Annotated in this window: 102 protein-coding genes, 5 pseudogenes and 1 riboswitch (1 of these 108 running past the window's edge); of the genes and pseudogenes, 57 read left to right on the top strand and 50 right to left on the bottom strand. The window is 65.5% G+C overall.

Annotated features, from left to right (window positions below; translation table 11 throughout):
- A protein-coding gene (gene carB, locus OEZ60_RS13745; protein WP_263337209.1) for a carbamoyl-phosphate synthase large subunit crosses the window boundary here: on the bottom strand, positions 1 to 3,075 show its 5' portion. 351 nt of this gene lie to the left of the window's left edge; the window shows 3,075 of its 3,426 coding nt (coding positions 1–3,075); its start codon is at positions 3,073 to 3,075; its stop codon lies beyond the left edge, outside the window.
- A 302-nt stretch (positions 3,076 to 3,377) separates the two neighbouring features.
- Here carB and aspS point away from each other — a divergent pair, with 302 nt between their 5' ends.
- Positions 3,378 to 5,159 carry an aspartate--tRNA ligase gene (gene aspS, locus OEZ60_RS13740; RefSeq protein WP_263337207.1) on the top strand — a complete coding sequence of 594 codons (1,782 nt, stop codon included), beginning with the start codon at positions 3,378 to 3,380 and terminating at the stop codon, positions 5,157 to 5,159.
- Here the strand turns inward: aspS and OEZ60_RS13735 are convergent.
- The gene (locus OEZ60_RS13735) at positions 5,143 to 6,090 is read right to left on the bottom strand and encodes a LysR family transcriptional regulator (RefSeq protein ID WP_263337204.1); all 948 of its coding nucleotides are present in this window, start codon (positions 6,088 to 6,090) and stop codon (positions 5,143 to 5,145) included. The genes aspS and OEZ60_RS13735 overlap by 17 nt on opposite strands.
- A 123-nt stretch (positions 6,091 to 6,213) precedes the next feature.
- On the opposite strand from OEZ60_RS13735, the gene OEZ60_RS13730 reads away from it, so the two are divergent.
- Positions 6,214 to 6,900 carry a hemerythrin domain-containing protein gene (locus OEZ60_RS13730; RefSeq protein WP_263337202.1) on the top strand — a complete coding sequence of 229 codons (687 nt, stop codon included), beginning with the start codon at positions 6,214 to 6,216 and terminating at the stop codon, positions 6,898 to 6,900.
- Between the two features lie 93 nt (positions 6,901 to 6,993).
- Here OEZ60_RS13730 and OEZ60_RS13725 read toward each other — a convergent pair whose 3' ends face one another.
- Positions 6,994 to 7,122: a hypothetical protein gene (locus tag OEZ60_RS13725; protein ID WP_263337200.1), complete on the bottom strand. Its 129-nt coding sequence runs from the start codon at positions 7,120 to 7,122 to the stop codon at positions 6,994 to 6,996.
- 176 nt (positions 7,123 to 7,298) lie between these two features.
- On the opposite strand from OEZ60_RS13725, the gene OEZ60_RS13720 reads away from it, so the two are divergent.
- Positions 7,299 to 8,027: a GNAT family N-acetyltransferase gene (locus OEZ60_RS13720; RefSeq protein WP_263337198.1), complete on the top strand. Its 729-nt coding sequence runs from the start codon at positions 7,299 to 7,301 to the stop codon at positions 8,025 to 8,027.
- A gap of 24 nt (positions 8,028 to 8,051) precedes the next feature.
- Here OEZ60_RS13720 and OEZ60_RS13715 read toward each other — a convergent pair whose 3' ends face one another.
- Positions 8,052 to 8,771, bottom strand: coding sequence for a response regulator (locus tag OEZ60_RS13715; RefSeq protein ID WP_263337196.1), 720 nt, complete (start codon positions 8,769 to 8,771; stop codon positions 8,052 to 8,054).
- Positions 8,772 to 8,921: 150 nt separating this feature from the next.
- Here OEZ60_RS13715 and mce point away from each other — a divergent pair, with 150 nt between their 5' ends.
- A complete protein-coding gene (gene mce / locus OEZ60_RS13710) occupies positions 8,922 to 9,326 on the top strand; it encodes a methylmalonyl-CoA epimerase (RefSeq protein ID WP_263337194.1) in 405 nt (134 codons plus the stop codon).
- Positions 9,326 to 9,613 (top strand): DUF1467 family protein, encoded by a 288-nt coding sequence (locus OEZ60_RS13705; protein WP_263337191.1) that lies wholly within the window; start codon positions 9,326 to 9,328, stop codon positions 9,611 to 9,613. Before mce ends, OEZ60_RS13705 begins: the two co-directional genes overlap by 1 nt.
- Before the next feature lie 18 nt (positions 9,614 to 9,631).
- On the opposite strand, the gene OEZ60_RS13700 is transcribed toward OEZ60_RS13705, so the two are convergent.
- Complete coding sequence (locus tag OEZ60_RS13700) at positions 9,632 to 11,179, bottom strand: winged helix-turn-helix domain-containing tetratricopeptide repeat protein (protein ID WP_263337188.1); 1,548 nt, start codon at positions 11,177 to 11,179, stop codon at positions 9,632 to 9,634.
- Between the two features lie 215 nt (positions 11,180 to 11,394).
- On the opposite strand from OEZ60_RS13700, the gene OEZ60_RS13695 reads away from it, so the two are divergent.
- The gene (locus OEZ60_RS13695; protein WP_263337183.1) at positions 11,395 to 11,739 is read left to right on the top strand and encodes a hypothetical protein; all 345 of its coding nucleotides are present in this window, start codon (positions 11,395 to 11,397) and stop codon (positions 11,737 to 11,739) included.
- Between the two features lie 55 nt (positions 11,740 to 11,794).
- On the opposite strand, the gene OEZ60_RS13690 is transcribed toward OEZ60_RS13695, so the two are convergent.
- On the bottom strand, positions 11,795 to 13,675 hold the full coding sequence (locus OEZ60_RS13690) for a monovalent cation:proton antiporter-2 (CPA2) family protein (RefSeq protein WP_263337180.1): 1,881 nt from the start codon (positions 13,673 to 13,675) through the stop codon (positions 11,795 to 11,797).
- 8 nt (positions 13,676 to 13,683) lie between these two features.
- Positions 13,684 to 14,139: an Lrp/AsnC family transcriptional regulator gene (locus OEZ60_RS13685; RefSeq protein WP_263337383.1), complete on the bottom strand. Its 456-nt coding sequence runs from the start codon at positions 14,137 to 14,139 to the stop codon at positions 13,684 to 13,686.
- Positions 14,140 to 14,275: 136 nt separating this feature from the next.
- On the opposite strand from OEZ60_RS13685, the gene hppD reads away from it, so the two are divergent.
- The gene (gene hppD, locus OEZ60_RS13680; RefSeq protein WP_263337176.1) at positions 14,276 to 15,370 is read left to right on the top strand and encodes a 4-hydroxyphenylpyruvate dioxygenase; all 1,095 of its coding nucleotides are present in this window, start codon (positions 14,276 to 14,278) and stop codon (positions 15,368 to 15,370) included.
- 58 nt (positions 15,371 to 15,428) lie between these two features.
- On the opposite strand, the gene OEZ60_RS13675 is transcribed toward hppD, so the two are convergent.
- Positions 15,429 to 18,344, bottom strand: a complete 2,916-nt coding sequence (locus OEZ60_RS13675) for a hypothetical protein (RefSeq protein ID WP_263337174.1) — start codon at positions 18,342 to 18,344, stop codon at positions 15,429 to 15,431.
- A gap of 159 nt (positions 18,345 to 18,503) precedes the next feature.
- On the opposite strand from OEZ60_RS13675, the gene OEZ60_RS13670 reads away from it, so the two are divergent.
- The gene (locus OEZ60_RS13670; RefSeq protein WP_263337172.1) at positions 18,504 to 19,193 is read left to right on the top strand and encodes an SIMPL domain-containing protein; all 690 of its coding nucleotides are present in this window, start codon (positions 18,504 to 18,506) and stop codon (positions 19,191 to 19,193) included.
- A 47-nt stretch (positions 19,194 to 19,240) separates the two neighbouring features.
- Here OEZ60_RS13670 and OEZ60_RS13665 read toward each other — a convergent pair whose 3' ends face one another.
- The 13 genes from OEZ60_RS13665 to OEZ60_RS13605 all read right to left on the bottom strand — a co-directional run bounded on the left by OEZ60_RS13665 (position 19,241) and on the right by OEZ60_RS13605 (position 33,815).
- Positions 19,241 to 20,527, bottom strand: coding sequence for an O-acetylhomoserine aminocarboxypropyltransferase/cysteine synthase family protein (locus OEZ60_RS13665; RefSeq protein WP_317852837.1), 1,287 nt, complete (start codon positions 20,525 to 20,527; stop codon positions 19,241 to 19,243).
- A 99-nt stretch (positions 20,528 to 20,626) separates the two neighbouring features.
- Positions 20,627 to 20,776 carry a hypothetical protein gene (locus tag OEZ60_RS13660; RefSeq protein ID WP_263337168.1) on the bottom strand — a complete coding sequence of 50 codons (150 nt, stop codon included), beginning with the start codon at positions 20,774 to 20,776 and terminating at the stop codon, positions 20,627 to 20,629.
- A 113-nt stretch (positions 20,777 to 20,889) separates the two neighbouring features.
- Positions 20,890 to 21,030, bottom strand: coding sequence for a hypothetical protein (locus OEZ60_RS13655; RefSeq protein ID WP_263337166.1), 141 nt, complete (start codon positions 21,028 to 21,030; stop codon positions 20,890 to 20,892).
- 101 nt (positions 21,031 to 21,131) lie between these two features.
- Positions 21,132 to 22,517: a trypsin-like peptidase domain-containing protein gene (locus OEZ60_RS13650; protein WP_263337163.1), complete on the bottom strand. Its 1,386-nt coding sequence runs from the start codon at positions 22,515 to 22,517 to the stop codon at positions 21,132 to 21,134.
- A 5-nt stretch (positions 22,518 to 22,522) separates the two neighbouring features.
- Positions 22,523 to 22,792, bottom strand: a complete 270-nt coding sequence (locus OEZ60_RS13645) for a hypothetical protein (RefSeq protein WP_263337160.1) — start codon at positions 22,790 to 22,792, stop codon at positions 22,523 to 22,525.
- A gap of 26 nt (positions 22,793 to 22,818) precedes the next feature.
- Positions 22,819 to 23,820, bottom strand: a complete 1,002-nt coding sequence (locus tag OEZ60_RS13640; protein WP_263337158.1) for a hypothetical protein — start codon at positions 23,818 to 23,820, stop codon at positions 22,819 to 22,821.
- 89 nt (positions 23,821 to 23,909) lie between these two features.
- On the bottom strand, positions 23,910 to 25,922 hold the full coding sequence (locus tag OEZ60_RS13635) for a putative 2-aminoethylphosphonate ABC transporter permease subunit (protein WP_263337155.1): 2,013 nt from the start codon (positions 25,920 to 25,922) through the stop codon (positions 23,910 to 23,912).
- Positions 25,923 to 25,924: 2 nt separating this feature from the next.
- Positions 25,925 to 27,061: a putative 2-aminoethylphosphonate ABC transporter ATP-binding protein gene (locus tag OEZ60_RS13630; protein ID WP_263337153.1), complete on the bottom strand. Its 1,137-nt coding sequence runs from the start codon at positions 27,059 to 27,061 to the stop codon at positions 25,925 to 25,927.
- Positions 27,062 to 27,146: 85 nt separating this feature from the next.
- Positions 27,147 to 28,169 carry a putative 2-aminoethylphosphonate ABC transporter substrate-binding protein gene (locus OEZ60_RS13625; protein WP_263337151.1) on the bottom strand — a complete coding sequence of 341 codons (1,023 nt, stop codon included), beginning with the start codon at positions 28,167 to 28,169 and terminating at the stop codon, positions 27,147 to 27,149.
- Positions 28,170 to 28,470: 301 nt separating this feature from the next.
- Positions 28,471 to 29,820, bottom strand: a complete 1,350-nt coding sequence (pbfA, locus tag OEZ60_RS13620) for a (R)-1-hydroxy-2-aminoethylphosphonate ammonia-lyase (protein ID WP_263337149.1) — start codon at positions 29,818 to 29,820, stop codon at positions 28,471 to 28,473.
- Positions 29,821 to 29,881: 61 nt separating this feature from the next.
- Positions 29,882 to 31,327, bottom strand: coding sequence for a phosphonoacetaldehyde dehydrogenase (gene phnY, locus OEZ60_RS13615; protein WP_263337145.1), 1,446 nt, complete (start codon positions 31,325 to 31,327; stop codon positions 29,882 to 29,884).
- 17 nt (positions 31,328 to 31,344) lie between these two features.
- Positions 31,345 to 32,595, bottom strand: a complete 1,251-nt coding sequence (gene phnA / locus OEZ60_RS13610) for a phosphonoacetate hydrolase (protein ID WP_263337140.1) — start codon at positions 32,593 to 32,595, stop codon at positions 31,345 to 31,347.
- A 32-nt stretch (positions 32,596 to 32,627) separates the two neighbouring features.
- Complete coding sequence (locus tag OEZ60_RS13605; protein ID WP_263337137.1) at positions 32,628 to 33,815, bottom strand: 2-aminoethylphosphonate--pyruvate transaminase; 1,188 nt, start codon at positions 33,813 to 33,815, stop codon at positions 32,628 to 32,630.
- 213 nt (positions 33,816 to 34,028) lie between these two features.
- Between OEZ60_RS13605 and OEZ60_RS13600 the strand changes: the two genes are divergently transcribed.
- The 3 genes from OEZ60_RS13600 to msrA all read left to right on the top strand — a co-directional run bounded on the left by OEZ60_RS13600 (position 34,029) and on the right by msrA (position 35,949).
- Positions 34,029 to 34,901 (top strand): LysR substrate-binding domain-containing protein, encoded by an 873-nt coding sequence (locus tag OEZ60_RS13600; protein WP_263337135.1) that lies wholly within the window; start codon positions 34,029 to 34,031, stop codon positions 34,899 to 34,901.
- Between the two features lie 98 nt (positions 34,902 to 34,999).
- The gene (gene msrB / locus OEZ60_RS13595; RefSeq protein ID WP_263337133.1) at positions 35,000 to 35,446 is read left to right on the top strand and encodes a peptide-methionine (R)-S-oxide reductase MsrB; all 447 of its coding nucleotides are present in this window, start codon (positions 35,000 to 35,002) and stop codon (positions 35,444 to 35,446) included.
- Positions 35,443 to 35,949 carry a peptide-methionine (S)-S-oxide reductase MsrA gene (gene msrA, locus OEZ60_RS13590; protein WP_263337131.1) on the top strand — a complete coding sequence of 169 codons (507 nt, stop codon included), beginning with the start codon at positions 35,443 to 35,445 and terminating at the stop codon, positions 35,947 to 35,949. Before msrB ends, msrA begins: the two co-directional genes overlap by 4 nt.
- A 76-nt stretch (positions 35,950 to 36,025) precedes the next feature.
- Here msrA and OEZ60_RS13585 read toward each other — a convergent pair whose 3' ends face one another.
- From OEZ60_RS13585 to xdhA, 7 genes are all read right to left on the bottom strand, one after another.
- Positions 36,026 to 37,111: a BMP family ABC transporter substrate-binding protein gene (locus tag OEZ60_RS13585; RefSeq protein WP_263337130.1), complete on the bottom strand. Its 1,086-nt coding sequence runs from the start codon at positions 37,109 to 37,111 to the stop codon at positions 36,026 to 36,028.
- Positions 37,112 to 37,158: 47 nt separating this feature from the next.
- The gene (locus OEZ60_RS13580) at positions 37,159 to 38,091 is read right to left on the bottom strand and encodes an ABC transporter permease (protein WP_263337128.1); all 933 of its coding nucleotides are present in this window, start codon (positions 38,089 to 38,091) and stop codon (positions 37,159 to 37,161) included.
- A complete protein-coding gene (locus OEZ60_RS13575; protein ID WP_263337126.1) occupies positions 38,091 to 39,167 on the bottom strand; it encodes an ABC transporter permease in 1,077 nt (358 codons plus the stop codon). The genes OEZ60_RS13580 and OEZ60_RS13575 overlap by 1 nt, the downstream gene beginning before the upstream one ends.
- On the bottom strand, positions 39,154 to 40,689 hold the full coding sequence (locus tag OEZ60_RS13570; RefSeq protein WP_263337124.1) for an ABC transporter ATP-binding protein: 1,536 nt from the start codon (positions 40,687 to 40,689) through the stop codon (positions 39,154 to 39,156). The genes OEZ60_RS13575 and OEZ60_RS13570 overlap by 14 nt, the downstream gene beginning before the upstream one ends.
- Before the next feature lie 62 nt (positions 40,690 to 40,751).
- Positions 40,752 to 41,702 carry a xanthine dehydrogenase accessory protein XdhC gene (gene xdhC, locus OEZ60_RS13565; RefSeq protein WP_263337122.1) on the bottom strand — a complete coding sequence of 317 codons (951 nt, stop codon included), beginning with the start codon at positions 41,700 to 41,702 and terminating at the stop codon, positions 40,752 to 40,754.
- On the bottom strand, positions 41,699 to 44,107 hold the full coding sequence (xdhB, locus tag OEZ60_RS13560) for a xanthine dehydrogenase molybdopterin binding subunit (RefSeq protein ID WP_263337120.1): 2,409 nt from the start codon (positions 44,105 to 44,107) through the stop codon (positions 41,699 to 41,701). Before xdhB ends, xdhC begins: the two co-directional genes overlap by 4 nt.
- Positions 44,104 to 45,468, bottom strand: coding sequence for a xanthine dehydrogenase small subunit (gene xdhA / locus OEZ60_RS13555; RefSeq protein WP_263337119.1), 1,365 nt, complete (start codon positions 45,466 to 45,468; stop codon positions 44,104 to 44,106). Before xdhA ends, xdhB begins: the two co-directional genes overlap by 4 nt.
- Positions 45,469 to 45,741: 273 nt before the next feature.
- Here xdhA and OEZ60_RS13550 point away from each other — a divergent pair, with 273 nt between their 5' ends.
- The 4 genes from OEZ60_RS13550 to OEZ60_RS13535 all read left to right on the top strand — a co-directional run bounded on the left by OEZ60_RS13550 (position 45,742) and on the right by OEZ60_RS13535 (position 52,695).
- Positions 45,742 to 46,563: a DUF6544 family protein gene (locus tag OEZ60_RS13550; protein WP_263337116.1), complete on the top strand. Its 822-nt coding sequence runs from the start codon at positions 45,742 to 45,744 to the stop codon at positions 46,561 to 46,563.
- A gap of 56 nt (positions 46,564 to 46,619) precedes the next feature.
- On the top strand, positions 46,620 to 50,129 hold the full coding sequence (dnaE, locus tag OEZ60_RS13545) for a DNA polymerase III subunit alpha (RefSeq protein ID WP_263337113.1): 3,510 nt from the start codon (positions 46,620 to 46,622) through the stop codon (positions 50,127 to 50,129).
- A 33-nt stretch (positions 50,130 to 50,162) separates the two neighbouring features.
- Positions 50,163 to 51,719, top strand: coding sequence for a phospholipase D family protein (locus OEZ60_RS13540; protein ID WP_263337111.1), 1,557 nt, complete (start codon positions 50,163 to 50,165; stop codon positions 51,717 to 51,719).
- Between the two features lie 214 nt (positions 51,720 to 51,933).
- Complete coding sequence (locus tag OEZ60_RS13535; RefSeq protein ID WP_263337108.1) at positions 51,934 to 52,695, top strand: sulfite exporter TauE/SafE family protein; 762 nt, start codon at positions 51,934 to 51,936, stop codon at positions 52,693 to 52,695.
- Between the two features lie 37 nt (positions 52,696 to 52,732).
- Here the strand turns inward: OEZ60_RS13535 and OEZ60_RS13530 are convergent, their stop codons facing one another.
- The 4 genes from OEZ60_RS13530 to OEZ60_RS13515 form a co-directional block, all read right to left on the bottom strand.
- Positions 52,733 to 53,806 carry an AbrB family transcriptional regulator gene (locus OEZ60_RS13530; RefSeq protein ID WP_263337105.1) on the bottom strand — a complete coding sequence of 358 codons (1,074 nt, stop codon included), beginning with the start codon at positions 53,804 to 53,806 and terminating at the stop codon, positions 52,733 to 52,735.
- A gap of 87 nt (positions 53,807 to 53,893) precedes the next feature.
- A complete protein-coding gene (locus tag OEZ60_RS13525) occupies positions 53,894 to 54,301 on the bottom strand; it encodes a DUF6636 domain-containing protein (RefSeq protein WP_263337102.1) in 408 nt (135 codons plus the stop codon).
- Positions 54,302 to 54,391: 90 nt separating this feature from the next.
- Entirely contained in the window at positions 54,392 to 54,931 is a 540-nt protein-coding gene (locus OEZ60_RS13520; RefSeq protein ID WP_263337381.1) for a GNAT family N-acetyltransferase, read from the bottom strand.
- A gap of 2 nt (positions 54,932 to 54,933) precedes the next feature.
- A complete protein-coding gene (locus OEZ60_RS13515; RefSeq protein ID WP_263337100.1) occupies positions 54,934 to 55,140 on the bottom strand; it encodes a SlyX family protein in 207 nt (68 codons plus the stop codon).
- A gap of 146 nt (positions 55,141 to 55,286) precedes the next feature.
- Between OEZ60_RS13515 and hisS the strand changes: the two genes are divergently transcribed.
- Genes hisS through hisG form a run of 3 tightly spaced genes read left to right on the top strand, consistent with a single transcriptional unit; the run spans position 55,287 to position 58,582 of the window.
- Positions 55,287 to 56,789, top strand: coding sequence for a histidine--tRNA ligase (gene hisS, locus OEZ60_RS13510; RefSeq protein ID WP_263337097.1), 1,503 nt, complete (start codon positions 55,287 to 55,289; stop codon positions 56,787 to 56,789).
- The gene (locus OEZ60_RS13505; protein WP_263337095.1) at positions 56,790 to 57,884 is read left to right on the top strand and encodes an ATP phosphoribosyltransferase regulatory subunit; all 1,095 of its coding nucleotides are present in this window, start codon (positions 56,790 to 56,792) and stop codon (positions 57,882 to 57,884) included.
- Positions 57,878 to 58,582 carry an ATP phosphoribosyltransferase gene (gene hisG / locus OEZ60_RS13500; RefSeq protein ID WP_263337092.1) on the top strand — a complete coding sequence of 235 codons (705 nt, stop codon included), beginning with the start codon at positions 57,878 to 57,880 and terminating at the stop codon, positions 58,580 to 58,582. Before OEZ60_RS13505 ends, hisG begins: the two co-directional genes overlap by 7 nt.
- A 58-nt stretch (positions 58,583 to 58,640) precedes the next feature.
- Here hisG and OEZ60_RS13495 read toward each other — a convergent pair whose 3' ends face one another.
- Positions 58,641 to 59,072: a DUF1489 family protein gene (locus tag OEZ60_RS13495; RefSeq protein ID WP_263337090.1), complete on the bottom strand. Its 432-nt coding sequence runs from the start codon at positions 59,070 to 59,072 to the stop codon at positions 58,641 to 58,643.
- Positions 59,073 to 59,185: 113 nt separating this feature from the next.
- On the opposite strand from OEZ60_RS13495, the gene OEZ60_RS13490 reads away from it, so the two are divergent.
- From OEZ60_RS13490 to OEZ60_RS13460, 7 genes and pseudogenes are all read left to right on the top strand, one after another.
- Positions 59,186 to 61,696, top strand: coding sequence for an adenosylcobalamin-dependent ribonucleoside-diphosphate reductase (locus OEZ60_RS13490; RefSeq protein WP_263337088.1), 2,511 nt, complete (start codon positions 59,186 to 59,188; stop codon positions 61,694 to 61,696).
- 334 nt (positions 61,697 to 62,030) lie between these two features.
- Positions 62,031 to 63,125 (top strand): AAA family ATPase, encoded by a 1,095-nt coding sequence (locus OEZ60_RS13485; RefSeq protein WP_263337086.1) that lies wholly within the window; start codon positions 62,031 to 62,033, stop codon positions 63,123 to 63,125.
- Positions 63,126 to 63,165: 40 nt separating this feature from the next.
- Complete coding sequence (locus tag OEZ60_RS13480; RefSeq protein WP_263337084.1) at positions 63,166 to 63,942, top strand: metallophosphoesterase; 777 nt, start codon at positions 63,166 to 63,168, stop codon at positions 63,940 to 63,942.
- Positions 63,943 to 64,260: 318 nt separating this feature from the next.
- A pseudogene (locus tag OEZ60_RS13475) lies at positions 64,261 to 64,554 on the top strand (IS21 family transposase); the annotation flags it as partial.
- A gap of 137 nt (positions 64,555 to 64,691) precedes the next feature.
- The gene (locus tag OEZ60_RS13470) at positions 64,692 to 65,933 is read left to right on the top strand and encodes a metallophosphoesterase family protein (protein WP_263337082.1); all 1,242 of its coding nucleotides are present in this window, start codon (positions 64,692 to 64,694) and stop codon (positions 65,931 to 65,933) included.
- Positions 65,933 to 66,112, top strand: a complete 180-nt coding sequence (locus OEZ60_RS13465; protein WP_263337081.1) for a hypothetical protein — start codon at positions 65,933 to 65,935, stop codon at positions 66,110 to 66,112. The genes OEZ60_RS13470 and OEZ60_RS13465 overlap by 1 nt, the downstream gene beginning before the upstream one ends.
- 459 nt (positions 66,113 to 66,571) lie before the next feature.
- Positions 66,572 to 67,047: pseudogene (locus OEZ60_RS13460) on the top strand (transposase); the annotation flags it as partial.
- A 159-nt stretch (positions 67,048 to 67,206) separates the two neighbouring features.
- Here OEZ60_RS13460 and OEZ60_RS13455 read toward each other — a convergent pair.
- From OEZ60_RS13455 to OEZ60_RS13440, 4 genes are read right to left on the bottom strand one after another with little or no spacing between them, the layout of a single operon-like run.
- Positions 67,207 to 68,499, bottom strand: coding sequence for a TRAP transporter large permease (locus OEZ60_RS13455; protein WP_263337079.1), 1,293 nt, complete (start codon positions 68,497 to 68,499; stop codon positions 67,207 to 67,209).
- Positions 68,496 to 69,035, bottom strand: coding sequence for a TRAP transporter small permease (locus OEZ60_RS13450; RefSeq protein WP_263337077.1), 540 nt, complete (start codon positions 69,033 to 69,035; stop codon positions 68,496 to 68,498). Before OEZ60_RS13450 ends, OEZ60_RS13455 begins: the two co-directional genes overlap by 4 nt.
- 28 nt (positions 69,036 to 69,063) lie before the next feature.
- Complete coding sequence (locus OEZ60_RS13445) at positions 69,064 to 70,101, bottom strand: TRAP transporter substrate-binding protein (RefSeq protein ID WP_263337074.1); 1,038 nt, start codon at positions 70,099 to 70,101, stop codon at positions 69,064 to 69,066.
- Between the two features lie 32 nt (positions 70,102 to 70,133).
- A complete protein-coding gene (locus OEZ60_RS13440; protein ID WP_263337072.1) occupies positions 70,134 to 71,324 on the bottom strand; it encodes an amidohydrolase in 1,191 nt (396 codons plus the stop codon).
- A 147-nt stretch (positions 71,325 to 71,471) separates the two neighbouring features.
- Here OEZ60_RS13440 and OEZ60_RS13435 point away from each other — a divergent pair, with 147 nt between their 5' ends.
- The 15 genes from OEZ60_RS13435 to OEZ60_RS13365 all read left to right on the top strand — a co-directional run bounded on the left by OEZ60_RS13435 (position 71,472) and on the right by OEZ60_RS13365 (position 86,471).
- The gene (locus OEZ60_RS13435) at positions 71,472 to 71,954 is read left to right on the top strand and encodes a MarR family winged helix-turn-helix transcriptional regulator (protein WP_263337070.1); all 483 of its coding nucleotides are present in this window, start codon (positions 71,472 to 71,474) and stop codon (positions 71,952 to 71,954) included.
- Between the two features lie 60 nt (positions 71,955 to 72,014).
- Positions 72,015 to 72,100: riboswitch (glycine riboswitch) on the top strand.
- 101 nt (positions 72,101 to 72,201) lie between these two features.
- Positions 72,202 to 73,485: a D-amino acid dehydrogenase gene (locus OEZ60_RS13430; RefSeq protein ID WP_263337068.1), complete on the top strand. Its 1,284-nt coding sequence runs from the start codon at positions 72,202 to 72,204 to the stop codon at positions 73,483 to 73,485.
- On the top strand, positions 73,485 to 74,438 hold the full coding sequence (gene bhcB, locus OEZ60_RS13425) for a beta-hydroxyaspartate dehydratase BhcB (protein WP_263337065.1): 954 nt from the start codon (positions 73,485 to 73,487) through the stop codon (positions 74,436 to 74,438). Before OEZ60_RS13430 ends, bhcB begins: the two co-directional genes overlap by 1 nt.
- Positions 74,439 to 74,448: 10 nt before the next feature.
- Positions 74,449 to 75,612, top strand: coding sequence for a 3-hydroxy-D-aspartate aldolase BhcC (bhcC, locus tag OEZ60_RS13420; protein ID WP_263337062.1), 1,164 nt, complete (start codon positions 74,449 to 74,451; stop codon positions 75,610 to 75,612).
- Between the two features lie 83 nt (positions 75,613 to 75,695).
- Entirely contained in the window at positions 75,696 to 76,655 is a 960-nt protein-coding gene (bhcD, locus tag OEZ60_RS13415) for an iminosuccinate reductase BhcD (protein ID WP_263337058.1), read from the top strand.
- Positions 76,656 to 76,717: 62 nt separating this feature from the next.
- Positions 76,718 to 78,025 carry a muconate/chloromuconate family cycloisomerase gene (locus OEZ60_RS13410; RefSeq protein WP_317852836.1) on the top strand — a complete coding sequence of 436 codons (1,308 nt, stop codon included), beginning with the start codon at positions 76,718 to 76,720 and terminating at the stop codon, positions 78,023 to 78,025.
- Positions 78,026 to 78,094: 69 nt separating this feature from the next.
- Positions 78,095 to 79,483 (top strand): benzoate 1,2-dioxygenase large subunit, encoded by a 1,389-nt coding sequence (gene benA, locus OEZ60_RS13405; RefSeq protein WP_263337055.1) that lies wholly within the window; start codon positions 78,095 to 78,097, stop codon positions 79,481 to 79,483.
- A gap of 12 nt (positions 79,484 to 79,495) precedes the next feature.
- Positions 79,496 to 80,023 (top strand): benzoate 1,2-dioxygenase small subunit, encoded by a 528-nt coding sequence (gene benB, locus OEZ60_RS13400; protein WP_263337052.1) that lies wholly within the window; start codon positions 79,496 to 79,498, stop codon positions 80,021 to 80,023.
- 72 nt (positions 80,024 to 80,095) lie between these two features.
- The gene (gene benC / locus OEZ60_RS13395) at positions 80,096 to 81,118 is read left to right on the top strand and encodes a benzoate 1,2-dioxygenase electron transfer component BenC (protein ID WP_263337050.1); all 1,023 of its coding nucleotides are present in this window, start codon (positions 80,096 to 80,098) and stop codon (positions 81,116 to 81,118) included.
- Positions 81,115 to 81,894 (top strand): benzoate diol dehydrogenase BenD, encoded by a 780-nt coding sequence (gene benD / locus OEZ60_RS13390; RefSeq protein WP_263337048.1) that lies wholly within the window; start codon positions 81,115 to 81,117, stop codon positions 81,892 to 81,894. The genes benC and benD overlap by 4 nt, the downstream gene beginning before the upstream one ends.
- A gap of 42 nt (positions 81,895 to 81,936) precedes the next feature.
- Positions 81,937 to 83,109, top strand: coding sequence for an ABC transporter substrate-binding protein (locus OEZ60_RS13385; protein ID WP_263337045.1), 1,173 nt, complete (start codon positions 81,937 to 81,939; stop codon positions 83,107 to 83,109).
- 56 nt (positions 83,110 to 83,165) lie between these two features.
- A complete protein-coding gene (locus tag OEZ60_RS13380; protein ID WP_263337042.1) occupies positions 83,166 to 84,035 on the top strand; it encodes a branched-chain amino acid ABC transporter permease in 870 nt (289 codons plus the stop codon).
- Positions 84,036 to 84,039: 4 nt separating this feature from the next.
- Complete coding sequence (locus OEZ60_RS13375; protein WP_263337040.1) at positions 84,040 to 85,044, top strand: branched-chain amino acid ABC transporter permease; 1,005 nt, start codon at positions 84,040 to 84,042, stop codon at positions 85,042 to 85,044.
- Positions 85,037 to 85,780: an ABC transporter ATP-binding protein gene (locus tag OEZ60_RS13370; RefSeq protein ID WP_263337036.1), complete on the top strand. Its 744-nt coding sequence runs from the start codon at positions 85,037 to 85,039 to the stop codon at positions 85,778 to 85,780. The genes OEZ60_RS13375 and OEZ60_RS13370 overlap by 8 nt, the downstream gene beginning before the upstream one ends.
- Positions 85,773 to 86,471 (top strand): ABC transporter ATP-binding protein, encoded by a 699-nt coding sequence (locus OEZ60_RS13365; RefSeq protein WP_263337033.1) that lies wholly within the window; start codon positions 85,773 to 85,775, stop codon positions 86,469 to 86,471. Before OEZ60_RS13370 ends, OEZ60_RS13365 begins: the two co-directional genes overlap by 8 nt.
- A gap of 449 nt (positions 86,472 to 86,920) precedes the next feature.
- On the opposite strand, the gene OEZ60_RS13360 is transcribed toward OEZ60_RS13365, so the two are convergent.
- Together OEZ60_RS13360 and OEZ60_RS13355 are read right to left on the bottom strand one after the other, a co-directional pair.
- Positions 86,921 to 87,811 (bottom strand): LysR family transcriptional regulator, encoded by an 891-nt coding sequence (locus OEZ60_RS13360; protein ID WP_263337030.1) that lies wholly within the window; start codon positions 87,809 to 87,811, stop codon positions 86,921 to 86,923.
- 98 nt (positions 87,812 to 87,909) lie between these two features.
- A complete protein-coding gene (locus OEZ60_RS13355) occupies positions 87,910 to 88,782 on the bottom strand; it encodes a dioxygenase family protein (protein WP_263337027.1) in 873 nt (290 codons plus the stop codon).
- 266 nt (positions 88,783 to 89,048) lie between these two features.
- Between OEZ60_RS13355 and OEZ60_RS13350 the strand changes: the two genes are divergently transcribed.
- The 5 genes from OEZ60_RS13350 to OEZ60_RS13330 all read left to right on the top strand — a co-directional run bounded on the left by OEZ60_RS13350 (position 89,049) and on the right by OEZ60_RS13330 (position 92,732).
- Entirely contained in the window at positions 89,049 to 89,450 is a 402-nt protein-coding gene (locus OEZ60_RS13350) for a hypothetical protein (protein ID WP_263337377.1), read from the top strand.
- Positions 89,447 to 90,304, top strand: a complete 858-nt coding sequence (locus OEZ60_RS13345; RefSeq protein WP_263337024.1) for an alpha/beta fold hydrolase — start codon at positions 89,447 to 89,449, stop codon at positions 90,302 to 90,304. The genes OEZ60_RS13350 and OEZ60_RS13345 overlap by 4 nt, the downstream gene beginning before the upstream one ends.
- A gap of 243 nt (positions 90,305 to 90,547) precedes the next feature.
- Entirely contained in the window at positions 90,548 to 91,408 is an 861-nt protein-coding gene (locus OEZ60_RS13340; protein WP_263337374.1) for a beta-keto acid cleavage family enzyme, read from the top strand.
- Positions 91,405 to 92,109, top strand: a complete 705-nt coding sequence (locus tag OEZ60_RS13335) for a CoA transferase subunit A (protein ID WP_263337022.1) — start codon at positions 91,405 to 91,407, stop codon at positions 92,107 to 92,109. The genes OEZ60_RS13340 and OEZ60_RS13335 overlap by 4 nt, the downstream gene beginning before the upstream one ends.
- Positions 92,109 to 92,732 (top strand): 3-oxoacid CoA-transferase subunit B, encoded by a 624-nt coding sequence (locus OEZ60_RS13330; protein ID WP_263337019.1) that lies wholly within the window; start codon positions 92,109 to 92,111, stop codon positions 92,730 to 92,732. Before OEZ60_RS13335 ends, OEZ60_RS13330 begins: the two co-directional genes overlap by 1 nt.
- Before the next feature lie 143 nt (positions 92,733 to 92,875).
- Here OEZ60_RS13330 and OEZ60_RS13325 read toward each other — a convergent pair whose 3' ends face one another.
- The 6 genes from OEZ60_RS13325 to OEZ60_RS13300 form a co-directional block, all read right to left on the bottom strand.
- Entirely contained in the window at positions 92,876 to 93,901 is a 1,026-nt protein-coding gene (locus OEZ60_RS13325) for a GlxA family transcriptional regulator (RefSeq protein WP_263337016.1), read from the bottom strand.
- Positions 93,902 to 94,140: 239 nt separating this feature from the next.
- The gene (locus OEZ60_RS13320; RefSeq protein ID WP_263337013.1) at positions 94,141 to 95,220 is read right to left on the bottom strand and encodes an ABC transporter ATP-binding protein; all 1,080 of its coding nucleotides are present in this window, start codon (positions 95,218 to 95,220) and stop codon (positions 94,141 to 94,143) included.
- A gap of 11 nt (positions 95,221 to 95,231) precedes the next feature.
- Positions 95,232 to 96,050 (bottom strand): ABC transporter permease, encoded by an 819-nt coding sequence (locus OEZ60_RS13315; RefSeq protein ID WP_263337012.1) that lies wholly within the window; start codon positions 96,048 to 96,050, stop codon positions 95,232 to 95,234.
- Positions 96,047 to 96,892 carry an ABC transporter permease gene (locus tag OEZ60_RS13310; protein ID WP_263337010.1) on the bottom strand — a complete coding sequence of 282 codons (846 nt, stop codon included), beginning with the start codon at positions 96,890 to 96,892 and terminating at the stop codon, positions 96,047 to 96,049. Before OEZ60_RS13310 ends, OEZ60_RS13315 begins: the two co-directional genes overlap by 4 nt.
- A gap of 92 nt (positions 96,893 to 96,984) precedes the next feature.
- Positions 96,985 to 98,109, bottom strand: a complete 1,125-nt coding sequence (locus tag OEZ60_RS13305) for a polyamine ABC transporter substrate-binding protein (RefSeq protein ID WP_263337008.1) — start codon at positions 98,107 to 98,109, stop codon at positions 96,985 to 96,987.
- Positions 98,110 to 98,241: 132 nt separating this feature from the next.
- Entirely contained in the window at positions 98,242 to 99,135 is an 894-nt protein-coding gene (locus tag OEZ60_RS13300) for a LysR substrate-binding domain-containing protein (RefSeq protein ID WP_263337005.1), read from the bottom strand.
- 100 nt (positions 99,136 to 99,235) lie between these two features.
- Here OEZ60_RS13300 and OEZ60_RS13295 point away from each other — a divergent pair, with 100 nt between their 5' ends.
- Complete coding sequence (locus OEZ60_RS13295; RefSeq protein WP_263337002.1) at positions 99,236 to 100,015, top strand: creatininase; 780 nt, start codon at positions 99,236 to 99,238, stop codon at positions 100,013 to 100,015.
- Positions 100,016 to 100,177: 162 nt separating this feature from the next.
- Here OEZ60_RS13295 and OEZ60_RS13290 read toward each other — a convergent pair whose 3' ends face one another.
- Together OEZ60_RS13290 and OEZ60_RS13285 are read right to left on the bottom strand one after the other, a co-directional pair.
- Entirely contained in the window at positions 100,178 to 101,392 is a 1,215-nt protein-coding gene (locus OEZ60_RS13290) for a M24 family metallopeptidase (RefSeq protein WP_263336999.1), read from the bottom strand.
- A gap of 302 nt (positions 101,393 to 101,694) precedes the next feature.
- A complete protein-coding gene (locus OEZ60_RS13285) occupies positions 101,695 to 102,591 on the bottom strand; it encodes a LysR family transcriptional regulator (protein WP_263337371.1) in 897 nt (298 codons plus the stop codon).
- 130 nt (positions 102,592 to 102,721) lie between these two features.
- Here OEZ60_RS13285 and OEZ60_RS13280 point away from each other — a divergent pair, with 130 nt between their 5' ends.
- Genes OEZ60_RS13280 through OEZ60_RS13270 form a run of 3 tightly spaced genes read left to right on the top strand, consistent with a single transcriptional unit; the run spans position 102,722 to position 104,994 of the window.
- Complete coding sequence (locus OEZ60_RS13280) at positions 102,722 to 103,144, top strand: DoxX family protein (RefSeq protein WP_263336997.1); 423 nt, start codon at positions 102,722 to 102,724, stop codon at positions 103,142 to 103,144.
- A 57-nt stretch (positions 103,145 to 103,201) separates the two neighbouring features.
- Entirely contained in the window at positions 103,202 to 104,023 is an 822-nt protein-coding gene (ygiD, locus tag OEZ60_RS13275) for a 4,5-DOPA-extradiol-dioxygenase (protein ID WP_263336994.1), read from the top strand.
- 11 nt (positions 104,024 to 104,034) lie between these two features.
- The gene (locus tag OEZ60_RS13270; protein ID WP_263336992.1) at positions 104,035 to 104,994 is read left to right on the top strand and encodes a glutathione S-transferase family protein; all 960 of its coding nucleotides are present in this window, start codon (positions 104,035 to 104,037) and stop codon (positions 104,992 to 104,994) included.
- On the opposite strand, the gene OEZ60_RS13265 is transcribed toward OEZ60_RS13270, so the two are convergent.
- Together OEZ60_RS13265 and OEZ60_RS13260 are read right to left on the bottom strand one after the other, a co-directional pair.
- Positions 104,916 to 105,479 (bottom strand): hypothetical protein, encoded by a 564-nt coding sequence (locus tag OEZ60_RS13265; RefSeq protein ID WP_263336989.1) that lies wholly within the window; start codon positions 105,477 to 105,479, stop codon positions 104,916 to 104,918. The two genes, OEZ60_RS13270 and OEZ60_RS13265, sit on opposite strands and share 79 nt — an antisense overlap.
- Positions 105,476 to 105,781, bottom strand: a complete 306-nt coding sequence (locus tag OEZ60_RS13260) for a DUF1153 domain-containing protein (protein WP_263336986.1) — start codon at positions 105,779 to 105,781, stop codon at positions 105,476 to 105,478. The genes OEZ60_RS13265 and OEZ60_RS13260 overlap by 4 nt, the downstream gene beginning before the upstream one ends.
- Positions 105,782 to 106,080: 299 nt before the next feature.
- Between OEZ60_RS13260 and OEZ60_RS13255 the strand changes: the two are divergent.
- Together OEZ60_RS13255 and OEZ60_RS13250 are read left to right on the top strand one after the other, a co-directional pair.
- Positions 106,081 to 107,285 (top strand): annotated as a pseudogene (locus OEZ60_RS13255) (IS256 family transposase).
- Positions 107,286 to 107,568: 283 nt separating this feature from the next.
- On the top strand, positions 107,569 to 108,201 hold the full coding sequence (locus OEZ60_RS13250; RefSeq protein ID WP_263336985.1) for a hypothetical protein: 633 nt from the start codon (positions 107,569 to 107,571) through the stop codon (positions 108,199 to 108,201).
- Between the two features lie 90 nt (positions 108,202 to 108,291).
- Here OEZ60_RS13250 and OEZ60_RS13245 read toward each other — a convergent pair whose 3' ends face one another.
- Entirely contained in the window at positions 108,292 to 108,528 is a 237-nt protein-coding gene (locus OEZ60_RS13245) for a hypothetical protein (RefSeq protein ID WP_263336982.1), read from the bottom strand.
- A gap of 353 nt (positions 108,529 to 108,881) precedes the next feature.
- Here OEZ60_RS13245 and OEZ60_RS13240 point away from each other — a divergent pair, with 353 nt between their 5' ends.
- The 6 genes and pseudogenes from OEZ60_RS13240 to OEZ60_RS13220 all read left to right on the top strand — a co-directional run.
- Positions 108,882 to 109,526: a Tn7 transposase TnsA N-terminal domain-containing protein gene (locus OEZ60_RS13240; protein WP_263336980.1), complete on the top strand. Its 645-nt coding sequence runs from the start codon at positions 108,882 to 108,884 to the stop codon at positions 109,524 to 109,526.
- 2 nt (positions 109,527 to 109,528) lie between these two features.
- Positions 109,529 to 109,858 (top strand): hypothetical protein, encoded by a 330-nt coding sequence (locus OEZ60_RS13235; RefSeq protein WP_263336978.1) that lies wholly within the window; start codon positions 109,529 to 109,531, stop codon positions 109,856 to 109,858.
- A 442-nt stretch (positions 109,859 to 110,300) separates the two neighbouring features.
- Entirely contained in the window at positions 110,301 to 111,503 is a 1,203-nt protein-coding gene (locus OEZ60_RS13230) for a hypothetical protein (protein ID WP_263336977.1), read from the top strand.
- A gap of 408 nt (positions 111,504 to 111,911) precedes the next feature.
- Positions 111,912 to 112,550, top strand: coding sequence for a hypothetical protein (locus OEZ60_RS13225; protein ID WP_263336975.1), 639 nt, complete (start codon positions 111,912 to 111,914; stop codon positions 112,548 to 112,550).
- Positions 112,474 to 112,707: pseudogene (locus tag OEZ60_RS22295) on the top strand (hypothetical protein); the annotation flags it as partial. The gene OEZ60_RS13225 and the pseudogene OEZ60_RS22295, both read left to right, overlap by 77 nt.
- A gap of 30 nt (positions 112,708 to 112,737) precedes the next feature.
- Positions 112,738 to 112,862 (top strand): annotated as a pseudogene (locus OEZ60_RS13220) (transposase); the annotation flags it as partial.

Below are 112,862 nucleotides of genomic sequence, written 5' to 3'. Positions count from 1 at the left end.
CTCGGGGGTCTTGTCCATGTCCTTGATCGAGATGAAGACGCGGCCGGCTTCCGGCAGGTTCGTGCCGGCGCCGAGCTGGGCCTTGAGGAAGGCGAGCGCGAAGCTGCGGTCCCAGCCCATGACCTCGCCGGTGGAGCGCATCTCGGGCCCGAGGATGGTGTCGACGCCGGGGAAGCGGGCGAAGGGCATCACCGCCTCCTTCACCGAGTACCAGGGCGTGATCGGGTTCGCGAGCGTCAGCGGATCGGCATAGGGCAGGTCGGTGTCGGGGCCGACGCCCTCGGGGTAGGGGTCGCGCATCGGGAAGTTCGCCATCGGCTCGCCGGCCATGAGGCGGGCGGCGATGGAGGCAATGGCGCTGTCGGTGGCCTTGGCGACGAAGGGCACGGTGCGGCTCGCGCGGGGGTTCACTTCGAGGACGTAGATCGTGCCGTCCTTGATCGCGAACTGGACGTTCATCAGGCCCTTGACCTTCAGGGCGAGCGCCATCGCGACGGTCTGGCGCTTCAGTTCCTCGACCGTTTCGGCGGTGAGGTTATGGGGCGGCAGGCAGCAGGCGCTGTCGCCCGAATGGACGCCGGCCTCCTCGATATGCTCCATGATGCCCGCGACATGGACGGTCTCGCCATCCGAGAGCGCGTCGACATCGACCTCGATGGCGCCGGTGAGGTAGCTGTCGAGCAGCACCGGGTTCTTGCCCGAGACGTCGACGGCGTGGGTGATGTAGCGCTTGAGGTGGTCCATGTCGCGCACGATCTCCATCGCGCGGCCGCCGAGGACATAGGAGGGGCGGATCACCAGCGGGAAGCCGACGCGCTCGGCGATGGCGACGGCCTGCTCGTCGGACGAGGCGATACCGTTCACCGGCTGCTTGAGGTCGAGGTCGTTCAGCAGCTTCTGAAACCGCTCGCGGTCCTCGGCGAGGTCGATCGCATCCGGCGTGGTGCCGAGGATCGGGATGCCCTCGGCCTCGAGCGCATTGGCGAGCTTCAAGGGCGTCTGGCCGCCGAACTGGACGATGACGCCGTGAAGCGTGCCCGCCTCCTGCTCGACGCGGAGGATTTCGAGGACGTGTTCGAGGGTCAGGGGTTCAAAGTACAGCCGGTCGGAGGTGTCGTAGTCGGTCGACACGGTCTCCGGGTTGCAGTTGATCATGATCGTCTCGTAGCCCGCCTCGGTCAGCGCGAAGCAGGCGTGGCAACAGCAGTAGTCGAACTCGATGCCTTGACCGATCCGGTTCGGGCCGCCGCCGAGGATGACGACCTTTTTCGCATTGCTCGGCCGCGCCTCGCATTCCACGTCGCCCATCGCGGGGGCCTCATAGGTGGAATACATGTAGGGCGTCTGCGCCTCGAACTCGGCGCCGCAGGTGTCGATGCGCTTGAAGACGGCGGTGACGCCGAGCCGTTGGCGGGCGCGGCGGACCTGGTCTTCGTCCCGGCCGGTGAGTTTCGCCAGCCGGGCATCGGTGAAGCCCATCATCTTGAGGCGGCGCAGGCCATCGGCGGTGACGGGCAGGCCATCTTTGCGGATTTGCGCCTCTTCCTCGACGATCTCGCGGATCCGGGCGAGGAACCAGGGATCGAAGGCGGTGTGTGCTTGAATATCGTCATCACTGAAGCCGTAGCGCATGGCCTGGGCGATGATCCTCATGCGGTCGGGTGTTTGAGCAGAAAGCGCGGCAGCGATGGCGGTCTTGTTGTCTTTCTCAAATCGCCTTCGTTGCTCCTGGTCGGCGAGAAATTGATCGTATTCGGTGTATTTGTAACCACGTTTCTCCGTCCACGTGACGCCCTCGATCTTGATCTCGTCAAAGCCGGTGAGGCCGGTCTCCATCGAGGCGAGCGCCTTCTGGAGCGATTCATGGATCGTGCGGCCGATCGCCATCGCCTCGCCCACCGACTTCATCGCGGTGGTGAGCTCGGGCCTGGAGCCGGGGAACTTCTCGAAGGCGAAGCGCGGGATCTTGGTCACGACATAGTCGATGGTCGGCTCGAACGAGGCCGGGGTCACCTTGGTGATGTCGTTGTCGAGTTCGTCGAGCGTGTAGCCGACGGCAAGTTTCGCCGCGATCTTGGCGATCGGGAAGCCGGTGGCCTTCGACGCCAGCGCCGAGGAGCGCGAGACGCGCGGGTTCATCTCGATCACGACCATGCGGCCGTCCTTGGGATTGATCGCCCACTGGACGTTCGAGCCGCCGGTCTCGACCCCGATCTCGCGCAGCACGGCGATCGAGCCGTTGCGCATGATCTGGTATTCCTTGTCGGTCAGCGTCAGCGCCGGGGCGACGGTGATCGAATCGCCGGTGTGCACGCCCATCGGGTCGACGTTCTCGATCGAGCAGACGATGATGGCGTTGTCCGCCTTGTCGCGGACAACCTCCATCTCGTATTCCTTCCAGCCCAGAAGACTCTCGTCGACGAGGATCTGCGCCACCGGCGAGGCATCGAGGCCCGAGCGGCAGATGCGTTCGTAGTCGTCGCGGTTGTAGGCGACGCCGCCGCCGGTGCCGCCCAATGTGAAGGCGGGGCGGATGATCGCCGGCAGGCCGATGTCTTCGAGCGCGTCCATCGCCTCGGCGACGCCGGCGTTGACGTCGTACTTGCCGTTCTCTTTCTTCGGCGCCGCGATGATGGTCGCCTTCGGATTCTCCAGCCCGATCCGGTCCATCGCCTCGCGGAAGAGCTTGCGATCCTCCGCCATTTCAATCGCTTGCCGGTTGGCGCCGATCAGCTCGACATTGAACTTGTCGAGCACGCCCATGTCGGCGAGCGCCAGCGAGGTGTTGAGGCCGGTCTGTCCACCCATCGTCGGCAGGAGCGCGTCGGGGCGTTCCTTCTCGATGATCTTGGCGACGATCTCGGGGGTGATCGGCTCGATATAGGTGGCGTCGGCCATGCCGGGATCGGTCATGATCGTCGCGGGGTTGGAGTTCACCAGGATGACCCGGTAGCCTTCCTCGCGCAGGGCCTTGCAGGCCTGGGCGCCGGAATAGTCGAACTCGCAGGCCTGGCCAATGACGATGGGGCCGGCTCCGATGATCATGATGGACTTGATATCGGTTCTTTTCGGCATGGCGGTCCCCTTCGCGCAAATTGGACGGGGTTATAGTCAAGACGGCTCGCGGCGCAAGGGCCGATCGGGCGGCCAGCGCCACGGCAGCGGCGCGCGCCCGCGCAGCCTCGGAAGCCGGAATCCTATAGCATGAGAGGTTGGTCTTGCGAACCTCCCCGCCACGCCGCGCCCGCACCGGCAGGGTCCTGCCGCCGTGCTCTCAAGGGCGCAGCAGGTGCTTCCTCGGCCGCGCGCCCTTGACTTCACTGCTCCGGGCGGGTGTATCGGCGTCGAATATCCGCAACACCCAAAGGGCAGATCAAATGCACGCGTATCGCAGCCATACCTGCGCCGAACTCAACAAGGCCCATGCCGGGGAAACCGTGCGGCTGTCGGGCTGGGTGCACCGGGTGCGAGATCACGGCGGCGTCCTCTTCATCGACCTGCGCGACCATTACGGCATGACCCAGGTGCTGGCCGACAGTGACAGCCCGGCGTTCAAGGCGATCGAGAAGCTCAAGGCCGAGACCGTCGTCCGCGTCGACGGCCGCGTCAAGGCGCGGGACGCGAGCCTCGTGAACTCCAAGATCCCGACCGGCGAGATCGAGGTCTATGTCACCGACCTCGAGGTGCTGGGGCCGGCCGAGGAGCTGCCGCTTCTCGTGTTCGGCGATCAGGAGTATCCCGAGGAGACGCGGCTCACCTACCGCTTCCTCGACCTGCGCCGGGAAAAGCTGCACCGCAACATGATGCTGCGCAGCCGCGTGGTGAAGTCGATGCGCGACCGGATGTGGGGTTCGGGCTTCACCGAGTTCCAGACCCCGATCATCACCGCCTCCTCGCCCGAGGGGGCGCGCGACTTCCTCGTGCCGTCGCGGCTTCATCCGGGCAAGTTCTACGCGCTGCCGCAGGCGCCGCAGCAGTTCAAGCAGTTGATCATGGTGGCGGGCTTCGACCGCTACTTCCAGATCGCGCCCTGCTTCCGCGACGAGGACCCGCGCGCCGACCGTTCGCCCACCGATTTCTACCAGCTTGACCTTGAGATGTCCTTCGTCGAGCAGGAGGATGTCTTCGCCGCGATCCAGCCGGTGATCCAGGGCGTCTTCGAGGAGTTCGGCGGCGGTCACAAGGTCGACGCGGTCTGGCCGCGCATCTCCTATGCCGACAGCGCACTCTGGTACGGCACCGACAAGCCGGACCTCCGCAACCCGATCAAGATGGCCCGCGTTTCCGAGCATTTCGCCGGTTCCGGCTTCGCGATCTTTGCCAAGCTTCTGGAGCAGGAAGGCACCGAGATCCGCGCGATCCCGGCGCCGGGTGGCGGCAGCCGCAAGTTCTGCGATCGGATGAATGCGTTTGCCCAGAAGGAAGGCCTGCCGGGCATGGGCTACATCTTCTGGCGCGAGGCCGAGGACGGCTCGGGGCTGGAGGCGGCCGGTCCGGTCGCCAAGAACATCGGCCCCGAGCGGACCGAGGCGATCCGCCGCCAGCTCGGCCTCGGCAAGGGCGACGCGGTCTTCTTCCTCGGCGGCCATCCGGCGCAGTTCGAGGCGGTCGCGGGCCGGGCGCGCACCGAGATCGGCCGCGAGCTGGGCCTGACCGAGCAAAACGCCTTCCGTTTTGCATGGATCGTCGATTTCCCGATGTACGAAAAGGATCCCGAGACCGGGAAGATCGACTTCAGCCACAACCCGTTCTCGATGCCGCAGGGTGGCATGGAGGCGCTCGACGGCGATCCCCTGAAGGTTCTGGGCTACCAGTACGACCTCGCCTGCAACGGCTACGAGATCGTCTCGGGCGCGATCCGGAACCACCGGCCGGAGATCATGTTCCGCGCATTCGCGCTTGCGGGCTATCCGAAGGAAGAGGTCGAGAACCGCTTCGGCGGCATGGTCAAGGCGTTCAAGTTCGGCGCCCCGCCGCATGGCGGCTGTGCGGCCGGGATCGACCGGATCGTGATGCTGCTCGCCGACGAGCAGAACATCCGCGAGGTCATCATGTTCCCGATGAACCAGCGGGCCGAGGACCTGATGATGGGCGCGCCCTCCGAGCCCACCAACCAGCAGATGCGCGAGCTGCGGCTGCGGGTCACTCCGAAGGAGTGACCGGCGCCGCGCCGGTGTCGCGGATGTTCCACTGGCGCCGGAAACCGCGGTCGAGCCCGATCAGGAAATCCTCGAAGACACGCAGCTTGCGCGGCTTCAGCCGGTGGCGCGGGTGCACGATGTGGACTGGCAGGCCCGCCGGGCGGAAGGCGTCGAGAACGGTGACCAGCCGACCAGCGCGGATGTCGCTGTAGACGAGGTAGCTCGCCAGTTGCAGCAGTCCCGCGCCGTGGCGCGCTGCCGCGATCGCCGGTTCGACCGAATCGAAGAGCAGCGGGCCGCGGACCGGTATCGTGACGTCGCGCCCGCCGATGCGGAAATGCCAGGGCGGCGACGGCGTAGCGTCGCGCGGCAGCCGGGGCAGGCAGGCGTGGCGCGCGAGATCGTCGGGATGCTTCGGAACCCCGGCACGTTCGAGATAGGCCGGCGCGGCGACTGTGATCATTGGCAGACGGGTCACTGGCCGCGCCACGACGTCGCGCTCGGGCGGCGGCCCGAGGATCACGGCGGCGTCCAGCCGCATGCCGACGAAATCCGGCATGTCGCTCCGCACCAGGATCTCGAGCTCCATCTCGGGATGGGCGGCGAGAAAGCCCGGCAGGGCGGGCGCGACGATGATCCGCGCAATGCCCGGCGGCATCTGGACGCAGAGGCGTCCCCTCGGAGACCGTTCGGCGGCGCCGATGTCGTCCTCAAGCTCCTCAACCTCGGCGAGGATCCGGCGGGCGCGGTCGAGATAGCGGGCGCCATCCTCGGTCAGCCGCATCCGCCGCGTGGTGCGTTCGAGAAGCTGGACGCCGAGATGGCGCTCGAGCTCCGCCACGATCGTCGAGGCGGCGCCACGCGCATAGCCGAGATCGGTGGAGGCCGCTGACAGGCTGCCGAGCTCGGCCACCCTCAGGAACAGCCGCATCGCGCGCAGGTGATCCATGAATTGTCCGGAAAAAGCGGAGACTGAAACCAGATTGCCCCCGTTTATCGGAAAAGGAAAGCGGCGTATCCGGCTTGCCATTGACCTCCGGCGCGTCCGGAAACTGCCAATGGAGAGAAAGACATGAACGCCGATACGGGATTTGAGACGGAAACGAAGACCGACCTCTACTATGCGGTCCACAAGGGCATAAGGCTTGCCAATGCGCGCATGCTGATTGCGCTCGGTCAGGCCGACGCGGCGGACGAGCCGGCGCTGCTGGAGACGCTCGGGCGGTTGTCGGCGCATCTCGACCTGAGCCTTGCGCACCTGACGCACGAGAACCAGAAGATCCACGCCGCCGTCGAGGCGCGGCTTCCCGGCGGCTCGGACCATGCCGGCGAGGACCACGACCACCATCTGGAAGCCTTCGCGGACTTGCGGCGGATGGCCGAGGAGGTGGCTCAGGCCGGTTCGGACCGGGCGGCGCGGCTGCGCCGGCTCTATCAGCGCTTCGCGCTCTTCGTGGCCGATGACCTCACGCATATGCACGAGGAGGAGACCGAGTTGATGCCGCTCATCGCCGCGAATTTCTCGGGCGCCGAGATCAAGGGGATCGAGCATTCCATCGTGTCAGCCATCGCGCCGGAGAAGATGGCGGCGTTCCTCAAGGTCATGCTCGGCGCCGCCTCGCCCTCCGAACGGGTCGGCATGGTCAGCGGGATGCGGCAGGCGATGCCGCAGGAGGCCTTCGACGGGCTTTTCGCTGCTGTGGTCGGACCCGACTGGCGGATGGGCGACTGGGCGGCGATGGAGCGCGCGCTGTGTTGAAGAGCGCCGGTTGACCTTCGGCTGCCCGATGACGAGAAAGCCGCGCCTGATAGGGCGCGGCTTTCCCGTGAGGGTGGATACAAAAGGAACGTGTCAGAACGCCGATGCGGCGCTGGCGGAAATCGAAATTGTCAACGAAAGGAGCCCGGTGCCGAACACCGTCGCATGAGCGGCGCGCGTGAGTTTTTCTTTGTTTGCGATCCGCAAGAACCGATCCTTCATGGCGGTGCATTCCCCTGGGCAGCAGGCTCTCCCACCCATCTTGGCGGCAAATGCGGCAGGAATGGGGAATCTGTGGGGCCGGGTTGTGGCCGTCGGATGTCCTGCAGGAGGCGGCGACGCCCGTTGCGCCCCGCGTTTCAGGACCTAGACTGCGGAGCGCAACGGCGGAGGAGCGGATGGCGGAACAGCGGAACCTGAGAGAGCCGGTGCCGGACTGGACGCCGCCGCGACGGCCGGATCGCGAGGTTCTGGAGGGGCGCTGGGTGCGGCTCGAGCGGCTCGACCCGGATCGCCACGCGGCGGCGCTTTTCGCCGCGAATCGAGCGGACGACCGGATCTGGGACTTTCTGCCCTACGGTCCCTTCGCCGAGGAGGCGGCCTATCGCGACTGGGCCGCCGGGATGGCGGGGCGCGAGGATCCCTGCTTCTACACGCTTCTCGACCGTGAGACGGGACGCGCGGGCGGCGTCGCGAGCTATCTCAGGATCGACCCGGCGGCGGGATCGATCGAGGTCGGGCACATCAACCTCGCCCCCGTTTTGCAGGGCAGCCGGGCGGCGACCGAGGCGATGTACCTGATGATGGGCTGGGCCTTCGACGCCGGCTATCGCCGCTACGAATGGAAATGCGACGCGCTGAACCGGCCGTCGCGGCGGGCGGCGGAGCGGCTGGGGCTGAGCTTCGAGGGCGTGTTCCGGCAGGCCACCGTGGTCAAGGGCCGCAACCGCGACACCGCGTGGTTCGCGGCGATCGACAAGGACTGGCCGGCGCTGAGGGCGGCCTTCGAGCACTGGCTCCGGCCGGAGAATTTCGACGCCGACGGCCGCCAGCGCGAAAGCCTCTCGGCGCTGACCCGGCCGCTTCTGGTCGCGGACGATCCCGATCGCGCGGGCGCGGTGGGTTGAGCGCGGCCACCGCCGGCGCGGGGCTCAGAACCGGGCGCTTGCCGTGAGCCGGTCGCGGACGAGGGTGCTGACGCGGTTCACCGGGGCACGGCTCCGCAATCCGGTGAGCCCGTCCCGCGCCAGCGCCTCGGCCGCGGCCTGCAGGGGCGCGTCACGGGCCGAGCGCGCGAGGCCGGAAAGGAACTGTGCGACATAGTCGAGCGTGGCGGCGTCGCTGGCCCGGCCCAGAAGCTCGGCGGCCCGCGCGAGGTCGTCGCGCAAGGCGAGCGGATCGGGGGCGATGCGGTCCTCCGGCCCCCGCGACGCCCGGGCGATGCCGGCACTGGCAGGCAACGCTGCGAGGACCGTCCGCTGGAAGGCCGCGAGGCTCTCGACCGGCTTGGCGAGGAACCCGTCCGCCCCGGCAGCGCGGGCCGCGCCCTCGGCGCCGCATTCGCCGCTGGTGCCGAGCAGCGCCGGAACCCGCGGGCACATCGCCGCAATGTCGCGGATGAGTTCCAGTCCCGAGCCGTCCGGCAGCCCGAGATCGACGATCGCCACCGTCGGCCGGTAGGCCTGCAGGTGGCGCCGGGCCGAGCGCAGGCAGTCTGCGCGCCGGAGCCGGGCGCCGGACCGCTGGCACATGAGCCGCATCGCCTCGCAGGCAAAGCGGCTGTCTTCAACCAGAAGCACGGTCAGCCCCTGAAGCGGGCGCCCGGCCGGGGCTCCGCTCGCGGCGATGAAATCGGACAGGTCGTCGGCCATCTGCACTTTCCTTTCCGCGCGGGCGCGAATCCCCTCGGAGTAAGGCAGCGATTGCCTAACGGACGGTAAAGCCCGCACCGAAGCTGGTGCTTGCGTGCCGCGCCGCAGCGCCGCATAAAGCACGGGACGCTCATCCCTGGAGGACAGCCCATGATCGGACGCCTGAACCATGTCGCCATCGCCGTGCCCGACCTCGAGGCGGCATCGGCGCAGTACCGAGACACGCTCGGCGCCAGGGTCGGCGCACCGCAGGACGAGCCCGATCACGGCGTGACCGTGGTCTTCATCGAGCTGCCGAACACCAAGATCGAGCTGCTCTACCCCCTCGGTGACAACTCCCCGATCGCCGGTTTCCTCGAGAAGAACCCCTCGGGCGGCATCCATCACATCTGCTACGAGGTCGAGGACATCCTCGCCGCCCGCGACCGGCTCAAGGCGCAGGGCGCGCGGGTGCTCGGCACGGGCGAGCCGAAGATCGGCGCCCATGGCAAGCCGGTGCTGTTCCTGCATCCGAAGGACTTCAACGGCTGCCTTGTCGAGCTGGAGCAGGTCTGATGAACCTCACCGGCGGCATCGTGCTGTTCGCCGTCATCTGGTTCATGGTGTTCTTCATCGCGCTCCAGATCCGGCCGAACAGCCAGGCCGATGCCGGCAGGGTCGTGCCCGGCACGCCGCCGGGCGCACCGGTTGAGGTGAACCTCAAGCGCAAGGCCCTCGTGACGACGCTGGTCGCTGCCGTGCTCTGGTCGGTGATCGCCTCGGTGATCCTGTCGGGGATGGTGACGCTGCGCGATCTCGACTGGTTCGGCCGCCTCGAGCCGAAGGAACAGCCCGCGGAGTAAGCGGGACCGCCCCGGCGCCTAGTCGCGCATGCCTGCAATGCGCATGTGCTCGAGCCAGCGGTCGAGACTACCCGGCGCGGTCCAGACATCCTGCCATTCGGCGCGCTGCTCGGCGATCGTCGGTTCGGCGGAATCGGCATAGAACACCCGGTAGGCGGCCTGCGCCTTCTCGTCCTCGCCGAGGCAGGCATGGATGCCCGCGAGCATCCGGTGCGCGCCCTTGAAGATCTTCCGCATCTTCCGCATGGCCGCGAGCGCGCCGTCGCAATCGCCCTTTTCCCAAAGCGCCCAGCCCATCTGCCAGTGGAACCAGTCCTTGTGGAACGGGTCGATGCCCTTCGCCCGCTCGATCCGCGCGATGGCCTCGTCGGTCCGACCCACATAGAGCAGCGCATCGGTGCTGCCGACGAGGACATCCGAGTCGCTGGGATTGAGCTCGATGGCCTTGTCGAAGCTGGCCGCCGCCTCGTCGTGCCGCATGAGCTCGCTCAGGATCCGGGCGCGGGCGTAGTGGGTCTCGGCGTTGTCGGGGGCAAGGTCGATGGCCCGTTCCGCGTGGCGCAGGCCGCGCTCCAGCGCCGCGTGCCGGTCCGCGCCGTTCCAGCCGAAGACGGCGTCGTGCCGCTCCGCCCAGGCGAGGCCAATATGGCCGTAGGGCGCATCGGGATCGACCCCGACGGCTCGCGTCGCCAGCCGCCGAAGGGTCGCGTTCGACTCCGCCGAGAAGTCGCTGCGCACCGTCTGGATGCCCTGGAGCAGGTAGTGCAACGCGCTGACCCCGGCCGGGTCGCGGCCCGGAACCGGGCGTTCGATCCGTTGCCCGACGCGGTCGGCGAGGGTTCGGATGATCTCGTCCTGCACGGTGAAGAGGTCGCCGATCTCGCGGTTGTAGCTGTTCGACCAGATGTGACGGCCGTTCGCCGCGTCGATCAGCTGCGCCGTGACCTTCAGCCGGTCGCCGTCCTTCTGCTGGCTCCCCTCCAGCACATAGTCGACGCCGAGTTCGTTGGCGATCCGGCGGATGTCGGCGGGGGCTTCGCGGTACCGGAAGCTCGAGTTGCGCGCGATCACGCCGTAGGTGTGGCTGCGGGCGAGTTCGGTGATGATGCCCTCGGCGATGGCGTCGCTCAGGAAGCCCCTGTCCGCGCCCGCGCTGAAATCGTCGAAGGCCAGCACCGCGATGGTCGGCGCGTCCCCGGCGACGGCGACTTTCGTGCTCGCCCGCCCGGTGACCTGCCACGCGATCACCGCGAGAAGGACCAGGGTCATGACCGCGACCGCGCGCCACGGCGGCGGCGGCAAGACGCGCGGGATGCGCAGGTCGGCGGCCGCCGCTGCGGCCGGTTCGGCGATCAGCCGGTAGCCTTTCTTCGGCAGCGTCTGCACCAGCCGGTGGTCGGAATCGTCTAGCGCGCGGCGGATGTCGGCGATGCATTGCACGAGGCTGTCGTCGGTGACGAAGGTGTCGGGCCAGACGGCCGCGATCAGCGCCTCCTTCGAGATGACCTCGCCGGGCTGGCCGGCCAGAAACGCCAGCACCTCGGCGCTCTGGCTGCGCAGAGGCACCGGCGCGCCGTCAACATCCTGTAATTCCTTTAACTTCAGACCAAATCTGAAGCTTCCGATGCGAACGGTTTCGTGCGATTTCGCCGGAATTTCATCGCGCGTTCGGGACATTTCGTCGCTCTCCCTGCCTTTCTAGCTTAGCGCATCGGCCGCCGCGGGCCAATGAAGCGGTAGCGGGAGGCGACGCGCGCAAGACGATGAAAGCGGAGGGAAAGATGAGACTGACAGCAGCAACGACCATCCTGATCGTCACGTCCGCCGTCGCCGCAGCCGCGGCGTCGCGCATCGATGAGCTGTGCGGACCGAACCACGAGAACGAGATCGCAGGTGCAGGCGATGTCCGCGAGAATCCCGCCGGCTTCTATGTCGAGAGCCTTGGCGTGCAGCTCGACCACGGCGATCTCAGGATCGTGCGGGCGGTGGGGAGCGAGTATCACCTCTGCACCCGCCCGGCGGCGACACCGGACATGAACGCGGGCCGCGCGCGTCTGCTGATGGAGGAGCGCGAGGTGAAGTATCTGTTCGTCCCGGCCTTCGCGGGCGAAGCCACGCACGGGTGACCCGGTGCCAACAAGGCGCGATGCCGTCGAAAGCCGGCGCGCGCCCTGCCTGCGCCTATTCGGCGGCGGTGTCGGTGCGGGTCTCGGTCTTTTCGCTGCGGGTCTGCGAATAGCGGGCGAGCAGCGCCGCCTCCAGTTCGCGGTTGAGCTGCTTGGCGCGGGCGATATAGGCCGCGTTCTTCTCGGTCGGCAGGTCCGGCTTCCAGAGGTCGGCGAGATCGCGCACCGCGGCGCGGTCGAGCTTGAAGAAGGTCTTCTCGAGCTCGCGCGCCTCGTAATCCGACAGGCCGGCGTTCTCCAGCACATAGCGTCCGACGCGGAGCGCGCCGTCGAAATACTCGCGCACGATGTCGTCGGCGCCGGCGCGGTAGAGCTCGAACACATGCTCGCGGTCGCGGGCGCGGGCGATGATGTGGATATCCTCGCGCAGGCGGCGGACATAGGCGACGAGCCGCGTCGCGGCGGCCCGGTCGTCGAGGCAGACGACCAGGACCCGTGCCTGTCCGATCCCGGCCGCGCGCAGAAGCTCGGGCCGGGTCGGGTCGCCGACATAGCCCTTGAAGCCAAACTGGCGCAGAAGCTGGATCACCTTGAGGTCATGGTCGAGCACCGTGGTGCGGAAGCCCGACATCGTCACCATCCGGTTCACCACCTGGCCGAAGCGGCCGACGCCGGCGATGATGATGGGTTGCTGTTCGTCGATCTCGTCGGCCTCATGCGCCGCGCCCTCGTCCTTCATCCGCTTCGCGATGACGTCGTGGAGGATGAAGAACAGCGGTGTAAGGAACATCGAGAGCGCGATCACCAGAAGCAGCGACTGCGCCAGCGAGTCAGGCAGGATGCGCTGCTTGACCGAGAAGGCGGTGAGCACGAAGCCGAATTCGCCGGCCTGGGCGAGGCCGAGCGTGAAGAGCCACTGGTTGCGGCTCTTGAGCTTGAAGAGCCGGCCGAGGACATAGAGCACCGCCCCCTTGGCGACCATCAGCGCGAGCGCGAGCCCGAGCAGCGTGATGGGCTGGCTGAAGAACAGGTCGAAGTCCATCCCGGCGCCGACGGTGATGAAGAAGAGGCCGAGCAGCAGGCCCTTGAACGGCGCGATGTCGGATTCGAGCTCGTGCTTGAACTCGGAGTTGGCGAGGACCACGCCCGCAAGGAAGGCGCCGAGCGCCGGCGAAAGGCCGACCAGCAGCATCAGCGTCGCGATCGAGACGACGATCATCAGCGCGAGCGCGGTATTGACCTCTCTCAGCCGGGCGCGGTGGACATAGGCGTAGAGCGGTCGGACGAGGTAATGCCCCGCAAGAACGGTGGCTGCGACCGCGCCGAGCGTGACGAGCGTCACGCCCCAGGGCGGCAGCTGCTGCAGGAAGTGCAGGGTGACATGGGTCTCGGCCGCCTGCGCCTTGGCGAGCGCGCGGGCGCCGGGCAGCGCCAGGAGCGGCAGGAAGGCGAGGATCGGGATCACCGCGATGTCCTGCATCAGCAGGACCGAAAAGGCGCTGCGCCCCCCCGCCGTCGGCATCAGCTGCTTTTCCGACAGCGTCTGAAGCACGATCGCGGTCGAGGAAAGCGACAGGATCACCCCGAGCGTCAACGCGATCCGCCACGAATAGCCGAGCGCCAGCACTCCGAGCGTGACGACAAGCGCGGTGACCACGATCTGCAGCCCGCCAAGCCCGACGAGTCGGTCGCGCATCGCCCAGAGCGCCCGCGGCTCCAGTTCGAGCCCGATCAGGAACAGCATCATCACCACGCCGAACTCGGCGAAATGCTGGAGATCCTTGGTGTCGGTTCCGGTCATGTTCAGAACCGGCCCGATGATGATCCCCGCGACGAGATAGCCAAGCACCGACCCGAGGCCCAGCCGCGAGGCGATCGGCACCGCGAGCACAACGGCGATCAGGTAGATCGAGGCGTGAAACAGAAAGGCTTCCATCTAATCTTTCAGGTCGGCAAAGGGGCGTCGGGTTTGAACTGGTCCATCACGATCTGGCTTTGCACGCGTGCGACCACGGGGTGGGCGAGCAGAACCTGGTGGATCAGTCTGTTCAGGCTCGCGAGGTCTTCGCAATAGACCCGGAGAAGATAATCCGCTTCCCCGGTCAAGGTCCACGCACTTGTGATCTCGGGCTGTGTCGCGACGAGCCGCGAGAAGGCCGCCGTGGTCTCCGCGCCGTGCCGCACCATCTGGACCTGGACGAAGGCCTGCACCGAGAGCCCGACCTTCAGGGGATCGAGTCGCGCCGCATAGCCCTGGATCAGCCCCTCGGCCTCGAGCCGCTGGCGGCGGCGTCCGGCCTGGCTCGGCGACAGGTTCAAGGCCTCGCCCAGTTCTTGCGAGGTCAGATGCGCGTCGCGTTGCAGCGCGGCAAGGAGCCGGGAATCGACCTCGTCGAGAATGATGCGGGATTCGTGCATGATTTTGGACTATCGCACGAAGTTCGCGCATTTACACGCGATAATGCGGCAAAACTCGCGCAAATTGCGCGTTTCCTGTGCGGTATTCTCAGGGTAACGCGCACAGGAGGCATGTCTCATGGGTCCCTTTCCCCATTCCGCCCCGAAATCGGTGATTTCGGACCAGAACCCCGCCGGCACCGACGGGTTTGAATTCGTCGAGTTCGCCCACCCCGAACCGGAGGAGCTGCGGCAGCTTTTCGCCCGCATGGGCTATGAACTGGTGGCCCGGCACCGGGCGAAGGATATCGAGCTCTGGCAGCAGGGCGACATCACCTACATCCTGAACGCCGAGCCGGGCAGCTTCGCCGCGCGCTTCGTGGAGGAACACGGACCCTGCGCGCCCGCGATGGGCTGGCGCGTCGTCGATGCGCAGAACGCCTTCGACCACGCCGTGGCGAAAGGCGCCGAGCCCTACGAAGGCGACGACAAGACGATGGACGTGCCGGCGATCAAGGGCATCGGCGGCTCGCTCATCTACTTCATCGACAAGTACTACGAGACCTCGCCCTACAACGAGGAGTTCGACTGGCTGCAGAAGTCGAAGCCCGAAGGCGTCGGCTTCTACTATCTCGACCACCTCACCCACAACGTCCACCGCGGCAACATGGACAAGTGGTTCAAGTTCTACGGCGATCTCTTCAACTTCCGCGAGATCCGCTTCTTCGACATCCAGGGCAAGTTCACCGGGCTCTACTCGCGGGCGCTGACCTCGCCCTGCGGCCGCATCCGCATCCCGATCAACGAGGACCGGAGCGACAAGGGCCAGATCGTCGAATACCTGCGCCGCTACAAGGGCGAGGGCATCCAGCACATCGCGGTCGGCACCGAGGATATCTACGGCGCGACCGACGCGATTCACGCGCGCGGCCTGCGCTTCATGCCGAAGCCGCCGATGTCCTACTACGAGATGAGCCGCGATCGCGTGACCGACCACGAGGAGCCGCTCGACCGGATGGAGAAGCACGGCATCCTGATCGACGGCGAGGGCGTGGTCGATGGCGGCGAGACGCGGATCCTGTTGCAGATCTTCTCGAAGACGGTGATCGGACCGATCTTCTTCGAATTCATCCAGCGCAAGGGCGACGACGGCTTCGGCGAGGGCAACTTCAAGGCGCTCTTCGAATCGATCGAGGCCGACCAGATCGCGCGCGGGGTGTTGAAGGCCGGGTAAACCGGCAGTCCCGCAGGGGGGAGGGGGGGCGCGGCCGCGAGGTTCGCGCCCTTTTCCGTCAGCCGCCCTTGAGGATCTTCAGGACGTGGGTCTTGCCCTTCTTGACATAGGCCAGCTCGCTGTCGCCGATCGCCGCGACCTGGCCGCCGTCGAGCCGGTCACCGACCTTGACCTTGATGTAGCGCCCGTTCGGCATCCGGACCAGCGCGCGGCGACTGGCCGAGGAGCCGTAGACCCCGATCAGGTTCATGTCTTTCAGGTTGATGGCGTTCTTCACCGTGGCCTGACGGGCGACCGTCACCGATGTCGGCATGTTCGGCACTGCCTCGACCGGCTCGGGCTCGTCGATTTCCTCGGTGCTCGCGGTGGCGGCGGGTTCGGGCGCGGCCGGCGCAGGCGCGGCTACGGGTTCGGGGGCCGCAACCAGCTCGGGCGCGGGCGGCGGGGCGGTGGCGACGCTCTCGGCGACGGCGCTGGCGATCGCGGCATCGACCGCCTTGGCGAAGCCCGAGGGCTTTTCGGCCGGGCGTTGCGACGAGGCGACCGCGAGGCGGCTCGCGCTCGCCAGAGCCTTGGCTTCCGCCTGGGCCGCAGCCTCGGTCTCCGCCGCGCGAGCGATCACCGCCTCGGGAACGGCGCGCGGCTTGCGCGCGGCATGGGCCGGGTCGACGGGCGCGGGCAACGGCGCGTCGATCGCGCCCGTTGCCGCCTCCGCTTCCGGAGCGGCGGCCGCGGCGTCGGCGTCGCGCGCGGCGAAGGCGGCGGCGACCGCTTCGGGCCGGGACGCCGGGGTTTGCGGCGGCTTGCCGGCGACGAGCGTGAAGCCGCCGGGCGTCACCACACCGTCCTCGGTGGGCCGGATCGAGCCGTCGGGCATGAGGTCGTACTCGGTCCCGAAGGGCGGCGGCAGCGGCTGCAATGCCGGGGCGGTGTCGGCGGTGGTGGTGTCGGGGGCGGCCAGCGGGGTCGCCGGCGCGACGTCCGGGCCGGGTGCTGTCTCGGCGATCGCCGGTGCGCCTGGCGCGTCGGCGGCAGGTTCCGGAACCGCTTTCGGTTCCGCCGTGCCGTCGGCTACGGGAAAGGGGGCCGCGATCCCGGCCGGCTCGGTGGTTTCCGCCGGGTCTTCGGTCGGGGCGGTCGCGGCAAGTTCCGGCGCCAGGTCAGCTTCGGCGGTTCCAGCGTCGAGCGAAGGCGTCGGCGCGTCCGCCTCGGCCGGAACCTGCGGCGGGGGCACTTCCGCAAGGCCCGCGGTCTCCGTCGTGGTGGCGGGGGCGGGCGCGGCGCCCAGGGTCTCACCGCCGGAGCCGAACCACAGCGACCAGAGCGCGATCGCGGTGATCAGGATCAGCGCGGCGGCGGCGAGGATAATGCCGATCCGAAGCCGGGCTGTCGACGGTGCACGATCCCCGCTCCAGACACCGAAGGCGCGCCCTTCGTCCGCTGCGGCGCCGGGCGCGGGTTTCGCCGGACCCAGCGCATTCCGGGCGCGGCGAGCGGCGGGCGCGGCCGTTGCGGCGGGGGCGCTGCCGCTCCGCGCTGCATGGTTTTGCGGAACCGCGAGCCCCGGCGCGGTCACGCCATGCCCGTCGGCCGCCGCTTCGGAGCGCCGCGCGATAAGGCGGGGATCGGGATCGGAGGCCTCGGCGAGATGGAACCGGATACGCGACAGCTGCGCAGCGGGGCCGGCCGGAGCGGCGTCAGCACCCTCGAGGTCGGGCAGGTCCTCGACGGCGATGAAGGGCGCCTCGGCGGCATCGGGCTCAGGGCCGAGCGACGCGGCGAAGTCGCCCGGCAGATCCTCCTCGGGTTTGGCGGCACGGTCCGCGGCGGCCTCCGGCAGATCGCCGTCGTCGGGAAGGGCGCCGGCGGTGATGTTCGGGGCGGCCACGGCGAGGGCCACTTCCTCCTCCTCGCCACCCGCGTCGTCGATGATTTCGGCGGCGAGAACGCCCGCGTCCTCCACCTCGTCCTGTGCGTCCGCGGCGGGCGCCTCCGCCTCGGTCTCGTCGCGGTCCGCGTCATCGGCCGCGAGGACGTCTTCGACCTCAACCTCGTCCGGCGCATCGTCGGCGGGCGTGTCAGGTTCGGTCCCGTCGTGGTCGGCGTCGGCGGCAAGGACGTCTTCGTCCTCAGCCTCGTCCGACGCGTCGTTGGCGGTCGCCTCCGTCTCGGTCTCGTCAGGGTCCGCCTCATCGGCGGCGAGGACGTCTTCCGCCTCCACCGCGTCCGACGCGTCGTCGGCGGGCGCCTCCTCTTCCGTCTCGGCGCGGTCCGCGTCACCAGCGGCATCGGCCGCGCCCTTCTCCGCGTCCGCTTCGGCGGGCGGCTCTCCGGCCTCCGCGTCATCGAGGACCTCGTCGCCCTCGGGTCCCGGCGCGTCGGACTTTCCGGCTTCGGCTTCTTGAGCGGGTTCCGCTGTGATCTCGGGAAGCGGGATGATCCGCACCGGCTTGCCGTCGCGCGCGGGCCGGTCGCCATCGGGCAGCAGCTCGGCGGCGGCGCGGGTCGTGCCGAAGAACGGCTCGCCCGCGAACTGGCCAGGTTCGGGGACCGTCACGAAGGAGACCGGGTTGAACCCGTGCGTCGCGGCAAAATCCTCGGCTTCGTCGAGCGTCAGCCGCGCCACCACGGCGACCTGAACTTCGGGGCCGTCGCCGGACCAGTCGAACACGAGTTCCGCGACCGGGTAGGGCGTTCGGCCCTCTAGCGCGGCGGCGATCCGCTCCCGGCAGTTCGCCGTATCGGAGCCCTGGGTCTCCACCTCGGTGTAGAGGATCTGGGAAGCCGGCAGGATGAGCTTGGTCGTGAACCCCTCCGGCGCCATCGCCTCGGCCTGCGCGCGCAGGTCCGCGAGCGTCCGCTCAAGATCGGGATCGTCGAACCCGGCACGGCCGAGTTCGGACCAGCCGTCCGGCACACGGCCGAGAAGGCTGACGCTGTCGTGACCGAGGTTGAGCGCGAAACGTGGATTCATTACGGGGCAGGTAGCATGTTCGCGGTCTTCACCAAAGCCGCCAGTGGGTTGGTCCCCCTCCTAAAGCAGATTTTCGCGCATGGAAAGGCGAACCGCCAAGGATCGACTTGCGAGCGGCGTCAAAGCTCCGATGATCGAACGCACCACATGGAGGGTTTTATGCGTTTTCTCAGTGTTTTCGTCACCGTTCTCGCGCTGGCACTGCCGGCGGCGGCGGACGAGGTCACGCCGGCCACGATCTCGGTGACCGGCGAGGGCCGGGTCGAGGCGGCGCCGGACATGGCGACGGTCTCGCTCGGCGTCACCAGCGAGGCGGCGACGGCGGCCGAGGCGATGGCGGCCAATTCCGAAGCCGTCGCGGCGGTGATCGGCAAGCTGCGGGGGGCGGGAACCGAAGACCGCGACCTGCAGACCACCGGCCTCTCGCTCGGGCCGCGCTACGATTACGACGGTTCCGGCGGGGCGCCGAAGCTCGCGGGCTATGTCGCCTCGAACATGGTGACGGTGCGGGTCCGGGCGCTCGACACGCTCGGCGGCGTGCTCGACGCGGTGGTGTCGGAAGGCGCCAACACGCTCAACGGGCTGAGCTTCGGGTTGCAGGACGATCAGGCGGCGCTCGACGAGGCGCGGCGGCTTGCGGTGGCGGACGCGGCCCGCAAGGCGGCGCTTTATGCCGAGGCGGCCGGCGTGAAGCTCGGCCGGGTGGTGCGGATCGGCGAACAGGGCGGCCAGATGCCGCCGATGCCGATGGGGGCCGAGGCCTTCGCGAAATCCGCCGACGTGCCGGTCGCGCCGGGCGAATTGAACCTGTCGAGCTCGGTTCTCGTCGTCTACGAGATCGACGACTGAAAATAACGGCCGGCGCCCGGGTGCGGGCGCCGGCCGCGAAGTCCTGATCAGGCTGTGGCCTTTGCCAGCGCCTGGTCGAGATCGGCGATGATGTCGTCGGCATCCTCGATCCCGATCGACACCCGGACCACGTTCGGCGCCGCGCCCGCAGCCTTCTGCTGCTCGGGCGAGAGCTGGCGGTGGGTGGTCGAGGCCGAGTGGATGATCAGCGAGCGCGTGTCGCCGAGGTTGGCGACATGGGAGAAGAGATCGAGCGAATTGACGAGCTTCACGCAGGCCTCGTAGCCGCCCTTCACCGCGAAGGTGAAGAGTGCCCCCGCGCCCTTCGGATAAAGCGTCTGGGCGCGCTCGTAATAGGGCGAGGAGGGCAGGCCGGCATAGGTGACGTAGTCGACGCGCGGGTCGTTCTCGAGCCACTCGGCGACCTTCTTCGCGTTGGCCACGTGGCGCTCCATCCGCAAGCTGAGCGTTTCGATGCCGAGAAGCGTGTAATGCGCGCCTTGCGGGTTCATCGTCATGCCGAGGTCGCGCAGGCCGATGGCGATCGAGTGGAAGGTGTAAGCGAGGGGCCCGAAGGTCTCGTGGAACTTCAGCCCGTGATAGGCGGGCTCGGGTTCGGAGAGCGAGGGGAACTTGCCCGATTTCGACCAGTCGAACTTGCCTGAATCGACGATCGCGCCGCCGGTGACGGTGCCGTTGCCGGTGAGGTACTTGGTGGTCGAGTGGACGACGAGCGTCGCGCCCATTTCGATCGGCCGGCAAAGCCAGGGCGTGGCCGAGGTGTTGTCGACGATCAAGGGCACCCCGACCTTGTCGGCGACTGCGGCGAGGGCAGGGATGTCGGTGACATAGCCGCCGGGATTGGCGATCGATTCACAGAAGATCGCGCGGGTCTTGTCGTCGACGGCGGCCTCGACCGCGGCAAGGTCGTCGGTGTCGACGAAAGTTGCCGACCAGCCGAACCGCTTGATGGTCTGGGAGAACTGGGTGACGGTGCCGCCGTAGAGCCGCGTCGAGACGACGATGTTGCAGCCCGGCCCCATCAGCGGGAAGAGCGCCATGATCTGCGCCGCGTGGCCTGACGAGCAGCAGACCGCGCCCTGGCCGCCCTCAAGCGTGGCGATGCGCTCGGCCAGCGCGGCGACGGTCGGGTTGGTCAGCCGCGAATAGATGTAGCCCACTTCCTGCAGGTTGAAGAGCGCGGCGGCGTGGTCGCTGTCGCGAAAGACATAGGCGGTGGTCTGGTAGATCGGCACCTGACGCGCGCCGGTGGCGGGGTCGGGGCGGGCGCCGGCATGGATCTGCAGCGTGTCGAAACCGTAGGACTTGGCCATCATCGTCTCCGTGACTTGGGTTCGGCGGCGACGTTAGGGCAAGGCCGCGCGGCGCACAACCGGCCCGTTGTCGGCCGGCGCCGCGCCGGGCGGGCGGCGTTAGCGGTCCGATCCGGCGCCATGCGCCTTGGCGATGCCGACGTGAGGAGCGGCGTAGCCGGCCGTCCCGCTGGTGACGGCGTTCGGCGTGCAGCCGGCAAGGAGTAGGGCCAGGATCGCGGTGGTCGTCAGCAATGACATGGGGTTCATAGTGTACCTCCGGTGGTAGTGGCGGCGTTTCCGGCAGGGCCGACGGGGAGTGAACTCGATTGCCGGAAACTCGGGAGCCGGGCAGCCGGACGCGAGCGCGCCCGGCCGCCGACCTAGCGGGGGCGGTCGTCCCGATGGCGATCGGAGTGGCCCTCGACTGCCGCGTTGCCGGCGCCGAAGGGCTGATGCGGCACGCACGCCGCCAGCAGGCTGGCCGTGAGTGTGGCAATGGCAAGGCTGGCGAGGATGCGCATCGGCTGCTCCCGGTCTCGGGGGGTCGTCCCTCGCCCTGATGATACGTCGCCGCCCCGATCACCGGGAAATCACATACCGGACAGGGCCGCGTGATCGCGCCTCAGCCGCCCGACAGCCGGACCATTGCGCGGCGGCCGCCGCGCAGGAACTCGATCTGCCAGAGCCGCGCCGGTTGGGCGGTCGCGGCGGCAAGATCCTCCGGCACCCGGATCGGCAGCCCGTTGACCGCGATCAGGATGTCGCCGGGCCGGAGCCGGGTACGCCGCGACGGCCCTGCGACTTCGGTCACCACCACGCCCTCGGCAGAGAGCGGCAGGCCCAGCCGCTCGATCAGTGCCGGGCCGAGCGCCGCGACCGCGAGCCCGTTCAGCGGCGAGCCCGAACCAAGCCGCAGGCTCTGCTCCGCGTCAGGGTCGGGCGCCGGCGACAGCACGATCTCGGTCTCCGCTTCGTCCCCGTCGCTCCAGTAGCGCAGGTCCGCCGTGCCGCCGGGGCCGAGTATCGCGAGCCGGTAGTCGAGTTCCTGCGGCCCGTCCACCGGATGCCCGGCGATCCCCGTCACCACGTCGCCGGCGTCGAGCCCGGCCTTCGCGAAGGGGCTCTCGGGGTGGATCTGCCGGATCACCACGCCGCCGGGCGCCGCGAGCCCCAGCGCCTCGGCCATGCCGGCATCAACGGGCTGGACCTCGATCCCCGACCAGGGCCGCGCGAAATCGGCCGCACCCGCCTCGGCCTGCGCGACATATTGCGCGACGAGGTTCGACGGGATCGCGAATCCGATCCCGTGTGAGCCGCCAGAACGGGTCAGGATCGAGGTGTTGATGCCGAGAAGCCGGCCCGCCGTGTCCACCAGCGCACCGCCGGAATTGCCGGGGTTGATCGCCGCGTCGGTCTGGATGAAGTAGCCCCTCCCGCGCCCCATATCGCCGCCCGCCCGCGCCAGCCCGGAGACGATCCCGCTCGTGACCGTCTGGCCGACGCCGAACGGGTTGCCGATCGCGAGCACGAGGTCGCCGACCTCGGCCAGGTCGGAATCGGCGAGGTCCAGCGCCGGCAGGTCTTCCGCCCCGTCGAGCCGGATAACCGCCAGGTCGGCGGCCTCGTCAGCGAGGATCACGCGGCCCGCGTATTCGCGCCGGTCGGCGAGCACGACGCGGATATCCTCGGCGCCGCCGACGACGTGGAAGTTCGACACCACGATCCCGTCCGCCCGGAGGATCACCCCCGAGCCGAGCGAGTTCTGCACCCTTGGCACGCTCGGGCCGAAATCGAAGAACTGTGAGAACAGCGGATCGTCCGCGAAGGGGCTGAGGCGCTGGGCAACGATGCGGCTGGCATAGATATTGACCACCGTCGGCGCGGCGGCCTTCACCACCGGCGCGAAGCTGAGCCCGATCTCGGCCCGGTCGGCGGGCACCTTTGCCTGGGCAAGAAGCGGCACGGGCAGGGCGGCGGCCACGATGAGGCAGAAGGCGGCGATGCGCATTCGGGTTACGGTCCGGGTCGTTGCGTGCTTCCGCAAAGATCGGGCGCCGCCGCGGCCAGTTCAAGCGCCGCCCGTGCCGTTTTCCGCCTGCCCTGTTCTACCTGCAGCGTCGAGAGATACTCGATCAGCGACAGGATACGGGTGCGCACATAGGCCTCGGTCTCCCAGGGTGAGAAGTTCGGATCCTGCGCCGCGTTGACCCGCAACCGGTAGCGGCTGCCCCAGATCGGCATCTCGCGCGTGCCAAGCGCGCCGGCGTCGGAGCCCTCGATCACGCCGTAGGTCGCCGCGACCCCCGGCTTCAGCGCATCCAGAGGCCGGCGCGCTTGATCGTGTTGCGGATCGCCTGTTCGCGCTTGGGCAGGTCGGTCCGGTCGAACATCTCCCGGATTGCGTGGCCCTTCCTCTGGTAGACGATCTTCTTCAGGGGCAGGTATTCCTTCAGAACCTTCTTGATCGGATTGGGCGCGATCGCGGTCTCGAGTATCTCCACCGCGCGGTCGCTCTCGCGCGCGTAAAGCAGCGGGAAGAGCCGGTAGTGGCAGGTCACCGCGCCGTCGAGCCCGGCAAGCTTCGGCCCCGGCCTGCCGCCGCCGAAGGAATGGATCACCAGCGGCAGCGCCACCTGGTCGAGCCAGGGGTCGAGCGACTGGCAGACGAGCTCCGGCGGTGCGTCGTCGCGGATCGCCAGCGCGTAGTCGAGGAACCGCTCCCCGAACGCATGCGGGCAGCGGTAAAAGAACCAGCCGGCGTTGAAGTAGAGATACCGCTCCCAGTATTCGTCGGGCTTCGAGCGGTCGAGCGAGCTTTCGTAGTCGAGCCCGAACTTGTCGTAGAGCGACTTCCAGGTCGCGCCGTAGCCCGGCCCGTAAAGCTCCAGCACCGGCCAAGTCCCCTCGCGCCGCATCGAGGCGGCGGGGCGGTCGAAGTCGAAGCCGACGCCGGAAAGCGGCCCGGTGAAGAGCGTGTCGGTATCGAAGAAGACGAAGGGCTGGCCCTCGGGCAGGGCCGCGAGGCCCTCGATCTTGTTGCCGTAGGGATAGCGCTCGCCGAAATAGCGGCTCTCGAACGGGACGATCTCGGCCCCGAAGCCTTCGAGCAACGCGCGCAGCGGCGCGTCGATGCGGGGATCCCCGGGCCAGAGCGGGCCCGGCTGCGGCTCGCCGACGATGAGCCGGCCGGGGAAGTCCGGATTGGCGGCGCGGAAGGTGGCGGCGAAGACCACCGCCTCGTAGCCGAGCCGACCGGCCTGACCGATGCAAAAGACGTTGAAGCCGCGCTCTCCCGCTGCGTTGCCCGACATGCCCCGTTGCCCGTTATTGGTTCCCTGTCCGTGCCCTTATAGGCGCGCCGCGCCGCCTGGGGAAGCGGCGCGACGCCAGTGATCCCGCCTCAGCGCAGCCGCCAGGCCTGGGTGCGGTTGAGGATCCGGCGCGAGGCCAGCGCATGCAGGATCCGCGCCCCGGCATTGGTGTAGAAGATCATCATCCCCATCGCCGCCGCGGGCGCGATGTCGCCCGCGTCGTCCATGTTCAGGACCGCGATCGAGGCGAGCGCGGTATGGGTCGAATAGATGAACACCACCGCCGAGACCGTCGTCATCGCGTTGACGAAGAGGTAGATCGAGATATCGAGGATTGCCGGCAGGCAGACCGGCACCGTGACCCGCGCGAAGAGCTTGTAAAAGGGCTGGCGCAGCGACGAGGCGACCGGCTCGAACTCCGCGTCGATCTGCTTCAGCGCGGTCAGCGCGGTCAGGTGGCCAACGGTGTAGAAGTGGGTCACGGTCGAGATGACGAGGATTATCATCGTTCCGTAGATGAAGTGCAGCGGATTGGCCGGATTGTTGAAGAAGAAGATATAGGCCAGCCCGAGCACCATCCCCGGTACCGCCATCGGCAGCATCGCGAGGAACTGGAACAGGCCGCGCCCGGTTTTGAAGCCGTCGATCTTCTCGACCATGTAGGCGCCGGTGAAGATCACGACCGTACCGATCCCCGCCGTCATCAGCGCCAGCTTGATCGAGTTCCAGTAGGCCGCCCAGCCGCCGCCATCCATCCGGTCGAAGGCGTAGTTCTTGAGGCTGAGGCTGAGGTCGTAGGGCCAGAACCGGATCAGTGCCGCATACTGGCAGATCGCGATGATCCCGACGATGAACACCGCCATCGTGCCGCACCAGGCAAGGCACAGCGCCTCCAAGCGGCGGTCGGGCCGCGGCTGGTAGGGGACCGAGCGCGCCGAGAGGAGCGAGACCTGCTTCTTCTGCACCTGCCGGTCGACGAGGAAGGCCACCACCGCCGGAATCAGAAGGATCACCGAGACCACCGCGCCCATCTCGAAGTTCTGCTGGCCGATGACCTGCTTGTAGATGTCGATGGCGAGCACGTTGTACTGCCCGCCGATGACCTTCGGCAGGCCGAAGTCGGTGATCACCAGCGTGAAGGTCACGAAGGCCGCCGAGATCAGGCCGTAGCGCGCGCCGGGGATCGTCACCGTCCAGAAGGTGCGCCACTTGCTCGCGCGTAAGGATTCGGCCGCTTCGTACTGGCGCTGGTCGGCGATCGAGAGCGCGGTCGAAATGATGATCAGCGCATGCGGGAAGGTGAAGAAGACCGAACCGATGACAATGCCCAGGGGCCCGTAGATCGACTGCCCTATCAGGAGCGATTTCATCATCCCCTGGTTGCCGAAGAGATAGATGAGCGCGATCCCCGGCAACAGCGACGGCACGAGGATCGGCATCATCGCGATCATCCGGAATGCGCCCTTGAAGGGCATGCAACTGCGGTTGATCGCATAGGCGAACCCGAAGGCGAAGACGACGGTCAGCACCGTGCTCACGACCGCGATGTAGAGCGAGTTCTGGATCGAGGAGAACAGCGTCGGATTCGAGAAATACTCGACATAGTTCTGCGCCCCGACCGACTTGACCGGCCTGAGGTTGATCCGGCGGAAGGTGTTGCTGTCGTATTCCTGCCAGTCGGTGGTGTTCTTCAGGTCGAGGCCGACGAGCCAGGGCGCGTCATCCGTGGTGCCGCGCATCCGGTACTTGACCGGGCTGCGGAAGCTGAAATCGGGAAAGAACGTTGTCGCCGTCAGCCGGCCATCGGAGCTGGAGCGCAGGTCATCGGCCGGGACCGCGCCCAGCTCCGCGTTCAGCGCCTCGGCGGTGACCGGCTCGCTCCAGACTGTGCCCGTCTCGTCGCTGACCTGGAACTCGTAGCGGGCGAGGTCGAAGCCGTAGGTGACGAAGCTCTTCGACAGCATCGCGTAGAGCGGAAGAGCCAGCGCCGCGACGAGGTAAAGCGCGATCACCCCCATGAAGATCCGCTTGATGATTCCATCGCGGTCGAGGCTCAAACGAACCCGGCGACCGGGCGGCAGTTCGGCGGTCATTTCGGTCATGCTCAGGCCCCCCGCGCGAACACGAGCACCCGCTCGGCGGGCAGTTCGACCGCCATCGCGGTACCCGGCTCCAGTTCCAGACGCCGCACCGCGTTCATCGAGAAGTTGGCCACGAGCGGCGTCTCGCCGAGCGCGTCGCTCCGCAGATGGGTGCGCCAGTAGGAGCCGAGGAACTCCATGTCCGTGATCGTCACCGGCAGCATGTTGGCCGCGCCGTTCCCGGCATCCTCGGCCCGGTGGGGCAGGATGTCCTCCGGCCGCACCGCCACGGTGACGGCGGCGCCGTCGGCAATGCGGGTCTCGCTGGTGGCGAGCACCACGTCGCCAAGCGTCACCGAGCCGCCCTGATAGGTCGAGGCGACCTTGTTGGTCTCGCCGATGAAGTCAGCGACGAAGAGCGAGGCCGGCTCCCGGTAGATCTCGGTCGGGGTGCCGACCTGCTCGATCCGGCCGCGGTTGATGACCACGATGCGGTCGGCCATCGACAGCGCCTCTTCCTGGTCATGCGTCACCATGATCGTGGTGACGCCGAGCTTGCGCTGCAATTCCTTGATCTGGTGGCGCAGATGCACCCGCACCTTGGCGTCGAGCGCCGAGAGCGGCTCGTCGAGCAGCAGAAGCCCCGGATCGATGGCGATGGCGCGGGCAAGCGCGACGCGCTGCTGCTGGCCGCCGGAGAGCTGCGCTGGGTATTTCGACGCCTGCTCGGGCAGGCCGACGAGATCCAGAAGTTCAGTGACGCGGGCGTCGATCTCGCGCTTGCTGCGGCCGGTATTCTCAAGCCCGAAGGCGATGTTGCGGCGCACCGTGAGGTTCGGGAAGAGCGCGTAGGACTGGAACACGATGCCGAAGTCGCGCTGCGACGGCGGCAGGCTGGAGATGTCCGATCCGCCCTGCCGGATCGTACCGCGGGTCTGCGGGTCGAGCCCCGCGATTGCGCGCAGCAGCGTGGTCTTGCCGCAGCCGGACGGGCCGAGGAAACACACGAACTCGCCCTTCGCGATGTCGAGCGTGACCTCCCGCAGCGCCACGAAGTCGCCGAAGCTTTTCCAGAGATCGGCGATCTCCAGGTAGGGCTGCGCCGATCCTTCGGCGACATGATCCCCGGCGGACGCCTGAAGGGCGCCGCGTCTCGTCATTGCAACCATCTTTTCCATCCGGACGGAACTTTCGGGGAGGGCGCCGCGATCAGACGCGGCGCCCGGAGAGAGTCGAAGCCGGGGCTCAGCCCTTCGGTTCGGACTTGGTGTCGTAGCGCTTGGTCCATTCCTCGAGGATGGCGCTGCGGTTGTTGGCCGCCCATTCGAAGTCGTTGTCGATCATCGCCTCGGTGATGCCCTCGGGGAAGAACTCGACCGGCTTGGCGATGCCGGGAATGGCGACGACCGCGTAGCCGACATTGTACATCTCCATCGCCTTCGGCGTGATCGACCAGTCGACCAGCGTCTGCGCCGCTTCGGCATTCGCGGTGCCGGCAACGATGGCGGTCGATTCCATGTCCCAGCCGATGCCCTCGCTCGGCACGATGATGTCGATCGGCGCGCCCTCGGCCTTGGACTTGGCGCCGCGGAACGCGAAGGAGACGCCGATTACGGTCTCACCCGCGGCGGCCATCTTGCAGGGCTTGGAGCCGGAATGGGTGTAGGCGCCGATATTCGCGTGCAGCGCGTCCATGTATTCCCAGCCCTTCTCCTCGCCGAACATCTGCAGCCAGCTCGACACGTCGAGGAAGCCGGTGCCCGACGAGGCGGGATTCGGCATCACGACATGGCCGGCATATTCGGGCTTGGTGAGATCGGCCCAGCTCGTCGGCGCGGTCAGGCCGAGCTTCTCGCCCTCGACCGTGTTGAAGCAGATCGCGGCCACCCAGGCATCCATGCCGACCCAGGAGGGCGGATTGTCGGCGTCCCGGAACCGCGGGTCGAGCGCGTCGAGCCCGGCCGGGGCATAGGGCTCCAGCATGCCTTCGGTCTTCAGCACCAGAAGCGAGGTCGCGGCGAGGCCCCAGACCACGTCGGCCTGCGGATTGTTCTTTTCCGCCAGGAGCTTGGCGGTGATGACGCCGGTGGAATCGCGCACCCAGTTGATCTTGATGTCGGGATGGTCCTGGTTGAAGGTCTCGGCGTAGCGCGCGAGATCCTCGGCCTCGACGGCGGTGTAGACCGTCAGTTCGGTCTCGGCATAGGCGGCGCCCGACAGCATCGCCGCGGCGGCAAGGGCCGGAACCAGTGTTTTCGCTTTGATCATGATACTCCCCAGTTTTATCGCAGACGCGGTCTGCAGGTCTGCCGGTCACGCTGCGGTCGTCCCGCCCGTGCCGCAGTTGCGTTCAGTAAGGCTGCCGGGTAACGGCAGAATTGCTGTTCGGTAACAGCAGGATAACACGCATCCTCCTTCGAGCCATCATCCACAGGGAGTATGGGATCTGGCGGTCGATAGGAAAAATCTATTTATCTTATGACTTGATCACCAGGGCCGATGATGCGGGCGTCCGTGCGATAGGGCGCGAATGGCGCGCGCCCGGTCGCGAACCGACGGCTTGAGGCAGTTACCGCGCTTCCGCGCGAATGGCGTCCGCGACGATGTCGAGGGCGCGGTCGAGGTCGGCCTGCGCGATGGTCAGCGGCGGCGACAGCGTCAGCACGGACCCTGCGGAAATCTTGAAGCTGAGCCCCGCCTCCAGACAGCGGTAATAGATCCGCTCCGCCGCCTCTTTCGCGGGCGCCCGGCTCTCGCGGTCGGCGACGATCTCGACGCCGAACATCAAGCCGCGGCCGCGAATCTCGCCGACGCGGGGATCGTCGTCCACCGCCTCGCGCAGGCGCGCGAGCGCATGCGCCCCAAGCTCGGCAGCGCGCGCCACCAGCCCCTCGTCGCGGATCACCGCGAGCGTCTCGAGCGCCGCCCGCGCCGTCACCGGGTTCTTCTCGTGGGTGTAATGGCCGATGGCGAAGTCCCCGCAGACGTCGAGATCGGCCCGCGCCACCACGGCGGCGATGGGCAGGATGCCGCCGCCCAGGGCCTTGCCCAGCGTCACGATATCCGGGACCACCTCGTCATGCTCGAAGGCGAACATCCGGCCCGTCTTGCCGAGCCCGGTCGGGATCTCGTCCATGATCAGAAGCGCGCCCGCGCGGTTACAGGCCGCGCGCACCGCCTTCCAGAAACCCGGCGGCGGCACCACCGGCACCGCCCGCATCGGCTCCGCGATCACGGCCGCGACATCGCCCTCGCGCTCGAGCACGAACTCGACCATCCTCGCGCAGGCCAGCCCGCAAACCTCCGGCCCGGCATGGCCATAGGCGCAGCGGTAGCAGTTGAAGGGCGCCACATGCTCGGCCCCCGGCAGCAAGGGCCCGGCGATATGCGAGCGGAATGTCGCCTCGCCGCCGACGCTCGCGGCGCCGAAGCCCGCGCCGTGGAAGGCGTCCCAGAAGCTCACGGTCTTGAACCGCCCGGTCGCCGCCCGTGCGATCCGGAGCGCCACCTCGTTCGCATCCGATCCGCCGGTGGTGAAGAGCACCTTTCCCAGATCCCCCGGCGCCAGCGCGCCCAGGGTCTCGGCCAGTTCCACCGACACGTCATTGGTGAAACGGCGCGGCGAGAAGCTCAAGGCATCGAGTTGGTCCTTGATCGCCGCCACCACGCGGGGATGGCCATAGCCGATGTGATGGACCGAGTTGCCATGGAAATCCATGTAACGCCGCCCGGCGGTGTCCTCGATCCAGATCCCTTCCGCCTTGGCGATGGTCGAAAGGCACGGCGAGGACAGCGACTGGTGCAGGAAGGCGTTCGCATCGCGCGCCAGAAGCGCCCGCGTTGCCGCATCGGGATGCCGCGCCGCCCATGCGCGGCGCGCCTCCGACGTGTTGGACTCGCCCTCGGTATGGGTAATCACGCCATCCCTTTCTTCTTTTTCCAAATATCCCCGCCGGAGGTTCCCGCAGTCGCCGCCGGGATCACCGTGGCCAGGGCAGCGAATAGGTCTTCACATTGGTGAAGAACTTCATCGCCTCCGTCACGCCCTCCTTCACCCCGTTGCCAGAATCCTTGATGCCGCCGAAGGGCGAGGTCTCGATCCGGTAGCCGGGCTGTTCCCAGATGTTCACCGTGCCGACATTCAGCCCCTCGATATAGGCCTGCATGCGGCGGAAATCGTTGGTGCAGACGCCGGAGGAAAGGCCGAACTCGGTGCCGTTCGAGATCCGCATGACCTCGACGTCATTGTCCGGCACCCGGACGATCGGGATCACCGGGCCGAAGGTCTCCTCCATCACAAGCTCGCTGTCATGCGGCACATGATCGACCACGATCGGCGGCAGCAGCGCACCCTTTCGGCCGGGATCGTAGAGCACCTTCGCGCCCTGATCGGCGGCCATGTAGACGCGCTTCTCGAACAGTTCCGCCGCCTGCGCATGGATCACGCAGCCGAGTTCGGTCGACGGGTCCATCGGGTCGCCGAAACGGATCTTCTTGGCCTTCTCCAGCACCATCGGCACGAAGCGGTCCGCCACCGACTCCTGCACGAGGATGCGTTTGATCGCCGTGCAGCGCTGGCCGGAATTGCCGGTGGCGCCTGCCACCGCGATCGTCGCGGCCTTCTCCAGATCGGCATCGTCGAGGTCATTGAGCACGATCAGCGGGTCGTTGCCGCCAAGCTCCAGCGCCTGCCGCTTGTAGACCGCCTTCGACGCGATCATCTTGCCGACCGGCACCCCGCCGGTGAAGGTGATGATGTCGATGTTGGGGTTGGTGATCATCTCGTCGCCGATGTCGGCCGGCAGGCCGGTCACCACCTGGAACATCTCCGGCGGCAGCCCGGCCTCGTAGAGGATGTCCGCGAGCGTGATCGCGGTCAGCGGCGTCAGTTCCGTCGGCTTCAGCACCATGCAGTTGTTGGTGGCGATCGAGGGCGCGATCTTGTGGCTGACCATGTTCAGCGGATGGTTGAAGGGCGTGATCGCCGAGATCGCCCGGACCGGCTCGCGCTTGGTGTAGATCTTGCGGTCCTTGCCGTTGTGGGTGAGGTCGCAGGAGAAGATTTGCCCGTCATCCTGCAAGGCCTGCGCCGCGGCGAAGGTATAGACGTCCTGCGCGCGCTTGGTCTCGTAGACCGCGTGCTGCCAGCAGATGCCGAGCTCCAGCACCAGCCACTTGGCGAGGTAATCGCGCCGCTCGCCGATGATCTCGCCGGTGCGCTTGAGGATCTGGCTGCGCTCGTAGCGGGTGAGCTTCGAACGGTAATTCGCCGCGATCTCGAAGGCCTTGCGGGCATGCTCGGCCGTTCCCGCCGGCACCGTGCCCACCACCTCGTCGGTATAGGGGTAGCGGACCTCGATCACCTTGTCGGTGAAGACGGTCTCGCCACCGATCCGCATGCCCTCGTGGCGGAGTTCAATCTCCATGTGCTGGTCCTTCATGGTCAGAGCGCCGCCGCGGTGGTGGCATAGAAGAAGGCGTCGAAGTTCCTGAGCTCCGGCGCGTCCGGCAAGTCGACCGTGCGGTTGACGATGAAGGGCACCTCCTGCTCGGTCAAGCCGCCGTGGGAGCGCAAGGGCTCCTTCAGCGCCGCGAGGTCGTGGCGATGCGCCGAGGTGCCGATAGTCATGTTCTCGCCCGAGATCATCACGATGTCGCCGATCCGGTCGGCGGGCAACTCGAACCGCTTCACCGCCTCCTCGCGGGTCACAACGAGAATGATCTCGTCCCGCGCGGCGAGCTTGGCCATGATCGCCTCCCGGTCGGCCCCCGCCGGCAGGTAGGCGGTTGCGAACGACCCCAGCGCGCCGTGATGGACGACGTAGGGATCGGTGATCGGCAGGATCACCCGCGCCGCGTCCTTGCCCAGCCACTCGTCCATCAGGTCCTGCACATAGATCACCGCCGGCGAGCCGTCTGCCTTGTGCTTGGGCTTCATGCCGTGATCGGCGGTGACGACCACCGCCGCCCCGAGCGCATCGAGTTCGGCGAGGTAGCGGTCGAACATCGCGTAGAATTCCTTGGCCCCCTGCTCGTCGGGGGCGAACTTGTGCTGGATGTAGTCGGTCGTCGAGAGATACATCACGTCCGGCTTCCACTCCTTCAGGAGCTTCACCCCGGCGGCGAAGACGAACTCGGAAAGATCCGCCGAATAGACCTCGGGCACCGGACGCCCGAGCCATTCGTTCGCCTTGTCGATCCCGTGCTCGGCCTTCGTCGTGGTGTCGGACTTCTCCGAGGAAAACGCGATCGCCCGGTCCTCGTCGAACTTGAGCCCCGCCCCCAGCAGCGCCCTGAGCTTGTCCTTCGCCGTGACGACAGCGACACGCGCACCGGCCTCGTAGAAGCGCGAGAACACCGTCGGCGCGCGCAGGAACCGCACGTCGTTCATCATCACCTCCTCGCCGGTCTCCGGGTCGTAGAGGTAGTTGCCGCAGATGCCGTGGACGCTCGGCGGCCGGCCGGTGGCGATGGAGAGGTTGTTGGGGTTGGTGAAGGAGGGGATCACCGAATGCGCGAGCCGGTCGGTGCCCTCCGCGCGCATCCGCTTCAGGGTCGGCATCAGCCCCTCGGCGATGGCGACGTCGAGGTATTCCGGCTCGCAGCCGTCGAGGCAGATCGCCACCGCCGGCACCTTCGGCCAGGGGTAGACGCGGTCATTGGCCGTCACGGGCTTGCGGGTGATCATGTTCATTTCCAGTCCTTCCGTCATATTTCGGTGCCGCCTCAGGCGGCGAGCTTGGCGCGTTCGGCGATCGCCGCCTCGGGCGGTGCGGCGGAAGCGACGCCCATCTCGGCGAGCGCCTCCTTCGCGGCCTGAACCACGCGCCGCATCACGTGTTCGTCCATCCTTCCGATGCAGCCGATGCGGAAACTCTCCACCACCGTCAGCTTGCCGGGATAGATGATGAAGCCCTTCTGTTTCATCTTTTCGTAGAAGTCGGAAAAGACGAAGGCCGGATCGGCCGGGCAGAAGAAGGTGACGATGATGGGCGAGAGCCAGCGGTCCTTCAGAAGCGTCTCGAAGCCCAAGCCCCGCATCCCCTCGACCATCACGTCGCGGTTCCGCGTATAGCGCGCCCCGCGCCCCGCGACGCCGCCCTCCGCCGCATGGAGCCGCAAGGCCTCGAGGAAGGCCGCGACCACGTGGGTCGGCGGCGTGAAGCGCCACTGGCCGGTCTTCTCCATGTAGGCCCATTGCGCATGGACATCGAGGCTGAGCGAGTGGCTGTTGCCCTTGGCCGCCTCCAGCTCCGACCGCCGCGCGATCACGAAGCCGAAGCCCGGCACGCCCTCGATGCACTTGTTGGCCGAGGAGACCATCGCCTCGTAGCGGATCTCGTTGACATCAAGGGGCAGCGCGCCGAAGGCCGACATCGAGTCGATCAGGAGCTTGCGGCCGCGCGAATAGACCGCCTCGGAAATCTCCGCGACCGGGTTGAGGATGCCGGACGATGTCTCGCAATGGATCGCCACGACATGGGTGATCGCCGGATCGGCGTCGAGCGCGGCCGCCACTTCGTCGCCCCGCGGCGGCATGTAGTCGCCCTTGTCGATCAGCGTGTATTCGCGGCCGAGGTAGCGCATTGTCTCCGCCGCACGGAGCCCGTAGGCGCCGTTCGCCAGCACCAGCGCCTTGCCGTCCCTCGGCACGAAGGTTCCGAGCATCGCCTCGACCGAGAACGAGCCCGAGCCCTGCATCGGCACGCAGACGAAAGCGCCCGTCGTATCCCCGGCGAGTGCCACGAGCTGGTCGCAGACCGATTTCGTCATGGCGCGGAAATCGGCGTCCCACGACCCCCAGTCCTTCAGCATCGCCTCCTTCGTCGAGAACGCCGTCGTCAACGGCCCCGGCGTCAAAAGATAGGGCTCGCCCAGCCTCGGGGCGGGCAGCGGCTCGGACGAATGCGGCATGGCAGGCTCCTTCGGCAACACTTGGGCTGTAGTGATGCTTTTTCCACGCGCTCGTCCATATGTAAAATCGCTATTTTAGATTGATGTATAAGGCTAACTTATTATCTGCTCGGTCGGCCCCTGCGACCGCGAGACGCGTAAGCGTTGCAACCCATAAACCGGGTCGTTAGCATCCCCGCAAACATAATCCTTCCCGATAAGGCCGCGGTTCCCATGCGCTATGTCCAGCTTCGGGCCTTCCACTATGTGGCGATCTGCGGCGGCTTCTCGCGCGCGGCCGAGGAACTGTACCTCACGCAGCCCGCAATCTCCGACCAGGTGCGCAAGCTCGAGGAGGAATACGACGTCCTGCTCTTCAACCGGCACAAGAAGCAGGTCGTTATGACCTCGGCCGGCGAGCGCCTGCTCGAGATCACCCGGCGGCTCTTTGACCAGGAGCAGCAGGCGCTCGAGCTTTTGTCCGAGAGCCGCGCCCTGCGCTCGGGGACCCTGCAGATCGTCGCCGACAGCGCGCACCATCTCTTGCACATCCTAGGCCCGTTCCGCGAACGCTATCCGGGCGTCAGGATCAACGTCCGCGCCGGCAACACCGAGACCGTCATCCAGAGCCTTTACAATTACGAGTCCGACATCGGCGTCATCGGAGAGATCCCGCGCAGCCGCGACTTTCAGCATCTGCAGCTGATCTCCACGCCGATCGTGGCCTTCGTCGCCACCCACCACCCGCTTGCGCGGGTTCCGTCGTTCAGCTTCGACGAGCTCGCGCGCCATCCGCTGGTGTTTCGCGAGCAGGGCTCGCGCACCCGCAAGAAGCTCGAGGAAGCCGCGACGGCGGCCGGTGTCGCGCTGGTGCCGGCGATCGAGGCCGAGGGCCGCGAGGCGGTGCGCGAGATCGTCGCCTCGGGCGCGGGCGTCGGCTTCGTCTCGGCGGCGGAGTTCGGCGAGGACGCGCGGCTGGTGCGGATCCCGCTGATAGGAGCGGAGGCGATCGGCATGGACGAGGCGCTGATCTGCCTGCGCGAACGCAGCGGCGGCAAGCTCGTCCGGGCCTTCTTCGAGATCGCCCGCGGCGTGGCCCTACGCTGAGAAAAGGCTGGGCGGACACACGATTTCGTCAAGGCATTGGCAATCCCCCCCGCCGGATCCCACATTCGGCAGGACCGCAGCGACAGGAAAGGACCGCAATGGCCTACCGCAAGTCCCCCGAGGCGATCGCCCGCCTCACGCCGGAACAGTACCGCGTTACCCAGGAGAATGGCACCGAGCGCCCCTTCACCGGCGAATACAACAGCACGAAGGAACCGGGCATCTATGTCGACATCGTCTCGGGCGAACCGCTCTTCGCCTCGTCCGACAAGTTCGAATCCGGCTGCGGCTGGCCGAGCTTCACCAAGCCGATAGTGCCCGCGAACGTGACCGAGCTGCGCGACATGAGCCACGGCATGATCCGCACCGAGGTGCGCTCGGCCCACGGCGACAGCCATCTCGGCCATGTCTTTCCCGACGGGCCGCGCGACCGCGGCGGCTTGCGCTACTGCATCAATTCCGCGAGCCTGCGCTTCATCCCGCGCGCGGAGATGGAGGCGGCGGGCTACGGTGACTATCTCGACCAGGTGGAGGACGTGACATGACCGAACGCGCCATTCTCGCCGGCGGCTGCTTCTGGGGGATGCAGGACCTGATCCGCAGGCTGCCCGGCGTCGTCGCGACCCGTGTGGGCTATACCGGCGGCGACGTGCCGAACGCGACCTACCGCGACCACGGCAGCCATGCCGAGGGGATCGAGATCCTCTTCGACCCCGACCGGATCAGCTACCGGCGGATTCTCGAGTTCTTCTTCCAGATCCACGACCCGACGACGAAGGACCGGCAGGGCAACGACCGCGGCGCGAGCTATCGCTCGGGCATCTACTACCTCTCCGAGGCGCAGCGCCAGGTCGCCGAGGACACGATCGCGGACGTCGATGCCTCCGGCCTCTGGCCGGGGCTGGTGGTCACCGAGGTCAGGCCCGCCGGCCCGTTCTGGGAGGCAGAGGCGGAGCATCAGGACTACCTGCAGCGGTTCCCGAGCGGCTATACCTGCCACTTCCCGCGCCCCGACTGGGTCCTGCCGAAGCGCGACGCCGCCGAGTGAGCCGCGGGGCCTGCCGGAATGAAAGAAGGCCCCGCCGTGGCGGGGCCTTCGCGCCTTCCGTGAGTCCGTGGCGCGGTTACTGCGGGATCTCGCCCTCGATCCCCTCGACGTAGAAGTTCATCCCCGACAGCGTCGCGTCGTCGGCGGCCTCGCCCTCGGCGAGCCATGCCGAGCCGTCCTGCTTGTTCAGGGGCCCGCTGAACGGGTGGTATTCACCCGAACCGATCTTGTCGCGCAGCGCCATCGCCTCGTCCCTGACCTCGGCCGGCACCTCGTCGGAGATCTCGCCGATCACCACCTCGCCGTCGCCGATGCCCTTCCAGCTCGCCAGCGGCTCCCAGGTGCCGTCGATCACCGCCTGGGTGCGCTCGATGTAATAGGGCGCCCAGTTGTCGATGATCGACGAGATCCGCGGCTTCGGCGCATAGGCGGTCATGTCGGAGGCCTGGCCGAAGGCATAAACGCCGGCTTCCTGCGCCTTGGCCATCACGGCCGTGGAGTCGGTGTGCTGCATCAGCACGTCGACGCCCTCGGCGATGAGCGCCGAGGCCGCGTCGGCCTCCTTCGCCGGGTCGAACCAGGTATAGACCCAGACCACCTTCATCTGCGCGTCGGGGTTGACCTTCTTGGCGTGGATATAGGCCGAGTTGATGCCCTGGATCACTTCCGGGATCGGGAACGAGGCGATGTAGCCGATCTTGCCCGTCTTGCTCATCCGCCCCGCGATCGTGCCGATCACCGCGCGGCCCTCGTAGAAGCGGGCGTCATAGGTCGCGACGTTCGGCGCCTGCTTGTAGCCGGTCGCGTGCTCGAACTTGATGTCGGGGAATTTCTGCGCGACGTTCAGCGTCGCGTCCATGAAGCCGAAGGACGTGGTGAAGATCAGCTTGTGGCCGGAAAGCGCGAGCTGGGTGATCGCGCGCTCGGCATCGGCGCCTTCCGGCACGTTCTCGATGAAGGTCGTCTCCACCGCGTCGCCGAAATGCTCCTCGACCGCGAGCCGGCCCTGGTCGTGCTGGTAGGTCCAGCCGCCGTCGCCCGGCACGCCGACATAGATGAAGCCGACCTTGAGCGGATCCTGCGCGAGGGCGGCACCGGCGAGGCCGAGGCCGAGCGCCGTTCCCGCAATCGCCGACGTGGCAAGGAACTGTCTGCGTTTCATATCGTTACTCCCTGTGAATGGGCTTCATGGCCCGGTTTGGCTTCGCCTCAATGCGAGGCATGGAACACCCGGCCGAGTGCGGCGGGGGCGGCAAGCGTCGCCCTCCCGCGCGGGGCCGACATGATGACAAGCACGATGATCGTTATCAGATAGGGCGCCATCGACAAGACCTGCACCGGGATCGCGATGCCGGCCGCCTGAAGACGGAGCTGCAGCACCGTGACCCCGCCGAAGAGATAGGCGCCAAGCAGCACCCGCTCGGCCTTCCACGAGGCGAAGACGACGATGGCGAGCGCGATCCAGCCGGCGCCGGCGGTCATGCCCTCGGTCCATTGCGGGACCCGCACGAGGCTCAGATAGGCGCCGCCGAGTCCGGCGAGCGCGCCGCCGAACATCAGGGCCGCGATCCGCACCCGGATCACCCGGTAGCCGAGCGCATGGGCGGCGTCATGGCTTTCGCCCACCGCGCGCAGGATCAGCCCGGCACGGGTGTACTTCAGGAACGCCCAGGTGCCGCCGACGAGCAGGAGCGAGAGATAGACCACCCAGTCGTGGTTGAAGAGGATCGGCCCGAGCCCGGGAATGTCCGAAAGCGGCCCCATGTCGATCTTCGCCGTCGGCGGCGGCTTGATCCCCTGGTAGCCCTGGCCCATCAGCGCCGAGAGCCCGAGGCCGAAGAGCGTCAGCGCCAGACCCGTCGCCACCTGGTTGGACAGGAGGTACTGGGTCAGGAGCGCGAAGAGGAGCGCCATCACCGCGCCGCCCACGGCCGCCGCCATGAAGCCGAAGAACGGGCTCTCCGTCGCCACCGCCGCGGCGAAGCCGGAGATCGCGCCGATGATCATCATCCCCTCGACCCCGAGATTGAGGACGCCGGATTTCTCGGCGACCATCTCGCCCGTCGCCGCAAGAAGGATCGGTGTTGCCGCGACCATCATCGAGGCGATGAGAAGAACGATGTCGATACCGCCGATAACCATCAGATCAGCCCCCCGATGCGGATGCGGAAATTTGTGAGAAGGTCCAGGGCCAGCAGGAAGAAGAGAAGCATCCCCTGGAAGGCCTGGATCGCTGCGAGCGGCAGGCTGAGCGAAAGCTGCGCCATTTCGCCACCGATATAGGTCAGCGCCATCAGAAGCCCCGCGAGCAGGATGCCGACCGGATGCAGCCGCCCGAGGAAGGCCACGATGATCGCGGTGAAGCCGTAGCCGACGTTGAAGCTGTCGGTGATCTGCCCGCCCGGACCGGCGACCTCGAAGATCCCCGCGAGCCCCGCGAGCGCGCCCGAGATGCCGAGACAGATCGCGACGAGCGTGTTGGGGTTGACGCCGGCGAACCGCGCCGCCCGCGGCGCCTGCCCCGCGACGGAGATCTGGAAGCCGAGAATGTGGCGGTTGAGAAGGATATAGGCGCCGATCACCGCGAGGAATGCCGTCACCACGCCCCAGTGCAGCCCGGTATTGGCGATCAGGTCGGCATTATGGGCCGAGGGGTACTGCTGCAGGTTGCGGCTCCCCGGGAAGCCGAAGCCCTCGGGGTTCTTCAAGGGTCCGAAGGCCAGGGTCGAGAGAATGTTCTCGGCCACATAGACCAGCATCAGCGAGACAAGGATCTCGTTCGTGCCGAAGCGGATCTTCAGAAGCGCCGGGATCATCGCCCAGATGAAGCCGCCGATCGCTCCGGCGATGATCATCGCCGGGAACAGCAGGAAGCTCTCCGCCGGATAGGCCGCGAGCGCCACGGACCCGCCACAGAGCGCGCCCATGATGTACTGGCCTTCCGCGCCGATGTTCCAGACCGCCGCCCGGAAGCCGAGGCTCAGGCCGATCGCGATGAGGATGAGCGGGCCGGCCTTCACCAGAAGCTGCGGCCGGAAATAGCTCGCATTGGCGCCGAACAGCGGCTCCCAGAAGATCGCCTTGATGGCGAGGACCGGGTCCTTGCCGAGCATGGCGAAGAGCATGCCGCCCGCGATCATCGTCAGGATGACGGCGAGGACCGGCGTGCCCCAGGACCAGAAGGTCGAGGGGGTCGGGCGTTTCTCAAGCCGGAACATGGTGCACCTCCGCTTCATGCATGCCATGCGCCCCGCCGAGCATCAGGCCAATCTCGTCGATGGTCAGTCCCTGCGTCGGGACCGGGGCCGACAGCCGGCCCTCGTTCAGCGCCGCGAAGCGGTCGGCGATCTCCATGATCTCGTCGATGTCCTGGCTGATCACCACGACCGCCGCGCCCTTGGCCGCACGGTTCAGGAGCGCCTGCCGGATGAAGGCCGCGGCCGCGGCATCGACGCCCCAGGTCGGCTGGTTGACGATGATCACCTCCGGCTCCTGCATGATCTCGCGCCCGAGCACGAACTTCTGCAGGTTGCCGCCCGAGAGCGCGCGCGCCGCCGTGCCGATGCCGGGGGTCCGGACGTCGAAGGTCTTGACCACCTCCTCGGCAAAGCGCCGGGTGCCGGCCCAGTCGATGAAGCCGTTCTTCGTCAACTGCTTGCGGACCGCGCCCGAAAGAAGCGCGTTCTCCATCAGGCTCAGGTCCGGCACTGCGGCATGGCCCAAGCGTTCCTCGGGCGCGGTGCAGAGCCCCGCCTTGCGGCGCTCGTTCGGCCCGAGGTCGCCGACGTCGAGCCCGTTGATCTGCACGCAGTCGCGCGGCGTCTTCACCTCGCCCGACAGGGCCAGCAGAAGCTCGTCCTGGCCGTTCCCGGCGACGCCGCCGATGCCCAGGACCTCGCCCTGCCGGACCTCGAAGCCGATCTCGCGCAGGCTGGTGCCGAAGGCGCTCGGCGCCGGGACCGAGAGGTTGCGCACCTGCAGCGCCACCGGGCCGGGGTTGATCGGCGCCCGCTGGGGCGCGTTCAACTCCGCGCCGACCATCATCTCGGCCATCTCGCGCGCGGTGCTGTCCCTCGGCGTGCAGGTGCCCACGACCTTGCCGCGCCGCAGGATCGTCGCCTCGTCGCAGAGGGCTTTGATCTCTTCCAGCTTGTGGCTGATGTAGAGGATCGAGGTCCCCTCCGCCGCGAGCTGCCTGAGCGTTCCGAAGAGGATATTGACCTCCTGCGGGGTGAGAACGCTCGTCGGCTCGTCCATGATCAGGAGCTTCGGATCCTGAAGGAGGCAGCGGATGATCTCCACCCGCTGGCGCTCCCCGGCCGACAGGTCGCCCACCAGCCGCTCGGGGTCCAAGGGCAGGCCGTAGCCTTCCGAGACCTCGCGGATCCGCCCGGCGAGCTCGCCCATCGGCGGCGGGTTGTCCATGCCCAAGGCCACGTTCTCGGCGACGTTAAGCGCGTCGAAGAGGCTGAAATGCTGGAACACCATCGCGACGCCGAGGCCCCGCGCCTCGCGCGGCTCGGAGGGCGTGTATTCCTCGCGCCGGAAGGTCATCCTCCCCTCGTCGGGCTTCACCAGCCCGTAGATCATCTTCACCAGCGTCGATTTGCCCGCGCCGTTCTCGCCCAGAAGCGCGTGGACCTCGCCCTCGCCGATCTGGAACGAGACGTCGTCATTGGCCTTCACGCCCGGATAGGACTTCGACAGCCCCTCGATCGTCAAAAGCACGTCCCTTGTCATCTCGCGTCTTCCCTCCCGGGGCGCCGTGCGCCCGGTTTCCTGTTCCTGAAGCGTCTTTCCGGTCATCCCGTCCGCTCCTCCCTCGTTCGGCCCTCGGCCCGGTCCCGGATCAGCTCGGCCGCAACCCCGACGGCGATCGCCTGCGGATGCTTGCCGAGTGCCGGATCGCCGATCGGACATCGGATCCGCCCGATCTGCTCCTCGCCGTGACCGAGCGCCTTCAGCCGGTTTCGGAACCGCGCCCATTTCGTTGCCGACCCGATCAGCCCGAGCCGCCCGAAGCCGTGGCCGAGCAGCCGGTGGCAGAGCTCGAGGTCGATGGCGTGGCTGAATGTCAGCACCAGATGCTCGGCATGCCCCGGCGCCTCCGCCACCAGATCGGCGGGGTTCGCAGCCACCCGCTGCACCACGCCCTCCGGTACTTCCGGAAACCGCGCCGCATCGGTATCGACCCAGGTGAGCCGGAGGCCGGGCAGGGGCCCGAGCACCGCCACCAGCGCCCGCCCGACATGGCCCGCGCCCCAGATCCAGATCTCGCGCTCCGCCATTGCCACCGGCTCCACCATCCAGCCGTGGACGATCCGCGCCACCGGCCGGAACCCCTCGCCGCGCGCCCGGTTGAGGATGCGCCGCACCGCGAGCGGAGCGTCGCCGCCCGTGCCGGGCAGCGGCCGCGCGACCACGGTCACGTCGCCGACAGCCTCCAGCCGCGCCGCGTCCCAGAGCTCCGACAGGAGCGTGACCGCCCCGCCGCAGCACTGGTTCAGCCGGGGCCCGAGCGGCATCCGGTCGACCCGGTCGCCGGTACCGGCCGCGAGCATCGCCCGCGCCCGCGCCGCCGCCTCGTATTCGAGCGCGCCGCCGCCGATCGTGCCCTCCTGACCGCCGGCCCAGACCAGCATCGCCGCGCCCGCCTCGCGCGGGGCCGAGCCCGCAATCTCGGTCACGACGACCCGGATCACCGCGCCATGCGCCGCGACCCTGCGCGCCAGCGCCTGGAGATCGACGCTCATGCCCCGGTCCCCCGCGCCCGCTTCACCGCCGCGAGCACCGCCTCCGCCGTCGCCGGCGCCTGCAGGTCGGGCCAGTTCGGCCCGCAGGCGGCGCAGGCATCGGCGAGGGCCGAGAAGACCGAGATCCCGTGCATGAAGGGCGGCTCGCCCACCGCCTTCGAGCGGTAGATCGTGTCCTCGCGGTTCTGCCCGTCCCAGAGATAGACGTTGAAGACCCGGGGCCGGTCGGAACAGGCCGGGATCTTGTAGGTCGAGGGCGCATGCGTCATCAGCCGCCCCTTGTCGTTCCAGACCAGCTCCTCGGTCGTCAGCCAGCCCGCGCCCTGCACATAGCCGCCCTCGATCTGGCCCTTGTCGATCGCCGGATTGAGGCTCGTGCCGCAGTCATGGAGGATATCGGCCCTGAGGATCCGGTTCTCGCCGGTGAGCGTGTCGATCACCACCTCCGAGACGGCGGCGCCATAGGCGAAGTAGTAGAACGGCCGGCCGCGCCCCGCCTTCCGGTCCCAGGTGATCTTCGGGGTGGCGTAGAAGCCCGTGGACGAGAGGCTCACCCGCCCCATGTAGCAGCGCGCAGCGGCCTCCGCGAAGCTCATCTCGTCGCCGCCGACGATGACCTTGCCGTCCGCGAACCGCACCTTGGCGGGCACCGTCTGATGCTCGCGGGCAAGGTAGTCCGCCATCCGCTCGCGGATCGTGTCGCAGGCCGCCTTCACCGCCATGCCGTTGAGGTCCGACCCCGAGGAAGCCGCCGTGGCCGAGGTGTTCGGCACCTTCGCGGTATCGGTCGCGGTGATCGCGATCGTCGCCACATCGACCCCGAAGGCAGAGGCCGCCACCTGGCTCACCTTGCGGAAGAGCCCCTGGCCCATCTCGGTCCCGCCGTGGTTGAGATGGATCGACCCGTCCGAATAGACGTGCACCAGCGCGCCCGCCTGGTTGAGATGGGTGAGCGTGAACGAGATCCCGAACTTCACCGGTGTCAGCGCGATGCCCTTCTTCAGGATCGGGTTCGCCGCGTTCCACGCATCGACCGCGGCCTTGCGGCTGGCAAACCCGCTCGTCTCCTCAAGTTTCGCCACCAGCCCGTTGAGGATGAAGTCCTCGACCGGCATGTGGTAGGGCGTGGTCTGGAACCCCTCCGCCGCCGGCATCTTCGCGTCGGTACGGATCATCGTTTCGGAGCCGCGCGAAACCAGATCGACATCCGGATCATCCGGGAAGCTCTCATGGCCCGTCTCCGGCGCGGGGGCGACGCGGTCGGTCGCCTCGGCGTAGAAGTTCGCCTTGCGGACCGCGAGCGGGTCGCGCCCGAGCGCATGGGCGATGTGATCCATCACCCGCTCGATCCCGAGCATGCCCTGCGGGCCCCCGAAGCCGCGATAGGCGGTCGCCGACTGGGTGTTGGTCTTCAGCCGGTGGCTCTCGATCCGCACGTGGTCGAGGTTGTAGGCATTGTCCGAATGCAGCATCGCCCGGTCCGCGACCGGCAGGCTCAGGTCCTGCGCCCAGCCGCAGCGCGCGAGCTGCAGGAACTCGATCCCGAGGATCCGGCCCTCCTCGTCGACGCCCGCGCGGTAGGCGATGCGGAAGTCGTGGCGCTTGCCGGTGATCACCATGTCGTCGTCGCGGTCATAGCGCATCTTCGCCGGCCGCCCGAGGAGATGCGCGACGAGCGCGCAGGAGACCGCGAGCGCGTTGCCCTGACTCTCCTTGCCGCCGAAGCCGCCGCCCATGCGGCGGATCTCGACCCGGACAGCGTTCATCGGCAGGCCGATCGCCTCGGCGACCTTGTGCTGGATCTCGGTCGGGTGCTGGGTCGAGGACTGGACGATCACGCCGCCCTCTGCCGGCAGCGCCAGCGCAGCCTGGCCTTCGAGGTAGAAATGCTCCTGCCCCCCCATCTCGAAGCGGCCCTCGATCACCCGCGGCGCCCCGGTGATGGCCTTCGCGGCATCGCCCTTGGTCCAGATCACCGGCCCGCCCTCGAAGCGGCTCCCCGCTGCCATCGCGTCATCGACCGTCAGGAGCGCGGGCAATTCCTTGTACTCGATCTTCCCCTTCCGCGCCGCCTTGCGGGCCGCCAGATGGCTTTCCGCGATGACGAGGAAGATGGGCTGGCCGACATAATGCACCGTCCCGGTGGCAAGAAGCGGCTCGTCATGGATCGAGGGCGAGACGTCGTTGGCAAAGGGCAGGTCGTCGGCGGTCCAGACCGCGATCACGCCGGGCGCCGCGCGGGCCTCCGAGAGATCCATCGAAACGATCTCGCCATGCGCGACGGTCGAGATCCCGAAGGCCAGATGCGCCGCGTTCGCGGGCAGCGGCACGTCGTCGATGTAGCGGGCCGTGCCGCTGACATGCAGCCGGCCGGAATCGTGGGTGACGGGCTTCGCAACGCTCATGGGGTCACCTCCAGAACCGAAACGGGCGCGCCGGCGCGCTCGTGGAAATAGCGCAGGGCCATGTTCTGCGCCGCCTCCAGCCGGTAACCGGCCGAGGCGCGCATGTCGGTGAGCGGTGTGAAATCCTGCGCGAAGGCGGGCAGCGCCGCCTCGACCGTGGCAAGGGTCCAGTCCTTGCCCACCAGTGCTGCCTCGACCGCCGCGGCACGCTTCGGGATCCCCGCCATGCCGCCGAAAGCGATCCGCGCGGCCGTGACACGGCCTTCCGCCACGGTGACGTTGAAGCAGCCGCAGACCGCGGAGATATCCTGGTCGAACCGTTTCGACAGCTTGTAGCAGGCGAGGTCCGGCACCGTCTCGGGGATCGTCACCGCCTCGACGAACTCGCCCTTGGCACGGTCCTGCTTGCCATAGTCGAGGAAGAAATCCTCCAGCGCGATCTCGCGCCGCGCCGCGCCCTTCCTCAGATGCAGCGTCGCCCCCATCGCGATCAGCGCCGGCGGCGCGTCGCCGATGGGCGAGCCGTTGGCGATATTGCCGCCGATCGTCGCGGCGCCGCGCACCTGTTCGGAGGCGAAACGGCGCAGCAGCTCGGCGAAGGCCGGATGCGGGTCTTCCATCGCGCGGCGCAGGCCGGCGATCGTGACCCCCGCGCCGACGCGCCAGCCGCCCGCGACCTTCTCGATCCGCTGCAGGTCGGCGCAGGCATGGAGGAAGGCCACCTCCGGCAGTTCGCGCAGCTGCTTCGTCACCCAAAGCCCGACATCGGTCGCCCCGGCGACGAGCACCGCGTCGGGATGGGCCGCGTACCACTCGGCCAGCTCATCCGCCGATCCCGGCGCATAGGGCGCTGCGCCGTCGGACCGGGCCGGCTTGTCGTCGACCCATTTCGGCACCGGCGCCGCCGCGGCGGCCTCGGCGGCGCGGATGATCGGCGCGTAGCCGGTGCAGCGGCAGAGGTTGCCGGCGAGCTGGTCGTCGTGGTCGACGGCGCCGTTCTTCTGCGCCACCGCCATCGAGACCACGAAGCCCGGCGTGCAGAAGCCGCACTGGCTGCCGTGATGCTCGACCATCGCCTCCTGCACGGGATGCATCTCGCCCTTCGGCCCGGTCAGACCTTCGACCGTGCGGACGGCTTTCCCGTGAAGCTGCGGCAGGAAGAGGATGCAGGCATTGAGCGCCCGGCACCCTTGGTCGTCGGTGACCATCACGGTGCAGGCGCCGCAGTCGCCCTCGTTGCAGCCTTCCTTGGTGCCGGTGAGTCCCTGCCTGTCGCGCAACCAGTCCAGAAGCGTCCGGGTCGGACGCTCGCCGGCTACGGTGACAGGCGTTCCGTTCAACAGAAACGCGATGTCGGTCATCGAATGAACCCGCCGCCTTCTCCTCTCCCGGGCTAGTTGCGCCTCCGCCCGATGCGGCGTAAAGCGGATATGCGCGCCCCGTCTCCCGCATTCCATGAAGCGCCGAACACGGTCACAAGGCAAGCAATACTTAAAGGGAAAACCGTTAAGCAGTTTCTCGGATTCCCGCATAATCACCGAAACTCGTGGCCCGTCCCCGCGTCGCGCTGGCCTTGTCGGGACCGCTGGGCCATAGTGCCGCCCGGGTGACGTCGCCATGTCGGGGCGGGTGGGATGCAGACGGCTTTCTATCTGGTATTGCTCGCGGTTATCGGGCTTCTCGCGCTGCAGGTCGCGGCCGCCAAGCGGTGTCGCGGCCGCGTTCTCCAGCTCGCCGCCCGGCTCCGCGACACGCCGCCGACCCGCGACATCGACATCGCCCTGCCGCCGCTCGTCGCCGATTTCGCCCGCCGCGCCGGCGCCGATCCGGGCCGGCCGATGCGCGCGGCGAGCTTCAACCAGACCGCCGAGCTCCGGCTGAAGCCGGGCGGCCGCTTCCACCGGATCGAGGCCTGGCAGGTCGTCTCGCTCGGCCGCGCCGGCTTCGTCTGGGACGCGCGCCAGCCGCTCGGCCCCCTGACGAGGCTCCGCGTCCTCGACGCCTTTGTCGGCGGCGAGGGCCTCCTCGAGGCGCGGCTCCTCGGTACCATCCCCGTCGCCCGCGCCTCCGGCGCCGAGATCGACCTCGGCGAGGCCTACCGCTACCTCGCCGAACTGCCCTGGATGCCGGACGCGATCCTCGGCAATCCCGACCTCACCTGGCGGGTGACCGGCCCCGACACGGCCGAGGTCCGGATGACGACCCGCGACGGCATCGCGCGGGTCACCTTCGGCTTCGACGCGCAGGGCGACATCGTCGCGATGGAGGCGAGGGACCGCCCGGCCCGCGATCCCGACGGCACGACCCGCCGCTACGACTGGCGCGGACGCTTCTCCGACTACCGGGAGATCGGCGGGCGCCGCCTGCCCGGCTTCGGCGAGGTCGGCTATGTCTACCCCTCCGGCTACGAGGCCTATTTCCGCGGCCGGATCAGCGACTACCGCCTCGCGCCGTGATCCATTCGCGCCGGTACGCCCTTCCGGGGCCCGCGCCCTTCGGCTAGGGTCCGGCCATGACCAAGGCGCCGCGATTCATCCACCTCCGCACCCATACCGAATACTCGCTCCTCGAAGGCGCGGTGCCGGTGAAGAAGCTCGTCGGGCATTGCGACAAGATGGGCATGCCCGCCATCGCCGTGACCGACACGAACAACATGTTCGCGGCGCTGGAATTTTCCGTGATCGCCAAGGGGGCCGGGGTGCAGCCCATCGTCGGCTGCCAGCTCTCCCTCGACCACGATCCCGCCCAGCCGGGCGAAAAGCCCCGCCCGCCCGCGGCGCTCGTTCTGCTCGCCCAGAACGAGGCGGGCTACATGAACCTGATGAAGCTCAACTCCTGCCTTTACCTCCGCGAGGACGGCGCCCTGCCGCATGTCACGGCGGAGGAACTGGAGACCCATTCGGAGGGGCTCATCTGCCTCACCGGCGGCCCCGACGGCCCCGTTGGCCGGTTCCTGCAAGCAGGGCAGGGGCCGAAGGCCGAGGCGCTGATGAAGCGCCTCGCCGCGGCCTTCCCGGACCGGCTCTATGTCGAACTGCAGCGCCATCCCGGCGAGGGCGGCCAGTATACCGAGGCCGAGCGGCTGACCGAGCGCGGCCATGTCGAGATGGCCTATGCGATGGGCCTGCCCTTGGTCGCCACAAACGACGTCTACTTCCCGAAACCGGCCATGTACGAGGCGCATGACGCGCTGATCTGCATCGCCGAGGGCGCCTATGTCGACCAGCAGGAGCAGCGCCGGCGGCTGACGCCGCAGCACTACCTGAAATCGCCCGAGGAGATGGCGGCGCTCTTCGCCGACCTGCCCGAGGCCTTGGAGAACACCGTCGAGATCGCGCGCCGCTGCGCCTTCGCCGCCTTCAAGCGCAAGCCGATCCTGCCGCGCTTCGCCGATGACGAGGTGCAGGAACTGCGGCGCCAGGCGAACGAGGGGCTCAAGGCGCGGCTCGCCGTCATCCCCCACGCGGTCAGCCTTGAGGATTACCAGAAGCGCCTCGATTTCGAGCTCGGCATCATCGAGCAGATGGGCTTCCCCGGCTACTTCCTCATCGTCGCCGACTTCATCAAATGGGCCAAGGACCACGACATCCCCGTCGGTCCCGGCCGGGGCTCCGGTGCCGGTTCGCTCGTGGCTTATGCGCTGACGATCACCGACCTCGATCCCCTGCGCTACTCGCTCCTCTTCGAACGCTTCCTCAACCCCGAGCGGGTCTCGATGCCGGACTTCGACATCGACTTCTGCATGGACCGCCGCGAGGAGGTGATCCGCTACGTCCAGGAACGCTACGGCCGCGACAAGGTCGGCCAGATCATCACCTTCGGCGCGCTCCTGTCGAAAGCCGCCGTCCGTGACGTCGGCCGCGTGTTGCAGATGCCCTATGGCCAGGTCGACCGGCTCTCGAAACTGATCCCCGTCGAGGGCGTGAAACCCGTCTCGATCGAGAAGGCGCTCGCCGACGAGCCGCGCCTGCGCGAGGCCGCCCGCGCCGAGGAGGTGGTGCAGCGGCTTCTCGACTACGGCCAGCAGATCGAGGGGCTCCTCAGGAACGCCTCCACACACGCCGCCGGCGTCGTCATCGGCGACCGGCCGCTCGACGAGCTGGTGCCGCTCTACCGCGACCCGCGCTCGGACATGCCCGCGACCCAGTTCAACATGAAATGGGTGGAGCAGGCCGGCCTCGTGAAGTTCGACTTCCTCGGGCTGAAGACGCTGACCGTCATCCAGAACGCCGTCGACCTCATCCGCGCGGGCGGCCGCCACCTGCATCAGGCCGCCGACGGCCGCACGCTCTACACCCCGCCCGAGGGGGCCGAGGACCAGATCAACGCGATCCCGCTCGACGACGAGCCCACCTACAAGCTCTACGCCGCCGCCAAGACCGTCGCCGTGTTCCAGGTGGAAAGCTCAGGCATGATGGACGCGCTGCGGCGCATGAAGCCGACCTGCATCGAGGACATCGTCGCCCTCGTGGCACTCTACCGGCCCGGCCCGATGGAGAATATCCCGACCTATTGCGAGGTCAAGAACGGGGTGAAGGATCTGGAATCGATCCACCCCACCATCGACCACATCCTGAAAGAGACGCAAGGCATCATCGTCTACCAGGAACAGGTGATGGAGATCGCCCAGGTCATGGCCGGCTACACGCTCGGCGGCGCCGACCTTCTCCGCCGCGCGATGGGCAAGAAGATCGCCGAGGAGATGGCCAAGGAGCGGCCGAAGTTCATCGAGGGCTCCACCGCCAACGGGGTGGACAAGAAGAAGGCGGGCGAGGTCTTCGACCTTCTGGAGAAGTTCGCGAACTACGGCTTCAACAAGTCCCACGCCGCCGCCTATGCCGTCGTCAGCTACCAGACGGCGTGGCTCAAGGCCAACCACCCGGTCGAGTTCATGGCAGGCGTCATGAACTGCGATATCCACCTCACCGACAAGCTCTCGATCTACGCCGAGGAGGTGCGGCGCGGGCTCGAGATCACCATCGTACCGCCTTGCGTGAACCGCTCCGAGGCGACCTTCTCGGTCACGAACGGCCAGATCGTCTACGCGCTGGGCGCGCTCAAGAACGTCGGCGTCGAGGCGATGCGGCTCATCGTCGAGGCGCGGGGCGGGAAACCCTTCGCCACGCTCTACGACTTCGCCCGCCGCGCCGATCTCAAGCGCATCGGCAAGCGCTCGCTGGAGATGCTGGCGCGGGCAGGGGCCTTCGACCAGCTCGATCCCAACCGCGCCCGCGTCTTCGCCGCGCTCGACGCGCTGTCGGCCTATTCGGCGGCGATCCACGAGGGCCGCGCCTCGGCTCAGGTCTCGCTCTTCGGCGAGGCGGGCGAGGACCTGCCCGAGCCGCGCCTGCCCTCCGGCGACGACTGGCTCCCGGCCGACCGGCTGGCGCAGGAGCACCAGGCGATCGGCTTCTATCTCTCCGGCCATCCCTTGGACGACTACGCCCCGGCGCTGAAGCGCAAGGGGATGCTGACGCTCGCCGAATTGCAGCAGAAGGCCGAACGCGACGGCGCGTCGGTGTCGCGCGTCGGCGTCCTCGTTTCCGGCCTTCAGGACCGCAAGTCCGCGCGTGGCACCCGCTTCTTCCGCATGAACATCTCCGACCCGACCGGGCAGGTCGCGGGCATGGCGCTGTTTCCCGAGGATTTCGACGCCTGCCGCAAGGTTTTCGACCAGACCAACCACGTCGTGATGTCGCTCGAGGCCCGCTTCAACGAGGGCCAGTTCGACCCCGTCGCCCGCTCCGTCGCGCCGATGGAGGGGGCGGTCGCCGATGCCGGCGGCGCCGGGCTGAAGATCCATATCGAGAGCGAGGCCGCCGTCGCCTCGGTCGCGGCCCTGCTCGCCCGCATGGTCGAGGAGGCGAAGATCCGCTCCCGCGGTCCGATCAGCTTCTGCATCGCCGACCGCGAGACCGGCGAGGAGGTCGAGGTCTCGGCCGGCCGCGACTTCCCGGTCAATCCCCAGATCAAGGGCGCGATCAAGGCGATGGGCGGCGTCGTCCTGGTCGAGGAGGTCTGACCGCAGCGGGCGGTCCCATCGAGAGGGCAAGCGATGATGAAACTGCTCCGCTGGACCGTGTTCCTGGTTCTTGTCGGCGCCGTCGCGATCATTCTGGCGCGGCTCGCGTTTCCGCTTGCGCCGCTCGATGGCCGCACGGAGTCCACGGCCCGCCCCGCGTCGCCCGCAACCGCGTTCGGCGCGGCCGTCCTGTCTGCCGCCGCACGCCATGCGGGTCTGAGCGGGGTCTATCCGCTGTCATCGGGGCTCGACGCCTATACCGCGCGCGCGCTCATGGCGCGGGCGGCGGCGGAGACGATCGACGCGCAGTACTACATCTGGGCCGACGACATGACCGGCCTCACGCTCCTGAAGGAGTTGCAGGATGCCGCCGACCGCGGCGTCCGGGTCCGTCTCCTCGTCGACGACAACGGCACGCCCGCGCTCGACCCCGAGCTTGCCGCCCTCGACGCCCATCCGAACGCCGAGGTGCGGATCTTCAACCCCTTCACCCTGCGCGCCCCCCGGCTCGCCTCCTACCTCTTCGACTTTCCCCGCCTGAACCGGCGGATGCACAACAAGTCCTTCACCGTCGACGGCGCTGCGACCATCATCGGCGGCCGCAACATCGGCGATGTCTATTTCGAGACCGGCACGGCGGGCATCTACTTCGATCTCGACGTGCTCGCCGTCGGCCCCGCGGCCGCCGAGGTCGCCGCCGATTTCGATCGCTACTGGCACAGCCGCTCGTCCTACCCCGCACTGTCGCTGATCGCCCCGGCACCGGGCAGCGAGGGCCGGCTCGCCGCGCGCGCCGCCGAGGCGGCGGCCTCCGAGCAGTTCGCGGGCTACCTGCGGGCGCTGACCGAAACGACCCTCGCGCGCGATCTCGCCGCAGGCACACTGGCGCTCGAATGGGTGCCCGTGCGGCTCTTTTCCGACGATCCGGCCAAGGGGCTCGGCCCGATGAACGGCGACGACCTCCTGATCTCCCGGCTCTGGCGCGACATGCCGCCGCCGCAAACCTCCTTCGATCTCGTCTCGGCCTATTTCATCCCGGGACGCGAGGGAACCGAGGCGCTGACCCGGTTCGCGGACAAGGGCATCAAGGTCCGGACGCTCACCAATTCGCTCGAGGCGACCGACGTGCCGGTGGTGCATTCCGGCTATGTCGAATACCGCGACCAGCTCATTGACGGCGGCGTCGAGACCTACGAGCTCCGCTCCGGGATTGAGGAGCGCCGCACCATCGACAAACTCGGCATGCTCGGCCAGTCGACCTCGTCCCTGCATGCCAAGAGCTTCGCCTACGACCGCCGCCACATCTTCATCGGCTCGTTCAACTTCGACCCGCGCTCGGCCCGGCTGAACACCGAAATGGGCTTCCTCATCGACAGCCCGCGCCTCGCCGGTTCGATGCAGGACAGCTTCGACACGACGGTTCCCCTCGCAGCCTACCGCGTCACCCGCAACGCTGGCGGCAAGCTCACCTGGCACGAGGCGCTCGCGGACGGGAAGGGGACGGACTACCGGCGCGAGCCGAACACCTCCTGGACGATCCGCGCCCTCGTCGCCGCCGTCGCCTGGCTGCCGATCGAATGGATGCTGTGATCCGTCGTCGGCTCCGCTCCCGGTCCTGCGCCGGGAGCGGGACAGCGTTTTGAGCAGTTCCTGACCGGGGCTGTTTTTCGGAACGATGCCGCGATCATTGTGGCGATTTTCGGAAAAGCGTTCCGAAGCGCCGCTCCGAATGGGGCTTGCGCGCGCCATTGGCCCGGATAGCTTCGCGCCCATGCCGCCTTCGGGTGTTCCGGAATCTCTCCAATTGGACAATTTCATTGCATTCGCCGTCGTCGGCTTCCTCGCGCAGCTCGTCGACGGGGCGCTCGGCATGGGCTTCGGCGTCATCTCCTCGGCCGTCCTTCTCGCCCAGGGCGTGCCGCCGCCGCTGGTCTCGGCCAGCGTCAATGCCGCCAAGCTGCCGACCTCGGGCACCTCGGCCACCTCGCACTGGCTGCACGGCAATATCGACTGGCGGGTGGTCCGCCCGGTCGTGGTGATGGGCGCGCTCGGCGGCTGCCTCGGCGCGCTTCTCCTGACATCGCTCAAGGGGGCGCTGCTGCTCTGGCTCACCAACCTCTACCTTCTCGCGATCGGCGCGCTCGTCCTGGTCCGCGCCTGGCGCGGCCGGGCGCCCGCGCTCGTCGCCGCCGGCCGGTTCCGCCTGATCGGCTTCGCGGGCGGCGCCATTGAAGGGATCGGCGGCAGCTGGGGCCCGATCGTCACGACCGGGCTGCTTGGCTCCGGCGTGCCGCCCCGGCAGGCCGTGGGATCGTCGAACCTCTCGGAGTTCGTGGTGAGCTTCGTGGTCTTCGCGGTCCTGACGCTGGGCTTTCACGCCGGCCACTGGGGCGCGGACATGGAGTGGCGCTCGCTGATCGGTTCGGTCGCCGGCCTCGTCGCGGGCGGCGTTCCAGCGGCGATCTTCGGCGGAAGACTCGCCGCGCGCGTGCCGCACCGGCCGCTGACCGTCGCGGTCGGGCTCCTGGCGATCGGCATCGCCGCCTACCGCTTCGCGACGATGTGAGGCCCGCCGCCGCGCCTCGGCCTCGCCGGTCTAGGCGTTACTCCATGCGGCCCCCGAAGGCCCGGACAAAGCTCACCGCGAGGATGATCCGCACGAGGTGATGCGCGGTGACGTAGAGGATCGACATCTTCAGGCTGAGCGCGATCAGCCCCATCTCGATCAGCCCGCCCGGCGCGAAGGCGAGGAACACCGCGCGCACCGGCTCGCCCGTCAAGGGCGCCAGCGCGAGGGCGAAGCCGACCGCGGTCCCGATGGTGATGACCGCGTTCATCAGCGCGAGCCTGAGCGCCGCGAGGATCCGCCCCTTCGGCATCCCCGCGAAGCGCACCCCGAGCGAGGTGCCGACCACGACCTGCGCCGCGGCCAGGAGCCAGCCGGGCGGCACGCCCTCGGTCCAGCCCGCCATGTGGGCGGCCGCCGACAGGAGGATCGGCCCCAGCACATGGCCCGCCGGCAGCCGGAGCTTGAGCCCGATGAGAGCACCCGCCACCGCCGCCACCGCCAGCACCGCCACGTCCCGGACCCCGAGCGCCGATCCCGCCACCGCCGCACCGGCCGCCGAGCCGACCGCATGGCCCTCCATCCAGGAAAACGCGACCGGCACCAGCACGATGGTCAGGATCAGCCGCAGGAACTGCAGCATCGCCAGCATCTGCACGTCGGCCCCCGCCTCCTCGCCCATCTGCACCGTCTCGACGAGCCCGCCCGGCGCGGTGCCGTAGAAGGCGGTCCGCCGGTCGACCCGTCCGGTCGCGGTCAGGAGCCGGAAGCCGAGGAAATGCACCAGCGGGATGAAGAGGCAGAGCGCCAGCAGAGACGGGACCCACCGCGGCGCCTCGGCAAGGATCTCGGGCCGCGCCGCGCCGCCGATGGCGATGCCGATGACCGGGACGAAGACCATCCTGATCTTCTGCGGCGCCTGCGGCAGGTGGCCGAAGGGCTTCAGGCCGCCGACCGCCGCCGCGCCGACCGCGAGGAGCGAGCCGAGGAGCATCGGCAAGGGCAGGTGCAAGGCCTGCGCGCCGAAGCCGCCGGCAAGCCCGAGCGCATAGGTCAGTCCGACCGACGGCCAGTGCGGAGCGCCGAGGAGGCGGTCAATCAGGTGGCGCATGGATATCCCGGCATCGCGGATCGCGGCCGCGACCCCTCCCGTCAACCTGTCAGCGCCGGCGCCCGAGGGCAAGCCCCGCGCCCGGCGCTAGAAGACCGTCTGCACTGCGCGCGACAGGAAAAAGCCGTGCCCGTCCCGGTTGCGGCACTCGAGCCCCTTTTGCGACGAATGGCAGACAAAGCCGCCGAACGTCCCGGTCACGCCATAGTCCGCCCTGTGGAAGCCGTCGCGACCGCGATAGAGCGGTTCGCACAGCATCTGCACCGGCCCCCGGTCGAGCATCAGGAAGCTGTGCCCCCAGTCCGAGGCGCAATCCGCCGGACGCGGCAGGGCGGGCGCGCCGTGCCGCTCGATGATCGTGCACTGGATGTCGGACATGCCGACCTCCATCCCCACCATGCACTGGATGTTCTCCGACGGGGTCTCGAAGGTCCAGATGTCGGCATGGGCGGGCAGGGGGCCGAGAAGGAGGATCAGAACGGCAGGGCGCAACATGGTCGTTCCCCATTCGATATGGTCCGTGTGGACCCAGCCTGCCACCCGGATCGCGTGTTGTCATCAGAGAAGGCGGTCCCGGCGCGGGCCTCAGGACAGGTCGCGGACAAAGAGGTCGGCCGCGCCGTCCGACAGATCGGGATCGCGCCGGAACCCGGCCTTTTCGAGCACCCGTGCCGAGGCGGAGTTCGCCCGGTCGACGCCGCCGAGAAGACGCAGCGGCCCGGCCGCACCCGCCGCGCCGATCAGCCCGGTGAGCAATTCGGTCGCGATCCCCTTGCCCCAGTGCGCTTCGGCCAGAAGGTAGCCGATATGGATCTCTGGCACCCGGCCGTCCGCCCGGAACGCCGCAAGAATCAGAACCCCCGCGATGCGGCCCTCCGGCCGCGTGAGCGCAACGAAGAGATCGCTTTCCGCAACCCGGCCGTCGATCCATCCGGCGATCGCGTCCGGCCCCGGTCCCAGCTGCAGAGAGTCCGGCAGATGCGCCAGCACGCGCGGCGTCAGGACTGCGCCCACTTCCGCCTCGAGCGCGGCGCGTCGGCCGGCATCCGGGGCGAGCGAGCGCCACTTCCGGAGCGACAGCCGTGGCGTATCGAACTCCGGAACCGGCGCGGCGATGGCGGCCATGCTCACCAGTGCGGTGGCTTTTGGTCGGCGAGCGGGATCGCGCCCGAGGCTTCGGCCTCCGCCTCCGCCGCCCGCTCCATCAGGAGCCGCACGCGCCGGGTCAGCACCTCGATCTCGCGCGCCTGGGCCGCGATCACGTCCGAGAGGTCGTCGACCGCGCGTCTGAGATGCGCGATCTCCTCCTCCGCCCTTTCCAGCCGTTCGTTCATCGCTCCTCCCGTGCCGCCGCTGGCCCGACGCCTGCCATACGTTTTGCCGACGTGGCGCGGATGCCGGACTCCGTCCCCCGCAGCCGCTTGTTCCCGTCCCCCCCATCCGTTACACCCGCGCGCATCGAGATGTGAAGGGTCGGATCATGGCCAAGGACGCGAACAAGAAGGGCGGACCGCGCAGACCGAGGGCCGAGACGCCCAAGGGTTTCCGCGATTATTTCGGCGCCGAGGTGACGGAGCGCAAGGCGATGCTCGACCGGATCGCCGCCGTCTATCACCGCTACGGCTTCGATCCCCTGGAGACCTCGGCCGTGGAAACCGTTGAGGCGCTTGGGAAATTCCTGCCCGACGTCGACCGCCCGAACGACGGCGTCTTCGCCTGGCAGGAGGAGGACAGCGACTGGCTGGCACTCCGCTACGATCTGACGGCACCCTTGGCGCGGGTCGCCGCGCAGTACCGCAACGACCTGCCGACGCCCTACCGGCGCTACGCGATGGGCCCGGTCTGGCGCAACGAGAAGCCGGGACCGGGGCGATTCCGCCAGTTCTATCAATGCGATGCGGATACGGTCGGGTCGGGCTCCGTCGCCGCAGACGCCGAGATCTGTGCCATGCTCTCCGACGCCCTCGAAGAGGTCGGCATCCCCCGCGGCGACTACGTCGTTCGGGTAAACAATCGTAAAGTTTTGAATGGTGTAATGGAGGTCGCGGGCGTCCTCGATCCTGCCGACCCGTCGAAATTCGAACACGAGCGCGGCATCGTCATGCGCGCCATCGACAAGATCGACCGGCTGGGCGAGGCGGGCGTGCGCGCCCTGATCGGCGCGGGCCGGATGGACGACAGCGGCGACTTCACCAAGGGGGCCGGGCTCTCGGAGGCGCAGGCCGATGTCGTCCTCGGCTTCATGTCCGCCCGCCGCGACACCGGGGCCGAGACCGTGGCGCGTCTCCGCGAGCTCGCCGGCGGCTCCGCCATCGGCACCGAAGGCGTCGACGAGCTTGAAAAGATTGCCGAACTTCTCGATGCTCAGGGCTACGGCCCCGACCGCATCGTGATCGACCCCGCAGTCGTCCGCGGCTTGGGTTACTACACCGGCCCGGTCTTCGAGGCGGAGCTCACCTTCGAGATCCTCGACGAGAAGGGCCGCCCGCGCCAGTTCGGCTCGGTCGCCGGCGGCGGCCGCTACGACGATCTCGTCAAGCGCTTCACCGGCCAGTCGGTGCCCGCGACCGGCGTCTCGATCGGCGTCGACCGCCTCCTCGCCGCGCTCCGCGCCAAGGGCCGGGTCGAGGCCGACACGCGCGGCCCCGTCGTCGTCACCGTCATGGACCGCGACCGCATGGCCGAGTACCAGAAGATGGCGACCGAGCTCCGCCAGGCCGGGATCCGCGCCGAGGTCTATCTCGGCAACCCGAAGAACTTCGGCAACCAGTTGAAATACGCCGACAAAAGGAACTCCCCGGTCGCCGTGATCCAGGGCGGGGATGAGGCCGCAAAAGGCGTCGTCCAGCTCAAGGACCTCTTCCTCGGCGCAAAGATCGCCGCCGAGGCCAGCCACGAGGAATGGAAGAGCCAGCCCGCCCAGACCGAAGTTCCGCGCGACACCCTCGTCACCGAGGTCCGCCGCCTTCTGGGGATCGCCTGAATGGCGCTGAAAGGGGCAGCCAGGGCCGAGGCCGACCGCCTCATGGCCGCTTTCCGCGCGGCGGGCGCGGTGCCGGTCGAGGCCGACATCCTGCAGCCCGCCGAGGTGCTTCTCGACCTTTACGGCGAGGACATCAGGGCGCGCGCCTATGTCACCGCCGACCCGCTCCGGGGCGAGATGATGCTGCGCCCCGACTTCACCGTGCCGGTGGTGCAGATGCACATGTCGGGCGGCGCCGAGCCCGCGCGCTACTGCTACATGGGCGAGGTCTTTCGCAAGCAGGAACACCTGACCGAGCGGAAATCCGAGTATTTCCAAGTAGGTTACGAGGTCTTCGACCGCGCGAACCCGGCGCTCGCCGATGCCGAGGTCTTCGCGCTTTTCGCGGACCTTCTCGCGCCCCTCCGCCTGCGCGCCGTCACCGGCGACATCGCGATCCTGATGGCGGCGGTGCAGGGCCTCAGGACGCTCGAGTCCCGCAAATCCGCACTCCTGCGCCACATCTGGCGGCCGCGCCGGTTCACCCAGCTCCTCGACCGCTTCGGCGGCCGCGCCCCGGTCCCCGAGACCCGCGCCCGCCTCCTCGCCGCCCTCGCCGCCGGCGAGACGCTGACGACCGCCCCGCGGATCGGCCTGCGCTCGGACGCCGAGATCGCCGCCCGCCTCGAGGCGCTCGAGGCCGACGCTCAGGCGGCCCCCATCGCCGCCGAGGAGGTCGCCCGCCTCGAGGACCTCCTAAACCTCTCTGCGAAAAGCCCGGCCGCGCTCGCGCATCTGCGCGACCTGGCCCGCGAGATGCCCGCCATCGCATCCGCCACCGACCGGATGGAGGCGCGGCTCGACGCGCTCGGCGCGAAGGGCGTCGATGTCGACACCCTCGATTTCGAAGCCTCGCACGGCCGCACCACGCTCGAATATTACGACGGCTTCGTCTTTTCCTTCCACGGCAGGGGGCCCGACCTGCCGCCGATCGCCTCGGGCGGGCGCTACGACGCGCTGACCCAGGTCCTCGGTCAGGGGCGCTCGATCCCCGCCGTCGGCGGCGTGATCCGCCCCGGCCTCGTCGCCGACCTGACGGAGGGCGCGTCATGCTGAAACTCGGCATCCCCTCCAAGGGCCGGCTCATGGAGCAGTGCTTCGACTGGTTCGCGAGCCGCGGCATCACGCTGCGCCGCACCGGGTCTGACCGCGAATACGCCGGCGCCGTCGAGGGCGCCGACGGCCTCGCCCTCGTCCTCCTCTCGGCCGGAGAGATCCCGCGCGAGCTTGCGGCGGGGCGCATCCATCTCGGCGTCACCGGCTCCGACCTCGTGCGCGACAAGCTCGCCGACTGGGACCGCCAGGTCGCCGAGCTTGCGCCGATGGGCTTCGGCCATGCCGATCTCATCATCGCGGTGCCCGCCTCTTGGCCCGATGTCGACACGCTCGACGATCTCGACGCCGCCGCCGCCGCCTTCCGCCGCAGCCATGGCCACCGGCTCAGGATCGCCACCAAGTACCACCGCCTCGTGCGCGAGTTTCTCACCCGGAACGGCGTCGCCGATTACCAGCTCGTCGACAGCCAGGGCGCGACCGAGGGCACCGTCAAGAACCTCACCGCCGAGGCCATCGCCGACATCACCTCGACCGGCGAGACGCTCCGCGCCAACCACCTGAAGATCCTCGCCGACGGCCTCGTCCACCAGAGCCAGGCCACGCTCTACGCCGCCCGCGCCGCCGACTGGGAAAACGGCGCCGCCGAAACCCTCGCCGGCCTCGCCCCGCGCCTCGGCTTCGACCCAAAAGCTCTCTGATCTTCTTCTTTTCCCAAATATCCCGGGGGTCCGGGGGCAGCGCCCCCGGCGCCCGCCGTCAGCGCAACCCGATCTCGGCCAGCGCCAGCGCCATTTCCTCCGGCAGCGCCGTATCGGCCTCCCGCGCCTTCGGCAGGTCGCGCGGTGCGTCCTTTGGCTCGAGATAGCGCCAGCCCTGGAACGGCCGCCGCGGTGCCGCCTCGGTGCGCACCACCTCCGGGTCCATGACGATGCCGCAGCGCCGGATCCCGTCCGCCCCCTCGATCTCGTCGAGCCTGAGGATCCGCTGGCGGCAGAGGATCACCCCCTTCACCACCCAGTAGAGCGAACCGCCCGCCAGCACCTCGGCCTCGCGCTTCGGCCACATCCGCGTGACATGGCGCCGCTCGCCGGTCGGGTAGGGCGCGGGATGCGTGCGCTGCCAGTCGAGGAGATCCTCGACACTCTCCGCGCCGACACAGAGCTTCAGAAGATGAAGAGACTCGGCCATGACACCCCCAAGACCTTGCCATTCTACCTGCGCCACCCCCGAGATCAAGTTGACCGGCCCGGCGCCCAAGCGTATCGTGATCGCCCCTTCCGATACCCGAGGACCGAGGCCCGATGACCCGTTTCGCTGCCCCCATCGCCGAACAGATCTGGGACATGAAGTACCGCTTCAAGGAGGCGGACGGCACCCCCGTCGACGGCACGGTCGAGGACAGCTGGCGCCGCATCGCCCGCGCCCTTGCCGCCGTAGAAAAGGATCCCGCCCGGTGGGAGGACCGCTTCTACACCGCGCTCGAGGATTTCAAGTATCTCCCCGCCGGCCGCATCACGGCGGGCGCCGGCACCGGGCGCACGGTCACGCTCTTCAACTGCTTCGTCATGGGCACGATCCCCGACGACATGGGCGGCATCTTCGACGCGCTGAAGGAAGCCGCGCTGACCATGCAGCAGGGCGGCGGCATCGGCTATGATTTCTCCACCATCCGTCCGCGCGGCGCCGAGGTGAAGGGGGTGGCCGCCGACGCCTCGGGGCCCCTCTCGTTCATGGATGTCTGGGACGCGATGTGCCGCACAATCATGTCGGCCGGCTCGCGCCGCGGAGCCATGATGGCGGTGATGCGCTGCGACCACCCCGATATCGAGGCGTTCATCGCCGCCAAGCAGGACGCCGCGCGGCTCCGGATGTTCAACCTCTCTGTCCTCGTCACCGATCCGTTCATGGCGGCGGTCAAGGACGGCAAGCCCTGGGACCTCACCTTCGACGGCAAGGTCTACAAGACCGTCGAGGCGCTCGACCTCTGGAACCGGATCATGCGCGCGACCTACGACTACGCCGAACCCGGCGTGATCTTCATCGACCGCATCAACGCCGCCAACAACCTCGGCTACGCCGAGACCATCGCCGCCACCAATCCCTGCGGCGAACAGCCCCTGCCGCCCTACGGCGCCTGCCTCCTCGGCTCGATCAACCTCGCCCGCCTCGTGACAGACCCGTTCGGCAAGGGCGCGGCGCTCGACGAGGGCGCGCTGGATGATCTCGTCACGACCGCGGTGCGGATGATGGACAACACCGTCGACGCCTCGCGCTTCCCGCTGCCCCAGCAGAAGGCCGAGGCCGAGGCCAAGCGCCGCATCGGCCTCGGCGTCACCGGGCTCGCCGACGCGCTGCTCATGGTCGGCCTCCGCTACGGCTCGGAAAAAGCCGCCGCGCAGACCGAGGAATGGATGCACCGCATCGCCCGCGCCGCCTACCTCGCCTCGGTCGAACTCGCGAAGCAGAAGGGCGCCTTCCCGCTCTTCGACGCGGAAAAGTACCTCGCCTCGGGCAACATGATGCAGATGGACGCCGACGTGCGCGCCGCGGTCGCGGAACACGGCATCCGCAATGCGCTCCTGACCTCGATCGCCCCCACCGGCACGATCAGCCTCTATGCCGGCAATGTCTCGTCCGGGATCGAGCCGGTCTTCGCCTATGCCTACAAGCGCAAGGTCCTGCAGAAGGACGGCAGCCGCACCGAGGAGGAGGTCGTCGACTACGCCGTCCAGCTCTGGCGCGAACGCTTCGGCGACAGGCCTCTGCCGGAGCATTTCGTCAACGCCCAGACCCTGCCGCCCCTCGACCACGTCCGGATGCAGGCGGCGGCGCAGAAATGGGTGGATTCGTCGATCTCGAAGACCATCAACTGCCCCGAGGAGATCAGCTTCGAGGCCTTCAAGGACGTCTACATGGCGGCCTGGGACCAGGGCTGCAAGGGCTGCACCACCTACCGGCCCAATGAAGTTACCGGCAGCGTCTTGAGCACTTCCGAGGAGAAAAAGCCGGAGTTGCCAGTTTTCTCGGAGCCATTCGAACGTTTGAAATGGGCACGTTCAAAGAAGAACCTAACGCTTGCAAATATAGCGGAAAAGGTTGGCTACTCTGTGCCGCACTTGTCTCAGCTAGAGTCCGGCATCAAGAAACTTACCCCTTCCGGGGCGGAAAAGTTTGGGCAGCTGTATTCGTTGCCCAAGGGTTGGCTCCTCTTCGGTGAAGGGGGCGATGCTCCCGAAGTCCTCTCAAAAGACGGCGCCGAACCCCTCACGCCGCATGGCGACGTCGTCTATCTCTCCGAACCCTTGGACCGGCCGCAGGCGCTTGAAGGCGCGACCTACAAGCTGAAATGGCCCGACAGCGAGCACGCGATCTACATCACCATCAACGACATCGTGCAGGGCGGCCACCGGCGCCCCTTCGAGGTCTTCATCAACTCCAAGAACATGGAGCACTACGCCTGGACGGTGGCGCTGACGCGGATGATCTCCGCCGTCTTCCGCCGCGGCGGCGACGTCTCCTTCGTCGTCGAGGAACTGAAAGCCGTCTTCGACCCGCGCGGCGGCGCCTGGATGCAGGGCCGCTACATCCCCTCGATCCTCGCCGCGATCGGCGGCGTCATCGAACGCCACATGATTGCGATCGGCTTTCTCGAGGGCGAGGGCCTCGGCCTCAAGTCCGACCCCAAATCGCAGGTCGTCGCGGTCGGCGAAGCACCCCGCGGCCCGACCTGCCCCTCCTGCGGCCAGTTCGGCATGCAGATGATCGAGGGCTGCCTGACCTGCCCGAATTGCGGCCATTCCAAGTGCGGATGACCGGTCGCGCCGGGAGAGCTGTAGGACCCACGAATAAATGACCATTTTCGGGGTTTTTTGACCACTCCGGCACAGGTCAAATGACCACCGGTCGCATCGCGATCGGTGGTTTTTGTTTTATATCAATGTGTTGAATTTCTTTCAGAGCTTTGCAGCTCTTGGATGGTCCCGCGCCAGGGATCCGCAGGCCCCCGGCTTGACCAGATCGCGCCGCCATGACCTTTATCCCGCCATACCCGGGTTCTTCTCTCATCGCGCCTCTGCCCTGACCGATGCGGTCCGGCGGGCGCCGCGGCGGCGCGTTCCGCCCCTCGTTTCGGAAAGGACCATCCCCATGCCCCGCATCCCCTTCATCGCGGCCCGCTTCCCTGACAAGACGGAGTCGAAGGATGACATCGAGATCCGCCTGAGCCGACACCTCCGCGCCCTCCGCGTCCGCAAGGCGGAAGTGCAGGCTGACGATCCGATCAGCGACACGCCGGAAGAGGACCGAAACGATGGCTGGCGGTCGCCGACGGATCTCGGCGAAGACGACCGCCGTCGCATTCGGTGCCGGGCCACGGCGCTCGTCGCCCGGCGCGAGGCAGCCACTGGGCTGGGTCACCTCAGGAAGGAGGAGCGCGAACAGCTTTCCGTCCTGCGCGACGGGGTTCGCCTCGTGACCATCCCCAGCGAGCATCGGGCCGATGAACTCGCGGCCGAGCTTCATGCCGAGATGCCCTGGATGGCCCCGGCGACCGAGGCGGTCTGGCATGCGATGCGCGCATCGGTGCGCTCGGGCACGCCCGGGTTCCGGCTGCCGCCGCTGCTGCTCGATGGCCCTCCCGGCATCGGCAAGAGCACCTGGGCGCAGCGCCTGGCATCGCTGATCGGTACCGCGACGACGCAGATCGACGCCGCCTCCGAGGCCGCCGGTTTCGCCGTCGCGGGCTGCCAGCGCGGCTGGTCCAGCGCCGCGCCCGGACGGCCGCTCGAGCTGATCCTGCGCCAGCTCGTCGCCAATCCGATCATCGTGGTGGACGAGATCGAAAAGCCCGGCAGGGTCACGTCGGACAAGGGACGCGCCCATGACCTGACCGATGCGCTGTTGGGCCTGATGGAGCCCGTAACGGCGCGGGGCTGGACCTGCCCCTATTTCCGCGTGCGCTTCGACATGGGCTGGATCGGCTGGGTCATGACCTCGAACAACTGGCGACAGCTGTCGCCCCCCTTTCTCAGCCGCTGCCAGCTGATCCGCCTAGGGCCTCTCACCAGCAATAATTTGCTTGGCTTCGTCGAGAGGGAAGCCGAGCGCCGCGGCATCGACGGGGCCAGCGTGGAGGCGATCGCCGGGGCCTTGTCGCGTGTGGATACTCAACCGGATCTGCGCAGCCTGAACCGGTTGCTCGACCGCATTTTCTCCCTGCAGAACCGTCCGCCCATCCACTAGGATCCGGCCGAATTTCAGTTAGACTCAGATGACAAAGACCTTGATCCTTGCGGACCTTCATCACGACTTCTGGCGCCAGGCTGGGCGCGACCCGCTTGAACGCGCAGACTTCTCAGGGCTGGACCTGCTGATCATCGCCGGAGACCTGGCGAACAAGTCCCGCGCGCGCTGGAAGCCCGCGCTGGAGGCGATCGGGCGGCACATTCCGCTCGATCGCGTCCACATCTTTCCAGGCAACCACGACTATTATGACGGACGTCTGGACCGGGACGACAAGCTCGCGGCGATCGCCAAGGAGGTCGGGGCGCATTTTGCCCAGAAACAGGAGATCGTGCGCGAAAACGTCCGTTTCCTGTGCTGCACCCTATGGACGGACATGCTTCTGGGCGATTGCGACGCCGACCGGAACGCGAGAGAGGCCGAGGCCCGGATGAATGACTATCGCTACATCCGTATCGAGGCCGAGACCTTCCGCCGCGCCAAGCCGAGGCATACCGTCGCCATTCACCTCGACCATCGGGCCTGGCTCGAGAGCCGCCTGAAGGCCCCTTTCGACGGGCGGACCATCGTCGTCACCCATCACGCACCCCATGGCCTCAGCCTGGCTGGCAACGCTCCGGTCGGTCAGGCCTATGCCTCCGATCTGAGTGGCCTCATCAAGCAGCACGCGCCCGATCTCTGGCTCTTTGGCCATACGCACCACGGCATATCATTCCGCTGTGGCACGACGCAGCTGCCCAACGTCTCGGTCGGATACCCTGATGCGCATGATCATGCGCCTACACTCGATAGCAGTTGGCCGGGATTTGTGGGGTAGAACGCAGGTGGGTCGGTTTCGGGAAGGGAAACCGGCTGATCCGAAGGGACGTGCGCGAACGGGCGGCCACGCATTTCTTCGCGCTCGCGACTTGAGGCGCGGCAAGCAAAACGAACAGGAAGCAGCCGGATGACCGGTTACGATTCAGTCCCGGAACTCCTCGGCGTGACGATCGACGGCAGGACGCCTACGCCATGGGAGCCGTGAACGGCGGAGCAATACTCGGCCACATTAGCGGTGCCGTTGTGGTATCGCGGGCGGCGAAAAAGTCGTCCAGTTTCGCCCTTTCCGAGAGGGGAGTGTTTGGGGATTTACACCGTGGACTTGTACTTGAAGGTGCGCCGGGCTCACTTCCAGGATGGGCTGAGCGGTCGGCAGATTGCCCGGGATATTGGGATCAGCCGGGACAGCGCTGCAAAGATGCTGACCTATTCGGAACCGCCTGGGTATTGGCGCACGGCCCCGGTCCGACGGCCGAAGCTTGACCCTTATGCGGATCAGATCGACCGGTGGCTTGCCGAGGATCAAGGGCCCGCCCGCAAGTAGCGCCACACGGCGAAGCGGATCTTCGAGCGGCTTCGTGACGAATGCGGGTTTGATGGCGGCTATTCGAGGTTCCCTCTCGAGGGCGACGACAACCAAGGAAACGTTCAGCCAACCTTCATCGGGGTGTTCGATACGGTCGCGTCACTTCGAACTGCCGTCGTGCGCACGCTGGTCTGGTGCCGTAGCTCCCTGCAGGAAAAGCCATGGGTCAGCAAACTTGCGAAAATCACGCGGGTCTCCGCTCAAAGCCGAACGGCGACTGGCACTTGGCCGCCCTAACCCGATGGCGAAAATGCAAAAAGCACCGATCCGCTGCGCCGGCTTCATCTTGCATCCGGCGCGGCTGTAAGTGTTCATCCGAGGCATCACCTTCTGAAATCCGTGTGGAGCCTCCCGAAGATGCAGGCCCCCGACACAAGGCAGACGACGTCGACATGCGCATTCTTGTCACCGCTGACTGGCATTTAGACGCCTGGCTTCGCTCCGGGCGAAATCCGTTCGCCGGCGCCTTTCCGGTGTTCGAGACGCTCGACGCGCTGATCATCGCCGGCGATATCGCGGAACACCCCCGCCACGGCTGGCCCAACTGCTTCGGCTGGTTGCGCAACGTCATCGATCCGGAGAAGGTCTGGGTGGTGCCGGGCAATCACGACTACTATGGCTGGGATCTCGGCGGTGACGATGGCCTGCGGTCGTTCGCCGAGCGCGAGGGGATCAACTTCGCACAGAAATCGGTGATCGAACTCGGCGGCATGCGGTTTCTCTGCTCCACGTTGTGGACCGACTTCGGCCTGACAGGTGATCCCGCCGCTGCCATGCAAGCCGCCCGCAGATCGGTGGCCGAATATGCGGAGATCCGCAGCGGCGCGGCAACCGGCCCGTTCGCGATCCCGGAAGAGACGCTCGCGCTGCATCAGGATCACCGCGCCTGGTTTGAGCGCGCGCTGCGGGAGAAGTGGCCCGGTCGAACCGTCGTGATCAGCCACCACGCGCCGAGCAGGGCGGTGGCGGGGCGGATCGATGCCATCACGCCGGCCTTCGTCTCGGACCTCGATACGATCATCGAAACCGCGCAGCCGGATCTCTGGCTCTTCGGCCACACGCACCGGCCGCTCCAGGCACGGCTTGGCCGGACGCGTCTGCGCAATTGCTCGCTTGGCTATCCTTCGGAGGTGCCGACGGGCCTCGAGGCAAGGCTCCTGCTTCTGGGCCTGATCGATACCGAACGAAAGGACCTTCTGGCGCCGATGGGGCTGAGGGACGCCTGTCTCCGGATCGCTGCCGACGGCCAGCGTCGTCTGCGCCTCCAGGATCTGCCGACCGCGCTTCGCCGGGATTTCGACGCGTTCCGGCTCGGGCGCGTGTTCCCGATGACTGAGGGACAGGCCAATGTCGCGTCGGCGCTCGAGTGGTTCGCCTACTGTGATCTTGCAGGGATCGATTGATGGGCACCAGCAGTAAGGATTTTCGGGACATGCCGGGCTCCTGGACCGCGCGGACCGCAGCGCCAATTGAAGGGCATCGCGCCCTGTCGCTGCTTGGTGACACCGCACGGATCGCCTTCCTGCAAGACACCCGCGAAGCGGCGCGGACGAGCAGGCAGCACGCAGATGACATGATATGATCGGGCGCGTAAAATCCAGCAAACCGGACGCCGCAATGACTGCTTATGAGTCAGCTAGAGGGGTTCTTGGCTTGAAGATGCAAGGCAGGGCTCTGACACCGATGCAACTCATGGGCCTTGTCGAAAGAGGTCTGCCGGAAAGCGCGCTGTCAAAGCTCGCGGAGGTCATAGACTGCACGCCTGCAGCAATCGTGCGGATACCGGTCCCAAGGCCGCGCGGGCGCCGCGCAAGAACGATCACACACTCGATCCCGCTCTGGGGGCTGTCGTGATCCGGCTCGCGGCAGTCTATTCCGCGGCGCTTGACGTCTGGGACGACAAGGAAGACGCACGTGCCTTGGATCGCCCGAGCCTTGGACGCCGAGATGAAGCCCCGACGGAGCGGGAGACTTCGGAAAGAACCTTGCAGGCGGATGACGGAAAACACAAACTGACCGAGCGCAGACGATCAATTAATGAACCTATGTGCCCATGGCCCGAGGGTTCGTCTATCTGACCGCGATCGCGACTGGTTCACCCGCAAGGTGCTGGCCTGGCGCATCTCGAAAACTCTGGAGGCCGACTTCTGCGTCGAGGCGCTGAACGAGGCGGTCTACCGCTTCGGCCCGCCCGAGATCATGAACACCTATCAGGGCTCGCAGTTCACGTCCTTCGCCTGGACCGACCGGCTGAAACGGATTGGCACCCGGATCTCGATGGATGGCAAAGGGCGCTGCCTCGACAACATCTTCATCGAGCGCCTCTGGCGCTCCTTGAAGTATGAGTGCGTCTTCCTGTACGCCCGGGAGACCGGCTCACAGGCGAGGGCCGGCGTTGGCCAATGGATCGCCTTCTACAATCACCAGCGGCCCCACGCCGCCCATGGCGGGCAGCCGCCCGCCGTGGTCTACTTCAACCGGATCGAAACCGGCCAGCAGGGGCAGAGAGTAGCTTAAATCATCCCTGAAACTGTCCAAGAGATGGGGGGTAGCTCAAAGATTTCTCGCTGAATCGGACAATCCTACAATTGAATCAAACCAGAAAACGTTAAACGGGCGCGGAATTCCCTCGCCCGTTTGCTGCCTTTCCGCGATCGTCGGTGCCGATCCGGGGCGCTATCCCACGGTGCTACCAAGCCAGAGGGTGATTGCCGGAAACCCGATTAGGATCGCGAGCCGGATAATGTCCACGGCGATGAAGGGAACGAGGCCCTTGAAGATCCGCAGGACAGGCACGTCCGGCAGGACGGCCTTCAGGACGAAGACGTTCATCCCCACGGGCGGCGTGATCAGCGCGATTTCGGTCACGACGATGACAATGATGCCGAACCAGACAAGGTCGAACCCCTGCGCCACGATGATCGGCGCGAAGAGCGGGACGAATATCAGGACGATCGCCATTGAGTCCATCACGCAGCCCAGCACCAGGAAGACGCACATGATCACGAGCACGAGCGCCGTGCCCTCGAGGCCGGTCGATTGCACCAGCGCGAGCACGCCCGCCGCAAGACCCGAAAGGGTGAGGAGTTTCGACAGCATCAGCGCGCCGAACAGGACGGTGTACAGCGACACCGATGTGTAGGCGGTGTCGATGATGACCGCGCGCAGGACCGACCAAGTCAGGCGTCCGTGGAAGGTCGCGATCAGAATCGCAAGGCCCGCGCCCATTCCGGCCGCCTCGGTCGGGGTGAAGAGCTTCGCGTAGAGTCCGCCGATGATCAGGCTGAAGAGCAGAAGGAAAGGCCAGACGCCCGACAGCGCTTTCAGCTTTTCGGGCCACGGAGTCTTTTCTCCCTGTGGCGCGTGGCTGGGATCGCGCGCAGCTATGAAACGGATGGCCAGCATGTACAGGGCGAGGCCGAACACGCCGGGGACCACGCCGGCGATGAACAGATCGCCGATGTTTGTCTGTGTTAGGATTCCATAGACCACCATGATGATCGATGGCGGGATCAGGATGCCCAGCGTACCCCCGGCGGCAATGGTGCCGGCGGCGAGCTCATCGGAGTACTTGTACTGCTTCATGCTGGGATAGGCGACCTTTGCCATCGTGGCGGCGGTCGCGTAGCTGGATCCGCACACTGCGGAGAAACCCGAGCACGCCACCATTGTGGAGAGAGCCAGCCCACCCCGGACATTGCCGACGAAGGCATAGGCGGCGCGGAACAAGTCCTGAGCGATGCCGGTCTTGGAAATCACGTTGCCCATCAGGATGAACATCGGCACGACCGCTAGGTCGTAGGACAGCACCGCGTCAGAGATCGTCAGCGGCACGAGCTGAAACGCGATGTTCCAGTTGATCGCGAACCCGATGCCCGTGACTGAAACCGCAAGAAGCGCGAAGGCCAGCGGGACACGCAGAAAGGCCAGCAGAATGGCGACGGCCATTGCGATAGAACCGACGATCATAGCGCGTCCTCCTCGTGGGTGTCTTCAGGATCGATCATTGGCCCGGTTGCCGCGATGACGAGGGCGGCGAGCGCAGACAGGGCGCAGCTGAGAGCCATGAAGAAATAAAGCGGTGCGCGGGGAACCCGCAGGGCCTGGCTGACTTCGGAAATGCCGGATGCATTCAAGCCGTGTTTGATGAACAACCATGAGATCATCGCCAGGACGAGTGTCACCAGGATGGATGTCAGCACGCGCCACCACGCCATCCACGGCTGATTCACCAGTTTGTCGAGGATATCGATGGTCAGATGAGCGCTAGCGGCGGTAACGAGCGGCAGGCCTGCGAATACCACAAGGGCCATCAGATGCTCGGTTATGTCGTTTGATCCATAGATCGGGGTGCCGAACAGGCGTCGCCCGATAACGTCCGCGAAGGTCAACGCGACCATTGCGAGGAGAAACAGAGCCATTACCGTTTCGACCCCTCGGCGGATTTTCCATGCCATTGACAACATGAACGTTTCTCCTCCCTGAAAATGTGAGGGGCTGATCATCGCCCCTCGCACGACAATCTGTTACCGATCATTCGCCGGCGAGCGCCGTGTAGGTCTCGTTGTAAAAGTCGAGCATGGCCTGCGGGTCTTCGACGCCCGCACCCTTTGCGGCGCCAATCCAGTCGGCAACCATCGTGTCGTAGATCGTATCGACGGCTGCGACCAGTTCGGGCGAAGCCTCGACAATCTCGTGGCCCTCTGCGGCGAGCTTTTCGATCGCTGCTGGGCTCTGAAGGTCGAAGTTCCTGCCCCAGGCAGCCGACAGCTCCTCGCCGATGATGCCTTCGATGGCCGCCTTGTCCTGGTCGCTCAGCCCATCCCACTTGGCACCGTTCATGACCACGAAGAAGGTGGCGTCATAGAAGCCCTTCGGGAAGACGGTGTGGTACTTCAGCACGTCTTCAAGACGGAAGTTCACCACCGACTCCATGGTGTGCAGTGAGCCGTCGATGACGCCGCTCTCCAGCATCTCATACGCCTTGGTCGCGGGGGCGGCCACCGGAACGGCGCCGAGGGCGCTCAGCAGTTTTTCCTGGATGGGGCCGCCCATGCGGAACTTCTGGTTCTTCACGTCGTCGGGCGAGGTCACAGACTTGGAACCGTGATGCAGTTGGCCGCCACCAAACATGCCGACCGCCAGCATCTTGACGCCGTCGAAGGCGGCGTTGTCGGCGAGGAATGTCTGGTAGGTCTGCCACAGGGCGCGGCTCTGCGCCTCGGCATTGGTGCCGGCGTTCGGGAATTCGGCGAACCACAACGAAACAAAGCGCTCGGGCTCGTAGGTGAAGTTGCCCCATGTGATGTCGGCCACGCCGGTGCGCGCCAATTCCCAGTGCTGCGGCGGACTGGCCAGTGGCGCCGGAAGGATCGTCACCGTGACACGTCCCTCGGTGACTTCGGCAATCTTCTCGGTGAGCGGAACCAGGAAGTCGGTGTGTATGAAATGGGTGGGCGGCACCCAGGACGACATGGTCAGAACCTCGGCACTGGCGAGCGGTGCCGTGGCGGTCATCAGGGCCGTGGCTGTAATGGCGCCCCGAAGCATTTTGGTGGTGAACGTGATCATCTGGATCCTCCCTGGGATGATACTAGCCTTGATCAGGTAAGTGGATGAGAATTGAGTGACTTGCTCGTGCGATGCTTGGCCAGGTCGGCAAAGATGGCGGCCCCGATCGGAATGATCTCCGGATCGAAGGCGTACTTGGGGTGGTGCGGTGCGTAACCGTCCTGTCCCACGAAGAGGTATGCACCGGGCACCCGGCCCGAGAGCTCCGCAAAATCTTCGGAGGCCATGAGGCTGCGTGCGTTTTCCATAACCTTCTCGGCGCCGACAACGCGATTGGCCGAAGCAATTGCTGCCGCAACACACGTGGGGTCGTTGAGCGTGACCGGTGCAATTTTGGCGATATTCATTTCGACCAAGACACCGAAGACCAACTCAGTGGCGCGCGCGGCGTCCTGCAGCATTTTGGCCAAACGGTCCCGCACTTCGGGGGCAGTGGTGCGCATGGTGCCCTCTATCCTTGTGGACTCGGGCAGAATGTTCCGAGCCGTTCCGCCCCGGAGCAGGCCGAACGAAATCACGCCTGCGTCCCGCGCATCGACGACACGTGTCGCGGCCTGCTGCACGGTGGTGATGAAATGTGCAGCGGCGGCGATGGCATCTTCGCCGGTGTGTGGCATCGAACCATGTGCGCCGTTGGCACGAATCGTTATGTCGATGTTGTCGGCCGAGGACAGCGCCGCGCTCGCCGGTACGCCCACATGACCGGCCGGAAGACCCGGAAGGTTGTGGAGCGCGTAGATCTCGTCGCAGGGAAACTGTTTAAGCAGGCCATCTGCAATCATTGCGCGCGCGCCAGTCAGCAGTTCCTCCGCTGGCTGGAAGACAAATCGCACCGTTCCTTCGAAATCACGATGCCGCGCCAGATAAGCGGCTGCAGTGAGCGCCGTAACGGTATGGCCATCGTGTCCGCAGCCATGGAAGCGCTGCGGGTCTTCGGACGCATAGGGTACATCGGCCTTTTCTGTCATCGGTAGGGCATCCAGTTCGGCGCGGAACGCGATGCAACGGCCGGGATTCGCTTTATCGGTGCCGATGCCATGCAGCGTTCCCACGACTCCGGTCCCACCGATTCCCGTTTCGACCTCGAAACCGAATTCCGTCAGGCGGTCAGCCACGAAGGCGGCGGTGCGGACCTCTTCAAAGCCGGTTTCAGGATGCCGGTGCAAATCCTTCAGCCAGTCTTCGGAGGTGCTGCGCTGGCTTTCATACCACTCGGCAAACATCTACGAACCCTCCAGTTGATCTCAGTATGAGAATATTGCACACAAATACTTGCCAATCAAGATAGTTTCTTAGTAAGATTATTTCTTGCGGAGATCAGGGTAATAGATGATACCTTTTCGATATTGGGCTCAGAGAAAGGTGAACACGTGACGCAAACCAACAAGACCTTCAGGAACGAGCGCCTCACATACAGGCTCAACATTGTCGCCCAAGAGGCCATCACCGCCAATGACGAGATCTTCCTGAAGGAGACAGGCTGTCGGATCAGGGATCTTCGGGTCTTGCGACTGATCGACGATACGCCCGGGACAACGTTCGCGGAAATCGCGAAAGTTACTGGTTTTGAAAGAAGTTTGACTTCGAGAATCATTCAGAATCTTCTCGGCGCTGGTTTGATTGTGCGGGAAAACTCAAGCGAGGATGCGCGCGTCTTCCTTCTTTCGACGACCGACGGTGGGAAGGAAGTTCGTCAGGTCGCCAAGCGGGTTTCAGACCGCCTCGAGGTCATCCTGACAGACCCACTCTCTGCTCAGGAACTCCGCGCGCTCAACGAGATCCTAGACCGCTTGGGTAGCTGGGTGACGTCGGAGGAATACCGTTCTGCCCTATCCGAAAATCAGCCAGTATAGTTATTGAGTGAAATAGTATTGACATGATACTAAATTGAATCTACAAGGCAAGGAGCCTACCAAGCTGTCACAGGAGAGGCCGATATCGTCGGCGCCGAAGGAGCAACCCCCCGGAACCTCTCAGGCAAAAGGACTGTGATCGGCGCGGCGATCTGGAGCGCGCTGCGAACCGCAATTCGCGCCTCGCGACAGAGGGGATTGGACCTGCCATCCGGCAGGACGAAACCTTGGGTCGCGGGAGGACACCATGACCAGAATTGCCGTTATCGGCGCCGGGATCACCGGCGTTACGACCGCGTCGAGCCTGATTGACCGGGGATACGACGTCACCTTGTTTGACCGCAACCGTTATGCGGCGATGCAGACCTCCTTCGCCAATGGCGGACAGCTCTCGGCCTCGAACGCAGAGACGTGGAATCGCTGGTCCACGGTCTTGAAGGGTATGAAGTGGATGATGACCCGGGGCGCACCGCTTCTGGTGAATCCCAAGCCCAGCTGGCACAAGTACAGCTGGATGGCAGAATTCGTCGCATCGATCCCGCAATACCGCGCCAACACCGTCGAGACGACCCGGATGGCGATCGCGGCGCGCGGGCTCTTGAAGGAGAAGGCTGAGCGCCACGGGTTCGGTTTCGACTGTGAAAACCGCGGCATCCTGCACATCTACACCAAGAAGTCGGAATTCGATCACGCCACCGAGGTCAGCAAGCTGCTGGCCGAGGGCGGACTCGACCGCCGCGCCGTGGCACCCGAAGAGGTGCGCCAGATCGAGCCCGCGATTAGCGGCGATTTCTATGGCGGCTACTACACCGAAAGCGACTTCACCGGCGACATACACCGCTACACGACGGGTCTCGCCAAGTCGATCGAGAAGCAGGGCGCCGTTTTGCAGTTCGGCACCAATGTCGAGTCGATCAGGGTCGACGGAAACGAAGTTCGTCTGACCTGGAGCCGCAACAATGAAAGCCAGACCGAGATCTTCAACGCTATCGTTCTCTGTGCCGGCGTCGAAAGCCGCTCACTCGCGGCGCAACTGGGCGACCGTGTGAATGTTTATCCGGTCAAGGGCTATTCGATCACCGTGCGTCTGGACGACGAGGACAGCCAGAGCGCTGCACCATGGATCAGCCTTCTGGACGACGAAGCCAAGGTCGTCACCAGCCGTCTGGGAAAGGACCGGTTCCGAATCGCGGGCACGGCAGAGTTCAATGGCTACAACCTCGATATCCGCGACGACCGGATCCGTCCGCTGGTGAAGTGGTGCGAGCGCTTCTTTCCGGGTGTCAGCACCGAGCACGCGATTCCCTGGGCTGGCCTGCGCCCGATGATGCCGAACATGATGCCCAAGGTCGGGCAGGGGGTGCGTGACCGCGTGTTCTACAATACCGGGCACGGACATCTCGGCTGGACGCTGTCTGCCGTCACCGCTGAAATGGTGGCGGAGCGGGTCGCAACCTCCAAGACGGTCAACAAGGGGGTAGCAACAGCTAGCTACGCGGCGATGCCGCTCGCTGCGCAGGGGGCGGTTTGATGTATATTCCGACATACGAGGACATGCTGGCGGCGCATGAGCGGATCAAGCCCTATATCCGCCGCACGCAGATCCGCACCTCGGACTACCTCAACGAGTTGACGGGCGCAGAGCTGTTCTTCAAGTGCGAGAACTTCCAGGAGCCGGGCGCCTTCAAGGTGCGCGGTGCCACCAACGCGGTGTTCGGGCTGGATGACGAACGGGCGAAGAAGGGCGTCGCCACGCACTCTTCCGGCAACCATGCCTCGTGCCTCAGCTACGCGGCGATGCTGCGCGGCATCCCCTGCAACGTGGTCATGCCGCATTCCGCGCCGCAGGCCAAGAAGGACACGGTGCGGCGCTACGGCGGCAAGATCACCGAATGCGAGCCCTCGACCTCGTCGCGCGAGGCGACCTTCGCGAAGGTGCAGGCCGAGACGGGGGGCGATTTCGTGCATCCCTACAACGACCCGCGCGTGATCGCGGGGCAGGGGACCTGCGCGAAGGAGATGATCGAGCAGACCGACGGTCTCGACATGGTGGTCGCGCCGATCGGCGGCGGCGGCATGATCTCGGGCACCTGCCTGACGCTGTCGACGCTGGCGCCGGAAACGAAAGTCATCGCCGCCGAGCCGGAACAGGCCGACGACGCCTACCGCAGCTTCAAGGCCGGCCACATCATCGCGGACGACGCGCCGAAGACCGTCGCCGACGGGCTCCTCGTGCCGCTGAAGGACCTGACCTGGCACTTCGTGAAGACCCATGTCAGCGACATCCTCACCGCGTCCGACCCCGAGATCGTCGACGCGATGAAGCTCACCTGGAAGCACCTGCGCGTGGTGATGGAGCCGTCCTCGGCGGTCCCGCTCGCCACGATCCTGAAAAACCCGAATGTATTCAAAGGCAAGCGCGTCGGCGTGATCATCACCGGCGGCAATGTCGATCTGGACAGACTGCCCTGGATGAAGGGCTGAGGAGGTTAAGATGAACGCACCCGTGAATATCGACCGGCTCGAGGTCGGCTACGACATCCCGGCCAAGCCCGGCATGGACGAAAAGGACATCCAGACCCCCTGCCTGGTGCTCGACCTCGACGCGCTGGAGCGCAACATCCGGAAGATGGGCGACTATGCCAAGGCGCACGGGATGCGCCACCGGGTCCACGGGAAGATGCACAAGTCGGTCGACGTGGCGAAGCTGCAGGAGAAGCTCGGCGGCGCGATTGGCGTGTGTTGTCAGAAGGTTAGCGAGGCGGAAGTGTTCGTCCGGGGCGGCATCAGGGATGTGCTCGTCTCCAACCAGGTGCGCGATCCGGCGAAGATCGACCGGCTGGCGCAACTGCCGAAACTCGGCTCCCGCATCATCGTCTGCGTCGACGACATCGCCAATGTGGCGGAGCTGTCGCAGGCCGCGGTGAAGCATGGCACCGAGCTTGAGGTCTTCGTCGAGATCGACTGCGGCGCCGGGCGCTGCGGGGTGACCAGAACCGAGGACGTCGTCGCCATCGCCAAGGCCGTGGACGCGGCCCCGAACCTCAGGTTCACCGGCATCCAGGCCTACCAGGGCGCGATGCAGCACATGGACAGGTACGAGGACCGCAAGGCCAAGCTCGACGTGGCCATCGCCATGGTCAAGGACGCGGTCGAGGGGCTGAAGGCCGTGGGGCTCGCGCCGGAACTGGTCTCGGGCGGCGGCACCGGGTCTTACTATTTCGAAAGCAATTCAGGGGTTTACAACGAGCTACAGTGTGGCTCCTACGCCTTCATGGATGCCGATTACGGCCGCATCCTCGACAAGGAGGGCAAGCGGATCGACGCGGGCGAGTGGGAGAACGCCTTCTTCATCCTGACCCAGGTGATGAGCCACACCAAGCCCGACAAGGCGATCTGCGATGCGGGTCTCAAGGCGCAGTCGGTCGACAGCGGCCTGCCGGTGATCCACGGTCGGAGCGATGTGAAATACATCAAGTGCTCGGACGAGCATGGCGTCATCGAGGACCCGAAGGGTGTGCTCAAGGTGGGCGACAAGCTCCGGCTCGTGCCGGGCCACTGCGACCCGACCGCGAATGTCCATGACTGGTATGTCGGCGTCAGGGGCGGCAAGGTCGAGACGGTCTGGCCGGTCTCGGCCCGCGGCAAGGCCTACTGACACCGGCGTCCGGAACGCGTGCAGCGAACGTGCAGCACGCGTACACAGATCGTACCGACACCCGCATACCCGAGGTTCCGTCCATGCTCATCGTTCCCGAATCCGAAATCGCCGCGCTGGTCTCGCCCGAGGCCGCCTTCGCCGCCGTCGAGGAGGTCTTCGCCGCGATGGCGCGCGGAGAGGCCGTGAACTTCCCGGTGATCCGCGAGGCGCTCGGCGAGGGGCGGCAATACGGGTTCAAGTCCGGGCTCGACCGCAAGGGCGCGGTGATGGGGGTGAAGTCGGGCGGCTACTTCCCCGGCAATGCCGGGCGCGGCATGCCGAACCACCAGTCGACCGTGTTCCTCTTCGATCCCGAGAGCGGGCGGCCGACGGCGGTGGTGGGGGGCAATCTCCTGACCGCGCTCCGCACGGCGGCGGCGGCGGCGATCTCGGTCGACCGGCTGGCGCGGAAGGATGCGAAGGTCCTGGGCATGGTCGGGGCCGGGCATCAGGCGCAGTTCCAGCTGCGCGCCGCGGCGCGCGTGCGGGACTTCGAGCGGGTCATCGCCTGGAACTACCATCCCGAGATGCTGCCGAAGCTCGGCGCGGTCGCGGCCGAGCTCGGCCTTCCCTTCGAGGCGGTGCCGCTGGAGCGGATGACCGAGGCCGAGGTGATCGTCACCGTCACCTCCTCGCCCGCCGCCTCGCTGATGGCGGCGCATGTGGCGCCCGGCACGCATCTCGCCTGCATGGGCACCGACACCAAGGGCAAGCAGGAGGTCGAGCCCGCGCTCCTCGCCCGCGCAAGGGTCTTCACCGACGAGGTGGCGCAATCCGTCACCATCGGCGAGGCGCAGCACGCGATCGCCGAGGGGCTGATCGCCGAGGCCGACATCGTCGAGATCGGCCGGGTCATCAACGGCGACCATCCGGGCCGGACGAGCGAGGACGAGATCACGCTCTTCGACGGCACCGGCGTCGGGCTGCAGGACCTCGCCGTGGCCTCGGCCGCCGTCGATCTCGCGGTCAAGAAGGGCGTGGCGGTCGAGGTCGATTTCTGAAGCGCAGCCCGCGAGCGTTACCACCAAGCACACATCCTGGTATTGCGTGTCAGACGTCGCCATTGGCGGCACCTGAAGGCGTGTTTCTCGCGCCAGCCCCGCCCGTTGATCGCCGATCGCATCTTACCAGGGTATCAACCAAGACCCCTCCAATCATCGACAGAATCCAGCCGGGATGGGCAATCTGCCACCCAATGAAACCTGCAGATGTGGTGAACTCCGTGACCAAGATCGACCAGATCGAGACCATGATCCTCGATGTCCCGACTATCCGCGGCCATGTGCTTTCCATGGCCACGATGCGGACGCAGACGGCTGTCCTGGTGAAGATCCGGTTCGCGGATGGTTCCGAAGGGATCGGCGAAGGCACGACCATCGGCGGCCTGAGCTACGGCGCGGAAAGCCCCGAGAGCATCCAATCCGCCATCGCCACCTACATCTCTCCGGCGCTTCTGGGGCGTGACGGCAATGATGTGAATGGCGCCATCCAGCTGATTGGCAGGCTGGTGAAGGGAAACCGCATCGCCAAGGCGGCGGTGGAAATCGCGCTTTGGGACGGCCTCGGAAAGCGCCTTGGTGTGCCCGTCTCGCAGCTCTTTGGCGGTGCCGTGCATGAAAAGCTTCCCGTCGCCTGGACGCTGGCCTCGGGCAATTCCGACACGGATATCGCCGAAGCGGAGGAGATGATCGAGACCCGTCGCCACAACATCTTCAAGCTGAAGATCGGCAAGCGGTCGGTTCGGGAAGACGTGGCCCATGTGGCCCGGATCAAGAAAGCGGTCGGCGATGCCGCCAGCGTGCGGGTCGATGTCAACACGGCATGGTCCTTGCAAGACGCCCGCTGGGGTCTGAAAGGGCTTCAGGATGCCGGCTGCGAGCTGGTCGAACAACCCGTCCAGGCTCGCTACCGCAAAGCTATGGCCGAACTGGCCAGAGGCTACGAGATCGCAGTCATGGCCGACGAGGCGCTGAACGGTCCCGAAGATGCGCTGGCCGTCGTGGCGGGGCGGGCTGCCGATGTCTTCGCGGTGAAGGTCGCGCAGTCAGGCGGATTGAAGCGTGCCTCCGAAGTGATCGCGATCGGTGAAGCCGCAGGCCTGGGCCTCTATGGCGGCACGATGCTTGAAACCGGGCTGGGCACCGCTGCGGCGTTGCAGCTCTTCGCGACGGTCGAAAGGCTGCATTGGGGGACCGAGTTCTTCGGTCCGCTCCTGCTGACCGACGAGATCCTCGCGGAGCCGATCGTCTATCGCGATTTCTGCGTCGAGACTCCAAAGGGCAATGGCATTGGCGCGACGCTCGACCCCGACAAGATCGCGTTCTTCCGCCGGGATGGCGGTCGAACCGTGAAAGCCGTCGTCGGCGAATAACCGGCGGCACGTATCGAACCAGCCAAGGCGCAACGAGAAGTGTCGCGGCAGTCAGGAGGAGGACGACTGATGTTCACCCAATCCAATCTCGACGAATTCGAAGCCCGTCTCGAGGGCTCAATCCAGGATGACCCGGAAAACGGTGTCTTCCGCTGTCGTCGTGACATCTTCACCGATGAAGAGCTTTTCGAACTGGAGATGAAGCACATCTTCGAAGGCAACTGGATCTACATGGCGCATGAAAGCCAGATCCCGGAGCCGGGCGACTACTTCACGCTTCACATGGGCCGTACGCCCGTGGTCATCACCCGCGACAAGGACGGCGATCTGCACGCGCTGGTCAACGCCTGTTCGCACCGCGGTGCGATGCTCTGCCGTTTCAAGAAGCGCAACCAGAAGACCTTCACCTGCCCGTTCCACGGCTGGACCTTCTCGAACACCGGCAAGCTCCTGAAGGTCAAGGATCCCAAAGGCGCAGGCTACCCCGAGCAGTTCAACAAGGACGGCAGCCACGACCTGACCAAGGTGGCGCGCTTCGAAAACTATCGCGGTTTCCTGTTCGGCTCGCTGAACGCCGATGTGCAGCCGCTCGAGGACTACCTCGGCGAGGCGCGCAAGATGATCGACATGATCGTCGACCAGGCCGATGAGGGGCTGGAAGTGCTGCGCGGTTCATCCACCTACACCTATGACGGCAACTGGAAACTGCAGGCCGAGAACGGCGCCGACGGCTACCACGTCTCGGCCGTGCATTGGAATTACGTCGCGACTACCGCGCACCGCACCGAAGACGGCAAGGAAGACAACATCAAGGCAACCGATGCCTCGAAATGGGCCAAGCAGCGCGGCGGGTTCCATGCCTATGAAAACGGCCACATCCTGCTGTGGACCGAATGGGCTGACCCGACGAACCGTCCGAACTACCCGCGTCTGGCGGAATGGACCGAGAAGCACGGCAAGACCAAAGCCGAGTGGATGGTCGGCGTTCTCCGCAATCTCTGCCTCTATCCGAATGTCTTCCTGATGGATCAGTTCAGCTCGCAGATCCGGGTGTTCCGGCCCGTCAGCGTCGACAAGACCGAGGTGACGATCTACTGCATCGCGCCCAAGGGCGAAAGCCAGGAAGCCCGCACGCGCCGGATCCGCCAGTACGAGGATTTCTTCAATGCCTCGGGCATGGCGACGCCGGACGACACCGAGGAATTCCGGGCGACGCAGCGCGGTTATGCCGGTGCGGCCCACGCTAAGTGGAATGACCTGACCCGAGGCGCGACTCAGTGGATCGAAGGGCCCGACGAGGACGCCAAGGCCTTGGGCATCGACCCGATCCTGTCTGGTGCCCGTACCGAAGACGAAGGCCTCTTCGTCATCCAGCACACCAATTGGTCCAAGCGCATGGGCCAGGCCATCGCGACGGAGCGTGCAACCGCGCCCCAAGCGCGCACCGCGGCAGAGTGAGGAGGAAGAGACATGAGCACCGCAACGCTTGAACGCAACGAAACCGGGAACACGATGACCTTCGACGAAATCCAGGCATTCCTCTATGCCGAGGCCCGGGCGCTGGATGATCGTGAATGGGATACCTGGCTGACCTTCTATCACAAGGACTGCCCGTTCTGGATGCCGACCTGGGACGACGAGGACAAGCTGACCGAAGACCCGCTCAACGAGATGTCCCTGATGTACTACCCTAACAAACAGGGCATCGAGGACCGCGTCTTCCGGATCAAGACCGACCGCTCCTCGGCGACGTCGTTGCCCGAACCGCGGACGAACCATCACATCGCCAATATCGAGGTGGTGACGCGCGAAGGGTCAAAGATCAAGCTGCGTTTCAACTGGCACACGCTGAGCTATCGCTACGGCAACACCGACCAGCACTGGGGCACGTCGTTCTACACGATCGACATCAGTGGACCGAAGCCGCTGATCACCGACAAGAAGGTGGTTCTGAAGAATGACCACATCCACCATGTGATCGACGTCTACCACATCTGATCCCGCAAAACGGGAGCCGAAGGAACCTCCGTGCATCCAGACATGGGTGCGCGGCCAAGGGAGGATCATGCCATGACGACCTACAATATCGCCCTGAACTTCGAGGATGGCGTCACCCGCGTCATCCAGTGCGATGACGACGAGAAGGTGACGGATGCCGCCTTCCGCCAGAAGATCAACATCCCGATGGATTGTCGCGATGGCGTCTGCGGCACCTGCAAGTGTTTCGCCGAAAAGGGCGCATACGATCTCGAGTTCTACATGGACGAGGCGATGACCGAGGACGAGGCCGAAGAAGGTTATGTCCTCACGTGCCAGATGACGCCGGAAAGCGATTGCGTGATCCGCGTACCGGCTTCGTCCGCCGTTTGCAAAACCGCGCCCGAAGCCATCGAAGGCGAGGTGCTGGGCGTGGATCGGCTGTCCGAGACCTCCTTCGGTCTGCGGATCAAGCTGGCAAAGCCGATCGGGTTCCTGCCTGGCCAATACGTCAACATCAGTGTTCCGGGCACCGACAAACACCGCTCCTACTCTTTCTCGTCGGCGCCGGGCGCCAGAGAGGGCACCTTCTTGATCCGCAACCTGCCGGGCGGCGTGATGAGCACCTATCTGGCCGAGCAGGCCAAGCCCGGGGACGCCGTGACGCTGACCGGGCCCATGGGCGCGTTCTACCTGCGGCCCCTCGAACGCCCGCAGCTTTGGCTTGCGGGAGGCACCGGACTGGCGCCCTTCCTTTCGATGCTGGAACAGCTGGCCGAGCAGGGGTGCGACCAACATATAACGCTCTATTACGCCGTGACCCGGGCCGCCGACCTAGTGGAACTGGATCGGGTGCAGGCGCTGGCCGAGAAGATTGGCAGTGTCAGCGTGATCACAATTCTCGCCTCGGAAGAGGAGATGCATGAGCGCAAGGGCTTTGTCACCGATCACGTCACGGCGGAAGAACTGAACGGCGGCGATTGCGACGTCTACCTCTGCGGCCCGCCGCCGATGGTCGAGGCGGTGCGCGCGCACTTCGGCAAGCTCGGGGTGGAGCCGACGCATTTCCACTTCGAGAAGTTCAACCCGACCGAGGCGGAGGCGGTAGCCGCATGACCCGCCGTTTCGACGATAAGGTCATGGTCGTGACCGGCGCCGCACAGGGCATCGGCCGGCGAGTGGCAGAACGTGCCGCCGCCGAAGGCGCGCGCGTCTTGGTCGTGGACCGGTCACCTGCCCGCGATGAGGTGGTCGCGGCTGTCCGCGCAGAGGGCGGCGAAGCCGAGGCCATCTCGGTCGATCTCGAAACCTGGGAGGGTTGCGAGACGGCGGTTGCGAAATCGATGGACCTATGGGGCCGAATCGACATTCTGATCAACAATGTCGGCGGCACGATCTGGGCCAAGCCTTTCGAGCATTACGAGCCAGGGCAGATCGACGCTGAGGTGCGCCGGTCGCTCTTCCCGACGCTCTACTGCTGCCGCGCAGCAATCGAACGGATGCTGCCGCAGGGATCCGGCGTGATCGTCAACGTGTCATCCATCGCGACGCGCGGTCTCAACCGGGTGCCTTATGCGGCAGCGAAGGGTGGCGTGAATGCGATTACTGCAAGCCTTGCCTGGGAAGTGGCCGAACGCGGCATCCGTGTCGTCGCCACGGCGCCGGGCGGCACCGAGGCACCGCCCCGCGTGGTGCCACGTAACCCCAACGCTGCGGAGGAGCAGCGCGAGGACTGGTACAAGACCATCGTCGACCAGACGATCCAGTCCTCGTTCATGAAACGTTACGGAACGCTCGACGAGCAGGCAGGTCCGATCCTGTTCCTGGCGTCGGACGAGGCCTCTTACATCACCGGCGTCACCGTGCCGGTGGGTGGAGGAGACCTGGGATAGGCCCTGAGGAGGGGTCATCTAACCAACTGGAGGAGATCCAAAATGAAACGCGCTATCCTGGCGGCCCTCGGGTTCGCCACCGGCTTCGCTGCGCCTGTCGCAGCCGAGGAAATCAAGGTCGGCCTGTTGCTCCCGTTCTCGGGTGTCTATGCCTCGCTCGGCAATGACATTGAGGCAGGCTTCAATCTTGCCATCGAGCAATTCGGCGGCGAGACCGACGCCACGTTCGAAATCGTCCGCGAGGATACCGAGGTGAAACCTCCGGTCGCGCTCGGCAAGGCCAAGAAGCTGATCCTGCAGGACAATGTCGACGTGATGGCGGGCATTGTCAGCTCCGGTGTTCTGGGCGCCGTGCGGGACATGGTGCATGGCGCGGGCGTGCCCCTGATCGTTGCCAACGCCGGCAATGACGAGGCCACGGGCGCCGACTGCTCGCCCTACATCACGCGCATGTCCTTCTCGAACGGGCAGGTCAACCGCCCGATGGGAACCTGGATGTACGATCAGGGCATCCGCAAGGTGTTCACGCTGGCACCTGACTACGCTGCCGGTCGCCAGATGATCGACGCGTTCGCCGCGACCTTCACCGCCGCAGGCGGCGAGATCGTCGGGCAGGAATTCACGCCGTTCCAGAAGACGCAGGATTTCGGCCCCTACCTCACGCAGGCCAAGTCCAGCGGCGCCGAGGCCGTGTTCGTTTTCTATGCCGGCGGCGAGGCGATCTCCTTCGTCAAGCAATATGACAGCTTTGGCCTGAAATCCGACCTGCCACTGTACGGTTCGGGCTTCCTGACCTCGCCACTTTATGTCGAGGCCGAAGGCCCGGCAGCCGAGGGCGTGATCACCGCACTGCACTATGTACCGACCATCGATACCCCGGCAAACAAGAGCTTTGCCGAGGCATTCGCGGCCGCAACCGGCCGCGTGCCGTCGGAATATGCGGTGCAGGGCTATGACGCCGCCCGCGCTCTGATCGAGGCGACCAAGGCCGGCGCGACGGATCGCGAGACGCTCGCCAACGCATTGCGTCAGGTCAGTTTCGAGGGCCCGCGCGGCCAGATGTCGATCGACCCGGCGACCAATAACGTCGTCCAGCCGATCTACGTCTACGAGACGGTGGCAGGCGAAAAAGGCCTGACCCAGAAGGTCCTCGCCCAGTTGCCCGCCGAAGCCGACCCGACAAACGGCTGCGAGATGGCTCCCGTCTCCAACTGACGCTGCAAGCCCGGCCGCGTGAATGTGGCCGGGCCTTCACACCGAGGAGTACCTTCATGGCACACGATCTTGGTTTCTGGACGCTTCAGGCGCTGAACGCGCTGCAGCTTTCCATGCTTCTTTTCCTGCTTTCCATCGGCCTGACGGTCATCTTCGGGCTGATGCATTTCGTAAACCTCGCGCACGGATCGCTCTACGCGCTGGGCGCGTACTTCGCCGCCTCGCTGGCAGCTGTCGGCGGCTACTGGACGGGCTTCTTCCTCGCTCCGGTCGCGGTGGCGGGGGTGGGCGTCCTGCTCTACTCCGGGCTCATAAAGCGGATGCGCAAGTCGGGGCCTATGGCGCAGGTGCTTGTCACCTTCGGGCTCATCTTCGCGCTGCTCGATTTGACCCGGATTTTCTGGGGTGATCTGGCACTCGCCATCGAAGTGCCTTCGCTGCTGGATGGCCGTCTGGCGTTCCTCGGGGTCGAATACCCGACCTATCGGCTGTTCATCATCGTCCTCGGCCTTGGGATTTTCGGGGCATTGGCTTTCGTCCTGGGCCGCACGCAGATCGGCGCGATGATCCGCGCGGGCGTCGACAACGACGCCATGGCGGCCTGCCTCGGGATCAACGTCGAACGACTCTTCTTCATCGTCTTCTGCGTCGGTTGCGCGCTGGCAGGTCTCGCGGGCGTGGTCGCCGCTCCTCTGCTCAGCGTGACACCCGACATGGGGCTGCAGATCCTCATTCCAACGCTCATCGTCATCGTGATCGGCGGGCTCGGCTCGCTCAAGGGCGCCATCGCCGGATCGCTGATCTACGGCTTCGTGCAGACCTTCGGTGCCGTTCTGGCCCCGCAGCTTGCCTCGGTCCTCATCTACGCCCTGCTGGCGGCGGTCCTCGTGATCAAGCCCGTGGGCCTCTTTCCGGCGAAAGGATAGATCGATGTTCCGTCACAACGCACTTCGCTACACCGCCCTCGTCCTTCTGGCCGCAGCGGCGCTGTTTCAAGCCTTCACGGCCGAATACTTCGGGTTGGAAATCCTGACCGAGATCCTGATCCTCGCCATGTTGGTTCTGGCACTCGACATCGTTGCTGGCTTCGGCGGCATGGTTTCGCTCTGCCACGGCGCGCTGATGGGCTTGGGCGCCTATGCCTACGCGCTTTTGTCTGCCAAGGCGGGGATTGCGCCGCCAATTGCGATGGCCGCGGCGGTTGCACTGTCCGGAGGCGTGGCATGGGTTATCGGGTCGATCTGCTCGCGCAGTCACGGGATATACTTCATTATGGCAACTCTCGCCTTCGGTCAGATGGCCTATTCCTATGTGTTCGAAGCGCCGATCTTGGGGGGGGACGATGGGTTGGGCGGCATTTCGCGGCTGGACCTGAGCTTTGCCGGGGTCGACCTTAACGACAGCCGCAGCTTCGCACTGTTCTGCCTTGCTCTTCTCGGCGCGGTCTATGGCGCCGCGGTCTTGATCCTGCGGTCGGGACTTGGCCGCTCACTCACCGGTGTGATGCACAACGAGCAGCGCATGCGCGCCCTCGGTCTGACCGTCTGGCGGGTCAAGGCCGACGTGTTCGGCCTGTCAGGCATGATCGCCGGCCTCGCCGGCGCACTCGCCGCGCAGCATACCATGTTCATCTCGCCGGGCCTTCTCAGTTGGACCGTTTCGGGCGAAGCGCTGGTTGTCGTCATCCTGGGGGGGCTGGGGACGCTGGTCGGTCCGCTTGTGGGTGCGGTCGCCTTTGTCTTGTTGAAGCACGAACTCAGCGCGGTGACCACCTACTGGCACCTTGTTGTCGGGGTCATCCTGATCGCTGTCGTGATGAGCCGCGCCAACGGGATCTTTGGCTGGATCGAGGCCCGTTGGGGCGCACGGATCGAACGCCGCATGGCTGACGCCACGCGCAAGCATGAGCCGGAGGAGGTGCTGACCGATGCTTGAGACACGCAATCTCGACAAGAGCTTTGGCGCCGTCCACGTCACGCGGAACGTGTCGCTGAAGCTGGAACGCGGCGAGCGCCGCGTGATCCTCGGCCCGAACGGTGCTGGAAAGACGACGCTCTTCAACCAGTTGGTGGGCGAACTCACGCCCGATAGTGGGTCAGTACACCTTGCCGGAGAGGACGTGACGGCACTTCCAGTGGCCAAGCGTGCCCGCCGCGGGCTGTCGCGCAGCTACCAGAAAAACACGCTTTTCGACGGTCTGACCGTTGAGGAAAACCTTGGGCTTGCCGCCGCCGTCCACACCGGCAATGCCACGCAGCTCTGGAGCGACAGTCTGGCGAATCCGGAGGTGCGTGAAATCGTTGAGGAGGTGGCCGAACAGGTCAACCTGATGCCCTACATCCACGCCAGGGTGTCCGAGATCAGCTATGGCGTACGCCGTCAGCTCGAGGTGGGCGTGGCGCTCGCCACGCGCCCACTGGTTCTGCTCATGGACGAACCCACCAGCGGTGTCGGACCGGAGATGTCGAAAGGGTTTCACGACCTGCTGAACAACCTGCCTCGCGATCTGACCATGCTGATCATCGAGCATGACATGGATCTCGCCTTCGACGTCGCCGACACCATCACTGTGTTGAACTACGGCGAGGTCGTCTTTGACGGCATGCCCGAAGAGGCGCGGGGATCGAAACTGCTCAAGGAAATCTATCTGGGGAGTTGGGAAGATGCTTGAATTGACCGCAGTCGAATCCGGCTATGGCGAGACTCAGGTTCTCTACGGGATGTCGCTGGAGGCGCAGAAGGGCAGGGTACTGGCCATTCTGGGCCGGAACGGGGCAGGCAAGTCGACGACGCTGAAGACGATCATGGGGCTTTTACCTCTCAAGTCCGGCGAGATCGCGTTCGAGGGCAAACCGATCCCGGCGCGCCCGTTCGACATCGCGAAGAGCGGGATCGCCTATGTGCCCGAGACGCGCGACATTTTCCCGTCGCTGAGCGTGCGTGAAAATCTGGAAATTGCGGCCAAACGGTTCGGCAATGCCTCTTCGGACTGGACCATGGAGCGGGTGCTCGACCTGTTCCCGCGTCTTGGTGAACGGATGGACAACGGCGGGACTCAGCTTTCGGGCGGCGAACAGCAGATGCTGGCCATCGCCCGCGCGCTGCTGATGAACCCGCGTCTGCTGATCCTCGACGAGCCGACCGAAGGGTTGGCACCGATCATCGTGAAGCTGATCCACGACAAGTTGCAGGAGCTCAAGGCGGCCGGCCTTTCGATGATCATCGTCGAGCAGAATTTCGGCTTCGCCACCTCCCTGGCGGACGATGTTGTCGTCGTCGGCAAGGGACAGGTGGTCTGGACCGGCAGCTCGGATGACATCAAGGCGGACGAAGTGGCGCAGCATACCTGGCTGGGCGTTTGATCGAGAGCACAAGGGGCTTTGCAATGACGGAATGCGTCTGGCAACGGTAACTCTTGCCCCAGCATCGTTCAGATATCCTGCTCCTGCATGGGCCGAACATGAATTGGCTTGGCCGACGGTAGCCAGAGCTTTTCGGACGCACAGCGGCGGCGGAACCCGGCGACATCTGCCGCCGCCACGCTGAGTAACCGCGCACGACCTGACGACCTGTTACTTCACTTCCGAGGGGCCGCGCTCGATCAGAGCTGCGCCCTTATCGAGGAGGGCGTCCTTGACGGCCACGTGAAGAACCTGGCCGGGGCGGGGCGGTGGTTGGTCACGGTTCCTCAATGCGGTTCGACAGCAATCTGCTCGCGCTGGATGGCATGTTTCGCCTCCAAACGCGGAGAATGACCGCGTGATCGCATGTGGCGGCTCAACTGATGTGCCGAGAGACATTCACCGGAGCCCTAAAAAACCTTGCGTGCAACCTTTTGCGCAATGCGGACGAAATTTTGGACGTGTACACCCTGTTCATCCAGCCGGTAGTTGACGGACAGGGCCGTCCGCGCGATTTCCGGCTCGATCTTGAGAAATTTCATTCCTTTTCGTGGGGCTGAAGACACCGACTCAGGGACGATACACACCCCTTCGCCAACAGCGACCAGGCTGAGCGCAGTCTGAAGATCCATACACCAGATACGCAGGGGAACTTCGTAGCCAGCCTCTTCACACGCGTTCAATACCACATCGGCATAGCTGGGCCTGGGATATTCCGGATACAGGATCAGATGATGCATGGCCAAACGTTCGAGCTTCGCGACGCTGCGCCCCCCCGTGTCGACCGTATCTGGCAGGGCGAGGATCAGCTTCTCTTCCATGAGCTCCTTTGTAAGGAATTCCGGGTCCCTCAACGCGGGCCGGGCAAATGCTACGTCCAGTTCGCGCGACACCAGCGCGCGATGAAGCTGCGCGTTGTTCATCGGAACAAGGCTCAGGTTCACTTCTGGGAAATTCGCGCGATAGGATTTGATGATGTTGGGAAGGATCCCGAACGTCGCAGATCCGACAAACCCGATGCGCAGTCGCCCTTCGGCACCTTGGCCCAGCCGGCGAACTTCAAGCCGGGTGTCTTCCATCTGCGCCAGGATCGATTTTCCCCGATCGAGCAACCTTTCGCCGGCCTGCGTGAGCGTAATTGCGCTTCGGCCACGGTTGAACAGGATTGCGCCCAGTTCTTCCTCCAACTGCTTGATCTGGCGGCTGAGCGGCGGCTGAGCCATATCCAGCCGCTCCGCTGCGCGCCCGAAATGCAGTTCTTCCGCAACGGCGATGAAATAGGTCAGCTGCCTGAAGTTCATTTTCCGTTCTCCACACCCAACAAGATTGTTAGGGCATACCGCCTCACGAAAAAAGGCCCCCGAGATACGGGGGCCAGTTTACAGGGAGGTATCGTGGATTATTCAGCCGCGATCGCCTGTGCGGCGGCAGTCTTGAGAACGAAGTCGAATTCGAAGTGCAGGTCGGTGCCAAGCTCCTTGGCCGCCGGCTTGAACTTGCCGATCAGGCTTTCCTTGACCGCGAACACGCTGTCGTTCTCCAGCCACTCGCTGTCCGCGTCGTAGATCTGGCTGATCAGCGGGCGATAGCCGTCCTTGGAGATGACGAAGTGCATGTGGCCGGGGCGGTTCGGGTGGTGACCCATGAAGCGCAGCAGTTCGCCCGCGGTTTCATCGTCCGGGATCGGATACGGCACGGGGCGCACGGCGACGAACGCGTAGTGGCCGCTCTCGTCGGTCTCGAAGCGGCCGCGCAGGTTGTATTCGGGCTGATCCGGGTCGAGGTTCTCGTAGATCCCGTTCGGCGCGTCTTCCCAGACATCGAGGGTCACGCCGGCGATGCCTTTGCCGTTCTCGTCCTTGATGTAGCCTTCGTAGTAGGCGGTCTCTTCGTTGTCATAGTGCTTCTGGATGGTCGAGGCGCCCTTCGGCAGAACCGGCGGATTTTCGCGGTAGAACGGCCCAAGCACCGTGGATTCGCTCTCGTTGCCCTCGACCGGGTTGGTCATCATGTCGACCAGAACCTCGATGCCGAGAATGTCGGCGAGCAGGATGAATTCCTGGCGGTTGTCGTTGCACAGCTTGCCGGCGCGGGCGAGGTAGGCGCAGGCTTCGAGGAATTCGCTGTGCTGCAGCTTCACGTCCTTGATGAAGCCGTGCATATGCTTGATCAGCGAGGTCGCGATCTCGCGCTGGCGGTCGGTGATGTCGCCGTGCTTGCCGAGACTCTCGATCACCACGTCGGTGATGTTGTCTTGGTTGACGATGCCCATGGATTTTTCCTCCTCCTAGCGATCTGGGGTCCATACACGGGACGCGTCAACGCCCCCCGTCGGCAAACAGACTTCCCCGAATTCTCTGCTCACCCCAATGCCTGCGCCGGTATCGGATGATACCGCATCGATCCGCAGCAGTCTCTTGATGAGCTGAGCTGCAGAAGGCCCTGCGATTTTGCCGTGCGGCGCAGGTCGGGGTATCGCCTCATACCCCTGCCGGCATGGCCTCCTGACGCATGGACATGGCACCAACACCCAAGCACATGAATGCAAGGGAGGCTCAGGTGATCGACACCTTCAAGCATATCCAATCGACGCTGGAGGGCAGGCCGCACCTTCTGCGTCTCGGGCGTCTGTTTTCCGAGACCGTCCTGATCGAGGTCGATGGCAACGAGTTCTACCTGTCTTTCGAGAAAGGCCATCTTGCGTCGGTCGTCGAAGGCCCCAGTCGCAAGACCCCCTGGCGCTTTGCGCTGCGCACCGATGCCGAGGCGCTTGCGAAATTCTGGCAAGCGCTCCCGGAGCCCGGATTCCACGATATCTTTGGTCTGGTGAAGATCGGTCGCGGTCGGATCGACGGAGACATCCTGGCTCTCGTCAAGAACCTGCGCTTCTTCAAGGAAGTCGTGACGCTGGCGCGCGCAAAAGAGGAGCTGGCAGCATGAGCATCGAACCGATCACCGGGCGCTACGTGACCGTCAGTATCGGGGGCGCCCCCCGCCGCATCTATTTCGAGGAAGCCGGCCAAGGCCGTCCCGTGCTCTGTTTGCACACCGCGGGCGCTGATACCCGCCAGTGGCGCCACCTGATGAACGATGCGGAGATCACCGCGTCGAACCGGCTTGTTGCCTTCGACATGCCATGGCACGGCAAGTCGCTGCCGCCCGAGGGCTTCGAGACGCAGGAATACCTGCTGACGACCGAGACCTATATCGAGACCGTGCTTGCCGTGATCGACGGATTGGGCCTCGATCGCCCGGTGCTGGCGGGATGCTCCATGGGCGGGCGGATCGCGCTGCAACTCGCGGCTCTGCATCCGGAGAAATTCAGCGGGTTCATCGCCATAGAAGCCTCGGATTTCCAACCTGCCTGGTACGATATCGACTGGTTCCACCGCCCTGACGCCCATGGCGGCGAAATGGGCGCGGCGCTGGTGTCGGCCAATATTTCGCCCTACGCACCGAATTCCGAGCGCTGGAACACGCTCTGGATGTTCATGCAAAGCGGTCCGGGCGTCTTCCGCGGCGATCTGAGCTTCTACACCAAGGATGACAGCCTGATCCCGCGTCTGCCGACCATCGATACCACCAAAACGCCGGTGCATATCATCGTGGGGGCCTACGACCTGACCTGCACGCCGGAAGATGCCGAACGTACCGCCAAGGCAATCCCCGGCGCCACGCTCGCCGTGATGGATGAGCTCGGGCATTTCCCGATGAGCGAACACCCCGACGGGTTTCGTCCATTCTTCGTCGCAGCACTCGACAAGATGCCGTCGGTGTCGGCCAAGGCCGCCTGACATTTCTGACAAATGCACGGGAGGAGGAGCCATGTGCAAGAACGCCGATAACCCTTGCCCAGGATGCAAAAAGCACAAGACGGCCGATGTCCGCTGGATGTTCTTCACGGAGGAGGAGCGACAGGTCCTGGAAAGGCGGAACATGACCGGTCCGTCGCCGGTCGAGGCGAACACGCATCCCTGAGCAAACGTTGAGCCCGACACGCCGAGTTGCCTCCGGCGTGTCCAACATGGAAGAACATGATGACCACCCCCTGTATCATCTGCGTGGCAATCACGGGCAGTCTGCCCACGAAAGCCAACAACCCCGCCGTTCCCATCTCAGTGTCTGAACAGGTGGAATCCACGCACGAAGCGTTCGAGGCCGGTGCCACAATCGTCCACGCCCATGTGCGCAATGACGACGAGACACCGTCTTCGGACCCGGACAAGTTCGCGGCCCTTAAAGAGGGTATCGAGAGGCACTGCCCGGGCATGATCGTCCAGTTCTCGACCGGTGGCAGATCGGGGGCAGGCAAGACCCGTGGCGGGATGCTGCCCCTGAGACCGGACATGGCGTCTCTTTCCATCGGCTCCAACAATTTCCCGAACCGCGTCTACGAGAACCCGCCCGATCTGGTCGACTGGCTCGCTTCCGAAATGCTGGCCCATGACGTCAAGCCCGAAATCGAGGCCTTTGACCTGAGCCACATCCTGAAAGCGCGCGACATGGCCGACAAGGGGCAGCTGAAGGGAACGCCCTACATCCAGTTCGTGATGGGCGTAAAAAACGCGATGCCTGTCGATCGCGATGTATTCGAATACTACATCCGCACGGTGCATCGCCTGTTTGGGGCCGATGCGCCCTGGTGCGCCGCAGGTATCGGCGCGAACCAGAAGCTCTTGAACGAATGGGCCATCGCGGCGGGCGGCCATGCCCGCACGGGGCTCGAGGATAACGTGCGCCTCGATCGGGACACGCTTGCACCATCCAACGCCGCACTTGTGCGCCGCGCCGTCGAAATCTGCGACCGGAACAATCGTCGGGTCGCCACTTGGCAAGAGGCGCGACGCATCTTGGGACTGAGCGTGCCGGACGATGCCCGAAAAGGACAAGCGGCATGAAGAAAGTATATGGCTCCGCGGCCGAGGCTCTCGACGGCCTGCTGCATGACGGAATGCTGATTGCCGCAGGCGGGTTTGGTCTCTGCGGCATCCCCGAATTGCTGATCGACGCGCTGGTGGAGAGCGGCGTCAAGGAGTTGACCGTGGCCTCCAACAATGCGGGTGTCGACGGCTTCGGCCTCGGCAAATTGCTGGCCACGCGCCAGATCAAGAAGATGATGTCGTCCTACGTGGGCGAGAACGCCGAATTCATGCGGCAATACCTTTCTGGCGAACTGGAGCTGGAATTCAACCCGCAGGGCACGCTTGCGGAACGCATGCGCGCCGGCGGTGCGGGCATTCCCGGGTTCTACACCCAGACGGGCGTCGGCACGCAGGTCGCCGAGGGCAAGGAGCACAAGGAATTCGACGGCAAAACCTACATCCTCGAAAAGGGAATTTTTGCCGATCTGTCCATCGTAAAGGCGTGGAAGGCCGACGATACCGGGAACCTGATTTTCCGCAAGACTGCGCGCAACTTCAACCCGCCGGCGGCCATGTGCGGCAAGGTCTGTGTGGCAGAGGTCGAGGAGATCGTGCCGCGCGGTTCCCTTGATCCCGATCACATTCACCTGCCCGGAATCTACGTTCATCGCCTAATCCAGGGTAAGCACGAAAAGCGGATCGAACAGCGCACGGTGCGCAAGCGGGAGGAAGCCTGATGCCCTGGGATCGCAATCAGATGGCCGAGCGGGCCGCGCACGAACTTGAGGACGGGATGTATGTGAACCTCGGGATCGGCATCCCGACGCTTGTGGCCAACTATGTCGGCGACAAGGACATCACTCTTCAAAGCGAAAACGGGATGCTGGGCATGGGGCCTTTCCCGTTCGAGGGTGAAGAAGATGCCGACCTGATTAACGCTGGCAAACAGACCATCACCGAACTGGCGCGCACGTCCTATTTCGACAGCGCGACGAGTTTCGGCATGATTCGCGGCGGCAAGATTGCGGCGGCGATCCTCGGCGCGATGGAAGTGTCCGAGAAGGGTGACCTCGCGAACTGGATGATCCCCGGAAAGCTCGTCAAGGGCATGGGCGGCGCAATGGACCTCGTGGCCGGGGTCGGTCGGGTGGTGGTGGTCATGGATCACACCAACAAGCACGGCGAGAGCAAGGTGCTGAAGGAATGCACCCTGCCGTTGACCGGTAAGGGCGTGGTCGATCGCATCATCACCAACCTCGGCGTGCTCGACGTTACTCACAAGGGCTTGCACATCGTCGAATGCGCAGACGGCGTGACCCGCGACGACATCATCAGGGCAACTGCGGCGACGATCATCTGACTCGGTTGGATATCAAGGGCTGCGTTTGAGTGGTTCCGGTCCCGAACCGCGACCGCCCGAAGCCAGAGTGTCCGGCTTCGTTCGGGGTGACGGACTGTTGACGCCCTCTGATTTTGCCAGCGCGATCGAGACCTTGTTTGCGATCAAGCTCGATCGCAGCGTTGGAAATGGTAGTTGAGCTTGCTCGGCGGGCAGCCGAAGCGCTGCTTGAACGCCTTGGCGAAATAGGCCTTGCTCTCGAATCCGCAGGCTGCCGCGATCTCGAACAGCGTCATGTCGGTGTCGGTCAGCAGACTGCGGGCGTGGTCCAGCCGGAGGTTCCGATAGAACTGGCCGGGCGATTCACCGAGGCAAAGCTGGAACAGCCGTTCGAGATGCCGCCGCGTGTAGCCGGCCTCGCCCGCCAGGTCCTCCATCGAGAGTGGCGCCTCGAAATTCTCGACCATCAGGCGCACGATCGAGATCAGCCGCGGATTGCGGGTATGCAGAACCGCCCCCAGGGATGTGCGCTGTGACTGATCTGGGCCGACATCGGCGCGCCGCAGGCACATGTCGGAGACGATCGTCGCGAACTCCCGTCCGTGATCCTGGGCGATGATCGCGAGCGCCAGATCGGTCGCGGCCGCGCCGCCGCCGCAAGTGAGGACCCGGCCGTCGATCTCGAACTTGCGCGGTGTCGGCAAGAGATCGGGAAACAGTTCGCTGAAACCCGGCTGGTTTTCCCAGTGAAGCGTGAATGCCCGTCCAACGAGGAGCCCCGCCCGCGCCAGCGTGACGGCACCGGTGCATAGGCCGCCTACAGCTCCGCCGAAGCGGTGGTGCCGATTCACGAAGGCCAGCGTCGAGCTTGAGGCTTGCCGTCCATTCAGGTTGCCCGAGCAGACGAAGAGCGTCGTCTCGCGGCTGAGCGGGGTCAGCCCGCCGTCGACGCCGATACTCACGCCGCAGGAACTGCGCACGGGGGCCCCGTCCTCGGAAAGCACCGTCCAGCGGTAGAGCGGCTTCTGCGACAGCTGGTTGGCGATCCGGAAGGCGTCGATGGCCGCGCTGAAGGCGAGCAGCGTGAAGTCCGAAAGCAGCAGGAACGCATAGTGCCGCGTCGGGGCTCCGTTCGGCACCGGGTAGTAGGCGGCGCCCCGCGGGACAAGCGGTTGCGGCGCGTCAAGCATGGGAGTCGTCTGTTGCAGGTGTTGGGCCGCCCGGCACGCGGCAGGGCCGTCCGATCGCTGACGTGGGCAGCCAGACAAGCCGCCCGGCCCCCAGCCGTCCGTGGCAAGTCATCATCAGCATTCTTCGCCATACGGACACCAGGTCGTCATCGACATGCATGCTGTCATGCGTAATGCCAGAACCCTCTGAGCCAGAGCGTTTTTCGCTCGAGCGCGGGCCAGGCTCGGGTATCCCAAGATCAATCATTCGACAGCACATGCGTGTCTTCGGGCCGCCAGGAAACATAAAGCTCTTGACCGGGTGCAATCGGCAGACGACCGATTTCCTCGTGCGAGTTCTGAACCCGAATTTCTGACCCGTCGCTGGCTTCGAGATACACAGTCGCCGTAGCCCCGGAGAACTCCTCGCCAACCACCTTGGCAACGGTGAAATTCAGGTCCGATTGCGGTTTCTCGACGCCAAGTTCAGTGCGCGTGTCAAGAACGACGCCCGTTGCATTCTGCCCCTTGCGGCGCTCCGCCTCCGCCTCCGGCAAACGGAAGGTTCCGATTGGCGTTTCAAGCATGCCCTGGTTGCTGACCCGCCCTGAAAAGATATTGGACGACCCAAGGAACTCAGCAACGAACCGCGTTTTCGGCGCCCTGTAGATCTCTTGGGGGGTGCCGATCTGTTCGACTTTCCCCTTGCTCATGATCACCACGCGATCGGCCATCGCGAACGCCTCGGACTGGCTGTGGGTCACGTAGACGAAGGTAATGCCGAGCTCCCGCTGGAGGTTCTGGAGAACCGACTGCATCCGTACCTTCAGATGCGCGTCGAGGGCGGAAAGCGGTTCGTCAAGCAGCAGGATCTCCGGTTCGACGACGAGTGACCGCGCCAGCGCAACGCGCTGCCTCTGGCCGCCGGAGAGCTGCGAGATGTTGCGCGTCGCAAACTCGCTGATCTGCATTCGCTCCAGCCAGTTCTCGGCCCGCTGCCGGCGCTCCTTCGCGCCGACACCGCGCATCTTCAGCGCGAATTCGACGTTCTCAATGACGTTGAGGAAGGGGAAGAGTGCGAGGCTCTGCCATACCATCGGTGTATCGCGCTGCCAGGTAGGCAGATCGTTGATCGGCTTTCCGCCAAGCCGGATCTGGCCTTCGCTCGGCGCTTCCAGGCCGGCGAGCATCCGCAGCGTCGTCGTCTTGCCGCAACCGCTCGATCCCATGATGGCGAGGAACTCGCCCTTCTGGATTTCGAGATCAAGCCGCTGCACCGCGACGAAATCGCCAAACCGTTTGATGACGCCACCGAAGGTGACCAGCGTTTCCTGAGTCATGCGAAAATCTCCTAGTCGCCGGCACCGGCGCGCGGTGCGCGCGACCGGCCGGTCAGCAGAATTTGGGCGATGATGACCAATGTCATCGAGGTGACGAACACGAAGGTGCCGATCGCGTTGATGCGGGGGCTGACCTGGCCCTGAAGGAAGCCGAGAACCTTCACCGGAAGCGTCTCGTTCAGCCCCGAGACGAACCAGGCGATGGCGAATTCGTCGAAGGACACGGCCATGGTGATGAAGAGTGCGGCGAAGATCGCCGGGCGGGCAAATGGTACAATCACATGTCGCATCGCCGCCCATTCCGAAGCCCCGAGATTCCACGCGGCGGCTTCGAGATCGGGGTCCATCTGCGACAGGCGTAGCCGGATGATCGCCATGGCGAAGGGCGAACAGATCACGATATGCGCAATGATCACCGAGATCGCCTGGCCCGAGAGGTTGAGCCGCGACAGATAGGCGAGCATGGCGAGGCCGAGAATCACGACCGGGATCGTCGGCGGCAGGAGCGCCAGCGCCAGATAGGCGGTCTTGCCGAGGAACTTGTAGCGGAAATCGGTGTAGGCTGCGCCGAACCCCAGCGCGGTGGAGATCACGGCCACGATCACGCCGACGGCGAGCGTGTTTCTCAGCCCCTCCCAGACCAGTGGATCGGTCGCGACCGCGCGATACCATTCGGTCGAGAACGAGCCGAGCGGGATCGAGGGAAAGCGGTCGGAGTTGAACGAGAAGACGAAGCTCGCGGCGATTGGCGCGAAGACAAACGCGAAGCTCAGGACAACGTAGAGCCGAAGCGCGAACTCGATCAGCGGATTGCGGTTTGCGTCGTTCATTTCCCGGCCCCTTTGTAAGCGAAGCGCACGGCGGCGAAGGCGACGGCGAGCAGCGTCGCGATCATCGTCAGCGCGATGACTGCCGCGCGTGGCCATTGCTGGCCCGATTTGGTGGTATCCGTGATCAGGATCGAGAGCGTTGTCGGGTCACCGCCGCCCAGGTAGATCGGGCTGACGAAGTCGCCGAAGCACAGGATGAAGCTGAACAGCGCCGCGATCACCAAACCGACGCGCGCCGAGGGAATGACCACGGCAAATACCGTGCGCAGGCGGCCGCAACGCAGGTTGTGCGCAGCTTCGATCAGCGTCCGGTCGACGAAGATCAGGCTGAAGAGTTGCAGCAGGACGACGAGCGGGAAGGTCAGCGTCAGATAGCCGATCATCGTGGCGAAGACGGTGTTGAGCATCGGCAGCGGCCCGAGACCGGCGAGGCCGAGAAGGCCGTTGATGATGCCGTTGTCGGACAGGAATATCTGCCAGGAATAGACCCGCACGAGATAGCTCGTGAAGAAAGGGATTACCATCATGAAGATCGCCAGCTGGCGCATGCCCGGCGTCAGCTTGAATGCGATCGCATAGGAGCAGGGGAAGGCCAGGATGCTGGTGATCGCCGACGCGGCGGCGGCCATGGCGAGCGTCAGGCCATAGGACTGCCAGAAGACCGATCGGCCGTACATCGTGACCCAGTTAACGGTATCGAAATCCGGTTGCATCCGGAAGTTGCGCACCGTCCAGAAGCTCAGCGCCACTAGAAAGACCAGGGGAAAAACGAAGAACAGCAGCTGCCACAGCAAGAGCGGCAGGGAAAAGGTCAGCCCGTAAATGGTGACGCGCTTGTGCATCGATGATCTTCCCCGGCTTGGTGGTTTCTGTCCGGCAGCGGCCGAACATGCATTGGCCGGCCGGCGGCGCCTGCCGCCGGCCGGAGAACCCGTCAGGCGCCCTTGTATTCGGACCAGAAGTCGTTCCAGTCCTCGAGGCTCTGCTGCACGGGCAACTGCCGATACTTGATCCGGCCGTCGCGAATGAGGTCCATCACGTTCGACTGACCCAGCACCATGTTCTGACGCGCGGCCTCCTCCGGCACCTCCTGATTGAGCCGCTCCCAGCCATTCTGGTTGGGGATCAGCGCCGGATAGGCGGCCATGTTCGCAGACTTCGCCTGGCCGTTTGCCGAGGTGATGTACTGGATCCATTTCTTGGCGAGATCGGCCTTCGTCGAACCCTTTCCGATCGAGAACGACTCGGTCCATTGCAGCCCGCCCTCGTCCGGAATCCGGGTGGCTACCTTTGCCCCGTTCTTCTGAAGCACGCCGGTGATCCAGTCACCGATACCGGCGAAGGCCAGCATCTGACCGTTCTCGAGCGACGAGAAGGTGCCGCCGTAGTCGAAGTAGCCGCCGACCTGCGGTCTGAGCGACATCGTCTTCTCCTTCACCGCCTCCCAGGCGGTCTCGTCGATGTCGTAAGGGGTGGCGTTCCCGTTCAAAAGGCTCATTTGCCCCAGGTTCGGCAGGTGCCAGTCGAAATGGCCGAGTTTGCCAGTGAGCTTCTCGCTCCAAAAGATATTGTACGACGACGCTTCCGTTTCGGTCAGGGCGTCGGTGTTGTAGGCCACGCCGAGAAAGCCGAACCGGGTCAGCACGGAGTAGAGCTTGCCGTCGGACCAGTGGCCCGGGAACTGCTGGAACTCGGGGAAGAACTCGTCGAACGGGTAATCGGCCGGATCGAGTTCCTCGATGTAACCGGCAGCGTTGAGCTGTTGCACGTATTCGGCATCTGACAGGATCACATCGTATGTGCCCGGCGGCGACTGCGAGATGAGCCCCAGCATGTTGTCGCCGCCAGTATAGTACTTAGGCTTGAACTTGACGTTGTTCTCGGCCTCGAACTCCGCGACTACGTCGGGCTCTGCGTGGCCGTACCAGGCAAGCATCGTCAACTCGACGGGTGCCGCGAAGGCGCGACGGTTGAGCATCGGCGTGGCGAGTGCGGCGGCACCGCTCGCCAGCAGAGTTCGCCGGGTCAGACGTGTGGCTGATGGTTTCAGTTCGGTCATTCTACGCTCCCATTCCTTGTGGACGCACCGTCGGGGGTATCTTGATAGGGAATGCTAGTGACCGAGCTTGGATTAGCAAAATCGGTAATTGAAATCATTCGATTTGCGTTGCAAATATCGAGGGCTGTCGTGTCAGGCCGAGTGAGCGTTCTCGCCGGCCCCTATCGTGTCCAGTTTGTTGACCAGGTCACTCACGAGCTTCAGTCCGGCGTCTGACAGTCTGGGATGCTTGTAGAACAAGCCTACGCGTAGGCTTTCAAGAGGCGGGAAACCTACGGATGCATCCAGAATCCTCATGCCCGGCAACAGCGTCGCGCGGGTCACTGCGCTCACGCAGAGCCCGTTGAGCACGGCATTCTGGATACCTGATATCCCGGGATCCACATAGACGATGCGCCACCGCCGGCTTGCCGCATCGAGTGCGTTCACCATCCGCGAGCGGTATTCGCAACCCTCGGGGTGAGCCGCGAGAGGAACCGGTGACGCGGGCTTCAGCACGAAGGTTTCCGCGGCGGCCCAGACGGGCCTTTCTACCCACGAGCGCGACAGATAGGGCATTTGCGCGCTCGGCATCACCGCAATGATTATGTCGAGCTCGTCCGCGCGGAGTTGCCTGTGCAGCTTGCGACTCAGGTCGCAACGGATTTCCAGTTCGACCTCCGGATGGGCATGGCTGAAGTCAGTCAGTGCGGTGCGAAGGAACGCCACGGCATAGTCCGTGGGCAGTCCGATCCGCAGTACACCGGCGATCTCGGCCCGGTGGAAGTAGCTGACCGCCTCGTCATTGATACGCACCATCTCCCGAGCGAAGCCGAGAAGAAGTTCGCCATCCTGTGTCGGAACCGGGGTTCTTCCGTCCTGGGTCAGGAGAGTCGCGCCGACAAGATCCTCCAGCCGCCGGATCTGGAGCGAGATTGCCGGCTGGCTCCGGCCCAACGCAGCTCCCGCCTTGGAATGTCCACCCAGTTCGACCACGGAAACGAATGTCCGCAAGAGATCGGTCTGAAGGTTGATGAAGCGGCGCATGGATTAAACTTTCAAATGCCAAGATCAGAACAATCTATTTTTCTTATGATGCTGGAACAACATAAATTCTGAGGAAAGCACAACACATGGTGGAACGACGATGCCCCAGACTTCGCCCTTTGCCTCGGAACTGACGTGGCCTGTCTATGATGAAAAAGTGCGCCACGGCGCGACGCCGATCCTGATTCCGATCGGCTCGATGGAGCAGCACGGCCATCACATGCCGTTACATGTGGATGTTCTGCTTCCGACCGAATTCGCCCGCCGCGCCGCGCTCGAGGTCGGTGGACTTGTCGCGCCGCCTTTCACCTACGGCTACAAGTCGCACCAGAAGTCGGGCGGCGGCAATCACCTGCCTGGCACCACGAGCCTCGACGGCGCGACCTTGGTGGCCGCCCTGCGCGACGTGATCAAGGAATTCGCGCGCCACGGCGTGCGCAAGATCTGCCTGGTCAACGGGCATTTCGAGAATTCGTGGTTTATCGTCGAGGGAATCGACATCGCGTTGCGCGAATTGCGCTGGGACGGGATCGAGGACATGAAGATCGTGGTCCTGTCTTACTGGGACTTCGTCGACAAGGATACGATCGCGCGGCTCTATCCCAACGGCTTCCCCGGCTGGGATCTCGAACATGGCGGCGTACTGGAAACCTCGCTGATGCTCGCGCTCTATCCCGAACTGGTGAATCTCAAAGCTGCCGTCGACATCGATCCCGCGACGTTCCCGCCCTATGACGTCTATCCGGTCAAGCCGGAATGGACGCCAGCCAGCGGCACGCTGTCTTCCCCGAAGGAGGCGACAGCGGAAAAGGGCGAGATCCTCCTCAAAGTGTGTTCAGCAGGCATTGCCGGCGCGCTCAAAGCTGAATTCGGACAATAAGCCACGTCTTCTTGCCCGGCTTCAGCGCGCTCCCCGGGAAGGTCGGGTATCAGAAAAGGGGCCGGTTTCCGGCCCCTTTTCCTTTCAAGCTCAGGCGCCGAAGGGTTGAACGCCAAATGGGGCCCGGGTTGTCCGGGCCCCATTCGCAAATTCCGGCGGGGTTCAGTTGCGGATCACGTTGTGTTCGGGTCCGAAGGGGAAGCCGGTGATGTTCTCTGCCCCGTCTTCGGTGACGATCAGGATGTCATGCTCGCGGTAGCCGCCGGCCCCCGGCGTTCCCTCAGGCAGCATCACCATAGGTTCCATCGATACGACCATGCCTGGTCTCAATTCTGTATCAATGTCTTCGCGCAGTTCGACGCCGGCTTCGCGGCCGTAATAGTGGCAGAGCACGCCGAACGAATGACCATATCCGAACGAGCGGTATTTCAGAAGGTCCCACTGCCGGTACATGTCGTTCAGTTCGAGCGCGATTTCGCTGCACTTCGCGCCCGGCTTGATCAGTTCAAGCCCGCGCCGATGGACGGCCACGTTCTTTTCCCAGATGTCGAGGCTGGCGTCATCGACACTGTCGCAGAAGAGCGTGCGCTCGAGCGCCGTGTAATAGCCGAAGATCATCGGGAAAGTGTTCAGCGACAGGATGTCGCCCGACTCGATCTTGCGGTTCGTTACCGGGTTGTGCGCGCCGTCGGTGTTGATCCCCGACTGAAACCAGGTCCAGGTGTCCATCAACTCGACGAAGGGGAAGGACTTGGCGATCTCGCGGATCATGGCGTTGGTCGAGGCAATCGCCACCTCGTGCTCCGGTACGCCCGCCTTGACCGCTGCTGCCACCGCCGCGCCGCCGACGTCGCAGACCCGCGCCCCTTCGCGGATCAGCTTGTGCTCCTCTTCCGACTTGATCGAGCGCATCCACATCGAGGGCTGGCCGATGTCGACGAATTCCACGCCCGGAAGCGCCGCTTCGAGCTGGGTGCGGTAGTCGAGCGACACATGGTCGAACTCGATGCCGAGCCGCTTCGCGCCGGGCGTCAGCTGCCGGACGGCGCGGTAGAAGTTGTCACGCCGCCAGTCGGTATAGGTGATATTGTTGCCAAAGCTGCGACGCCACGGCTGTCCCCCGTCAATCCCGGCCGAGATCGTGGTCGCTGCGGTCGGCGTGATCACCATGCCGTACTTGCGGCCGAAATAGCAGTAGAGCCAGCCCGAATAGTAGTTGATACAATGATAGGACGTGAACAGCGCCGCATCGACATTATTGTCGGCCATCCACTTGCGAACGTCATCCTGCCGCCGCTTCATCTCGGCGTCGGAGAACGGCGAATAGTCCTTTTCGCCGTTGTGCCACTCCATGACGTGCAGCATGTCATCGGTCATCGCGTAATCCTTTCCTCGGATATGTGTTGACCGGAGAAAAGTATGCGGCTGTTTCGGCGCAGAGAAATTAATTGAACCAATGAGTGGATTTGGATGGCTTATTGAAAGTCGCGGCGCGCAACGATTGTCACCGGGGCTGCGGAGACGGGTTGTCGCGGGCGAGACGACACGCAGCCGATGCCAACCTTCGGAGAGCGCCCGGTCAGGCGGAGACTTTGAGGACGAACCGAAGCCCGGGATATGGCGGACAACCGCTAGTGAGGTTCCGAGCAGAGGCTCGCCCGGAAGTCGATCTATCCGACTCAGAGGATTGCGGTGCTCCCAATATCCTTGACAGCGAAGTCGATCAGCGCCCGGACCTTTCGGGGCAGGGCACGTCCCTCCAGATAGACCGCGCCGACAGGGCCGGTTTCCCCGGCAAAGGTCTCCAGAAGCGGGACGAGGGCGCCGGTTTCCAATGCCCCGCAAAGGGCGAAACGCGGAACGTAGGCAATACCCATGCCCCGTTGCGCCAATTCGATGGCGGCGCGGGCCGAGTTGACTTGGAACCGACCCTCGACAATGGCGGTCTCCTTGCTTCCCTCACGCTCAAAGACCCAACGGCGGGGGGTGCGGCGGTTGGTGTCGACGATGCAGGCGTGATCCGACAGTTCGGCCGGCGTCTGCGGCGCGCCGTGCTGCGCGACGTAATCGGAGCTCGCGACGGCGACGCTCCGGAACTCACCCAGCCTGCGCACCTTGAGCGAGGCCAGGTCAAAGCGCCCGATCCGGAAGGCAAGGTCGATCCCCTCGGCGGCAAGATCGGTGTAGCGGTCGTTCAGCCGCAGATCGAGCATCACGCCGGGATTGGCCGCCGCGAACCGGCCCAGCATGCCGACGACGTAGACCTCTCCGAAGGTGACCGGCGCCGAGATGCGCAGAACGCCGGAGATGCCGCGCGAGCCTTCTGAGACTTCGGCGAGAAGATCGTCGAGATCGCCGAGCAAGGCGGGGACCCGAGCAAGGAGGTCCTCGCCCGCGGGCGTCAGGCCGACCTTGCGGGTGGTGCGTTGAAAGAGCCTGACCCCGAGCCGGGATTCGAGCTCGGCGACGTATTTCGACGTCAGGCGATTCGAGATTCCGAGTTGCTCGGCGGCGGCGGTGAATGAGCCAGTTTGCGCGGTGGCGACGAACGCCTTGAGTTGGTCGACGAGATCCATGATGGGCCATTTAAGAACAAAATGAGGTAAGTCAATCAACAAAGTCTCTATTTTGTTGATAGTCTGCAAGCCTTAGTTTCGCCGCATCGATCAAGGCCGCCGCGCAGGCGGCACAAACAAGGAAAACGACATGACCACGCAGACCTCTTCCGACTATGCCGCCCTCGCGCTTCGCGTCTCGAGCGGCGCTCTTTTCCTCGCCCATGGCTGGCTGAAGGTCAGCGTCTTCACGATCGCCGGCACGGTCGGCTATTTCGAAAGCCTGGGCCTGCCGGGGCTGTTTGCCTACCTGACCATCTTCGCCGAGATCGCCGGCGGACTGGCGCTGATCCTCGGCATCGGCACGCGGCTCGTCGCGCTGGCACTGATCCCGGTTCTGCTCGGCGCCACCTGGGTACACGGGGGCAATGGCTGGCTGTTCTCGGGCGAGGGCGGCGGTTGGGAATTCCCGCTGTTCTGGGTCATCGTGCAGGCGGCGATCGTGCTTCTGGGCGGCGGCGCCCTCGCGGTTCGGGTGCCCGCTCTGCAGAAGTCCCTCGGCCACTTCGCCTGACAAGACACCCAGGGTCGGGCCGCCGGATGCGGCCCGACCGTACTCAGGATAGACATCATGCAGACGCACAGCCTACCGCAGCTTCGGGACCGTTTCGCACCGTCCGGCCGGATGCCGGTCGTGTTCCTCGGCCACGGCAGTCCGATGCACGCGATCGAGGACAGCGCGTTCAGCCGCGCCTGGTCCGTGCTCGGCCGGAGCCTTCCGCGCCCGCAGGCGATCCTTGTCGTCTCGGCGCACTGGATGACCCGGAACACGACGCTGGTCGACGTCTCGGCGATGCCACGCACGATCCACGATTTCTACGGCTTTCCGGAAGCGCTCTACGCGGAGCACTACGCGGCCCCCGGAAATCCGCACCTGGCGCGGGACGTTGTAGCGCTGCTTGCCAGCCATCGCGCCCAGGAGGATGACACCTGGGGTCTCGATCACGGCGCCTGGGCCGTGCTGAAGTTCCTGTATCCAGAAGCCGATGTGCCGGTCTTTCAGGTCTCGATCGACATGGGACGGGGGCTCGCGCACCAGCTTGAGATCGGCCGGACCCTGTCCGAATTGCGCGACCGCGGCGTCCTGATCCTCGGCTCCGGCAACGTCGTGCATAACCTGGGCGCCATGCGATTCGGCGGCAAGCCGCGCGACTTCGCGCTCGAATTCGACGCGCTCTTCGCCGATCGGCTGACCGAGCGTGACTTCAACGCGCTCGTCGACCGCGAGGGGCTGGGATCGCTACTGACGATGGCTCATCCGACGATCGACCACTACCTGCCCGCGCTCACCATCGCCGGCGCCTCGAACGCGCGCGACGACCTGACCTTCATGACCGATGCAATCGACCTCGGATCGGTGTCGATGCGGTCATTCGTTTTTCACCGGAAATGAGGATAAACACGATGCTTTTCGAAGGAAAATGGGTTGAAAACTGGCAGCCGGTGCAGAAGGCCGACGAGAAGGGGCGCTTCGTGCGTCAGGTTTCGAGCTTCCGCAACTGGATCACGCCCGATCGCCGGCCGGGACCGACCGGTGAGGGTGGTTTCCCGGCCGAGGCGGGGCGCTATCGCCTCTATGTCGCGCTCATCTGCCCGTGGGCGTCGCGCACGCTGATCGCCCGGAAACTCAAAGGACTTGAAGATCTGATCCCTGTCACCGTCGTCAACCCCACGCTGACCGATCAGGGCTGGAGCTTTGGCGGCTATCCGGGCGCGGACGAGGACCCGCGGTTCGGCGCGCGTTACATGCACGAGCTTTACAGCCGCGCCGATCCCAAGTTTACCGGCCGCGCCACGGTGCCGGTGCTGTGGGACACGAAGCAGGACATCATGGTGAACAACGAAAGCGCCGACATCCTGCGGATGTTCGACACTGCTTTCGAGCATCTGGCCCCCTCCGACCTTCGGCTCTATCCCGAGGATCTGGCGGCGGAAATCGACGGCCTTGGCGCACGGATGTACGGACTGCTCAACAACGGCGTCTACAAGGCCGGCTTCGCGTCCTCGCAGGAGGCCTATGAAGAGGCGGTGGATGGCGTTTTCGCCATGCTGGACGAACTCGAGTCGAGCCTGACGGGCGATTTCCTCTTCGGCGACCGCCTCACCGAGATCGACATCCGCGCCTTCGTGACGCTCATCCGCTTCGACGCGGCCTACCACGGTCTCTTCAAGACCAACCGCAGGCAGATCAGGGATTACCCGCGTCTTTCAGCATACATGGAACGGATACTGCAGATACCCGGCGTGCGCGCGACGGTCGACATGGATCACATCCTGCACGGCTACTATTCGATCAAGGCGCTCAATCCGCAGGGCATCGTGCCGGAGATCCCGGACCACGTCGCGACTTTGCTGCGGGTGTGACCCAAGCGCCTGAGGCGAAGGGCGAGGCCGCGTCGCCCTGAGCGTGACAGGTGCCAGCCCAGAAGCTCGCGCGTGTGGCAGTCGATCACCAGGGCCAGCGAAGCCCAGCCGTCCTTGCCGGTCCAGACACGCGCCAGATCCGTCGACCAGCGCTCGTTCGGTGTGGTGGCGACGGACGGCACGGCCTGGATGCGCGGACGCATGCCCACGGCGCGCTTGCGGACCTGCCAGCCCTTGATCTGGAATATCCGTTGCACGGTGTTCTTGTTGAAGCCCAGGAGCCACGCGACCGTCCGATAGCCGAAGGAGTGCTCCTCCTCGATCATCGCCTTGATCGGCTCGGCAAAGCGCGGATCGACCTTGGGAGCCGCCTTGGTTGGCTTGTAGTAGACCGTCCGCCGCGGCACGCCGAACCAGGCGCAGAGCTTGGAGAGCGGCACCGCGATACCATCGGCCAGAAAGCCCTCATGGAGCGTCCGGATCAATTGCCGTCCTCCCGCTCCATGAGGGCCGCCAACTTTTTTCGGGCGCGCAGTTCCAGCATGGCCTCGCCGTAAGCCTCCTGCAGATCCTTCAGCTGCTTCTCATATTGCTCGCGGATGTCGAGCGGGTTGGCCCGCAGCGAGTTCTCCATGCCCCACTTGGCATCCTCGACCCAGCCCTCGATCTCGGAAGGCGACAGATCATACGACCGGCTGGCCTCTGCCACCGTGGTCTTGCCCTGGGTAATCTCGATTACCAGCGCCGTTTTGCGCTTTGCCGTCCAACGCTTGATGTTGTCTTCCACTGGTACACTCATCGCTACTTCTTCCTTCCTGTAGCATGAGCAGGTTTTCACTGGGTCGATACATCTTGTTCTTGATGATAAATGCGCGCTCCTTGACCAGGCCGATCTCATAGGCTTCGGCCCCGGAGGTTGACTAGGTAACAACCACAGAGCTTGCTATCGATCGCCAGATTGAACGTTAGCGTCCGCGCACGTGGTGTAATTTCGGCGCCTTTGTCGGTGTGATCCCGGGTGGCCATCGAGGTGTATGGTCGAGGTGGAGTTTCGACGCTTCAACCACGAACCTTACGGAGACCCCGATGACCAAAGCCAACATGGACCTGTCCGAGCTTCTGGCCAAGCACGATCAGGGCGACTTTCTGCGCAGTATCGCCGAGGCCGTCCTGCAGCTGATCATGGAGACCGATGTCGACGGCTTGATCGGTGCCGGCAGGCATGAACGAAACGGTGAGCGCACGACCTGGCGCAACGGGTATCGGGAGCGCGCGCTCGATACCCGTCTGGGCACGCTGAACCTGCGGGTTCCGAAGCTCCGGCGGGGAGCTACTTCCCCGGCTTCCTCGAGGCCCGCAAGACTTCGGAACAGGCGCTGGTGGCGGTGATCCAGGAGGCTTGGATCGGCGGCGTCTCCACCCGGCGGGTCGACGACCTGGTGCAGGCCATGGGGCTCTCCGGCATCTCGAAGAGCACTGTCTCGAAGCTCTGCAAGGACATCGATGAGCGGGTCGGCGAGTTCCTGAACCGGCCGCTCGCCGGCGACTGGCCTTATCTCTGGCTGGACGCCACCTATCTGAAAGTGCGTCAGGGCGGCCGCATCGTGCCGGTCGCGGCGATAATCGCCGTCGCAGCCAACACCGAGGGCCGCCGGGAAATCATCGGCCTGGGCATCGGGCCGTCAGAGGCCGAGACCTTCTGGACCGAGTTCCTGCGCTCCCTGCGCGCCCGCGGCCTTGGCGGGGTCCGGCTGGTGATCAGCGACGCCCATACTGGCCTCAAGGCCGCCATCGCCCGGGTTTTTGAGGCCACTTGGCAACGCTGCCGCGTCCACTGGATGCGGAACGCCCTCGCACATGTGTCCAGAGGCCAGCACACCGTCATCGCCGCCGCGATCCGGCAGGCCTTCGACCAGCCCGATCGCACCCATGCCGGCGAGACCTGGCGCAAGGTCGCCGAGCAACTGCGCCCCCGTTGGCCCAAGCTGGCTGATCTGATGGACGCCAGCGAGCACGACGTCTTGGCCTACATGTCCTTCCCCCGCCAGCACCGCACCAAGTTGCACAGCACGAACCCCATCGAGCGGCTGAACAAGGAGGTGAAACGGCGAGCCGACGTCGTGGGAATCTTCCCCAACGAGGCATCCATCATGCGGCTGATCGGAGCGGTGCTGTTCGAGCAGAATGACGAATGGCAGACCGCCAGCCGCTACATGATGGTCGAGGCCTTCGCCCAGATCGACAACGAGGAGATCGACCCCATTCTCAGCATCACAACAAAAGCCGCCTGATCATGCCCTCAGGTCATCTGGGAAATTACACCACCTTGACGGACGTGACCAGATTGAACAGCGCAAGGTTTCGAACGTTGTTCGCGATCTCGAGCTGTCATCTTATCCAATCGGGACCCGTTCTCATCGGCCTCCAAAAGGGATCACTCTGGTGTGACGCAAGCTGGCCCGACGTGACGCACATCAGGTGATGATTTTTCGGAAAAACTTTTACCGTAAACTTGACGCGTGTTCTGGCCGCTGCTATCAGTATGCCAACAAGACTTCTCGAAGGGTGCCGGTCATGGCGACGAAAGGCGAAATGGTCAGGGCATCGGCCGATCTGTTCGGCGAGAATCCCAACAAGGTTGACGCGATGGCGCGTATGCTGGCGCAGGCCGGCCTGCGCAGCCCTGGCGGACGTGGGCGCGCCGCGGCTGCCATGACAGGCAGGGATGTCTTCCATCTCAACCTGGCTCTGGCCGCGGGGATCGAGACCAAGGATGCCCCTGAGTTCGTTTCCAGGCTGACGGAGCTCAAGCTGGTCTACGGCGAGCTCTGGCAGGATGACGACATCCGGTGGGATGTGTCGGAGGAAATCCTTAGCAGAAAGCTGTTTGCCGCACTGAACCGACTGCCCGTGCCCGGCTTGAAGCTTGCCCCGACTTTCGGGGACTTCTGCGGGCATTGGCTCGACGCTGGCTTCGAAGATCACGCCGGCGGTTTTGCCAACGCAAAGGTGTCGGTCGAAGTCAGCACGAACGGACCCCATGCAGTCTTCTCACATCAGTCGGACGCCGGCGACCTCAAGATCTGGTTCGGACTTGAGCCTCGTGAGATCGGAACGCCGGTGTGGGAGCGTCGCGTCATGATGTCGGATGCGCTTTTCCGAAAGTTGTCCGCGCTGGCCGGTGCTGGAGAAATAGAATCAGACTGACGATGAGCAATCGGCACTCGGTTCTTCGTCGGATTCCAAGCCGAATCAACGCGTCATCGTGAACCCGATGCGCGGCCCTGATAGGCGTCGTCAATCAATCCACATGATTTCCCCACGGTTTTCCATGGGATTATCAACAAGAAATCCGAAGCCCTCAGATCTTTTTCTGGCAGGTGAGAAATGTCCGCGTACAAGAACAACGAAACGACCCTCGGTTTTTCCCAGATCGGTGGCAAAACTTATCATGGGGATATGATCGGATTCGCATGTCTGATGGGCCTGAATCGGTGTTGCGAAAACCTCCGCCGCCCCCGAAAACCTGGGCATGGACAGCTGCTGACATCTGCGTCTAGGGGCGCTTCTCGAATACGCGGTTGATCAAGCTTCGCCCGGTTGGGTTTCCACAAGGCACGAGCGTTTCTGGCCGTTGATTGGAACACTGCAAACTGAACGAAGTGGAGCGCCCAAAGACACTTAGCAGCAGCTAAGACCGGCCTTTCCAAGGCCGCCATCCCCCACCAATGCGAACTCGGTTCCTTTGCAGCAACCCGCTGTTGGCACGCTCGTGCCCGCGGGAAAAGAACCGGCTTCGCAAAAATCAAGCAACATAACCCGGCGCCCGCAGCGCGGCCGGGGCAGGAGAAATCATGTCTTATCACTTCAAGAAGGGTGGCATTCGCTTGCCCGAGGAAAGCACTGGTGACCGCGACACACAGGTTGCCTCGACGAAACACTTCACCGGATGCGGCGTCTTTGGCGACGGGCCCGGCGTTCGTACTGGCCTGGAAAGCCACCTTGAGGGCAATGCCGTCCTGCTCATGGTCGCCCGCCCGGACACTCTTGAAGTCCGGGAACAGGTCCTCTTCGAGTGGTTCGATGAGTTCGGCGAGTTTCACGATCACTACATCGACTTCGTCGTGATCCGGAAGGACGGCAAGGTCATCGGATACGCCGTTCGGCCGATGGAGCGTGTCAGCCAGCGCTACCTGCTGAAGCTGTCGCGCATCAAGCAACAGGCGATCGAAAGGGGCTTCCTCGACGACTTCCGCCTGTTTTCCGACGACGATGTCTGTCCGGTCGAGCTGTTCAACGCGAAGCTGTTTCACTCGGTGCGCCGGCCTGATCCCTTTGGGGATCCTGTCGCTCAGGGTGTCGTGCGCGGCACTGTCGGCGTCGTGACGATCGAGGACCTCGTGGCCAGGATCGGCCTCGACGGGATGGGGTTTCGCGCGATCATTCGGCTGATCCGGTCCGGTCATCTGCGGATGGTCCACTACGAGCGCATCACTTACCGGTCCATGGTGTTCAAGGCGAAGGAGGTTTGATCATGGAAGGCATGCTTGCACGGCTGCAGGAATCGGCCGCGAGGGATGCGACCGCAGAACGCAACACTGGGATGTTTCCCGAGGTTCTCGACGCGGCAATCGAGAAAGGAAATCGCTCTGCCAAAACCTGCAGTGTGGAAAGGTTCTTTTCCGAAGTTTCCCTGCTGTTTGAGAAGAGCCTTCTGAGCTGCGAAAAGCCTGATCCGGTCGGGTTCGTGCGTGTGATCGACAAGGTGCCCGACATTATCGTCGACCTCCACTCGGTGATGCAGGGAGCCCGGAAATCGCCGACCACCGCGGCAGCCGGACCGGGACGCGCGTTCCAAAACTGATCCTCCGGTGCCGGCGTCGTCCGGAAATCCAAGTCACGCCGGCACCGTTCCTGATCCCACCAAACTCCAACCCCCGAAATCCTAGGCGGTCCCCGCCTGGGCTCAGCCAACTCATGCCTATCAAAGGGAAGATCATGTCCAAGGTCGAATGGAAAATGTTCGCAGCACCGGCAGTGGTGCTCGTGGACTGCGGTAGCGCGCTTCAGGCGAAGTGCTTTCAACGAGCCTTAACTGCCACCATCGGTTCCAGTGCCAAGCCCAGACTTCAGGGCGGCAGCGCGCCTGCCCTCCCATCGCCGGTCCGCCGCCCGCAGGGCCAGACAGATCACTCCGACACCTGAACGCTTCCTTCCAGACTCTCTGCTCCCGCGATGCCGCTTACGGCCATCGCGTCCACCCTTGCAGCCTCTCGCTGCCCCATACCCAACGAAAGGACTTAAAAATGGATCTCTCCTTCAGCTTCGAGAATGCGCGCTACGCCTTTGGCAAAGCGGACCGTGTGACGGTCGAGGGCATCCCCTACCGCGTTCATGTGGAGACCGAAGTCGGCGTCGTCTTCACCCGGGATGACACCACCGCACTGTCCGCCCAGTTCTCGCACGCCGACCTGGCCCGCCTTGGGAGCCTCGGCCGGATCCGCGTGGAGCGCGACTACTTCGACCGCGAGGCGGCACGCAAGCGCCAGCTGAAATCACATGTCTCGACCTCCGCGCTCATTGGCCGACCGATGCGCCGCCTGACAAAGAAGGATGCCTATTGCCAGGCCGCCTTGGAGCTTCATCACGAGAAGCTGATGGGCTTCACGGATACGTCGATTGCGGCGAATACCCAGCTGCTGGTCGGCCGCGTCTTCCTGCGTGGCGCGCTGAGCAAGAACGTAACGCGTGAAGGGCGCCCCGGTGCGCGGAAGGCTTTCGGGATGCTCTACAGCTGGCTCTCTGCCAGCCGGCTGTCAAAGGATCCCGGGCCGATCCGTGTCATTCTGCGCGATGTAATCGCCCAGAATGTGCCGTTGGTCACCGGGCGGAAATTGCTCGGCGAGCCGGTCGTGCGGCCGCGCTTGAGCAGCGTACGCTCTATCGCCAGAACGGAAGGTATCCATCCGAAAACCTTGCGCAACGTTTTGCGGGCTGCCGGTCTGTTGCCCCATCAGGATGAAGGCGACGCCGTCGAGCGCATCATCGTGGATTACGACCGGGCAAGAGGCCTTATCGATGCGGCCAAGCATGCGGTGCCGGCGTCGCAGGTGCCAGACATCCTGAATGCCTCTCGACCGCTGGTCGCGGCTTTGATCGAGCTCGAAATCCTGACCCGTATCCACGATCATGATGGGTTGAAAAGCAAGGTTGGAAAGGCAATCGACGGCCGCAGCATCCAGAAAGTCCAGACCTTCCTGAAGGACAAGATCCCGTCGGTGGCGGAAGCACCCGAGGGTCTTGCTTGCCTGTCGAATTCGGCGGAGCGGGCGCGAGCCAGGCTCAAGGTGATCCTCGAACTTCTCTTCGCGGGGCATCTTCACCGGGTCGTTCGCCTTGCCGGGCAGACGGGTTTCGGAGCGATCCTGGTCGATCCCGAAGAGATAAAGCGCGTGCTCGAATCTCCGCCGCCCGGCTTGTCGGAAGAGGTGTACTACGCGTTCGCCTGACCGCCAGGCTGGCGATACGATACCAGGAACCAGGATGCCGCCCTCGGGCGGCATTTTTGTTGCCAACTTTCGATGGTCATTTGAAGTGTGCAGAATGGACAAACGTGCCGCCGACGTGGGTCAGGGGTCATAAATTATCTATATAAATCAATGGATATCCAGAGCCCAATGGTCATTAATTGGTGGGTTCCACATGTGTTGAAAAGGCGGGCAATTGAGCCCCATTCGACCCAAATCGACGACCATTTGTCGGGTGATTAAAGTCCACCGGCCCGGAGGCGGGCCGGTTTCTATATAATTTCAATAGGTTGACGCATCGCTTGATTCCGCGGCATTGCGGAATCGATCGGCCATCGCTGGCGCGTCCGCGCCAGTCTGGCCCCGTTGACGCGCACCCCCTCCATCCGCATGGTCCGGCTCAAGACCCGGGTTCTTCTCCATCTGTGCCTCTGTCCTGACCGATGCGGTCCGGCGGGCGCCGTGGCGGCGCGTGCCGCCCCTGTTTCGGAAAGGACCATCCCTATGCCCCGCATCCCCTTCATCGCGGCCCGCTTCCCCGACAAGACCGAGTCGAAGGATGACATCGAGATCCGCCTGAGCCGACACCTTCGGGCCCTCCGCGTCCGCAAGGCGGAAGACCAGGCTGACGATCCGATCAGCGATACGCCGGACGAGGACGGGAGCGACGGCTGGCGGTCGCCGACGGATCTCGGCGAAGACGACCGCCGTCGCATCCGGCGCCGGGCCACGGCGCTCATTGCCCGGCGCGAGGCGGCCTCCGGGCTGGGCCATCTCAGGAAGGAGGAGCGCGAACAGCTTTCCGTCCTGCGCGAAGGGTTGCGTCTCGTTTCGATCCCCAGCGAATATCGGGCCGATGAGCTGGCGGCCGAGTTTCATGCCGAGATGCCCTGGATGGGATGGCTGGCGCCGCTCGGCAAGGGACTTCACATGGAAAGGCACGGGCGTAGAGATAAAAACCACTACTCGCGCCACCTCAAGTCACGCCATCCATGGCGTCCACCAAATCGAGCCTATTCCTGTCAGTGATGACGACACAGGGGAAGCGCGCCTGCTCCTCGTAAGCATCGGTCTGTGCCATGCAGGTCTCAATGCGCCTGCTTTGTCGATCCCTTCCTTGGTGGAGAGCATACTTGAGCGTCTCAAGGCCACCGGGGCGAGCGGCTTGGTCGACGAGTTCCTAAAGCGCGTGTCTGTGTACGGCGCGGAGTCGGGCATTACCGAGCAGACCTACTATCGCTGGCGCATGCAGTATGGCGGGATGGGAACCGCCCAACTGAGGGAGCTCAAGCGGCTACAGAAGGAGAACGAGCGGCTAAGAAAGGCCGTGTCGGAGCTGAC

The organism is Albidovulum salinarum, from assembly GCF_025673475.1.
Classification (GTDB): domain Bacteria; phylum Pseudomonadota; class Alphaproteobacteria; order Rhodobacterales; family Rhodobacteraceae; genus Albidovulum; species Albidovulum salinarum.
Note: the sequence above shows the minus strand (reverse complement) of the source record. Positions and strands in the feature narration are given on the sequence as shown.

Coding starts and splice junctions, on each gene's coding strand:
- aspS (WP_263337207.1), top strand. CDS start 3,378: ATGCACGCGTATCGCAGCCATACCTGCGCCGAACTCAACAAGGCCCAT.
- OEZ60_RS13735 (WP_263337204.1), bottom strand. CDS start 6,090: ATGGATCACCTGCGCGCGATGCGGCTGTTCCTGAGGGTGGCCGAGCTC.
- OEZ60_RS13730 (WP_263337202.1), top strand. CDS start 6,214: ATGAACGCCGATACGGGATTTGAGACGGAAACGAAGACCGACCTCTAC.
- OEZ60_RS13725 (WP_263337200.1), bottom strand. CDS start 7,122: ATGAAGGATCGGTTCTTGCGGATCGCAAACAAAGAAAAACTCACGCGC.
- OEZ60_RS13720 (WP_263337198.1), top strand. CDS start 7,299: ATGGCGGAACAGCGGAACCTGAGAGAGCCGGTGCCGGACTGGACGCCG.
- OEZ60_RS13715 (WP_263337196.1), bottom strand. CDS start 8,771: ATGGCCGACGACCTGTCCGATTTCATCGCCGCGAGCGGAGCCCCGGCC.
- mce (WP_263337194.1), top strand. CDS start 8,922: ATGATCGGACGCCTGAACCATGTCGCCATCGCCGTGCCCGACCTCGAG.
- OEZ60_RS13705 (WP_263337191.1), top strand. CDS start 9,326: ATGAACCTCACCGGCGGCATCGTGCTGTTCGCCGTCATCTGGTTCATG.
- OEZ60_RS13695 (WP_263337183.1), top strand. CDS start 11,395: ATGAGACTGACAGCAGCAACGACCATCCTGATCGTCACGTCCGCCGTC.
- OEZ60_RS13690 (WP_263337180.1), bottom strand. CDS start 13,675: ATGGAAGCCTTTCTGTTTCACGCCTCGATCTACCTGATCGCCGTTGTG.
- hppD (WP_263337176.1), top strand. CDS start 14,276: ATGGGTCCCTTTCCCCATTCCGCCCCGAAATCGGTGATTTCGGACCAG.
- OEZ60_RS13675 (WP_263337174.1), bottom strand. CDS start 18,344: ATGAATCCACGTTTCGCGCTCAACCTCGGTCACGACAGCGTCAGCCTT.
- OEZ60_RS13670 (WP_263337172.1), top strand. CDS start 18,504: ATGCGTTTTCTCAGTGTTTTCGTCACCGTTCTCGCGCTGGCACTGCCG.
- OEZ60_RS13665 (WP_317852837.1), bottom strand. CDS start 20,527: ATGGCCAAGTCCTACGGTTTCGACACGCTGCAGATCCATGCCGGCGCC.
- OEZ60_RS13660 (WP_263337168.1), bottom strand. CDS start 20,776: ATGAACCCCATGTCATTGCTGACGACCACCGCGATCCTGGCCCTACTC.
- OEZ60_RS13655 (WP_263337166.1), bottom strand. CDS start 21,030: ATGCGCATCCTCGCCAGCCTTGCCATTGCCACACTCACGGCCAGCCTG.
- OEZ60_RS13650 (WP_263337163.1), bottom strand. CDS start 22,517: ATGCGCATCGCCGCCTTCTGCCTCATCGTGGCCGCCGCCCTGCCCGTG.
- OEZ60_RS13640 (WP_263337158.1), bottom strand. CDS start 23,820: ATGTCGGGCAACGCAGCGGGAGAGCGCGGCTTCAACGTCTTTTGCATC.
- OEZ60_RS13635 (WP_263337155.1), bottom strand. CDS start 25,922: ATGACCGAAATGACCGCCGAACTGCCGCCCGGTCGCCGGGTTCGTTTG.
- OEZ60_RS13630 (WP_263337153.1), bottom strand. CDS start 27,061: ATGACGAGACGCGGCGCCCTTCAGGCGTCCGCCGGGGATCATGTCGCC.
- OEZ60_RS13625 (WP_263337151.1), bottom strand. CDS start 28,169: ATGATCAAAGCGAAAACACTGGTTCCGGCCCTTGCCGCCGCGGCGATG.
- phnY (WP_263337145.1), bottom strand. CDS start 31,327: ATGGAGATTGAACTCCGCCACGAGGGCATGCGGATCGGTGGCGAGACC.
- phnA (WP_263337140.1), bottom strand. CDS start 32,595: ATGAACATGATCACCCGCAAGCCCGTGACGGCCAATGACCGCGTCTAC.
- OEZ60_RS13605 (WP_263337137.1), bottom strand. CDS start 33,815: ATGCCGCATTCGTCCGAGCCGCTGCCCGCCCCGAGGCTGGGCGAGCCC.
- OEZ60_RS13600 (WP_263337135.1), top strand. CDS start 34,029: ATGCGCTATGTCCAGCTTCGGGCCTTCCACTATGTGGCGATCTGCGGC.
- msrB (WP_263337133.1), top strand. CDS start 35,000: ATGGCCTACCGCAAGTCCCCCGAGGCGATCGCCCGCCTCACGCCGGAA.
- msrA (WP_263337131.1), top strand. CDS start 35,443: ATGACCGAACGCGCCATTCTCGCCGGCGGCTGCTTCTGGGGGATGCAG.
- OEZ60_RS13585 (WP_263337130.1), bottom strand. CDS start 37,111: ATGAAACGCAGACAGTTCCTTGCCACGTCGGCGATTGCGGGAACGGCG.
- OEZ60_RS13580 (WP_263337128.1), bottom strand. CDS start 38,091: ATGGTTATCGGCGGTATCGACATCGTTCTTCTCATCGCCTCGATGATG.
- OEZ60_RS13575 (WP_263337126.1), bottom strand. CDS start 39,167: ATGTTCCGGCTTGAGAAACGCCCGACCCCCTCGACCTTCTGGTCCTGG.
- OEZ60_RS13570 (WP_263337124.1), bottom strand. CDS start 40,689: ATGACAAGGGACGTGCTTTTGACGATCGAGGGGCTGTCGAAGTCCTAT.
- xdhC (WP_263337122.1), bottom strand. CDS start 41,702: ATGAGCGTCGATCTCCAGGCGCTGGCGCGCAGGGTCGCGGCGCATGGC.
- xdhB (WP_263337120.1), bottom strand. CDS start 44,107: ATGAGCGTTGCGAAGCCCGTCACCCACGATTCCGGCCGGCTGCATGTC.
- xdhA (WP_263337119.1), bottom strand. CDS start 45,468: ATGACCGACATCGCGTTTCTGTTGAACGGAACGCCTGTCACCGTAGCC.
- OEZ60_RS13550 (WP_263337116.1), top strand. CDS start 45,742: ATGCAGACGGCTTTCTATCTGGTATTGCTCGCGGTTATCGGGCTTCTC.
- dnaE (WP_263337113.1), top strand. CDS start 46,620: ATGACCAAGGCGCCGCGATTCATCCACCTCCGCACCCATACCGAATAC.
- OEZ60_RS13540 (WP_263337111.1), top strand. CDS start 50,163: ATGATGAAACTGCTCCGCTGGACCGTGTTCCTGGTTCTTGTCGGCGCC.
- OEZ60_RS13530 (WP_263337105.1), bottom strand. CDS start 53,806: ATGCGCCACCTGATTGACCGCCTCCTCGGCGCTCCGCACTGGCCGTCG.
- OEZ60_RS13525 (WP_263337102.1), bottom strand. CDS start 54,301: ATGTTGCGCCCTGCCGTTCTGATCCTCCTTCTCGGCCCCCTGCCCGCC.
- OEZ60_RS13520 (WP_263337381.1), bottom strand. CDS start 54,931: ATGGCCGCCATCGCCGCGCCGGTTCCGGAGTTCGATACGCCACGGCTG.
- OEZ60_RS13515 (WP_263337100.1), bottom strand. CDS start 55,140: ATGAACGAACGGCTGGAAAGGGCGGAGGAGGAGATCGCGCATCTCAGA.
- hisS (WP_263337097.1), top strand. CDS start 55,287: ATGGCCAAGGACGCGAACAAGAAGGGCGGACCGCGCAGACCGAGGGCC.
- OEZ60_RS13505 (WP_263337095.1), top strand. CDS start 56,790: ATGGCGCTGAAAGGGGCAGCCAGGGCCGAGGCCGACCGCCTCATGGCC.
- hisG (WP_263337092.1), top strand. CDS start 57,878: ATGCTGAAACTCGGCATCCCCTCCAAGGGCCGGCTCATGGAGCAGTGC.
- OEZ60_RS13495 (WP_263337090.1), bottom strand. CDS start 59,072: ATGGCCGAGTCTCTTCATCTTCTGAAGCTCTGTGTCGGCGCGGAGAGT.
- OEZ60_RS13490 (WP_263337088.1), top strand. CDS start 59,186: ATGACCCGTTTCGCTGCCCCCATCGCCGAACAGATCTGGGACATGAAG.
- OEZ60_RS13485 (WP_263337086.1), top strand. CDS start 62,031: ATGCCCCGCATCCCCTTCATCGCGGCCCGCTTCCCTGACAAGACGGAG.
- OEZ60_RS13470 (WP_263337082.1), top strand. CDS start 64,692: ATGGGTCAGCAAACTTGCGAAAATCACGCGGGTCTCCGCTCAAAGCCG.
- OEZ60_RS13465 (WP_263337081.1), top strand. CDS start 65,933: ATGGGCACCAGCAGTAAGGATTTTCGGGACATGCCGGGCTCCTGGACC.
- OEZ60_RS13455 (WP_263337079.1), bottom strand. CDS start 68,499: ATGATCGTCGGTTCTATCGCAATGGCCGTCGCCATTCTGCTGGCCTTT.
- OEZ60_RS13450 (WP_263337077.1), bottom strand. CDS start 69,035: ATGATCAGCCCCTCACATTTTCAGGGAGGAGAAACGTTCATGTTGTCA.
- OEZ60_RS13445 (WP_263337074.1), bottom strand. CDS start 70,101: ATGATCACGTTCACCACCAAAATGCTTCGGGGCGCCATTACAGCCACG.
- OEZ60_RS13440 (WP_263337072.1), bottom strand. CDS start 71,324: ATGTTTGCCGAGTGGTATGAAAGCCAGCGCAGCACCTCCGAAGACTGG.
- OEZ60_RS13430 (WP_263337068.1), top strand. CDS start 72,202: ATGACCAGAATTGCCGTTATCGGCGCCGGGATCACCGGCGTTACGACC.
- bhcB (WP_263337065.1), top strand. CDS start 73,485: ATGTATATTCCGACATACGAGGACATGCTGGCGGCGCATGAGCGGATC.
- bhcC (WP_263337062.1), top strand. CDS start 74,449: ATGAACGCACCCGTGAATATCGACCGGCTCGAGGTCGGCTACGACATC.
- bhcD (WP_263337058.1), top strand. CDS start 75,696: ATGCTCATCGTTCCCGAATCCGAAATCGCCGCGCTGGTCTCGCCCGAG.
- benA (WP_263337055.1), top strand. CDS start 78,095: ATGTTCACCCAATCCAATCTCGACGAATTCGAAGCCCGTCTCGAGGGC.
- benB (WP_263337052.1), top strand. CDS start 79,496: ATGAGCACCGCAACGCTTGAACGCAACGAAACCGGGAACACGATGACC.
- benC (WP_263337050.1), top strand. CDS start 80,096: ATGACGACCTACAATATCGCCCTGAACTTCGAGGATGGCGTCACCCGC.
- benD (WP_263337048.1), top strand. CDS start 81,115: ATGACCCGCCGTTTCGACGATAAGGTCATGGTCGTGACCGGCGCCGCA.
- OEZ60_RS13385 (WP_263337045.1), top strand. CDS start 81,937: ATGAAACGCGCTATCCTGGCGGCCCTCGGGTTCGCCACCGGCTTCGCT.
- OEZ60_RS13380 (WP_263337042.1), top strand. CDS start 83,166: ATGGCACACGATCTTGGTTTCTGGACGCTTCAGGCGCTGAACGCGCTG.
- OEZ60_RS13375 (WP_263337040.1), top strand. CDS start 84,040: ATGTTCCGTCACAACGCACTTCGCTACACCGCCCTCGTCCTTCTGGCC.
- OEZ60_RS13370 (WP_263337036.1), top strand. CDS start 85,037: ATGCTTGAGACACGCAATCTCGACAAGAGCTTTGGCGCCGTCCACGTC.
- OEZ60_RS13365 (WP_263337033.1), top strand. CDS start 85,773: ATGCTTGAATTGACCGCAGTCGAATCCGGCTATGGCGAGACTCAGGTT.
- OEZ60_RS13360 (WP_263337030.1), bottom strand. CDS start 87,811: ATGAACTTCAGGCAGCTGACCTATTTCATCGCCGTTGCGGAAGAACTG.
- OEZ60_RS13355 (WP_263337027.1), bottom strand. CDS start 88,782: ATGGGCATCGTCAACCAAGACAACATCACCGACGTGGTGATCGAGAGT.
- OEZ60_RS13350 (WP_263337377.1), top strand. CDS start 89,049: ATGAATGCAAGGGAGGCTCAGGTGATCGACACCTTCAAGCATATCCAA.
- OEZ60_RS13345 (WP_263337024.1), top strand. CDS start 89,447: ATGAGCATCGAACCGATCACCGGGCGCTACGTGACCGTCAGTATCGGG.
- OEZ60_RS13340 (WP_263337374.1), top strand. CDS start 90,548: ATGACCACCCCCTGTATCATCTGCGTGGCAATCACGGGCAGTCTGCCC.
- OEZ60_RS13335 (WP_263337022.1), top strand. CDS start 91,405: ATGAAGAAAGTATATGGCTCCGCGGCCGAGGCTCTCGACGGCCTGCTG.
- OEZ60_RS13330 (WP_263337019.1), top strand. CDS start 92,109: ATGCCCTGGGATCGCAATCAGATGGCCGAGCGGGCCGCGCACGAACTT.
- OEZ60_RS13325 (WP_263337016.1), bottom strand. CDS start 93,901: ATGCTTGACGCGCCGCAACCGCTTGTCCCGCGGGGCGCCGCCTACTAC.
- OEZ60_RS13320 (WP_263337013.1), bottom strand. CDS start 95,220: ATGACTCAGGAAACGCTGGTCACCTTCGGTGGCGTCATCAAACGGTTT.
- OEZ60_RS13315 (WP_263337012.1), bottom strand. CDS start 96,050: ATGAACGACGCAAACCGCAATCCGCTGATCGAGTTCGCGCTTCGGCTC.
- OEZ60_RS13310 (WP_263337010.1), bottom strand. CDS start 96,892: ATGCACAAGCGCGTCACCATTTACGGGCTGACCTTTTCCCTGCCGCTC.
- OEZ60_RS13305 (WP_263337008.1), bottom strand. CDS start 98,109: ATGACCGAACTGAAACCATCAGCCACACGTCTGACCCGGCGAACTCTG.
- OEZ60_RS13300 (WP_263337005.1), bottom strand. CDS start 99,135: ATGCGCCGCTTCATCAACCTTCAGACCGATCTCTTGCGGACATTCGTT.
- OEZ60_RS13295 (WP_263337002.1), top strand. CDS start 99,236: ATGCCCCAGACTTCGCCCTTTGCCTCGGAACTGACGTGGCCTGTCTAT.
- OEZ60_RS13290 (WP_263336999.1), bottom strand. CDS start 101,392: ATGACCGATGACATGCTGCACGTCATGGAGTGGCACAACGGCGAAAAG.
- OEZ60_RS13285 (WP_263337371.1), bottom strand. CDS start 102,591: ATGGATCTCGTCGACCAACTCAAGGCGTTCGTCGCCACCGCGCAAACT.
- OEZ60_RS13280 (WP_263336997.1), top strand. CDS start 102,722: ATGACCACGCAGACCTCTTCCGACTATGCCGCCCTCGCGCTTCGCGTC.
- ygiD (WP_263336994.1), top strand. CDS start 103,202: ATGCAGACGCACAGCCTACCGCAGCTTCGGGACCGTTTCGCACCGTCC.
- OEZ60_RS13270 (WP_263336992.1), top strand. CDS start 104,035: ATGCTTTTCGAAGGAAAATGGGTTGAAAACTGGCAGCCGGTGCAGAAG.
- OEZ60_RS13250 (WP_263336985.1), top strand. CDS start 107,569: ATGGCGACGAAAGGCGAAATGGTCAGGGCATCGGCCGATCTGTTCGGC.
- OEZ60_RS13245 (WP_263336982.1), bottom strand. CDS start 108,528: ATGCCCAGGTTTTCGGGGGCGGCGGAGGTTTTCGCAACACCGATTCAG.
- OEZ60_RS13235 (WP_263336978.1), top strand. CDS start 109,529: ATGGAAGGCATGCTTGCACGGCTGCAGGAATCGGCCGCGAGGGATGCG.
- OEZ60_RS13230 (WP_263336977.1), top strand. CDS start 110,301: ATGGATCTCTCCTTCAGCTTCGAGAATGCGCGCTACGCCTTTGGCAAA.
- OEZ60_RS13225 (WP_263336975.1), top strand. CDS start 111,912: ATGGTCCGGCTCAAGACCCGGGTTCTTCTCCATCTGTGCCTCTGTCCT.